Source organism: Pseudomonas shirazensis (assembly GCF_050496565.1).
Taxonomy (GTDB): domain Bacteria; phylum Pseudomonadota; class Gammaproteobacteria; order Pseudomonadales; family Pseudomonadaceae; genus Aquipseudomonas; species Aquipseudomonas shirazensis_A.
The window spans coordinates 1-115,343 of record NZ_JBNWAE010000001.1 but is presented as its reverse complement, the minus strand read 5'-3'; the positions used below and the strand labels follow the sequence as shown (position 1 = coordinate 115,343).

General features: G+C 63.0%; 88 protein-coding genes, 2 tRNA genes, 3 pseudogenes and 1 riboswitch (1 of these 94 running past the window's edge). Of the genes and pseudogenes, 56 read left to right on the top strand and 37 right to left on the bottom strand.

The window, feature by feature from the left end:
* From dbpA to ACQZ2L_RS00445, 5 genes are all read right to left on the bottom strand, one after another.
* A protein-coding gene (gene dbpA, locus ACQZ2L_RS00465; protein ID WP_430324735.1) for an ATP-dependent RNA helicase DbpA crosses the window boundary here: on the bottom strand, positions 1 to 1,151 show its 5' portion. The gene continues 187 nt to the left of window position 1, outside the view; the window shows 1,151 of its 1,338 coding nt (coding positions 1-1,151); it begins with the start codon at positions 1,149 to 1,151; the stop codon falls past the left edge of the window.
* Between the two features lie 112 nt (positions 1,152 to 1,263).
* Complete coding sequence (mdtD, locus tag ACQZ2L_RS00460; protein WP_430324287.1) at positions 1,264 to 2,691, bottom strand: multidrug transporter subunit MdtD; 1,428 nt, start codon at positions 2,689 to 2,691, stop codon at positions 1,264 to 1,266.
* Between the two features lie 30 nt (positions 2,692 to 2,721).
* On the bottom strand, positions 2,722 to 4,053 hold the full coding sequence (locus tag ACQZ2L_RS00455) for a TldD/PmbA family protein (protein ID WP_430324286.1): 1,332 nt from the start codon (positions 4,051 to 4,053) through the stop codon (positions 2,722 to 2,724).
* Positions 4,053 to 5,495 (bottom strand): TldD/PmbA family protein, encoded by a 1,443-nt coding sequence (locus ACQZ2L_RS00450; RefSeq protein WP_430324285.1) that lies wholly within the window; start codon positions 5,493 to 5,495, stop codon positions 4,053 to 4,055. The genes ACQZ2L_RS00455 and ACQZ2L_RS00450 overlap by 1 nt, the downstream gene beginning before the upstream one ends.
* Before the next feature lie 31 nt (positions 5,496 to 5,526).
* Positions 5,527 to 7,329, bottom strand: coding sequence for an acyl-CoA dehydrogenase (locus ACQZ2L_RS00445; RefSeq protein ID WP_430324284.1), 1,803 nt, complete (start codon positions 7,327 to 7,329; stop codon positions 5,527 to 5,529).
* Positions 7,330 to 8,494: 1,165 nt separating this feature from the next.
* Between ACQZ2L_RS00445 and ACQZ2L_RS00440 the strand changes: the two genes are divergently transcribed.
* Both ACQZ2L_RS00440 and ACQZ2L_RS00435 read left to right on the top strand, forming a co-directional pair.
* Positions 8,495 to 8,737, top strand: a complete 243-nt coding sequence (locus tag ACQZ2L_RS00440) for a hypothetical protein (protein ID WP_314876878.1) — start codon at positions 8,495 to 8,497, stop codon at positions 8,735 to 8,737.
* A gap of 15 nt (positions 8,738 to 8,752) precedes the next feature.
* Positions 8,753 to 9,019, top strand: coding sequence for a DUF3077 domain-containing protein (locus ACQZ2L_RS00435; protein ID WP_430324283.1), 267 nt, complete (start codon positions 8,753 to 8,755; stop codon positions 9,017 to 9,019).
* Positions 9,020 to 9,498: 479 nt separating this feature from the next.
* Here ACQZ2L_RS00435 and ACQZ2L_RS00430 read toward each other — a convergent pair whose 3' ends face one another.
* Together ACQZ2L_RS00430 and ACQZ2L_RS00425 are read right to left on the bottom strand one after the other, a co-directional pair.
* A complete protein-coding gene (locus ACQZ2L_RS00430; protein WP_430324282.1) occupies positions 9,499 to 10,389 on the bottom strand; it encodes a DMT family transporter in 891 nt (296 codons plus the stop codon).
* Positions 10,390 to 10,403: 14 nt separating this feature from the next.
* Positions 10,404 to 11,276 (bottom strand): aspartyl/asparaginyl beta-hydroxylase domain-containing protein, encoded by an 873-nt coding sequence (locus ACQZ2L_RS00425; RefSeq protein ID WP_430324281.1) that lies wholly within the window; start codon positions 11,274 to 11,276, stop codon positions 10,404 to 10,406.
* A 105-nt stretch (positions 11,277 to 11,381) separates the two neighbouring features.
* On the opposite strand from ACQZ2L_RS00425, the gene ACQZ2L_RS00420 reads away from it, so the two are divergent.
* Positions 11,382 to 12,278, top strand: coding sequence for a LysR substrate-binding domain-containing protein (locus ACQZ2L_RS00420; RefSeq protein ID WP_430324280.1), 897 nt, complete (start codon positions 11,382 to 11,384; stop codon positions 12,276 to 12,278).
* 85 nt (positions 12,279 to 12,363) lie between these two features.
* Here the strand turns inward: ACQZ2L_RS00420 and putA are convergent, their stop codons facing one another.
* A complete protein-coding gene (gene putA, locus ACQZ2L_RS00415; protein ID WP_430324279.1) occupies positions 12,364 to 16,317 on the bottom strand; it encodes a trifunctional transcriptional regulator/proline dehydrogenase/L-glutamate gamma-semialdehyde dehydrogenase in 3,954 nt (1,317 codons plus the stop codon).
* A gap of 357 nt (positions 16,318 to 16,674) precedes the next feature.
* Between putA and putP the strand changes: the two genes are divergently transcribed.
* The 9 genes from putP (at position 16,675) to ACQZ2L_RS00370 (ending at position 27,427) form a co-directional block, all read left to right on the top strand.
* A complete protein-coding gene (putP, locus tag ACQZ2L_RS00410; RefSeq protein ID WP_430324278.1) occupies positions 16,675 to 18,150 on the top strand; it encodes a sodium/proline symporter PutP in 1,476 nt (491 codons plus the stop codon).
* 154 nt (positions 18,151 to 18,304) lie between these two features.
* Positions 18,305 to 19,141, top strand: coding sequence for a 23S rRNA (adenine(2030)-N(6))-methyltransferase RlmJ (locus ACQZ2L_RS00405; protein WP_103435820.1), 837 nt, complete (start codon positions 18,305 to 18,307; stop codon positions 19,139 to 19,141).
* Between the two features lie 182 nt (positions 19,142 to 19,323).
* Positions 19,324 to 21,081, top strand: coding sequence for a carbamoyltransferase family protein (locus ACQZ2L_RS00400; protein ID WP_101315830.1), 1,758 nt, complete (start codon positions 19,324 to 19,326; stop codon positions 21,079 to 21,081).
* Positions 21,065 to 22,195 (top strand): glycosyltransferase, encoded by a 1,131-nt coding sequence (locus ACQZ2L_RS00395; protein ID WP_430324277.1) that lies wholly within the window; start codon positions 21,065 to 21,067, stop codon positions 22,193 to 22,195. The genes ACQZ2L_RS00400 and ACQZ2L_RS00395 overlap by 17 nt, the downstream gene beginning before the upstream one ends.
* Entirely contained in the window at positions 22,195 to 23,091 is an 897-nt protein-coding gene (locus tag ACQZ2L_RS00390; RefSeq protein WP_430324734.1) for an antimicrobial resistance protein Mig-14, read from the top strand. Before ACQZ2L_RS00395 ends, ACQZ2L_RS00390 begins: the two co-directional genes overlap by 1 nt.
* Before the next feature lie 2 nt (positions 23,092 to 23,093).
* Complete coding sequence (locus tag ACQZ2L_RS00385) at positions 23,094 to 24,521, top strand: PIG-L deacetylase family protein (RefSeq protein WP_430324276.1); 1,428 nt, start codon at positions 23,094 to 23,096, stop codon at positions 24,519 to 24,521.
* Positions 24,518 to 25,474: a glycosyltransferase gene (locus tag ACQZ2L_RS00380; RefSeq protein WP_103435822.1), complete on the top strand. Its 957-nt coding sequence runs from the start codon at positions 24,518 to 24,520 to the stop codon at positions 25,472 to 25,474. The genes ACQZ2L_RS00385 and ACQZ2L_RS00380 overlap by 4 nt, the downstream gene beginning before the upstream one ends.
* 29 nt (positions 25,475 to 25,503) lie before the next feature.
* Positions 25,504 to 26,271, top strand: coding sequence for a glycosyltransferase family 2 protein (locus tag ACQZ2L_RS00375; protein ID WP_430324275.1), 768 nt, complete (start codon positions 25,504 to 25,506; stop codon positions 26,269 to 26,271).
* Entirely contained in the window at positions 26,264 to 27,427 is a 1,164-nt protein-coding gene (locus tag ACQZ2L_RS00370; RefSeq protein ID WP_430324274.1) for an O-antigen ligase domain-containing protein, read from the top strand. Before ACQZ2L_RS00375 ends, ACQZ2L_RS00370 begins: the two co-directional genes overlap by 8 nt.
* Positions 27,428 to 27,597: 170 nt before the next feature.
* Here ACQZ2L_RS00370 and ACQZ2L_RS00365 read toward each other — a convergent pair whose 3' ends face one another.
* The gene (locus tag ACQZ2L_RS00365) at positions 27,598 to 28,236 is read right to left on the bottom strand and encodes a toluene tolerance protein (protein ID WP_430324273.1); all 639 of its coding nucleotides are present in this window, start codon (positions 28,234 to 28,236) and stop codon (positions 27,598 to 27,600) included.
* Between the two features lie 113 nt (positions 28,237 to 28,349).
* Between ACQZ2L_RS00365 and msbA the strand changes: the two genes are divergently transcribed.
* Both msbA and hldE read left to right on the top strand, forming a co-directional pair.
* Positions 28,350 to 30,152, top strand: a complete 1,803-nt coding sequence (gene msbA, locus ACQZ2L_RS00360; RefSeq protein ID WP_430324272.1) for a lipid A export permease/ATP-binding protein MsbA — start codon at positions 28,350 to 28,352, stop codon at positions 30,150 to 30,152.
* Between the two features lie 127 nt (positions 30,153 to 30,279).
* Entirely contained in the window at positions 30,280 to 31,701 is a 1,422-nt protein-coding gene (gene hldE, locus ACQZ2L_RS00355; RefSeq protein ID WP_430324271.1) for a bifunctional D-glycero-beta-D-manno-heptose-7-phosphate kinase/D-glycero-beta-D-manno-heptose 1-phosphate adenylyltransferase HldE, read from the top strand.
* Between the two features lie 183 nt (positions 31,702 to 31,884).
* Here hldE and ACQZ2L_RS00350 read toward each other — a convergent pair whose 3' ends face one another.
* From ACQZ2L_RS00350 to ACQZ2L_RS00335, 4 genes are all read right to left on the bottom strand, one after another.
* A complete protein-coding gene (locus ACQZ2L_RS00350; RefSeq protein ID WP_430324270.1) occupies positions 31,885 to 32,847 on the bottom strand; it encodes a metal ABC transporter ATPase in 963 nt (320 codons plus the stop codon).
* A 38-nt stretch (positions 32,848 to 32,885) separates the two neighbouring features.
* Complete coding sequence (locus tag ACQZ2L_RS00345; protein WP_430324269.1) at positions 32,886 to 33,698, bottom strand: aldo/keto reductase; 813 nt, start codon at positions 33,696 to 33,698, stop codon at positions 32,886 to 32,888.
* A complete protein-coding gene (locus ACQZ2L_RS00340) occupies positions 33,695 to 34,870 on the bottom strand; it encodes an FAD-dependent oxidoreductase (protein WP_430324268.1) in 1,176 nt (391 codons plus the stop codon). Before ACQZ2L_RS00340 ends, ACQZ2L_RS00345 begins: the two co-directional genes overlap by 4 nt.
* Positions 34,871 to 34,946: 76 nt before the next feature.
* Entirely contained in the window at positions 34,947 to 35,279 is a 333-nt protein-coding gene (locus ACQZ2L_RS00335) for a DMT family transporter (protein WP_103435831.1), read from the bottom strand.
* 133 nt (positions 35,280 to 35,412) lie between these two features.
* On the opposite strand from ACQZ2L_RS00335, the gene waaA reads away from it, so the two are divergent.
* Positions 35,413 to 36,684 (top strand): lipid IV(A) 3-deoxy-D-manno-octulosonic acid transferase, encoded by a 1,272-nt coding sequence (gene waaA, locus ACQZ2L_RS00330; protein ID WP_430324267.1) that lies wholly within the window; start codon positions 35,413 to 35,415, stop codon positions 36,682 to 36,684.
* A 44-nt stretch (positions 36,685 to 36,728) separates the two neighbouring features.
* Here waaA and ACQZ2L_RS00325 read toward each other — a convergent pair whose 3' ends face one another.
* The gene (locus ACQZ2L_RS00325; RefSeq protein WP_430324266.1) at positions 36,729 to 38,165 is read right to left on the bottom strand and encodes a TolC family outer membrane protein; all 1,437 of its coding nucleotides are present in this window, start codon (positions 38,163 to 38,165) and stop codon (positions 36,729 to 36,731) included.
* A gap of 160 nt (positions 38,166 to 38,325) precedes the next feature.
* Positions 38,326 to 38,432, top strand: a riboswitch (TPP riboswitch).
* Positions 38,433 to 38,587: 155 nt separating this feature from the next.
* On the opposite strand from ACQZ2L_RS00325, the gene thiC reads away from it, so the two are divergent.
* Positions 38,588 to 40,474: a phosphomethylpyrimidine synthase ThiC gene (gene thiC, locus ACQZ2L_RS00320; RefSeq protein ID WP_101315857.1), complete on the top strand. Its 1,887-nt coding sequence runs from the start codon at positions 38,588 to 38,590 to the stop codon at positions 40,472 to 40,474.
* Between the two features lie 166 nt (positions 40,475 to 40,640).
* Entirely contained in the window at positions 40,641 to 41,924 is a 1,284-nt protein-coding gene (gene cytX, locus ACQZ2L_RS00315; protein WP_430324265.1) for a putative hydroxymethylpyrimidine transporter CytX, read from the top strand.
* Here cytX and ACQZ2L_RS00310 read toward each other — a convergent pair.
* Positions 41,893 to 42,639 carry an RsiV family protein gene (locus ACQZ2L_RS00310; RefSeq protein WP_150571107.1) on the bottom strand — a complete coding sequence of 249 codons (747 nt, stop codon included), beginning with the start codon at positions 42,637 to 42,639 and terminating at the stop codon, positions 41,893 to 41,895. The two genes, cytX and ACQZ2L_RS00310, sit on opposite strands and share 32 nt — an antisense overlap.
* 184 nt (positions 42,640 to 42,823) lie before the next feature.
* On the opposite strand from ACQZ2L_RS00310, the gene ACQZ2L_RS00305 reads away from it, so the two are divergent.
* From ACQZ2L_RS00305 to ACQZ2L_RS00265, 9 genes are all read left to right on the top strand, one after another.
* Complete coding sequence (locus ACQZ2L_RS00305; protein ID WP_430324263.1) at positions 42,824 to 43,441, top strand: NUDIX domain-containing protein; 618 nt, start codon at positions 42,824 to 42,826, stop codon at positions 43,439 to 43,441.
* Positions 43,432 to 43,884 (top strand): DUF1249 domain-containing protein, encoded by a 453-nt coding sequence (locus ACQZ2L_RS00300; protein WP_101315865.1) that lies wholly within the window; start codon positions 43,432 to 43,434, stop codon positions 43,882 to 43,884. The genes ACQZ2L_RS00305 and ACQZ2L_RS00300 overlap by 10 nt, the downstream gene beginning before the upstream one ends.
* Before the next feature lie 85 nt (positions 43,885 to 43,969).
* On the top strand, positions 43,970 to 44,779 hold the full coding sequence (gene cpdA / locus ACQZ2L_RS00295; RefSeq protein WP_430324262.1) for a 3',5'-cyclic-AMP phosphodiesterase: 810 nt from the start codon (positions 43,970 to 43,972) through the stop codon (positions 44,777 to 44,779).
* 134 nt (positions 44,780 to 44,913) lie between these two features.
* The gene (locus tag ACQZ2L_RS00290; RefSeq protein WP_430324261.1) at positions 44,914 to 45,522 is read left to right on the top strand and encodes a YqiA/YcfP family alpha/beta fold hydrolase; all 609 of its coding nucleotides are present in this window, start codon (positions 44,914 to 44,916) and stop codon (positions 45,520 to 45,522) included.
* Positions 45,523 to 45,557: 35 nt separating this feature from the next.
* Entirely contained in the window at positions 45,558 to 47,462 is a 1,905-nt protein-coding gene (parE, locus tag ACQZ2L_RS00285) for a DNA topoisomerase IV subunit B (protein ID WP_430324260.1), read from the top strand.
* Positions 47,462 to 48,445: an esterase-like activity of phytase family protein gene (locus ACQZ2L_RS00280; RefSeq protein ID WP_430324733.1), complete on the top strand. Its 984-nt coding sequence runs from the start codon at positions 47,462 to 47,464 to the stop codon at positions 48,443 to 48,445. The genes parE and ACQZ2L_RS00280 overlap by 1 nt, the downstream gene beginning before the upstream one ends.
* Positions 48,442 to 48,960, top strand: coding sequence for a retropepsin-like aspartic protease family protein (locus tag ACQZ2L_RS00275; RefSeq protein ID WP_430324259.1), 519 nt, complete (start codon positions 48,442 to 48,444; stop codon positions 48,958 to 48,960). The genes ACQZ2L_RS00280 and ACQZ2L_RS00275 overlap by 4 nt, the downstream gene beginning before the upstream one ends.
* A 10-nt stretch (positions 48,961 to 48,970) precedes the next feature.
* Positions 48,971 to 51,229 (top strand): DNA topoisomerase IV subunit A, encoded by a 2,259-nt coding sequence (parC, locus tag ACQZ2L_RS00270; protein ID WP_430324258.1) that lies wholly within the window; start codon positions 48,971 to 48,973, stop codon positions 51,227 to 51,229.
* A 173-nt stretch (positions 51,230 to 51,402) separates the two neighbouring features.
* Entirely contained in the window at positions 51,403 to 52,113 is a 711-nt protein-coding gene (locus tag ACQZ2L_RS00265) for a PqiC family protein (RefSeq protein WP_430324257.1), read from the top strand.
* A 278-nt stretch (positions 52,114 to 52,391) separates the two neighbouring features.
* Here ACQZ2L_RS00265 and ACQZ2L_RS00260 read toward each other — a convergent pair whose 3' ends face one another.
* A complete protein-coding gene (locus ACQZ2L_RS00260; RefSeq protein ID WP_430324256.1) occupies positions 52,392 to 53,864 on the bottom strand; it encodes a histidine kinase in 1,473 nt (490 codons plus the stop codon).
* Positions 53,865 to 53,999: 135 nt separating this feature from the next.
* On the opposite strand from ACQZ2L_RS00260, the gene serB reads away from it, so the two are divergent.
* Entirely contained in the window at positions 54,000 to 55,214 is a 1,215-nt protein-coding gene (serB, locus tag ACQZ2L_RS00255) for a phosphoserine phosphatase SerB (protein WP_430324255.1), read from the top strand.
* Between the two features lie 69 nt (positions 55,215 to 55,283).
* On the opposite strand, the gene asd is transcribed toward serB, so the two are convergent.
* Genes asd through ACQZ2L_RS00240 form a run of 3 tightly spaced genes read right to left on the bottom strand, consistent with a single transcriptional unit; the run spans position 55,284 to position 58,548 of the window.
* On the bottom strand, positions 55,284 to 56,147 hold the full coding sequence (asd, locus tag ACQZ2L_RS00250; RefSeq protein WP_186700664.1) for an archaetidylserine decarboxylase: 864 nt from the start codon (positions 56,145 to 56,147) through the stop codon (positions 55,284 to 55,286).
* Positions 56,148 to 56,156: 9 nt separating this feature from the next.
* The gene (locus ACQZ2L_RS00245) at positions 56,157 to 56,966 is read right to left on the bottom strand and encodes a rhodanese-like domain-containing protein (RefSeq protein WP_430324254.1); all 810 of its coding nucleotides are present in this window, start codon (positions 56,964 to 56,966) and stop codon (positions 56,157 to 56,159) included.
* A 46-nt stretch (positions 56,967 to 57,012) separates the two neighbouring features.
* Positions 57,013 to 58,548 (bottom strand): HDOD domain-containing protein, encoded by a 1,536-nt coding sequence (locus ACQZ2L_RS00240; protein WP_430324253.1) that lies wholly within the window; start codon positions 58,546 to 58,548, stop codon positions 57,013 to 57,015.
* Between the two features lie 130 nt (positions 58,549 to 58,678).
* Here ACQZ2L_RS00240 and motA point away from each other — a divergent pair, with 130 nt between their 5' ends.
* Both motA and motB read left to right on the top strand, forming a co-directional pair.
* On the top strand, positions 58,679 to 59,530 hold the full coding sequence (gene motA / locus ACQZ2L_RS00235) for a flagellar motor stator protein MotA (RefSeq protein ID WP_101315887.1): 852 nt from the start codon (positions 58,679 to 58,681) through the stop codon (positions 59,528 to 59,530).
* Between the two features lie 3 nt (positions 59,531 to 59,533).
* A complete protein-coding gene (motB, locus tag ACQZ2L_RS00230) occupies positions 59,534 to 60,541 on the top strand; it encodes a flagellar motor protein MotB (protein WP_430324252.1) in 1,008 nt (335 codons plus the stop codon).
* Positions 60,542 to 60,698: 157 nt separating this feature from the next.
* Here motB and rsgA read toward each other — a convergent pair whose 3' ends face one another.
* Entirely contained in the window at positions 60,699 to 61,730 is a 1,032-nt protein-coding gene (gene rsgA, locus ACQZ2L_RS00225; protein ID WP_430324251.1) for a small ribosomal subunit biogenesis GTPase RsgA, read from the bottom strand.
* A 381-nt stretch (positions 61,731 to 62,111) separates the two neighbouring features.
* On the opposite strand from rsgA, the gene orn reads away from it, so the two are divergent.
* Complete coding sequence (gene orn, locus ACQZ2L_RS00220) at positions 62,112 to 62,654, top strand: oligoribonuclease (RefSeq protein WP_430324250.1); 543 nt, start codon at positions 62,112 to 62,114, stop codon at positions 62,652 to 62,654.
* Positions 62,655 to 62,748: 94 nt separating this feature from the next.
* Positions 62,749 to 63,360 carry a trimeric intracellular cation channel family protein gene (locus ACQZ2L_RS00215; protein ID WP_101315895.1) on the top strand — a complete coding sequence of 204 codons (612 nt, stop codon included), beginning with the start codon at positions 62,749 to 62,751 and terminating at the stop codon, positions 63,358 to 63,360.
* Positions 63,361 to 63,364: 4 nt separating this feature from the next.
* Here ACQZ2L_RS00215 and queG read toward each other — a convergent pair whose 3' ends face one another.
* Complete coding sequence (gene queG, locus ACQZ2L_RS00210) at positions 63,365 to 64,447, bottom strand: tRNA epoxyqueuosine(34) reductase QueG (protein WP_430324249.1); 1,083 nt, start codon at positions 64,445 to 64,447, stop codon at positions 63,365 to 63,367.
* Positions 64,448 to 64,512: 65 nt separating this feature from the next.
* On the opposite strand from queG, the gene ACQZ2L_RS00205 reads away from it, so the two are divergent.
* The 13 genes and pseudogenes from ACQZ2L_RS00205 to ACQZ2L_RS00145 all read left to right on the top strand — a co-directional run.
* A complete protein-coding gene (locus tag ACQZ2L_RS00205; protein ID WP_430324248.1) occupies positions 64,513 to 65,367 on the top strand; it encodes an NAD(P)H-hydrate dehydratase in 855 nt (284 codons plus the stop codon).
* Positions 65,343 to 65,828, top strand: a complete 486-nt coding sequence (gene tsaE, locus ACQZ2L_RS00200; RefSeq protein WP_430324732.1) for a tRNA (adenosine(37)-N6)-threonylcarbamoyltransferase complex ATPase subunit type 1 TsaE — start codon at positions 65,343 to 65,345, stop codon at positions 65,826 to 65,828. Before ACQZ2L_RS00205 ends, tsaE begins: the two co-directional genes overlap by 25 nt.
* Entirely contained in the window at positions 65,829 to 67,274 is a 1,446-nt protein-coding gene (locus ACQZ2L_RS00195; RefSeq protein ID WP_430324247.1) for an N-acetylmuramoyl-L-alanine amidase, read from the top strand. It begins immediately after the preceding gene.
* The gene (gene mutL / locus ACQZ2L_RS00190) at positions 67,271 to 69,154 is read left to right on the top strand and encodes a DNA mismatch repair endonuclease MutL (protein WP_430324246.1); all 1,884 of its coding nucleotides are present in this window, start codon (positions 67,271 to 67,273) and stop codon (positions 69,152 to 69,154) included. The genes ACQZ2L_RS00195 and mutL overlap by 4 nt, the downstream gene beginning before the upstream one ends.
* Before the next feature lies 1 nt (position 69,155).
* Positions 69,156 to 70,127: a tRNA (adenosine(37)-N6)-dimethylallyltransferase MiaA gene (miaA, locus tag ACQZ2L_RS00185; protein WP_430324245.1), complete on the top strand. Its 972-nt coding sequence runs from the start codon at positions 69,156 to 69,158 to the stop codon at positions 70,125 to 70,127.
* A gap of 93 nt (positions 70,128 to 70,220) precedes the next feature.
* Positions 70,221 to 70,481 (top strand): RNA chaperone Hfq, encoded by a 261-nt coding sequence (gene hfq, locus ACQZ2L_RS00180; protein ID WP_060480687.1) that lies wholly within the window; start codon positions 70,221 to 70,223, stop codon positions 70,479 to 70,481.
* Between the two features lie 13 nt (positions 70,482 to 70,494).
* The gene (gene hflX, locus ACQZ2L_RS00175) at positions 70,495 to 71,796 is read left to right on the top strand and encodes a ribosome rescue GTPase HflX (RefSeq protein ID WP_430324244.1); all 1,302 of its coding nucleotides are present in this window, start codon (positions 70,495 to 70,497) and stop codon (positions 71,794 to 71,796) included.
* 96 nt (positions 71,797 to 71,892) lie between these two features.
* The gene (gene hflK, locus ACQZ2L_RS00170; protein ID WP_101315911.1) at positions 71,893 to 73,086 is read left to right on the top strand and encodes an FtsH protease activity modulator HflK; all 1,194 of its coding nucleotides are present in this window, start codon (positions 71,893 to 71,895) and stop codon (positions 73,084 to 73,086) included.
* Positions 73,086 to 73,955: a protease modulator HflC gene (hflC, locus tag ACQZ2L_RS00165; protein ID WP_430324242.1), complete on the top strand. Its 870-nt coding sequence runs from the start codon at positions 73,086 to 73,088 to the stop codon at positions 73,953 to 73,955. Before hflK ends, hflC begins: the two co-directional genes overlap by 1 nt.
* Before the next feature lie 267 nt (positions 73,956 to 74,222).
* Positions 74,223 to 75,410, top strand: coding sequence for an ATP phosphoribosyltransferase regulatory subunit (locus ACQZ2L_RS00160; protein ID WP_101315915.1), 1,188 nt, complete (start codon positions 74,223 to 74,225; stop codon positions 75,408 to 75,410).
* Positions 75,411 to 75,472: 62 nt separating this feature from the next.
* Complete coding sequence (locus ACQZ2L_RS00155; RefSeq protein WP_103435853.1) at positions 75,473 to 76,765, top strand: adenylosuccinate synthase; 1,293 nt, start codon at positions 75,473 to 75,475, stop codon at positions 76,763 to 76,765.
* Between the two features lie 518 nt (positions 76,766 to 77,283).
* A pseudogene (locus ACQZ2L_RS00150) lies at positions 77,284 to 77,976 on the top strand (methyl-accepting chemotaxis protein); the annotation flags it as partial.
* Between the two features lie 390 nt (positions 77,977 to 78,366).
* A pseudogene (locus ACQZ2L_RS00145) lies at positions 78,367 to 78,882 on the top strand (methyl-accepting chemotaxis protein); the annotation flags it as partial.
* Between the two features lie 227 nt (positions 78,883 to 79,109).
* On the opposite strand, the gene ACQZ2L_RS00140 reads toward ACQZ2L_RS00145, so the two are convergent.
* The 14 genes from ACQZ2L_RS00140 to ACQZ2L_RS00075 all read right to left on the bottom strand — a co-directional run bounded on the left by ACQZ2L_RS00140 (position 79,110) and on the right by ACQZ2L_RS00075 (position 98,134).
* Entirely contained in the window at positions 79,110 to 80,675 is a 1,566-nt protein-coding gene (locus tag ACQZ2L_RS00140; RefSeq protein ID WP_430324241.1) for an ABC transporter permease, read from the bottom strand.
* On the bottom strand, positions 80,675 to 81,688 hold the full coding sequence (locus tag ACQZ2L_RS00135; protein ID WP_314876332.1) for an extracellular solute-binding protein: 1,014 nt from the start codon (positions 81,686 to 81,688) through the stop codon (positions 80,675 to 80,677). Before ACQZ2L_RS00135 ends, ACQZ2L_RS00140 begins: the two co-directional genes overlap by 1 nt.
* 135 nt (positions 81,689 to 81,823) lie before the next feature.
* Positions 81,824 to 82,882 (bottom strand): glucuronyl hydrolase, encoded by a 1,059-nt coding sequence (locus ACQZ2L_RS00130; RefSeq protein WP_430324240.1) that lies wholly within the window; start codon positions 82,880 to 82,882, stop codon positions 81,824 to 81,826.
* Entirely contained in the window at positions 82,866 to 84,044 is a 1,179-nt protein-coding gene (locus tag ACQZ2L_RS00125; protein ID WP_430324239.1) for a CynX/NimT family MFS transporter, read from the bottom strand. The genes ACQZ2L_RS00130 and ACQZ2L_RS00125 overlap by 17 nt, the downstream gene beginning before the upstream one ends.
* Complete coding sequence (locus tag ACQZ2L_RS00120) at positions 84,041 to 85,252, bottom strand: acyl-CoA dehydrogenase family protein (RefSeq protein WP_430324238.1); 1,212 nt, start codon at positions 85,250 to 85,252, stop codon at positions 84,041 to 84,043. Before ACQZ2L_RS00120 ends, ACQZ2L_RS00125 begins: the two co-directional genes overlap by 4 nt.
* Positions 85,253 to 85,255: 3 nt before the next feature.
* On the bottom strand, positions 85,256 to 86,905 hold the full coding sequence (locus ACQZ2L_RS00115; RefSeq protein ID WP_430324237.1) for a class I adenylate-forming enzyme family protein: 1,650 nt from the start codon (positions 86,903 to 86,905) through the stop codon (positions 85,256 to 85,258).
* On the bottom strand, positions 86,902 to 88,710 hold the full coding sequence (locus tag ACQZ2L_RS00110; RefSeq protein WP_430324236.1) for a CoA transferase: 1,809 nt from the start codon (positions 88,708 to 88,710) through the stop codon (positions 86,902 to 86,904). The genes ACQZ2L_RS00115 and ACQZ2L_RS00110 overlap by 4 nt, the downstream gene beginning before the upstream one ends.
* A 56-nt stretch (positions 88,711 to 88,766) precedes the next feature.
* Positions 88,767 to 89,039, bottom strand: a complete 273-nt coding sequence (locus ACQZ2L_RS00105) for a MoaD/ThiS family protein (RefSeq protein ID WP_430324235.1) — start codon at positions 89,037 to 89,039, stop codon at positions 88,767 to 88,769.
* A gap of 54 nt (positions 89,040 to 89,093) precedes the next feature.
* Positions 89,094 to 89,504 (bottom strand): Mov34/MPN/PAD-1 family protein, encoded by a 411-nt coding sequence (locus ACQZ2L_RS00100; protein WP_430324234.1) that lies wholly within the window; start codon positions 89,502 to 89,504, stop codon positions 89,094 to 89,096.
* A gap of 10 nt (positions 89,505 to 89,514) precedes the next feature.
* Positions 89,515 to 90,690, bottom strand: a complete 1,176-nt coding sequence (gene moeB / locus ACQZ2L_RS00095; RefSeq protein ID WP_430324233.1) for a molybdopterin-synthase adenylyltransferase MoeB — start codon at positions 90,688 to 90,690, stop codon at positions 89,515 to 89,517.
* Positions 90,691 to 90,914: 224 nt separating this feature from the next.
* Positions 90,915 to 93,434, bottom strand: coding sequence for an aminotransferase class III-fold pyridoxal phosphate-dependent enzyme (locus ACQZ2L_RS00090; RefSeq protein ID WP_430324232.1), 2,520 nt, complete (start codon positions 93,432 to 93,434; stop codon positions 90,915 to 90,917).
* Complete coding sequence (locus ACQZ2L_RS00085; protein ID WP_430324231.1) at positions 93,434 to 95,809, bottom strand: decarboxylase; 2,376 nt, start codon at positions 95,807 to 95,809, stop codon at positions 93,434 to 93,436. Before ACQZ2L_RS00085 ends, ACQZ2L_RS00090 begins: the two co-directional genes overlap by 1 nt.
* Positions 95,806 to 97,086, bottom strand: coding sequence for an MFS transporter (locus ACQZ2L_RS00080; RefSeq protein WP_430324230.1), 1,281 nt, complete (start codon positions 97,084 to 97,086; stop codon positions 95,806 to 95,808). The genes ACQZ2L_RS00085 and ACQZ2L_RS00080 overlap by 4 nt, the downstream gene beginning before the upstream one ends.
* Before the next feature lie 4 nt (positions 97,087 to 97,090).
* A complete protein-coding gene (locus ACQZ2L_RS00075; protein WP_430324229.1) occupies positions 97,091 to 98,134 on the bottom strand; it encodes a methyltransferase domain-containing protein in 1,044 nt (347 codons plus the stop codon).
* A 217-nt stretch (positions 98,135 to 98,351) separates the two neighbouring features.
* Between ACQZ2L_RS00075 and ACQZ2L_RS00070 the strand changes: the two genes are divergently transcribed.
* From ACQZ2L_RS00070 to ACQZ2L_RS00055, 4 genes and pseudogenes are all read left to right on the top strand, one after another.
* Positions 98,352 to 99,314, top strand: coding sequence for a helix-turn-helix domain-containing protein (locus ACQZ2L_RS00070; protein ID WP_430324228.1), 963 nt, complete (start codon positions 98,352 to 98,354; stop codon positions 99,312 to 99,314).
* Between the two features lie 146 nt (positions 99,315 to 99,460).
* On the top strand, positions 99,461 to 102,586 hold the full coding sequence (locus ACQZ2L_RS00065; protein ID WP_430324227.1) for a TonB-dependent receptor domain-containing protein: 3,126 nt from the start codon (positions 99,461 to 99,463) through the stop codon (positions 102,584 to 102,586).
* A gap of 60 nt (positions 102,587 to 102,646) precedes the next feature.
* Complete coding sequence (locus ACQZ2L_RS00060) at positions 102,647 to 103,471, top strand: Slam-dependent surface lipoprotein (RefSeq protein ID WP_430324226.1); 825 nt, start codon at positions 102,647 to 102,649, stop codon at positions 103,469 to 103,471.
* 74 nt (positions 103,472 to 103,545) lie between these two features.
* Positions 103,546 to 105,038, top strand: a pseudogene (locus ACQZ2L_RS00055) (surface lipoprotein assembly modifier).
* An 89-nt stretch (positions 105,039 to 105,127) separates the two neighbouring features.
* Here ACQZ2L_RS00055 and ACQZ2L_RS00050 read toward each other — a convergent pair.
* Together ACQZ2L_RS00050 and ACQZ2L_RS00045 are read right to left on the bottom strand one after the other, a co-directional pair.
* A tRNA-Leu gene (locus ACQZ2L_RS00050) sits at positions 105,128 to 105,214 on the bottom strand.
* An 80-nt stretch (positions 105,215 to 105,294) separates the two neighbouring features.
* Positions 105,295 to 105,381 (bottom strand) — tRNA-Leu (locus ACQZ2L_RS00045).
* Between the two features lie 269 nt (positions 105,382 to 105,650).
* Between ACQZ2L_RS00045 and rnr the strand changes: the two genes are divergently transcribed.
* From rnr to ACQZ2L_RS00005, 8 genes are all read left to right on the top strand, one after another.
* Positions 105,651 to 108,305, top strand: a complete 2,655-nt coding sequence (rnr, locus tag ACQZ2L_RS00040; RefSeq protein WP_430324225.1) for a ribonuclease R — start codon at positions 105,651 to 105,653, stop codon at positions 108,303 to 108,305.
* Positions 108,302 to 109,048: a 23S rRNA (guanosine(2251)-2'-O)-methyltransferase RlmB gene (gene rlmB / locus ACQZ2L_RS00035; protein WP_101315960.1), complete on the top strand. Its 747-nt coding sequence runs from the start codon at positions 108,302 to 108,304 to the stop codon at positions 109,046 to 109,048. Before rnr ends, rlmB begins: the two co-directional genes overlap by 4 nt.
* Before the next feature lie 258 nt (positions 109,049 to 109,306).
* The gene (gene rpsF / locus ACQZ2L_RS00030; protein WP_101315962.1) at positions 109,307 to 109,729 is read left to right on the top strand and encodes a 30S ribosomal protein S6; all 423 of its coding nucleotides are present in this window, start codon (positions 109,307 to 109,309) and stop codon (positions 109,727 to 109,729) included.
* Positions 109,730 to 109,757: 28 nt separating this feature from the next.
* On the top strand, positions 109,758 to 109,988 hold the full coding sequence (gene rpsR, locus ACQZ2L_RS00025; protein ID WP_101315965.1) for a 30S ribosomal protein S18: 231 nt from the start codon (positions 109,758 to 109,760) through the stop codon (positions 109,986 to 109,988).
* Positions 109,989 to 110,021: 33 nt separating this feature from the next.
* Positions 110,022 to 110,912: a hypothetical protein gene (locus tag ACQZ2L_RS00020; RefSeq protein WP_430324224.1), complete on the top strand. Its 891-nt coding sequence runs from the start codon at positions 110,022 to 110,024 to the stop codon at positions 110,910 to 110,912.
* A 20-nt stretch (positions 110,913 to 110,932) separates the two neighbouring features.
* On the top strand, positions 110,933 to 111,379 hold the full coding sequence (gene rplI / locus ACQZ2L_RS00015; RefSeq protein WP_101315969.1) for a 50S ribosomal protein L9: 447 nt from the start codon (positions 110,933 to 110,935) through the stop codon (positions 111,377 to 111,379).
* 111 nt (positions 111,380 to 111,490) lie between these two features.
* A complete protein-coding gene (gene dnaB / locus ACQZ2L_RS00010) occupies positions 111,491 to 112,888 on the top strand; it encodes a replicative DNA helicase (protein WP_101315971.1) in 1,398 nt (465 codons plus the stop codon).
* A gap of 132 nt (positions 112,889 to 113,020) precedes the next feature.
* Positions 113,021 to 115,315, top strand: coding sequence for a YgiQ family radical SAM protein (locus tag ACQZ2L_RS00005; RefSeq protein WP_181089620.1), 2,295 nt, complete (start codon positions 113,021 to 113,023; stop codon positions 115,313 to 115,315).
* Positions 115,316 to 115,343 lie beyond the last annotated feature (28 nt).

Genomic DNA, 115,343 nt, shown 5'->3' with positions numbered 1-115,343 from the left:
AGCTTGTCTTTACGCCCGGCGCCGATGCACAGGGTGACCATTGCCGGCAGCAGCGGCTCGCCGCCCTTGCTCTTGAGATTGTCCAACTGCTCCCAGCGCAGGGGGCGCTTCTGCTGCTGCTCGATGGCCTGGGCGCGATGGCCTTCGGCGGGCGCTACCAGGCTGACGGCAACGCCCTTCTCACCAGCACGGCCAGTACGGCCGACACGGTGTACGTGGATTTCGGCATCACGCGCCAGTTCGACGTTGATCACCATGTCCAGGCCATCGATATCCAGGCCGCGCGCGGCAACGTCGGTGGCAACCAGCACCGAGATGCTGCGGTTGGCGAACATCGCCAACACCTGGTCGCGGTCGCGCTGTTCCAGGTCGCCGTGCAGCGCCTGGGCAACGATGCCCTTGGCGGTCAGGTGGTTGACCACCTCGTCGCACTGCTGCTTGGTGAAGCAGAACGCCACACACGATTCCGGGCGGTAGTGCGCGAGCACGCGGGTCAGCGCTTCAAGGCGCTGCTGCGGGTCGATCTCGATGAAGCTCTGCTCGATCTGAGTTTCGCTGTGCAGCGCGTCGACCTTGACCTGCTGCGGCTTGCGCATGAAATCAGCGGCCAGTTGCTCGATGCCGCTCGGGTAGGTGGCCGAGAACAGCAAGGTCTGCCGGCGCGACGGCGTCTTGCCGATGATCGCGGCAATGGCGTCGAAGAAGCCCATGTCGAGCATGCGGTCGGCTTCGTCGAGCACCAGCGTGTTGAGCCCGTCAAGCACCAGTGTGCCTTTGTCCAGATGCTGCTGAACCCGGCCCGGGGTGCCGACGATGATGTGCGCGCCGTGTTCCAGCGAAGCAATCTGCGGGCCCAGCGAAACCCCACCGCAGAGGGTCAGGATCTTGATGTTGTCTTCCGCCCGGGCCAGTCGGCGCAGTTCCTTGGCCACCTGGTCAGCCAGCTCGCGGGTCGGGCACAGGACCAGTGCTTGGCAGCCGAAGTAGCGCGGGTTGAGCGGGTTGAGCAGGCCGATGCCAAAGGCAGCGGTCTTGCCGCTGCCGGTCTTGGCCTGGGCGATCAGGTCCTGGCCACGCAGGATCACCGGCAGACTCTGGGCCTGGATCGGGGTCATCGCGGCATAGCCGAGCGCCTCCAGGTTGGCCAGCATGGCGGCAGACAGGGGCAAGGAGGCAAATGCGGTGGATTCGGTGGTCACGAGGCGGGCCTGGGTAGCAAAGCGAAAAATGCCCGATAGTCTACCAGCCTCGTGGCCATTCCCCCTAAGGTTCGATCTCGGCTTCCGGACGACGGGCACGCCTGCCGTCGCTTGGCGCCAGTTGCAGGAAGATCGCCGCCGCCAGCATCGACATCAGGCCGATGGTGAAGAAGGTCAGCTGGAAGGCCCCTAACACGCTCTCGACGCCGTCGCCATTACCCGCTGCGGTGAAGCCGCCGAGCAGGGCACCGGCACAGGCCACGCCCAGGCTCAAGGCCAGTTGCGCAACCACCGAGAGCAAACCGTTGCCGCTGCTGGCGCTGGCATCGTCGAGGTCGATCAGGGTCACGGTGTTCATCGCGGTGAACTGCAGCGAGTTGACCGCACCGAGCAACGACAGCTGCACCAGCAACAGGCCATATGGGGTCTGCTCATCGACCAGGCCCAGGCTCGCCAGGAGGATGCCCAGCAGCACGGTATTGCCGGTCAGGATGATGCGGTAGCCGAGCCGCTCGATCAGTGGCCGTGCCACCGACTTGGCAACCATCGCCGCTGCCGCCAGCGGGATCATGCTCATGCCGGCCTGGGACGGCGAATAGCCCAGGGCAATCTGCAGCAGCAGCGGTACCAGAAAGGGCAGGGCACCGCTGCCCAGACGGGCGAACAGGTTGCCGAGGATACCGATGGCGAAGGTGCGCACGCGGAACAGGCTGGGCGAGAACAGCGGCTCGGGATCGCGCCCGGCGCGCAGCCAATAGGCCGCCAGGCATGCCATGCCGGCAAACAGCAGCAACATCACCCGCAGGTGCGGCATGTGCAGCTCGCCGAGGCCCTCCATGGCAATGGTGATCAGCACCATCGCTGCACCAAACAGGAGGAACCCCGGCGTATCGAAGGTCGTGCGCTCGCTGCCGCGCAGGTCGGGGATGAACTTCCACACCGCCCAACAGCCCAGCGCACCCACCGGCAGGTTGAGCAGGAAGATCCAGTGCCAGCTGAGGATTTCCACCAGCCAGCCGCCAACGGTCGGCCCCAGCAGCGGGCCGAGCAGGCCGGGGATGGTGATGAAACTCATGATCCGCACCAGCTCCGAACGCGGATAGGCACGCAGTACCACCAGCCGCCCGACTGGCAGCATCAAGGCACCGCCCAGGCCCTGAATGATCCGCGCCCCGATCAGGAAACCGAGGCTGTTGGCCAGGGCGCACAACAGTGAGCCAAAGCTGAACAAGAGGATCGCACTGAAGAAGATCCGCTTGGTGCCAAAGCGGTCGGAGATCCAGCCCGAGGCCGGGATCAGCAAGGCCACGGTGAGCATGTAGGCGATGATCACACCTTGCATGCGCAGCGGGTCTTCCTCGAGCGAGCGTGCCATCGCCGGCAGCGCGGTATTGAGGATGGTGCCGTCGAGTGACTGCATGAAAAAGGCAATCGCCACCACCCACGGGATCCAGCGGGCGGTGACAGGGTCAAGCGGTGCGCGATCGGTCATGGCGGCCTCAAATCCTTCCAGGCGGCGGTGTTACAAGGTCAGGGTCATCGCTTTGACCAGCGCGCCCGGCAAATGACTCGATCCGGTTTGCCGTTGGCCGTAGGTACTGGTGGAAAGGATCAGTTCGCGCTCGGCCGTCAGGGCTTCGAGCTGCTGGCCGAGCAGGTTGTACAGAGTGTCGTCGAAGCGCATGGTGCTGACTGGCCCCTGAATCTCGCCGTTCTCGACCCAGAAGGTGGCAAAGCGGGTCAGCCCGGTCATCCGTGCTGCCGGCAAGTCAGAGTAGTTCAGGTACCACAGGTTGCTGATGTACAGGCCGGTGCCCAGGCGCTGGAGGATGTCGGCGGTGGCCAGCTCGCCCGGCGCCAGGCTCAGCGCGCAGGGCGACTCGTAGCTGTCGGCGCCGTTGGCGGCCAGCTTGAACTCCGCCGCGCTGCGAGCACTGACCAGGCGCTGCAGGCCGCGACCCTCGGCGATCAGTTGCAAGTCCTGGCGCTGCGAGCCTTCGTCGGAAAACGCCGGGCTCAGCGAGCCGCTGACCTGCTCGCTGATACTCACCAGCGGGCTCAGTTGCGCGTCGCCGCTGTACAGCCGCTGCAAGGCGCTGTTGCCGGTGGCCAGCGCCTGCGCCGAAAAACCACCCCAGCAAAGCATCCCGGCGATTTCATCCATGGCCGCTGGTGCCAGGTACGCGCGATAGCTGCCGGGCTTGAGCTGCACCGCAGGCAGGCCCAGATAGGCCAGTTGCTCGCGGGCCAGGCGCAGGCGTTCGACAAACGCAGCGGCATCCCAGCTCTGGCCGGCATAGTTGGCTTTGACTGCCTCGCCGTTGGCGTGGAACAGGCTCCAGTCGAAGTTGAAACTGACCGCTTCATGCCAGCCAAACGCCCCGAATGAACTGGCAAAACCGCGGCAGATCGGGCCGGCGGCGTAGATGCCGACCAGGTCCAGTTCGGCAGCTTCGCGCTCGACCAGCGCCAGCACCTCGGCTGGGTCAGGCAGCGCCTGGTGTTGCAGGCTGTGCGACTGCCAGGCGCTGTCATCCAGGCTCAGGTACGGGTCGACGGCCAGCAGCGGCAAGGTCTGGCGCAGTTGCTTGAGGGCATCGTGCAGGCGTTGCTGGTCAAGCTCGGCATCGCCACACAGGGTGAACTGCTGCTCGGCCTGGCGGCCATTGTCGACCAGCCGCAGCTGCGCGCTGGCCTGGCTGACCACACCGGCCTGACGCACCTTGGCATGGTTGAAACGAATGAACTGCGACTGCTCGGCGCTGAAACCGAGGGTGAACTGTTCGCCGTCGTGCAGGGCTGCACGCAAGGTCTGCAGCAGCTGCTGGAACTGCTCCTGGGGTGTAGCGCGCATCAGGCGTCTCCTCCGAATACATCGATCTGGCTGAACACGCAGGCCGGCGACGCATGGCCGACCCGCACCACCTGATTGGGCTCGCCCTTGCCGCAGTTGGGGGTGCCGAGCACCTCGAAAGTGCTACGGTCGCCGACTGCCGACAGGTCGCGCCAGAACTGCGCCGAAATACCGCGGTAGTTGGGGTTCTTGACCACGCCCTTGAGCTGGCCATCTTCGATCAACTGGCCCCACTCGCAGCCAAACTGAAACTTGTTGCGCGCATCGTCGATCGACCACGAGCGATTGGTGCGCATCAGGATGCCCTGCTCGATACCGCCAATCAGCTGCGCCAGCGAGTGCTCGCCGGGCTCGATATTGAGGTTGGCCATGCGGTCGATCGGCGCGCGGTTCCAGCTGCAGGCGCGGCTGTTGGCGACGCCGTCGAGCCCGGAGCGGAACTGCGACAGCGCACCCCCGAGCGGGCGCAGCAGCTTGCCCTGACGGATCAGGAACTGCTTGCTGGCGGCCGTGCCGTCATCGTCGTGGCTGTAGCTGGCCAGCTCTTCGGCGATGGTCGGGTCGAAGGTCACGTTGAGCAGGTTCGAACCGTACTGTAGCTGGCCGAAGTCGCTGGCTTTGACGAAGCTGGTGCCGGCGTAGTTGCGCTCGTCGCCCAGAATCCGGTCCATCTCCAGCGGGTGGCCGATCGACTCGTGGATCTGCAGCATCATCTGGTCAGGCATCAGCAACAGGTCGCGCTTGCCGCTCGGCGTGTTGGGCGCCAGCAACAGTTGCAAGGCTTGATCGGCAACCTGCGTCGCGGCGCCGATCAGGCCGCAGCGCTCGATGATCTCGAAGCCGCCCTGCTGGCCGAAATTGTCCCGGCCCAGGCTGCGGCTCTGGCTGTCCAGGCCATCGCTGGCAGTGACGCCCATGCCCGGGAACAAAAAGCGCTGGGCGTGGCGCAGCTCGGCGCCGGCCGAGTTCAGGTAGGTCTGCTCGACCTCGCTGATACCCAGGCTCGCCTGCCAATCGACCAGGCGGCTGTCCGCCGGCACGCTGGCCGATTCGGCGGCGAGCAGGCCCAGGCAATCGGCCAGGTTGGGCAACGGCTGAATGAAGTTGGGGGAGACATGGTCATGGCGCTCGCTCGGCACCGCTTGCGTGCTCAAGTCCAGCAGGCTGTGCCGGGCGATCTGCCGGGCCAGCGCTTCGGCCTGCTCCAGCGCCCGTTGCAAGCCGCTCTGCGACAGGTCGGCGGTGGCCGCGTAGGCCTCGACACCGTTGATGCGCACGGTGAGCATGGCGCCTTCGTCCTGATTGAAGAACGGCGGCTGAGCAACATTGCGGCGCACTGCCAGGCCTTGACAGGACTGCTTGACGTGGCGCAGCGAAAACACCTCGGCCGTACTGCGCAGCGCGGCAAAGCGCTGGCGCAGCAGGGCGCTGGAATCGAACATGGGCAGAACTCCGTGAACGCGGCGGCTCCCCCTAGAACCACCCTTCGTGCATGCTCAGGCAGGTGTCATCGCGGGCCTCGAGCAGTGCCAGCTCAGTATGGCAGCCCGGTACTTCCCAAGTCAGGAAATAACGCGCTGCCTGCAACTTGCCGCGATAGAAGTCGTGGTCGGCCGCCGCGCCAGTGATCAGCCCGCGCTCGGCATGCAGCGCCTGCTCCAGCCAGCGCCAGCCAATCACGCAATGGCCAAATACCTTGAGGTACAGCGCCGAGTTGGCCAACGTCAGGCTGACCTTGCCCGCCGCCATGTCGCCGAGCAATGCCAGGGTGACGGCCTGCAGGCGGTTGACCAGTTGCTCAAGCGGCTGGCGCAGCTCATCCAGCGCCGGGTGATGGCTGGCACGTTCGGCGGTTGCAGCCATCAGGCGAATCAGCTGCTTGAGCCCGGCGCCGCCGTTGTGCGCCAGCTTGCGCCCGAGCAGGTCGAGCGACTGGATGCCATGGGTGCCCTCGTGGATCGGGTTCAGGCGATTGTCGCGGTAGTACTGCTCCACCGGGTACTCGCGGGTATAGCCGTGGCCGCCAAGAATCTGGATCGCCAGCTCGTTGGCCTTCAGGCAAAACTCCGAAGGCCAGGATTTGACGATCGGCGTCAGCAGGTCGAGCAATGCCTGGGCCTGCTGGCGCTCGCTGTCGCTGGGCGCGGTGTGGGTATCGTCGAACAGGCGCGCAGCATACAGGCCCAGATCGAAGGCCCCTTCGACGTAGGCCTTCTGCGTCAGCAGCATGCGCTTAACATCGCTATGGGCAATGATCGGCACTGCCGCGCTGAGTGGGTCCTTGTTGTCCGGCAGGCGCCCTTGCGGCCGCTGGCGGGCGTAGTCCAGCGAGTACAGATAACCGGCATAGCCAAGCATCACCGCACCCATGCCGACGCCGATCCGCGCCTCGTTCATCATCTGGAACATGCAGGCCAGGCCCTGATGCGGCTGGCCGAGCAGGTAGCCGACACAGTTGCCCTGATCGCCGAAATTCAGTGCCGTCGAGGTAGTGCCGCGCCAGCCCATCTTGTGGAACAGCCCGGCCAATAGCACATCGTTGCGCGGGCCCAGGCTGCCATCGGCATTGGCCAGGTACTTGGGCACGATAAACAACGAAATGCCCTTCACCCCAGCGGGTGCATCCGGCAGTTTCGCCAATACCAGATGAACGATGTTCTCCGACAGCTGATGGTCGCCGCCGGAGATGAAAATCTTGTTGCCCTTGATCCGGTAACTGCCATCGCCAGCCGGCTCGGCGCGGGTACGGATATCCGCCAGAGACGAGCCGGCATGGGGTTCGGTCAGGGCCATCGTGCCGAAGTAGCGCCCCTCGATCATCGGCTGCAGGAACAAGCGCTTCTGCTCGTCGCTGCCGAAACTCTCGATCAGGTTGGCGGCGCCCATGGTTAGGAACGGGTAAGCCGTGGTGCCCGCGTTGGCGGCCTGGAAGTGAGCGAAGCACGCTTGCGAAAGCAGGCTCGGCAACTGCATGCCACCGGCCTCGAAATCGCGGTTGGCATTGAGGAAACCCGCATGCAAAAAGGCATCGACCGCAGGCTTCACCTCGGCAATCAACTCGGCCTGGCCATCGACGTAGCGCGGCTCGTTTTCGTCGGCCTTGCGGTTGTGCCCGGCGAAGTACTTCTCGGCGATGGTGCGCGCAGTGGTCAGCGCTGCATCGAAGGTTTCCCGGCTGTGCTCGGCGAAGCGCGGGCGCTGGGTCAGGGCCTCGGCGTCGAGAACTTCGTAGAGCTCGAAAGCCAGGTTGCGGGAGCTGAGCAGGGTTTCGGACATGCTGGCGGGTCCAGTGGCGAGGGCGTAGGGCGAGTCTAGGAACGAGGAGCGGCTGAGGCCAGCATCATTGATTGAGGTGATGGTGTGGGGGAGGGGTGGCGAATCGATCAGGCGGTTAGCACGTATCGGAAACCTCCTACGGCTTTTTGGGAGTTAACGCTAGTGTGGGTCAGTTTTGTTGCGCACGTTTCCATCGTGCTCACTTGCTTACTTTTTGCATGGGGTGGTCGGCTTGGCTGGTACGTGGCAATGCTGCAGTTACCGTTTCGACTCGTTAAGGCACCTTCTGTGTCGATCCTGTTGGTGGTGCCGCTGCTGATCCCTGGCATGAGCCCTTGGCTGTGGTTGGGGCTGTGCTTGGTGTCCGAGGGTCTGAAGGGGGTGAGTCTGTGGTGGTTGCTGCGCACGGCGAAGGCATCCTCTCTGGTCGCGAGGTCATGAATCGGTCGAAAAAAGCGGTCTGGTTTGAGCACCTATTTAAGGTTTCCCCATTCCTTGGCCAAGGCGCTGATGGATGATGTCAAGTTGGGAGTGCGGCAGTGATTGCGCTGGCGTTGCGTGAGTGGGCGGTGGCTAGGCGTGGATTGGTGTAGCTGCTGCTGGTTTTGGGGCCGCTTTGCGGCCCTTTCGCGACACAAGGCCGCTCCTACAGGACCGCCTTCTGTCGGAATACTTGGTCCAGACACCTCGTCCCGCCGCCGTGCGCGGTCACCTGTAGGAGCGGCCTCGCCGGGGCGCCGGACCGGTCGGAAAGGGCTGCACAGCAGCCCCAATACAGGCGACGCCGACCTCGAGCCAGGCAATGTTCATCTGGCAAGTTGTCTCTATAAAAAAGGAAAGCTGAACGGTCGAGCTGGGTCAGCTCTTCACGCTGGTTTATAAGAATTGCCCTCTTCCTTGTAGTCCATTTCCCAAACATACTCCCAGCCCCCTTTGGGCCATTGCGGTGATCTGGGTTGCGCCTTAGGCTCTGGCGGTCGTTGCAGATCAACGACTAGCTTTGACAGGCTGACGATGACTTACCGCATGCTCTTGCCGTTTATGGCAGCTGGGCGTGGGGCACCTCGTGTGCGCCGGATTAGTCCTCGCCGGTCTGTCAACCCACGTACAGCTGCCACCCACTTGTTTGACAGCAGGAAGTGGTAGTTCCATTGAGGGCTATACCATGCTGAAGATTGTCCCCGATCCGCCTCGCAGTGCCCATTTCCTCGAAGACACCATTATCCAGGCCGCAGAGCACGCCCTGTGCGCGCAAGCCGTTGCGCAGCAGGCAGTCCTGTTACAGCCCCGGTCGCAGGTAGCGATTCTGATGACCAGTTCGCTGCATGAGCTAGAGACGGTGCGAGTGCTGCTTGAAACGGTGCTGGCGCAGATCCAGATGCCGCTTGAGTCGCAGACGCAGCACTGAATCAGGGAGAGTGCGATGGATACTGAAGAGACAACACCCACCACCGTAGGCAAGACCCGCTTCTATCAAGGCGTCGGGCAGACTCAGCCGTTGTTCTGCATCGAGCCAGGCATCCCTTGCCAACACGCGCGCGAGCAGGCTTCGGAGTTGATGGGCTGCGTGCGTGACCTGACCATCAGCGGGATTTTGGATGACAACCCACAGCTGATCTGGGCTTCGCATTACTTGAGCGCGTTGGCCAAGGCGCTGATGGATGATGCCGAGTTGGGGATGCGGCGGTGATTGCGTTGTTGCGCCAGCGGCCTGTTATCAGGCGGATGCTGGTGTAGCTGCTGCTGGTTTTGGGGCCGCTTTGCGGCCCTTTCGCGACACAAGGCCGCTCCTACAGGAACCGTGTTCAGTCGGAATACACGGTCCAGACACCTAGTCCCGCCGCCATGCGCGGTCACCTGTAGGAGCGGCCTCGCCGGGGCGCCGGACCGGTCGGAAAGGGCTGCGCAGCAGCCCCAATACAGGCGACGCCGACATAGAGTCAGGCGGTAGTCACCAGGTTGAATTTGCTACTCAGTAGTCAGCAGGTGTAAGTGCCACGTGGCTCTAGTGTGTTGCCTCTGGCACGCAACCAGTTTTATTTGATCTGATGTCTCGGATTTTCCTTCTACCGTGTAGTCCATTTCCCAAACCGGCGCTCCACTGGCTCAGCCCATTGCGGCGAGTTGCGTTGCGAACTACGATCTACTGGTGGGGTTGAAGGAGAGCTATTATTTTTCGGGTGTGGATACGCCCTGCTTAGCTTGCGTCGCTCCAAAGCCCTTTACCGCTACCATGACCAAACAAGCCCCCAGTAGGGTCAACCAATTAATCTTGTTGCCAAATGCAAGGTAGTCCATTGCCATGGTTATGACGGGGACCATATAGAAGAGAACACCCACTTTGCTGGCGGAATTTCTGGCGAGCATCTTGAATAGCAAGACAACAGCGAGCGTGGATACAACCGTGGACATCCATAGTGCCGAAGCGACAAATGTGGGTGTCAAGCTCAAACGTATATCCGTAAACGGCAGCACCGTCAGGAAAGTGACCGAAGCAATTAGGGCGTGATAAAAAGCGGCGGTCATGGGATTGATCGGGGTATTTTTTTGCAGAACCGCACCGGCCGTTATGGCGAGCACCGACCCCAAACCAAAGAGTAGTCCTATGGCAGTTATCGAACCTAGTTCACGGGCGCCGAGTAGCGCGATCGTCAGGCCTGATAACCCCAACAGAAGATATAGGCTACCAGCCCTGCCAACCCGTTCGCTGGCAAAAATTGGGGTGAGGAGAGGTTGGAATCCGAGGATCAGCGCGAGTACCCCAGGCGACATGTGATGGTTCAAAGCAAGGAAGTAGGCTGCTTGATAAGCTACTTGTAACAGTAGACCGATACCCATCACTCGAATCAAAAGGGCTTTTGGTAATAGCAGGCTCTCTTTCAGCTTGTAATGCGGCGCGGTCAGCCAGCAAGCAATGAGCAAGGCCAGCACCGCGCCAACAGAGCGAATTGTAAGAAAAACAGAGACTGACGCATCCTCGAGACCGAGCTTTACGAAGATAGCTCCGCTGCTCCACATCAGTAGAAAAGCCAAGGGATAATATTTTTCTGCTGTGGTCATAGCGGAGCTCACGATTAGGCGTTCCAGTCGTTTATTGCATAGCGCTGACCAATATCCCTCTGCTCGATGAGATAGCGGCGCAGCCCGACAGCCTTGTCAATTATTTCCAGGTTGTCGGCTTGCCTAGCGGCGCTGATGATCCAGTCATAGCAGGATGAGACTGGAAGGTCATAGATAAAATGGTACTTTGATAATGCGAATACAATGTCTTTGAAGGTATGGCGATTTATGATTTTTGATGTGGCGGAAATGATCTCCGATACGTGAGTTGTGTGTAGCGGCTGGCGCTCGATATAAGTGGTGTGGCAATCAAAGTCAACAGCGGCTTGAGCTTCAAAAATATCGGTGTCGACGAAGGCATCTTCAAACATGAAGTCCAAGCAGAGAAACATACGGCTATGTAATCCAAAATTTACTGCTGCATGGCTTATTCCGGCATCAAGGTACCAGACTTCGCCTGCCCTCATTTGGAACACACCGTGCTCGTCAGAATGGAAGGATTCGTCATTGTCCTCAAGGGCAACAAAGACCCTGAAATATTTGGTTTCCTGGCCAAGTTCCACGAAGTCGCGGTGCGGTATAACCAGTCCGTCAACGAGGCTCCTGGCGCGAATCATCCTGAGATTATCGAATTTAAAGTGTGTGTGGATAAATTCACGAAGGTGCAAGCATGCCAATGCATGCTCAGTAGGTAGGCAGTGGTCTGTGCTCCTGTACTGAGTGTCGGAGGCGTCACCGCTCGCGTTATAGATGGATAAGTTCTTCCAATAGCCTTGTCCAAACTCATCGTACTCTTCAGGCTGCTTGGTTACTGAATTGAGGTGCTTGATGTCCCTGGTTAAGTTGTAATTCCGGAGATCGATTTTCCCGATGATTCTAGACGGCATACTATAGCTCCATTTGAGAAGCCCGCATGCTAAGTCATTGATTGATGAAGTGATCGCTAATAATTATGATGCAACCCATCTCGGAATGTGATGATAGAGCTTCGAATGAACCTTGATATGAATCAGCTACGCACATTCGTGACAGTGGCGGAACTCAAGAGCTTTTCCAGAGCTTCGGAAAAGCTGTGTCGCGTCCAGTCAGCCGTGAGCCAGCAGATCCAGAAGCTTGAAGCGCATCTAGGCGCAGACCTGTTTGTCAGGGGCAAGAAGGCGTTGGCGTTGACGCCCAAAGGCGACGAGATGCTTGTTCATGCTGTCAGAATTCTGGAGATGAATGATCAAGCCGTAGCCACCATGACTGATATGCGCTACAAGGGGCAGATCAAGGTTGGTACGTCTGATACCTACGTCTCCAGTTTTTTCTCGGATATTGCCAAGCGGTGTGCTGCGCGTTTTCCTGATATGGAGATTGAAGTGCACTGTGGTTACAGTGGCCAGATTTGGGAACGCTATCAGTCCGGCGAGCTTGATGTAGTGCTGACGCAGGGCCGGCCTCCGGCTGTGTCGTCAGAGCTGCTTCATTCTGAAGAGCTTAAGTGGGTCTGCGCTAAGGGCAGCAATGCCTTGGCACAAAACCCGGTGCCCTTGGCGCTCTTCACCAAAGGCTGTGGCGACAGGGACTTGATATTGCAAGCTCTGCAGCGTGTTAAAAAGGCCTATCGAGTAAGTTACAACAGCACCAGTTATGCAGGTGTTGTCGCGGCATTGAAATCAGGGTTCTACGTGTCTGCAGTCTTGATGAGTACCGTTGACGAAGACTTTCAAGTCCTGACAGCGGTTGATGGCTTTCCAGTGATAGGTAACCTGGATATCACGCTTGCTTATCATGATAAATCCAAGGGCTCGCTTTCCAGTGCCTTTGCCGATGCTTCCAGAAGTTACTTTGGCTCCATGAGCGCCAGCGGTGTTTTGGCGGAACCCAAAGCGGTACGGTCCCAGTGATCTGTTCGTCGGCTAACGCACCGTTCTGAAGTCATAAAAAAAGGAGAACCGAAGCTCTCCTTTTTTGCTTACTGCCGTATCTGCATCAGCCGATCGTCATCAAGCTCGCGTTACCCCCCGCCGCAGCGGTGTTGACGCTCACTGCACGCTCGATCACCAAGCGCTCCAGGGCAATCTGCTGATCGCCGCTGGACAGCCCGTGCACGCCGACAATCGCCCCGGCACGCTTGGCCACCTGCTCGCACACGGCGCGCAGCTGGTCCGAGTGGCCGTGGTGGATCACTGCATCGAACGCCACTTCGTCCTTGGTCCAGTCCGCTACCAGCTTGACCTTGCCTTGCAGCTCTTTAGGCAGGCGCGCACGCAGGCTCTTGGCCGGCTCGCCGTCGACGCATACCGCCGAGCTGCCAACCGCCAGTACCGCAGCCAATTGAGCCAGCAGGTCAGCTTCATTGTCCGCCAGGCACAGCACATGCTCGCGCGGCAGGATGGTGTAGCTGTTGCGCTCGCCGGTCGGGCCCGGCAGCAGGCGGGTGATGCCGCTCTGCGATTGCTCTGCGAACTGCTCGCAAAGGCTGGCCAGGTCGCTCAGCTGGTTGCTCTCGGCCCAGGCTTTGAGGCTGTGCAGCGGCTTGATCAATTGATCGCGCAGGACGCTGTCGACCTTGCTGGCAGCATCGGCCTCCTTGAACTGGCGGGCCACGGCGTCGACCGGGCGGGTCGACAGCAGGCGGTACAGGTACAGCGGGCCGCCGGCTTTCGGGCCGGTGCCGGACAGGCCTTCACCACCGAATGGTTGCACGCCGACCACGGCACCGACGATGTTGCGGTTGACGTACATGTTGCCGGCGTTGACGGTATCCACAACCTTGGCGATGGTTTCGTCGATGCGGGTATGTACGCCCAGGGTCAGGCCGTAGCCGGAGGCGTTGATCTGCTCGAGTAACTGGTCGAGGTTGCGGCGGTTGTAGCGCACTACGTGCAGTACTGGGCCGAAGATCTCGCGCTTGAGCTCGTCGAAGCTGTCCAGCTCGATCAGGGTTGGCATGACGAAGGTACCGCGCTTGCACTCGGCAGCATCGGCGATGGCCACCTGGTACACGGCGCGGCCTTTTTCGCGCATGGCCTGGATGTGCTTCTCGATACCCGCCTTGGCTTCAGCGTCGATCACCGGGCCGATATCCACCGACAGGCGCTCCGGGTTGCCCTGGCGGTTTTGGGCCATGGCGCCCTTGAGCATTTCGATCACGCGGTCGGCGGAATCTTCCTGCAGGCACAGCACGCGCAGGGCCGAGCAGCGTTGACCGGCGCTGTCGAACGCCGAGGAAACCACGTCGATCACCACTTGCTCGGTCAAGGCCGACGAGTCGACGATCATCGCGTTCTGTCCGCCGGTTTCGGCGATCAGCGGGATCGGCCGACCCTGAGCATCCAGACGACCAGCGATATTGCGTTGCAGCAGGCGGGCGACTTCGGTCGAGCCGGTGAACATCACACCTTTGACTCGCTCGTCACCGACCAGGCCGGCGCCGACGGTTTCGCCGCGGCCTGGCAGCAATTGCAGCACACCTTCAGGGATGCCGGCTTCGAGCATCAAGCGCACCGCTTGCGCAGCGATCAGCGGGGTCTGCTCGGCAGGCTTGGCCAGCACCGGGTTACCGGCAGCCAGGGCCGCGGCAACCTGGCCGCTGAAGATCGCCAGTGGGAAGTTCCACGGGCTGATGCACACCACCGGGCCGAGTGGGCGGTGGGCGTCGTTGCTGAAGTTGTTGCGTGCCTGCACCGCGTAATAACGAAGGAAGTCCACCGCTTCGCGGACTTCGGCAATGGCGTTGGCGTAGGTCTTGCCGGCTTCACGTACCAGCAGGCCCATCAGCGGCTGGATCTCGGCTTCCATCAGGTCGGCGCTGCGCTCGAGGATCGCTGCACGCTCGGCTGGCGGCGTCGCTTGCCAGATAGGCGCAGCGTTCAGCGCGCACTGGATGGCGTTGTCGACATCAATGACGGTGGCTTCCTGCACATGACCGACGACGTCGCGATGATCGGACGGGTTGATCAGTGCCGTGGCAGCTTCCTGGCTGCTGGCGCAACCCAGCATCGGTGCGGCCTTCCACTCGGTGTGAGCGGTTGCCAGCAGCGCGCAGGATAACGACGCCAGGCGGTGTTCGTTGGCCAGGTCGATACCGGCCGAGTTGGCCCGCTCGCTGCCATACAGGTCGCGCGGCAGCGGGATGCGCGGGTGCGGCAGGCCGATGCTGCCTTCCTGGGCCGCCATCTGCTCGATGTTGGCGACCGGGTCGGAGACCAGCTCTTGAATCGAAATCGAGTGGTCGGCGATGCGGTTGACGAACGAGGTGTTGGCGCCGTTTTCCAGCAGACGTCGCACCAGGTAGGCCAGCAGCGTTTCGTGAGTACCGACCGGGGCATACACCCGGCACGGACGGTTCAGCTTGCCATCGGCAACTTTGCCCACCACTTGCTCGTAGAGCGGCTCGCCCATGCCGTGCAGGCACTGGAACTCGTACTGGCCCGGGTAATAGTTCTGCCCAGCGATATGATAGATGGCCGACAGGGTGTGGGCGTTGTGGGTAGCGAACTGCGGGTAGATGGCTTCTGGCACCGACAGCAGCTTGCGTGCGCAGGCAATGTAGGAAACGTCGGTGTACACCTTGCGGGTGTAGACCGGATAGCCTTCCAGGCCTTCGACCTGGGCGCGCTTGATCTCGCTGTCCCAGTAGGCGCCCTTGACCAGGCGGATCATCAGACGGTGGCGGCTGCGCTTGGCTAGGTCGATGACCGAGTCGATCACGTACGGGCAACGCTTCTGGTAGGCCTGGATGACAAAGCCGATGCCATTCCAGCCTGTCAGCGATGGCTCGAAGCACAGGCGCTCGAGCAGGTCCAGCGACAGCTCGAGACGGTCGGCTTCTTCGGCGTCGATGTTCAGGCCGATGTCGTACTGCTTGGCCAGCAAGGTCAGCGACAGCAGGCGCGGGTACAGCTCGTCCATCACCCGCTCGTACTGCGCGCGGCTGTAGCGAGGGTGCAGGGCGGAAAGCTTGATCGAGATGCCCGGGCCTTCATAGATGCCGCGGCCATGGGAGGCCTTGCCGATCGAGTGGATCGCCTGCTCGTAGGAGGCCAGGTACTTCTGTGCATCATGCTCGGTGAGTGCGGCTTCACCGAGCATGTCGTAGGAATAGCGGAAGCCTTTGGACTCGAAGCGGCTGGCGTTGGCCAGGGCTTCGGCGATGGTTTCGCCGGTGACGAACTGCTCGCCCATCAGGCGCATGGCCATGTCGACGCCCTTGCGGATCATCGGCTCGCCGCTTTTGCCGATGATGCGCGTCAGCGACGACGTCAGGCCGGATTCGTTGTGGGTCGAGACCAGCTTGCCGGTCAGCAGCAGGCCCCAGGTCGCGGCGTTGACGAACAGCGACGGGCTGTTGCCCAGGTGCGGGTGCCAGTTGCCGGTGCTGATCTTGTCGCGAATCAGCGCGTCACGGGTGCCTTTGTCAGGGATGCGCAGCAGGGCTTCGGCCAGGCACATGAGTGCCACGCCTTCCTGCGACGACAGCGAAAACTCCTGCAGCAGGCCCTGAACGATACCGGCACGACCGCTGGCGCTCTTCTGGTTACGCAGCTTCTCGGCGATGCCCGAGGCGAGTTTGTTGGTAGCCTCGGCCTGGGCTGTGGTCAGCCGCGCCTGCTCCAGCAGCATCGGCACCATTTCCTGCTCGGGGCGACGGTAGGCCGAAGTGATGGCGGCACGCAGTACCGATTGCGGCAGGATGCTTTCAGCGAACTCGAGGAAGCATTGATGGCTATGCTCAGGCTGTAGCTCGCCGGCGTCGTCACCGAGGTTGGCGCCATGGCCATTGATTTCATGCAGGGTCGCGCCACCCTCGAGCTTCTCCAGGTAATTGAAGATAGCCTGCTTGATCAACCAGTGCGGCGTGCGGTCAATCGACTGCGCAGCTGCCTTGAGTCGCTCACGGGTAGGGTCATCGAGTTTGACCCCAAGGGTGGTCGTCGCCATTTCTTATCCTCATTATTGCCACTTGCTGTGGCTTTAGCTGAGGCCAAGATTAGCGCTAGCGAATTGCGGGTGCAACCTGGTGCAACCCGTTTTTTTGCAGTTTGAGGTGCAACTCGTCTGGCACGTGATTTCAGCTCGTCGAGCTGCTCGATAATGGTGCGTTTTCCCTTGATAAACGCGGCGTTTGCGACAAAAGTGTCTAAAAGCGACGTTTTGTGTGTAAACGCATTTCAGGGTGCAACTGGCAAATGAAAAATGGTTGCACCCGGTTCATGTTGTTGCATAGCATGCGCCGCCTGGGTGCAACCGCTTTGTCGGCAGGTTGCATGAAATAAAAACAAACGCCAGGGCACAACCATGGGCAATCCACTGACGATCACCTTCGTGGTCTACATCGCAGCAATGGTACTGATCGGCTTCGCCGCCTATCGCTCCACCAACAACCTTTCCGACTACATTCTCGGCGGGCGTAGCCTGGGTAGCGTCGTTACCGCGCTGTCCGCAGGTGCATCCGACATGAGCGGCTGGCTGTTGATGGGCCTGCCGGGCGCCATTTACATGTCCGGCTTGTCCGAAGCCTGGATCGCCATCGGCCTGACCGTTGGTGCCTACCTGAACTGGCTGTTCGTGGCCGGCCGTCTGCGTGTGCAGACCGAGCACAACGGCGACGCGCTGACCCTGCCGGACTACTTCGCCAGCCGTTTTGAAGACAAGAGCGGGCTGCTGCGGATCATCTCCGCGATCGTCATTCTGGTGTTCTTCACCATCTACTGTGCCTCGGGCATCGTCGCCGGTGCCCGGCTGTTCGAAAGCACCTTCGGCATGTCGTACGAAACCGCGCTGTGGGCCGGCGCTGCTGCGACCATCGCCTACACCTTCGTCGGTGGTTTCCTGGCAGTGAGCTGGACCGACACCGTGCAGGCCTCGCTGATGATCTTCGCGCTGATCCTGACGCCGATCATCGTGCTGATCTCGACCGGCGGCTTCGATACCACCTTCCTGGCCATCGAAGCGCAGAACCCGGCCAACTTCGACATGTTCAAGGGCGCGACCTTCATCGGCATCATCTCGCTGATGGGCTGGGGCCTGGGCTACTTCGGCCAGCCGCACATCCTCGCGCGGTTCATGGCTGCCGAGTCGGTCAAGTCGATCGCCAATGCTCGTCGTATCTCGATGACCTGGATGATTCTGTGCCTGGCCGGTACTTGCGCCGTGGGCTTCTTCGGTATCGCCTACTTCTCGGCCAACCCTGATCTGGCGGGCCCGGTCACCGAGAACCACGAGCGTGTGTTCATCGAGCTGGCGAAGATCCTGTTCAACCCATGGGTTGCCGGTGTCCTACTGTCGGCCATTCTGGCGGCGGTGATGAGCACCCTGAGCTGCCAGCTGCTGGTCTGTTCCAGCGCCCTGACCGAAGACTTCTACAAGACCTTCCTGCGTAAAAACGCTTCCCAGGTCGAGCTGGTCTGGGTCGGCCGGATGATGGTGCTGGCCGTGGCGCTGATCGCCATCGCCCTGGCAGCCAACCCGGAAAACCGCGTGCTTGGCCTGGTGGCGTATGCCTGGGCTGGCTTCGGTGCTGCGTTTGGTCCGGTAGTGCTGCTGTCGGTGCTGTGGAAGGGCATGACCCGCAACGGCGCGCTGAGCGGTATCGTCGTTGGCGCCCTGACCGTGATCTTCTGGAAGCAACTGGACACCGGCCTGTACGAAATCATCCCGGGCTTCCTGTTTGCCACCATCGCCATCGTGCTGGTGAGCAAGCTGGGTGCGCCGACTTCGAGCATGGTTTCGCGCTTCGAGAAGGCTGACGAGGCTTACCACATCGGTAAGTAATGTTGCCCTGATCGCTGTATGACAAAGCCCGCGTCTTTTCAGGCGCGGGCTTTTTCTTGCCCGTTGCAAGGCAGGCCTGCAGTCGCCTGGCGCATACGCAGGCCTGACGGCTCCAGCCTGACAAGGTAAACTTGCCGCCTGCGCAGGAGTTGCCATGAACTATCGTCACGCCTTCCACGCCGGCAACCATGCCGACGTCTTCAAACACATCGTGCTGACCCGCCTCATCGCCTTGATGTCGCGCAAGGAGCAGCCGTTCGCTTACATCGACACCCACGCCGGCCTCGGTCTGTACGACCTGCACGGCGACCAGGCGAGCCGTACCGGTGAGTACCTGGAGGGCGTTGCCCGGCTGTGGGGTCGTGACGATCTGCCCGAGATCACCGCCGACTACCTGCGCGTGATCAAGCGTCTGAATCCAGAAGGTGAGCTGCGCTACTACCCGGGCTCGCCCGAGTTGGCGCGCCGGTTGATGCGTCAGCAGGACCGTGCGCTGTTCAACGAAAAGCACCCGGAAGACGGCCCGCTGCTGCGCGAGAACATGAAAAAGGACCCGCGCGTTACCGTTCATCTGGGTGAAGGCTGGCATGTGCCGCGGGCGCTCCTGCCAGTGCAGGAAAAGCGCGCGATCATGCTCATCGACCCGCCGTTCGAACAGGCCGACGAGCTCAAGCGCTGCACCGTTGCGGTCAAGGAAGCGATCGGGCGCATGCGCCAGACGGTGGCGGTGATCTGGTACCCGATCAAGGACCAGCGCTTGCTGACTCGCTACTATCAGGACCTGACCAGCACCGGCGCGCCGAAGCTGCTGCGCGCCGAGCTGTATGTGCATCATCAGGACAGCCCGCAGGGTTTGAACGGTTCCGGCCTGGCGATTGCCAACCCACCATGGGGCCTGGAAGAAGAGCTGCGCGAACTGCTGCCGCTGCTGGCCAAAGAGCTGGCCCAGACTGACGGTAGCTGGCGCCTCGATTGGCTGATTGCCGAGTAGGCACAGTGTACTTCGCGGTGTCGCGCAGATTCTGGGGCCGCTGCGCAGCCCTTCCGCGACACAAGGCCGCTCCTACACAGGGGGCGGTGCGCGAGGGAGCTTTGCGTTATAATCCCGCCCTTTAGCCGCCGTCCGCCCATGAGGCCGACCGCGCATCTCTACCGAATGAAGAGGCTAGACCCTTGGCATTGACGATTCTTGGCCTGTCCGGCGCCCTTAGCCATGACCCTTCCGCGGCCCTGTACATCGACGGCAAGCTGATTGCCGCCGCCGAAGAAGAGCGCTTCGTGCGTGACAAGCATGCGAAGAACCGCATGCCCTACGAATCGGCGAAGTTCTGCCTGGAGCAGGCCGGCATCAAGCCGTCGGACGTCGATGTGGTCGCCATCCCGTTCGCCCCGATCAGCCTGTTCGGCAAGGCTCGCTGGCACTACGCCAAGCGTTACTGGTACGCCCCGGACCGCGCCCTCGACGCGCTGCTGATGGGCAACCGTCGCTACAAGCGCTATCGCAACAAGATCGTCTGGTGCCTCGAGCAACTCGGCTTCGATCCGAAAAAGATCAAAATCGAGCCGGTCGAGCACCACCTGGCGCACGCCTCCAGTGCTTACCACTGCTCGGGCTTCAAAGAAAAAACCGCGATCCTCGGCATCGATGGCAAGGGCGAATACGCCACGACCTTCTTTGGCTACGGTGAAAACGGCAAGATCCACAAGATCAAGGAATTCTTCGATCCGGACTCGCTCGGCGGCCTGTATGGCGCGATCACCGAGTTCCTCGGCTTCGAAATGCTCGACGGCGAGTTCAAGGTCATGGGCATGGCGCCATACGGCGATGCCAGCAAATATGACTTCTCCCGCCTGGCCAGCTTTGAAAACGGCGAGCTGGTGATCAACACCGAATACGCCAACGTCATCGGCCTGCGTCGCTATAAAGAGAAGGGCAAGGGTTTCTACTTCTCGCCAAAACTGATCGAGTGGCTGGGTCCCAAGCGCGAAGGCGATATCGCCGACGAACCGTACATCCACTACGCGGCGAGCATGCAGGCGCTGTTCGAGAAGCTTGCGCTGCAGATGATCGACCATTACCTGGGCGACATCCTCAAGCAGACCGGCAAGCTGGCCTTCGCTGGCGGCTGCGCGCTGAACGTCAAGCTCAACCAGAAGATCATCGCCCGCCCGGACGTCAAGGAGCTGTTCGTACAGCCGGCCTCCGGTGACGCCGGTACTGCGGTCGGCGCTGCTGCCTACGTGTCGCACGCCCGTGGCGTCCCGGTCGAGAAGATGGAGCACGTCTACCTCGGCCCGTCGTACTCCAACGAAGACGTGATTGCCGCCTGCGCTCGCCATCCGAGCCAGCCGCAGTGGCGCAAGCTGGACAACATGCCCGAGCAGATCGCCAAGATCATGGTCGATGGCAACCCGGTGGCCTGGTTCCAGGGTCGCATGGAGTTTGGCCCGCGCGCGCTGGGTGGTCGTTCGATCATCGGCTGCCCAAGCGTTGCCGGGGTGGCCGACCGGATCAACCACCAGATCAAGTTCCGCGAGCGCTGGAGGCCTTTCTGCCCATCGATGCTCGACACCGTTGCACCGCAGATGATCAAGATCGATCACCCGGCACCGTTCATGACCTTCACCTTCGAAGTGTCGGATGAATGGAAAACCCGTGTACCGGAAGTGGTCCACGAGGACGGCACCTCGCGTGCCCAGGTGCTCAAGCGCGAATACAACCCGCGTTACTACGACATGATGAAAGCGCTGGAAGACCTGACCGGCAACGGCGTGTCGCTGAACACCTCGCTGAACCGTCGTGGCGAACCGATGATCTGCTCGCCGACCGACGCCTTGAACATGTTCTTCGGCTCGGACCTGCAGTACCTGATCATGGAAGACATCCTGGTCGTGAAGGATGGCGCTGCGCCTTATGACCAGCCGCTCTGAACCGCGCATTCTGCAGTTCTGCCATGGTTATGACGGGCCGTTTCTCGACTGCGCCCGTCAGTACGCCAGCCTGTTTCAGGGGCGCGGTTATCAGGTCACCACGGTGTTTCTCACCGGCAAGGCCGATCCGCAGGTAGCCGCGGGCTGTGCTTCGGACGAAGTGCTGTTTCTCGAATTCAGCTCCAAGGCCGTGCGCGGCCTGAAGCTGGGTGCGATACGTGCGCTGCGGCGGATCGCTGCCGAGCGCAACTTTGCCCTGTGCATCGCCCACCGCTTCAAGCCGATCTATGTCGCCTTGCTGGGCACCAACTTGCCGGTGATCGGCGTGCATCATGCGTTCGGCGACTACCAGCGCAAGAGTCGCCGGCTGTTCGCCAACCTGTTCCGCCAGCGCCTGAGCCTGCTCGGCGTGTCCGACGCAGTGCGTGACGACATGCGCCGCTGCCTGACGCAGTGGCCAGCCGAGCGTATCCAGACCCTGTACAACCGCATCGACGTCGATGCACTGCAGGCGAGCCTGGTGCCGGCTGAAGAAGCCCGGCGGGTGCTTGGCCTTGATCCACAGGCGTGGATCGTTGGCAACGTCGGTCGGCTGCACCCGGATAAAGACCAGGCGACCTTGCTCAAAGGTTTCGCTCAGGCCTTGCCGAATCTGCCTGCCGGCGCGCGTCTGGCAATCCTCGGTACGGGTCGCCTGGAGCCACAGCTCAAGGCCCAGGCGGTCGAACTGGGCATTGCTGCTCAGGTCGACTTTCTTGGCCAAGTGGCGGATGCGCGGCGCTATTTCAAGGCGTTCGATGTATTTGCGCTGAGCTCCGATCATGAGCCGTTCGGCATGGTCCTGCTTGAGGCCATGGTCGCCGGCGTGCCGGTATTGGCCACGGCCTGTGGCGGTGCCCGCGAAGTGGTTGAGGGCGTTGGCATGCTGTTCCCGCTGGGCGATGCCGGGCAATTGGCCCAGGGCCTGGAGCATATGGCCAAGCTGGATGAGCAGCAGCGTCAGGCGTGTGCCGAGCACATGCTGCAACGCTTGCGCGAGCGGTTCAGTGACCAGGCCGTCGCCGAGACTTTCTGGCGGTTGCCGCAAGCGCAGGCGTTGGCGGTGCAGCAGTGATCTTCAACCGCATCCCGGCCGTGCGCGAGCGCGGCTGGAAGGTCATCGATGCCGCCGCCTACGCCGAGACCTGGCAGCGCTTCGGCGGCAGCGTCGCCACCCATCCGCGGGTGCTCGAACAGTTGGCTGAGCTTGCGCAGATCCCGGTGCGCTATCTGGGGTGGGAGCAGGGCGGTGAATTGCAGGCGGCCATTCCGACCTGGGGTCGCCACCTGGCGCTGTCCAAGGACGTGCTCAAACGCCACGGCAAAAAGGGCCTGTTCGACCTGGGCAACGCCGAACTGATTCTGCCAGCGTCCAGCACTGCCGAGGCGCCGCTGCGGCATGCCGGGCGCTACCTGTCAGAGCTCAACCACGGGCGTTTCAGCGGCCTGCAGGGGCAAACTGAACAGTTGGCCATGGCCCGCGCGCCGGAAGATCTGTCGAAGAAGTTTCGCTACAACCAGCGCCGCGAACTGCGCCTGCTGGAAGAAGCCGGCGGGCAGGTGCAGCCGATCAGTGACTTTACCTCGGCGCAGATCGCCAGCATGTATTGCGACCTGTTCCAGCGCCGCTGGGGCTTCGCCGCCACCGGCGCTCAGCACATGCCTGAAGTGCTCGAACGCCTGCGCGAGCTGTTGATCGGTTCGGTGGTATTGCTTGAAGGTGCACCGATTGCCATCCAGCTGATCTACCGTGTCGAGGCCCCGGAGTGGGTCAGCGTCGAGTACGTCAACGGCGGCGTCGACCCCGAGACCAAGGCGTTCAGCCCCGGTAGCGTGCTGAGTTTCCTCAACACCCAGGCCGCCTGGGAAGATGCCCGCGCGCGCAACAAGGCCCTGCGGTTCTCCTTCGGTCGTGCTGACCGGGAGTACAAAGAGCGTTGGTGCACGCCGGTGCCGGTGTATCAGGTCTGATCATGAGCGCACGCAAGCAGCAGTTACTCAATCGTCATCGCAAGCGCAAACGGCTGGTTGTGTTGGTGCTGTTGTGCGTTCTGTTGCTGTCGGGCTTGTGGCTGTGGTGGCTGCCGCCGGTACTGGCGCTGCTGCTGTGGGTCGGCCATGAAGCCTGGTTTTCCGATCACCTGTTCTACGTGGCCGCCAGTGATTACGAGTACGATCTGCAAGGCTGCGCGCGTTATCCGTTGCACAGCCGTGACGGCCTGCTGACGCTGCCGCAAGATTGCGTACTGGATGCCAGCCAGACCGTGCTGCTGCGGGTGCAACTGCGCGCCAGCTGGCTGGGGCGGCTGCTTGACCCTGTCGTTGTCATCGATGGCGGCAACGGCGACAAGCAAACCTTCGAGCGCGGCGCCAAGGGCGTGCGCTACCTGAATCTCAGTGGTCAGCAGGCTGCGTTGGCTGCGGGGCAACTGCGTTTGCGCGGGCGCCACTGCCGGCTGGCAGCGGAGATGGAGCTGCTGGTTATCGACCACGGCGACTACCTTGCCGGCACCCTGATGGTGATCGCGCCACATGCCGATGATGCCGAACTGGCAGCCTTTGCAGCGTATGCCCAGGCCGAGCAGAGCTGGATCGTCACCCTGACCGCGGGCGAGATTGAAAACGAGTACTACCGCGACACGCTGGCGCTGGATACCGTGCAGGCGGCCCGGCTCAAGGGCGAGCTGCGCAGTTGGGACAGCGTCGCCGTGCCGCGCTGGGCCGGGGTGCCGTCGACGCAAAGTGTGCAACTGGGTTACTTCTGCATGCAATTGAGCGCGATGCAGGCCGATCCCCAGGCAGCAGTGGCATCCCGTGAAGCTGACCTGGCTGACACGCTACCGTTTCGCCGCTTCAACGAATGCACCTTGCAAAGCGACGCCCATGGCCAGCCGACCTGGGAGGCACTGGTGGCTGACCTGCGTGAGCTGATCGAGCGCGCGCGACCGGACACCGTAGTGCTGCCGCACCCGCAGCTCGACCCGCATCCCGATCACGTCTGCGCCCACGACGCACTACGCGAGGCGCTGGCCGCGTGCGAGTGGCAGCCGCAGACCCTGCTGCTGTACGCCAACCACCTTCATGACAACGACCGCTGGCCGATGGGCGAGGCGGGTGACGGCGTGGCCTTGCCGCCGATGTTCGAGGCGCAGCCGGGGATGTGTCCATGGGCGCTGCAGGTCACCTCTGAGCGACAGAGGCAAAAGGCCATGTCTTTGGCTATGATGCACGACCTGCAGCCGCCGGCGCCGCTCAAACGGCGGGTTCGGCGCTTGCTGCAACAGTATCTGGCGGGTCGCCGTTGGCCGCTATTTGGTAAAAACGAGTTCTTCCGTAAGGCAGTGCGTCGCCACGAACTGTTTTGGGTCGAGACACTGGTCGACAAGAGTAAACCACAGTGAAAGTCCTGTTTCTGGTCCAGAAAGAGCAGCGCGCCATCCTTGATCGGCTGTATGAAGGCATCGCCGCCAGTTGTGAATGTGATATCCGCTGGCTGACCGACGCCGAACAGGATGACCTGCGCGGGTATTTCAAACAGCATGTGCAGGTCGAGCAGTACGACCGCATCCTGTTCTTCTTGCGCTTCAAGAAAGAAATCCGCCAGGTTCGCTTCATCAGCCAGATACCCAATCTGGTCATCCTGGAGCACGATGCCTACCAGAACTACATCCCCTGCAAGTACACCGGCAAGTTCAGCGCGCATTACCGCCGCCTGCCGTGGGCGCGGGTGATCACCTCTGGCGCGGTGGTCACCCGCCGTCTGCAGGACGAAGGCTTTGACGCGGTGTTCGTGCCCAAGGGCTATGACCAGGCGCTGCTGCGCAACGAAAACCGTGAGCGCGATATCGAACTGGCGTTTGTCGGCAGCCTGCGCAGCGTCGCTTATTCCGGGCGCAAGGCCATGCTCGACTCGTTGGCCGAGGTGGAAAACCTGGTCATCACCCGTACCAAGTCCGGCGAAGAGTACAGCCAGACCCTCAGCCGCATTCGCTACTTCGTTAGTGCCGATGTCGGCATGGGCGAGTACATGATCAAGAACTTCGAAGCCATGGCCTGTGGCTGTGTGCTGTTCGCATACGATCAGGGTGATGAAGAAAACCGCGCCCTGGGCTTTGTCGACATGGACAACATCGTGCTGTACCGCGACCTTGCGCAATTGCGCGAAAAGCTCGCGGTGCTGCGTGCCGACAGCGCCTTGGCCGAGCGTATTTCACGCAATGGCCAGGCACTGGCAGAGCAGCGCTTCAGCTTCCACGCCATCGGCCAGGCGATCGTCGAGGCCATGCGTCCCCCTTTGCGTCAGCGTGACAACCCGGGCCCGTGGCAACGTCTGCGTCGCGCCCTGGGTCTATAACGCCCGACCCTAAACCATCGAGGACAACCATGCTTTTCAGTGAAAGCAGCGAAATCACGCTGATGGTGACCAGTTGCGGTCGGTTCGATCTGCTCAAGCGCACGCTCGAGACCTTCGACCGCTTCAACACCGCGCCCATCCGCGAGGTGTTCATCACCGAAGACGCCGGCGACGAAGCCGTGCGCGAGTGCATCCCCGAACATTGGCGTGCGCACACGACCTTTATCGTCAACAACCCGAAGCTGGGCCAGTTGCGCTCGGTTGACGCCGCGTACGCGCAGATCAAGACGTTCTGGGTGTTCCACTGTGAAGATGACTGGGCGTTCTACCGCCCGGGCTTCATCGAAGACTCCATGGCCCTGCTCGAAGCTGATCCACAGGCCTTGCAGGTCTGGCTGCGCAGCTTCGCCCATGACCTGCAGGTGCACAGCCCGTACGTATTCCTGCACGAGCGTCAGGTGCACGCCGGCATCCCGTTCTACCAATTGGGTTCGAACAAGCCTGAATGGCAGGGTTTTTCCTTCAACCCGGGCCTGCGCCGGCTGGCTGATTATCAGGCGCACGCACCGTATGCCTCGCATTCGGGCGAGAAGAGCCTGTCGCGGCTGTATGCCGACGCCAATCGCTACGCACTGATTCTTGAAAACGACGCTGTATTGCACACCGGTTTCGGTGAGCACGTGGAAATGCCCGAAGAGAAGGTCAAGAAGCTTCGGCGCAAGCGCATGGAGCGCGTCAGGCTGGTGGCTGCGCTGGTGCTCGGTCTCGTGCTTGGGTGGGTGCTCACGTATGTTTGAAAAGATTGGCAAGCAAGGTGCGATGAGCCGGCAGTATTTTGCTGCAGCGGTGATCGTGTTCCTGCTCAGTTACGTATTGCTGGCGTCTGCGAAGTGGACCAATAACATCTTCTATGCCTTTGTTGCTTTGCCTGGCTTGGTCTTCCTGATCAAGGAACGCGGGGCTGGAGTGTTTTCGCACAAGCTGGGCTGGGCCTGGATGCTGTTTCTGCTCTGGTTTCTGGTGCCTGCAGTGGTTGCCGGAAACGGTCAGTTCTATAAGCACATCCTCTACGTGGCGTTGTTTGTATTCATAGTCGGCGGCCTGCTCAATCCAGAGGTGTTCCGCTCACAGGCGTTCGCTCGAGCGCTGTTTTGGGTGCTCTGCCTGTATATCTATGGCTGCGCTGCGTATCTCTACCTGTCGGGGGAGTTCGCCTTCGGCTCGCGGGTGGCCCTCCTGCCTGCGCGTCTTGCCAATGTGATCTATGCCAGTGTCTGGCTGTTCTGTGCACTTGCGTTGGCCATGCCAGCCTGGATCAGGGGTCGCCGCTGGGTCGAGGCGTTCTCTGCTGTTGTGCTGTCTCTTGTAGCGGTCAGCTTTGTGCTGCAGACGCGAACTGCCCTGGTCGGTGCTGCATTCCTGTTCGCCGCATGGGCGTGCTACGCGCTTTGGCGCTTCCCCCGAGTCGCTGGGCTTGGGCTGCTGGCCTGCGCCGTATTGGGTGGTGTTGGGCTGTGGCTGGCCAAAGACGCGCAGTGGTTTCATAACCTGTTCGTACGCGGTGACTCGTATCGAATCGAGTTGTTCCAGGTCATGGTCGGCGAGTGGCGCAATTGCGGCTGGTTGCTTGGCTGCGGCGTGGAGTTCCATACCGACAAGCTGCTCAGCGGTGTGATGCCGATCCAGCATCCGCACAACATCTTCGTCGCAATGGGCCTGTATACCGGTGGCATTTCGCTGGTGCTGTTCGTGATTGTCATGGCCATGACCCTGATCGAGGCGATTCGCCTGCGTGATCCGTGGGGTATGTACCTGGCGTGCGCGCTGGTGATGCTCAACTTCGATGGCAGCAAGCTGATCGGCAACCCGGATGAGCTGTGGCCGCTGGTGTTGTTGCCGGCAGCGATGGTGTTGGGCAGGGTTGTCCAGCAGCAACAACGCTCGCGCTGGTAACGGATCAAAAGCTTGCGCGGTCCCCGTAGGAGCGGCCTTGTGTCGCGAAAGGAGCGCGTAGCGGTCCCTCGATTTGTGTACCACCGCAAGATTGCCGGGGCCGCTACGCGGCCCTTTCGCGACACAAGGCCGCTCCTACACGCCGCGGTGAGTTCAAGGCCTGCGCGGTCTCAGGCCAGAACCCTGGTCAGCTCTTCGCGGCTACACAGCTGCTGGGCGGCCAGGTAGCCGTCGACAAAGCTGCTGTCGCCGGCGTCGAGCAGCCACTGGCGGTCCTGCGGATAGCGCAGCATGTGCTTGAAATTGCGCAGCCGCTGCGACTTGCGCAGCGGCCGGCGGAAGATGCGCAGGTCGGCGATGTCGATCAAGCCCAGTTCACCCTCAGGCGTGAGCACCACATTGCCCATGTGCGCCGAGCGGAAGTACACCCCACGCTCGTGCAGAATCGCAATGAACCGGCCCAGTTGCGCACGCAATTGGTCGTGATCAGCAGGCTCCGCAAGCACCTGACGCAAGGTCTGCCCAGGCAGCGGCGCATAGTGCGCGGCATCGCGCTCGATCGCGCTGATACGGTACACCGCCTTCACCACTGGACACGGAATCTGCCGCTCCTGCAGGTGCCGACAGTTGTCGGCAAAGCGCTGAGCATACGGATACCACGCGGCAGAGCTGAGCAGGCGCTTGCGACGAAACAGCTTGAGCATGCTGCCATCGGCCAGGCGCAGGACCTTGTCGCCGGTGCCATCGGCTTCGAGCACAGTGGCGCCTTCGCGCAGTGCGAGATAACGTGCCTGTTCAAGCGCTTGCATCAAGTCTCCAGAGTGTGGCCAAGGGCAGGGCAGCCGCCTATCTTACCTGCAGCAGACGGTCGGCAACACCGCGTGTGGTATAATCCCGACTCTTTTTCACCCGACGGATTGTCATGACAGTTCCCGAATCGTCCGCGCCCTCGAGCCTGAAGATCTATTTCCGCCTGCTCAGCTATGTGAAGCCTTATCTCGGCATCTTCATGCTCAGCATCCTCGGCTTCGTGATCTTTGCTTCGACCCAGCCCATGCTGGCCGGCATCCTCAAGTATTTCGTCGACGGCCTGAGCGATTCTCAAGCCGTGCTGTTCCCCTCGGTGCCGTACCTGCGTGACCTGAAACTGCTGCAGGCCGTGCCGCTGCTGATCATCCTGATCGCCGCCTGGCAGGGCCTCGGGTCGTTCCTGGGTAACTACTTTCTGGCCAAGGTCTCCCTGGGCCTGGTCCACGACCTGCGCGTCGAGCTGTTCAACAAGTTGCTGGTGCTGCCCAACCGCTATTTCGACAGCCACAACTCGGGCCACCTGATCTCGCGCATCACCTTCAACGTGACCATGGTCACCGGCGCTGCCACCGATGCCATCAAGGTGGTCATCCGTGAAGGCCTGACGGTGGTGTTCCTGTTCGCCTACCTGCTGTGGATGAACTGGAAACTGACCTTGGTGATGCTGGCGATCCTGCCGATCATCGCGGTTATGGTCAGCACTGCCAGCAAGAAATTCCGCAAGCAGAGCAAGAAGATCCAGGTCGCGATGGGCGATGTGACCCATGTCGCCTCCGAGACAATTCAAGGCTACCGTGTGGTGCGCAGCTTCGGCGGCGAAGCCTACGAGCAGCGCCGTTTCAGCGCGGCCAGCCAGAGCAACACCGACAAACAACTGCGCATGACCAAGACCGGCGCGCTGTACACGCCGGCGCTGCAATTGGTGATCTACACCGCCATGGCGTCGCTGATGTTCCTCGTGTTGTTCCTGCGCGGCGACGCCTCGGCCGGTGATCTGGTGGCCTACATTACTGCTGCTGGCCTGTTGCCCAAGCCGATTCGTCAGCTTTCCGAAGTCAGCTCGACCATCCAGAAAGGCCTGGCCGGCGCCGAGAGTATCTTCGAGCAGCTCGACGAGCCTGCTGAAGTGGACGCCGGCACGGTTGAAAAGGACCGCGTCGAGGGTCGTCTGGTGGTGCGCAACCTCAGCTTCACCTACCCCGGTACCGACCGCCAGGTGCTGAACGACATCAGCTTCACCGCCGAGCCTGGGCAGATGATCGCGCTGGTCGGTCGCTCCGGCAGTGGCAAGTCGACCCTCGCAGCACTGATCCCGCGCTTCTATCACCACAATGAAGGGCAGATTCTGCTCGATGGCGTGGAGATCGAAGAGTACAAGCTGCGCAACCTGCGCCGGCATGTCTCGCAGGTCACCCAGCACGTCACCCTGTTCAACGATACCGTCGCCAACAACATTGCCTACGGCGATCTGGCAGGTGCTCCGCGCGAGGCCATCGAGGCCGCTGCCGCCGACGCCTACGCCAAGGAATTCGTCGATCAGTTGCCCAAGGGCTTCGACACCGAAGTCGGCGAGAACGGTGTGCTGTTGTCCGGCGGCCAGCGCCAGCGCCTGGCAATTGCCCGCGCCTTGCTGAAAAACGCCCCGCTGCTGATTCTCGACGAGGCCACTTCGGCGCTCGATACCGAATCGGAGCGGCATATCCAGGCCGCGCTGGATCATGTGATGCAAGGTCGCACCACGCTGGTCATCGCCCACCGCTTGTCGACCATCGAAAAGGCCGACATGATCCTGGTCATGGACCAAGGGCGTCTGGTCGAGCGCGGTACTCACGCCGAACTGCTCCAGGCCAATGGCCATTATGCCCGCCTGCACGCGATGGGCCTTGATCAGCCTGAGAAAGTCGACATCACCTGAGTCGGCTGTTGCGGGGCCGCTCCGGCCCCGATTGTCACTGGAATTGTCCGGGCCGGCTTGGCGCTAAAGCCATCGTCTGGCCTGTGCTAATATCCTGCCCCTGTTAATTTTTCCATATGGGTTGCCCATGAAGTTGTCCATGCCGAGTTTCGATCAAGCCCCGGTGTTGGTGGTCGGCGATGTCATGCTCGACCGCTACTGGCATGGTGGTACTTCACGTATTTCCCCTGAGGCGCCGGTGCCTGTGGTCAAGGTCGAACAGATCGAAGACCGTCCCGGCGGCGCGGCCAACGTGGCCTTGAACATTGCCGCCCTGGGCGCCCCGGCCTCGCTGGTCGGTGTGACCGGCCAGGACGAAGCGGCCGAGAGCCTGAGCAACAGCTTGCAGGCTGCGGGCGTACGCTCGATGTTCCAGCGCATTGCCCACCAGCCGACCATCGTCAAGCTGCGGGTCATGAGCCGTCATCAGCAACTGCTGCGCATCGACTTCGAAGAACCGTTCGCCACCGACCCGCTGTCATTGGGTGTCGAGGTTGAAAAGCTGCTGGATGGGGTCAAGGTGTTGGTCCTGTCCGACTACGGCAAGGGCGCCCTGAAAAACCACCAGAGCCTGGTCCAGGCGGCGCGTGCCCGCGGTATTCCGGTATTGGCCGACCCCAAGGGCAAGGACTTTTCGATCTACCGCGGCGCGAGCCTGATCACGCCCAACCTGAGCGAGTTCGAAGCCATTGTCGGCCGCTGTGTCGATGAAGCCGACCTGGTCGGCAAAGGCCTGCAATTGATGCAGGAGCTGGACCTGGGTGCATTGCTGGTGACCCGTGGCGAACACGGCATGACCCTGCTGCGCGCCGACCACCCGGCGCTGCACCTGCCGGCCCGGGCCCGTGAGGTGTTCGACGTCACCGGTGCCGGCGACACGGTCATTTCGACCCTGGCCGCCGCTATCGCTGCGGGCGAAGACCTGCCCCATGCCGTGGCCCTGGCCAACCTTGCCGCTGGCATCGTGGTCGGCAAGCTCGGTACTGCCGCTATCAGCGCCCCTGAGCTGCGCCGCGCGATCCAGCGCGAAGAGGGCTCGGAGCGCGGCGTGTTGACCATCGAACAGTTGTTGCTGGCGATCGACGATGCGCGCGCGCACAACGAGTCGATCGTGTTCACCAACGGCTGTTTCGACATCCTCCATGCAGGCCACGTGACCTACCTGGAGCAAGCCCGCGCCCAAGGCGATCGCCTGATCGTCGCCGTCAACGACGACGCCTCGGTCAGCCGCCTGAAGGGGCCTGGCCGCCCGATCAACAGTGTCGACCGGCGCATGGCAGTACTCGCAGGCTTGGGTGCAGTTGATTGGGTCATCAGCTTCCCGGAAGGCACTCCAGAAAACCTGCTCAGCCAGGTCAAGCCTGATGTGCTGGTCAAAGGTGGCGACTACGGCATCGATCAAGTGGTCGGCGCCGACATCGTTACCAGCTACGGCGGGACGGTTAAAGTGCTTGGCCTTGTGGAAAACAGCTCAACCACTGCAATAGTGGAAAAGATCCGCAAGAACTGAAAAAGGGCCGCTCAGCGGCCCTTTTAATTCGCGGAATGACGCGATTTCCTGTAGGAGCGGCCTTGTGTCGCGAAAGGCCCGCAGAGCGGGCCCAGCAATGTCGGCGGCGGAGCTGAAATTTGGGGGGCGCTTCGCACCCCTTTCGCGACACAAGGCCGCTCCTACAAAAAGCAGTCCGCGTAATTATTTATGCAGCGACGTGCGAGCCCTCGCCAGTAAATCCCGCGCCTTGCCCGTCAATCGCTGCAACCGCGAGGCCGGCCTAGGTTCCACCAGCCCCTGCTGGCGCAGCCAATCCTTCCAGCGCACCCGCTCATCACGCACCACCCAGCCTTCCTGCCGGGCAAAGCTCTCGGCCAGCCAGATACCGCGGGTACTGGCCGGGATCAGGGTATCTTTCTTCAGCGTGAACAGCTCAGCCGTTGGCCGGCCATCCACCAACGGCATCAGGTACAGATCAGGCCGCTTGCGATTGAGCCGCGCCACCAGTTGATCGCCTTCCAGCCGCTCATCCACATGAAACAGACTCAGCGACTTGGCCTCCCGCGGTACCTGCAAGCGCAAGTCATAGATCAGCTGCAACGACGCCGTAGGTAAATGCACATAAGCCCGCGGCTGCTCGATCAACACCAGATTGCCCGACTGCACCGGCCGCGCCGGCGTCGCCTGTGAGGTCAGCACAAACGGCAACGCCTCCCGATAATGCAGCGCAGCGGCATAGGGCGCGGGCAACCAGGTGTCGTTGAAGCGCCCACCCAGCCAGCCCTCTGGCGTTTCCAGCAGGCATTCTTCAGCCACCTCCTGAATCGCCGTATGCAGCGGCAGGTTCAACTCCTGCGCTGGCACATAGCCGGAAATCAGCTTCAGCACTACATCGCCACGGTCTTGCCGGCGCTGGCGCACCAGCACCCAGTATTCGCGATTCTGCCACTGCAGCGTCAGTCGCACCGAAACCCCCAGGTTGGCCAGCTCGACCACGAAGCGCTCGCTGTCGGCCACCTGCACTGCCTTGCGCCGTTGCAGGGTCTGGGCGAAGTTCAGCGGCATGCCGATGGTCTGATAGCTCAGGCCTTCGGCAGTGGCTTCGACATGCAGCGGCAGCGTTTTGAAGTTGCTCGGGTTCTTGCGGATCAGCGTGCGTGCCACGAGGCTCCTCCTTGCGCTTGGTAGTCGTGCCAGCGGCCTTATTGCTGCCTCAAGATACGGGCAACGGTGGCCACGTTATGGGCCAGATGCAGCGGGTTGATGGTGCCGACGATAGCACTGCTCACGCCTGGGTGGGCGAACAGCAGCTCGAAGCTGGCCTGTACCGCATCCACCCCGGGCGCCAGGCAGACATGCCCGCTGGCCAGGGCCTTCTTCACCAGAATGGCCTTGCCATGCTCGGCGGCGTAGTCCAGTACCGGGCGTTCGGCTTGCTCGTTGAGGTTGTAGGTAACCATCGCACAGTCACCCTGCTGCAACGCCTTGAGCCCACCTGCCGCGGTCTTGCCAGACAAGCCAAAACCGAGAATCTTGCCTTCCTGCTTGAGCGCGGCGAGGGTCTGGTACACCTCTTCCTGCTCAAGGATTGCCAGGTCATTACCATCTGAATGGACCAGCACCAGCTCGATTCGATCCGTTTCAAGTCGCTTGAGGCTGCGTTCGACCGAGCGCCGGGTGTGCGCGGCAGAGAAGTCGAAGTGCGACTGGCCATCGTCGAACTCTTCACCGACCTTGCTGACGATCACCCATTCATCACGCTGACCGCGCAGCAGCGGCCCAAGTCGCTCTTCACTGCGACCGTAGGCGGGCGCGGTATCGATCAGGTTGATCCCCAGTTCACGCGCCTGGGCCAGCAGCAGGCGTGCCTCGTCGTCGCCGGGGATGGTGAAGCCGGTGGGGTATTTGACGCCCTGATCACGGCCCAGCTTGACCGTGCCCAAGCCCAGCGGCGATACCATCAGGCCGGTGCTGCCCAGCGGCCGATGCAGGTCATGCAGATCAGGCAGGCTCATGGCAGCAGTTGCTCCCAAGCCGGTACGCCGAGCGCAGGCCGGGGCAGGTTGGTCAAATCAGGCTTGGCTTGCGGGCGAATACCATCGCGTTCGAGCTTGGCCAGCACGTGGTCGGCGAAGTCCGGCGCCAGCGCCAGCTTGGTCGGCCAACCGACCAGCAGGCGCTGCGCTTCGGCGAGGAAGGCATTGTCCGGCCGCACCTGGCCAGACTGCGCTGGCTCGGCCCGATCAACCCGCAGGGTGGCCCAGCGCAGCTGGCTTTGATCGACCCATGGCAACAGGCTGGCGACTTCTTTCTGCGCGGCCGCGATCTGCGCCGCCGGCTCGCGGGCAACGCCATCGGCTTCGGCCAAATCACCACCCAGGTACCACACCCACTGGCCATCCGCGCCGGGGTGAGTGGTGACGGTGATGCGCGGCTTGGGCCCACCGCCGAGGCAGTGCGCGTACAAAGGCTTGAGGTTAGGGCCTTTGGCCAGAACCATGTGCAACGGTCGGCGCTGCATGGCCGGCTGGTCCAGGCCAAGGGCCTGAAGCAGCTCGGCAGTGCCACCACCGGCGCTCAACACGATGCGCTGGGCGCGAATCTCGCGGCCGTCGACACGCAGGCCGACCAGTTCGTCTCCTTCGCGCAACGGCTCGATCTGCTCGCCGGCGAGCAGGCTGTCACCGGCCAGCGCAGCGAGGTTGGCGAGCAGGCTGGGCACGTCGATGACCAGCTCGGCGAGGCGATACACCTTGCCTTTGAAGGCGCGGTCTTGCAGGGCAGGCGGCAACTGATCGCCCTTGACCTGATCGACCCGGCCGCGCATGGCCTTGCTGGCAAAAAAGCTGGTGACATTGCCCAGCAGGCCGCCCGGCGACCACAGGTAATGCGCATCGGACAACAAACGCACCTGGTCCAGGTTCAGCTCGCCGCTGCCGGCCAGCGCCTCGCGCCAGCGCCGTGGCATGTCGGCGATCGCTTCGGAGGCGCCGGTCAGGCTGCCGTGCAGTGCGTACTTGATACCGCCGTGGATGATCCCCTGCGACTTGATGGTCTGCTCGCCGCCCAGGCTTGCGCGTTCCACCAGCACCGTCGAATAGCCCAGGCGCTGCAGCCGGGCATTGAGCCAGAGGCCTGCGACCCCGGCGCCGACGATCAGTACGTCAGTGGAAATGGCAGATGGCATGCGGGCACCTCAAAGACAGGGACAGGCCAGCAGTATACAGGCTGATGTCTTTGCCGTTGACCGCACAACGTCGCGGTCAGTGCCCGCTGCTGTTGGAAAACACCTGAATCACCACCACGCCGCCGACGATCATGGCCATGCCGAGCACGGCCGGCAGGTCCAGTTTCTGCCCATAGATGAGCCACGCGGCGATGCTGATCAGGACGATGCCCAGCCCCGACCAGATGGCGTAGGCGATACCTACCGGAATGCTGCGTACCACCAGGGTCAGCATCCAGAACGCCACGGTGTAGCCGGCGATCATCAGCAACAGCGGCAGCGGCGTACTGAGGCCTTTGACCGCCTTCATCGAAGCGGTGGCGACGACCTCGGCGCAAATGGCGATGGCCAGATAAACATATGCGTTCACGCTGCAGTCCTCGATTGTTTGGCGGCCATTCTAGGCGATCCACTTGTCAGCTTTCACGCTGTGTCCGCCGCTTTTATGGCTTGGGCGGACATGGACAGGCCTTTTCAGGCAGTTCCTAGTAAACTTCGCCGCCATGAACAGAACCCTATATACCCTGCTGTTTCACTTGGGCCTGCCGCTGGTAGCGCTGCGCCTGTACCTGCGTGCGCGCAAGGCGCCGGCCTACGGCCAACGCGTCGCCGAGCGCTTTGCCATCAAGCTGCCGCCGATGCGCCAGGGCGGCATCTGGGTGCATGCGGTGTCGGTCGGCGAGAGCATCGCGGCGGCGCCGATGGTGCGCGCATTGCTCAAGGCCTACCCTGAGCTGCCGATCACCGTGACCTGCATGACCCCGACCGGTTCGGAGCGGATTCGCGCGCTGTTTGCCGATGAACCGCGCATTCAGCATTGCTATCTGCCGTACGACCTGCCCTGGGCAGCGTCGCGCTTTCTCGACCATGTACGGCCGCGGCTGGGCGTGATCATGGAAACCGAGCTGTGGCCCAACCATATCCACCAGTGCGCCAGGCGCGGCATCCCGGTGGCGCTGGCCAATGCGCGCTTGTCGGCGCGGTCGGCGCGCGGCTATGGCCGCTTTGCCAAACTGACCCGGCCAATGCTCGCCGAGATGAGCCTGATCGCGGCGCAGACCGAAACCGAAGCCGAGCGCTTTCGCAGCCTCGGTGCGCGGCCTGAATGCGTGCAGGTGACCGGCTCGATCAAGTTCGACCTCAAGCTCGACGAACAACTGTTGCCCCGTGCCCGCCAGTTGCGCGAGCAATGGCAGGCCAGCCAACGCCCGGTCTGGATCGCAGCCAGCACCCATGAAGGCGAGGATGCGCAGGTGCTGGAGGCGCACCGCCGCCTGCTGCAGGTGCACGCCGATGCGCTGCTGATTCTGGTGCCGCGTCACCCTGAGCGGTTCAACGCCGTGCATGCGTTGTGTACTGAACAGTTCGCTACCGTGCGCCGCTCGAGCGCCGAGCTGGTCACCGAGAGAACCCAGGTGCTGCTCGGCGATACCATGGGTGAGTTGCTGTTCCTCTATGCGCTGGCCGATATCGCCTTCGTCGGCGGCAGCCTGGTGCCAACTGGCGGCCACAATCCGTTGGAGCCGGCTGCGCTGGCATTGCCGGTGATCAGCGGCCCACATGTGTTCAACTTCCTCGATATCAGCGCAATGCTGAAAGATGCCGGCGCGTTGCAGTCAGTTGACGACAGCCAGGCATTGGCCGCCGCCGTGCAGCGGCTGGTCGAGTTGCCGCAGGACGCCAGGCGCATGGGCGAAGCGGGCAGGGCGGTGATGCAGGCCAACCAGGGCGCCTTGCAGCGCTTGCTGGATGGCCTGGCGCGGCTGCTGGGCTAGCGATAGATAGCGGCGCCGGGCAAGCCTGGCGCCGCAGTCACAGCTCAGGGCCGGCGTTCGAAGTTCTTCGCCGCTGCTGCTGCCAGATCCGGCGGCAGGAAGTCCTTGTCCGGGTTGTAATCGGCTTTCAGATAACGGCCCAGGTCGGACAGGTCCTGCGGGCTCAAGGTGCCGGCCGCCTGCTTCAGGCGCAGGTTATCCAGAATGTAGTCGTAGCGGCTGTTGTTGTAGTCACGCACCGAGGTGTACAGCTGGCGTTGCGCATCGAGCACATCGACGATATTGCGGGTGCCGACCTGATAACCGATTTCGGTCGCCTCCAGCGCACTTTGGTTGGAGATGATCGACTGCTTGCGCGCCTGCACCTGTTCGACGTCGGTATTCACCGCGCGGTGCAGGTTGCGGGTGTTTTCCACCACCTGGCGGCGCAGGCTTTCGCGCTGCTGCTCGCTCTGGCTCAAGCGCTGATAGGCCTCGCGCACCTGCGAGCTGGTCAGGCCGCCGCTGTACAGCGGGATGTTCAACTGCAGGCCGATGCTGGTCTGTTCGACGTCGCCGCCGTAACGCACGCCGGGCTGCGGCGCCGGGTTGGAGAAGCCCAGGGCATCGTTGTCACCCTTCTGGTAACGCGCCACCGCGTCGACCGTCGGGGCATGGCCGGCCTTGCGCTGGCGCAAGGTTTCTTCAGCGGCATCGACGGCGTAGTTGGTTGCCTGCAGGTTGAGGTTCTGCCGTGCGGCAGTCTCGACCCAGGCCTTGGCATCGTTTGGCATCGGCACCTGGATCGGCAGGCTGTGGACCACGCCCTGCAGCGAGCCATAGTCGCGGTTGGTCAGCGTTACCAATGCCTCGAAGGCATCTGCGACCTGGCGTTCGGCGATGATCCGGTTGGCCCGCGCCGTGTCGTAGCTGGCCTGCGACTGGAGCACGTCGGTCTTGTCCGACAGGCCGACGTCAAAGCGCTCGTTGGACTGATCCAACTGGCGCTTGAAGGCGGCTTCCTCGGCTTTGGTCGAGGCCAGGTTGTCTTGCGCGCGCAGTACCGAGAAATAGTTCTCGGCGGTCTGCAGAATCAGGTTCTGCTCGTTGGCCGACAGCTCCAGCGCCGCCTGCTCGTTGACCGCTTCGGCGGCTTGCAACTGGAACCAGCGATCGGCGCGGAAGATCGGCTGCGACAGGGTCGCGCTCCACGAATTACCGCTGCGATTGGAGGTGATCGCCGGTTCGTCGAGCTTGGTGCGGGTGTTCATCATTTCGGCACCCGCCGACAGGTTCGGCAGCAGCCCGGCGCGGGCCTGCGGCACGATCTCACGGCGCGCGCCGTAATCGGCGCGGGCAGCGGCAAGGTCGGCGTTGTTGCTGGCCGCTTCCTGATAGACGCTGATCAGGTCGGTCTTCACCGGCGCGGGCAGATCAGCCGCCCAGACCACTCCGTTGGACGCACAAGACACGGCAATCGCCAGTGAAAGTTTGCGCAGCATAGGGCAATCCTTGTACGAGTTTTAATTACTGAACTGTTGAGTATTGAGCAGTGCGCCAGTGTAAGGCTGCGCACGGCCGGCAACAATCGCTGATTGGCGCCTTTGATCGCCGCGCTGCAAGCACCCTTGGCTTTGCGCGCAACTCCAGTCTAGACTGCGCATGTTCTTGTCGGGGTGCCTTGATGCAAAGGCTGAGATCGGAAGTTTCCGGATCCCGTTGAACCTGATCAGGTTAGCGCCTGCGTAGGGAACAAGATTTCTCGCTTTCCCGGCGAGTCTCTTGTGTCAGGTCCGGGATTTGTCGAGCAGCGCAGCCGCGCATTCGCACCCCAAGTATCCGGCACTGCACCCATCAAGGGTGTGTCCGCGTCATTCAGGTTCTCCCCGACATTCCGCCGCTAGGAAGCTGTCTGGAGCCTGTGATGAGCAAACAAGAAAAAGCGATCAACCTCAGCGAATCGGCGCAAGTCGATCAGCAGTCTGTGCAACCCTTCACCCGTTCGCGCAAAGTGTATGTCCAGGGTTCGCGCCCGGATATCCGTGTGCCCATGCGTGAAATCAGCCTGGATGACACCCCCACCGACTTTGGCGGCGAAGCCAACGCGCCGGTGCTGGTGTACGACACCTCCGGCCCCTACACCGACCCTGCTGTCAGCATCGATGTGCGCAAAGGCCTGGGCGATGTGCGCTCGGCCTGGATCGACGCGCGGGGCGACACCGAACGCCTCGAGGGCCTGAGCTCGAACTTCGGCCAGCAACGCCTGAGCGATGCCGAGCTGACCAAGCTGCGCTTTGCCCATGTGCGCAACCCGCGCCGGGCCAAGGCCGGCGCCAACGTCACGCAGATGCACTACGCGCGGCAGGGCATCATTACCGCCGAGATGGAATACGTCGCCATCCGCGAAAACATGAAGCTGCAAGAGGCCCGCGCTGCCGGCCTGCTCGAGCAGCAGCACGCCGGCCACAGCTTCGGCGCCAGTGTGCCCAAGGAAATCACCGCCGAGTTCGTCCGCGACGAGATCGCCCGTGGCCGTGCGATCATCCCGGCCAACATCAACCACACCGAACTCGAACCGATGATCATCGGCCGTAACTTCCTGGTGAAGATCAACGGCAACATCGGCAACAGCGCGTTGGGTTCGTCCATCGAAGAAGAAGTGGCCAAGCTGACCTGGGGCATCCGCTGGGGTTCGGACACGGTCATGGACCTCTCGACCGGCAAGCACATCCATGAAACCCGCGAGTGGATCATCCGCAACTCGCCGGTGCCGATCGGCACCGTGCCGATTTACCAGGCGCTGGAAAAGGTCGGCGGCGTTGCCGAAGACCTGACCTGGGAGCTGTTCCGCGACACCTTGATCGAACAGGCCGAGCAGGGCGTTGACTACTTCACCATCCATGCCGGCGTGCTCCTGCGCTACGTGCCGCTGACCGCCAAGCGCGTCACCGGCATTGTCAGCCGTGGTGGTTCGATCATGGCCAAATGGTGCCTGGCGCATCACCAGGAGAACTTCCTCTACACCCATTTCGATGAAATCTGCGAAATCATGAAGGCCTACGACGTCAGCTTCTCGCTCGGCGACGGCCTGCGTCCGGGCTCGATTGCCGATGCCAACGACGCCGCCCAGTTCGGTGAGCTGGAGACCCTCGGCGAGCTGACCAAGATCGCCTGGAAGCACGACGTGCAGTGCATGATCGAAGGCCCCGGCCACGTGCCGATGCAGTTGATCAAGGAGAACATGGACAAGCAGCTGGAGTGCTGTGACGAGGCTCCGTTCTACACCCTCGGCCCGCTGACCACCGACATCGCGCCGGGTTACGACCATATCACCTCGGGCATTGGTGCGGCGATGATCGGCTGGTTTGGCTGCGCCATGCTCTGCTATGTCACGCCCAAGGAACACCTCGGCCTGCCGAACAAGGATGACGTCAAGACCGGCATCATCACCTACAAGATCGCCGCCCACGCCGCCGACCTTGCCAAGGGCCACCCCGGCGCGCAGATCCGCGACAACGCGCTGTCCAAGGCGCGCTTCGAGTTCCGCTGGCAGGACCAGTTCAACCTTGGCCTGGACCCGGACACCGCCCGTGCCTACCACGACGAGACCCTGCCCAAGGAGTCGGCCAAGGTCGCTCACTTCTGCTCGATGTGCGGCCCGAAGTTCTGCTCGATGAAGATCACCCAGGAAGTGCGCGAGTACGCTGCCAATCAGCGTATCGAGGCTGTGGATATGTCGGTCGAAGAGGGCATGCGCGAGCAGTCCGAGCGCTTCCGTCAGACCGGTAGCCAGCTTTACCAGAAGGTGTGATGCAACTGGGGCTGCTTTGCAGCCCTTCGCGGGTGAACCCGCTCCCACAGGATCGCGCAAATGCTGACTCCAGCGCGGTACCTGTGGGAGCGGGTTCACCCGCGAAGGGCCGCAGAGCGGCCCCCAGCTTTCTTTTCCAACAATAATTTTTCGCCGAGCGCCAACCATGTCCAGCTCCAGCAACTTTTCCCCCGATCAGCCGATCCCCGCCAGCCAGCGCCTGTTTGGCGGGCGGGACCTGTTTGTCCTGTGGTTCTCCCTCGGCACTGGCCTGATGGTGCTGCAGGTCGGCGCCATGCTCGCCCCAGGCCTGGGCCTGGCCGGGGCGATGCTGGCAATCGTCCTCGGCACTGCCGTCGGCGTGCTGCTGCTGGCCGCCGCCGGGGTGATCGGCAGTGACACCGGCCTGTCGGCCATGGGCACCTTGCGCTTGAGCCTCGGCCGGCACGGCGTGCGCCTGCCGGCGGTGCTCAACTTGCTCCAGCTGATTGGCTGGGGCTCGTTCGAAATCATCGTCATGCGCGACGCCGCCAGCCTGCTCGGCGCGCGGGCGTTCGGGGCCGACAGTGCCTGGACCAGCCCGCTGTTGTGGACGCTGTGCTTCGGCGCGTTGGCAACCCTGCTGGCGATCTGCGGGCCGCTGACCTTCGTGCGCAAGATCCTGCGCAAGTGGGGCATCTGGCTATTGATCGGCGCCTGCCTGTGGCTGACCTGGAACCTGTTTGCCAAGGCCGATCTGGGCGCTATCTGGCAGCGTGCTGGCGATGGCTCGATGTCGCTGGCGGTGGGTTTTGACATCGTCATCGCCATGCCGCTGTCGTGGTTGCCGCTGATCGCCGACTATTCGCGCTTCGCCCAGCATGCCGGTCGCGTGTTCAGTGGCACCGTGCTTGGCTATCTGCTCGGCAATGCCTGGCTGATGAGTCTTGGTGTCGCCTACACCCTGGCCTTCGCGCCAAGCGGTGAGGCCAATGCCTTGCTGCTGGCACTGGCTGGCGCTGGCCTGGGCATCCCGTTGCTGCTGATTCTGCTGGATGAGACCGAGAACGCCTTTGCCGATATCCATTCCGGTGCGGTCTCTACCGGCTTGCTGCTGCCGATCAAGGTCGAACACCTGGCCCTGGCGATCGGCCTGCTGTGCACGCTGATCGCCTGCCTGGCGCCGCTGGCCCAGTACGAGAACTTCCTGCTGTTGATCGGTTCGGTATTCGCGCCGCTGTTCGGCGTGGTGCTGATGGACCACTTCGTGATCCGCCGGCGCCAGCTGCCGACCCGGGTCGAGGGCTTGCACTGGCAGGCGCTGCTGGCCTGGGCGGTGGGCGTCGCGGCCTATCATGGCATTGCCAATCTGGCCCCGGAATTCGGCGCAACCCTGCCGGCGCTGGTGCTGGCAGGGCTGCTGTTCGGGCTATTGAGTGTCAGCCGCGGCCGGGAAACAGCTCAGGCTTGATCACGCCGTTGAGGCGGGGGTAGGGGATTTTCAGCTCGACGTGCCCCATGGAGTAGGGCGCGATGGCATACACCTCGTACTTCACCACGACCGCACCGTAGGTCAGGGCGATGTGCGGGGACTTCTTGAACGGCCAGGTCTTGACGAATTCGGCGTCCTTGTCCATGCCGGTGCTGATCATCCAGGCGCGGTGCGACTCTTCGACGGTTTTCCAGAAGGTGTCTTCCTGGCCTGGCACCAGCATGTCCTGCAGGGTCAGGACCTTGTCCTGCTTGCGCGAATAGTTGATGAAGGCGCGGCCGGGCATGCCATGGGCGCCACCGCTGTCGAGATAGCTGGACAGCTCGATGATCACCAAGCCGTCATGCTGTTCACGTACCTTGGCTTGCAGGTAGCTGCTGTTGCGCTTGTCGGCGCTGGCCAGGTACTGATCCTCGTAGGCCTTGAGCGAGGTCGGCGCGCTGCTGCGGGCGTTGTCGGTGGTCAGCTGCAGCAGGCGGCTCTCGACGATGGCGTCGAGCTTGGGCAGCGCCGGGAAGTGCACGGTATCGATGTTCACCAGCGGGCAGTCGCTGGCGCTGCAGCCTGGCTTGACGTGCTCCCAGGCATCGCGCTTGACCTCGAGCGGGGCCCGGTAATTGGGCGCGAACAGGCTCTGGCAGGCGCTCAGTGCCACCGCCAGCACAGCCACGGAAGTCAGTTTGACTAGCGTCATGATGATCCTTGCAGAACTTGGATAGTCGGCCTTGGACCGTCGGCAAAGCCGTCGGTTCGCCACTAAGCTAACAGACATGACGCACCCGCTTCCAGCAGCCTGAACGGTCAACGGAAAGGGGTGAAACCCGGTCAAACGCAGAGTAGGATGGCGCGATGCGGTAGTTGAGGTAATGAGGATTTCCATGACAGACACGTCCAATTCGGTGCCCAAGACGGTTGAGATCATCAAGCGCGAGAACTGCTTTCAGGGCTTCTACAAGCTCGACAAGCTGCACCTGCGCCACGAGCTGTTCGCCGGCGGCATGAGCCGCGAGATCAGCCGCGAGCTGTTCGTGCGCCACGATGCAGTGTGCGTGCTGCCGTACGATCCGCTGCGCGACGAGGTGGTGCTGATCGAGCAGTTCCGCGCTGGCGCCATGGGTAAGGCGGCCAATCCCTGGCTGATTGAAATGGTCGCTGGCCTGATCGACAAGGATGAACAACCTGAAGAGGTCGCTCACCGCGAAGCCGAAGAAGAAGCCGGCCTGACCTTCTCGGCCCTGTGGCCGATGACCCGCTACTTCCCATCGCCGGGCGGCAGCGACGAGTTCGTGCATCTGTTTCTCGGCCGCTGCGTCAGCGAAGGTGCCGGCGGCTTGCACGGGTTGGAAGAAGAGGGCGAGGATATCCGCGTGCGCGTCTGGTCGTTCGAGGACGCCCTGCAAGCGGTACGTGACGGGCGCATCTGCAACGCGGCCAGCATTATCGGCCTGCAATGGCTGGCGCTGAACCGCGACGAAGTACGGGGGATGTGGAAGTGAACCTGCTGCGCGAGCGTTATCGGGTCGATCTGGTCGGGCTGCAAAGTGCCTGCGAGGCCAACTACGCTCGCTTGATGCGCCTGCTGCCGGACATGCGTACCACCCAGAGCTCGCGGCGCATCGGTATGACCCAGGGCGACCAGATGCTTGGCGTGCTGGTGCTGGACGTGCTGCTGACCTGCCCCTATACCACCACCCTGCGCGTGCGTCAGGAGCACAGCCTGCCCTGGCTGCCGGTGCCGCAGCTGGAAGTGCAGGTGTACCACGATGCGCGCATGGCCGAAGTGGTCAGCGCCGAGCATGCACGGCGCTTTCGCAGCATTTACCCTTACCCCAACGAAGCCATGCACCAGCCCGACGAGAAGGCCCAGCTCAACCTGTTTCTCGGCGAATGGCTGAGCCACTGCCTGGCCTGCGGCCATGAACTGGCGGCAGTACGCTGAAAATGTGATGCGAGTCGGCTTCGCCGGCTTGCGCGAAAGCTGTCAGCAGCCATAATCGCGCAGAACTCGCTCGAGGAGACGGCCGTTGCCGCAGCCCAACCATCCCCACGCACCGATCAACGTCGTGCAACTGACTGACGCCCATCTGTTTGCTGATCCGGCAGGCACCCTGCTGGGCCTGAATACCCGAGGCAGCCTGCAGCATGTGATCGACCAGGTGCGCCGCGAACAGGCTGCAATCGACCTGCTGCTGTGCACCGGCGACCTGTCGCAGGATGCCAGCGCGACGGCCTATTACGCCTTCGCCGAGATGACGGCGACGCTGCGCGCGCCAGCCCGCTGGCTACCGGGCAACCATGATCAGGCGCGAGTGATGGCCGAGGTGGCGCAGGGGACGGATTTGTTGCAGTCGGTAACCGATGTGGGCAACTGGCGCATCATCATGCTCGACTCGGCAGTGGTGGGGGCGACCCATGGTTTGCTCGCGCCGGCGCAGCTTGCTGTGCTCGATGACGCTTTGGACAGCGCACCCGATCGCCATTGCCTGGTCTGCTGTCACCATCAGCCGGTGGACATCGGCTGTGCCTGGATGGCGCCGATCGGCCTGCGCAACAGCGATGAGTTGCTGCAACGGGTGCAGGCTCACCCCCAGGTGCGTGCAGTGCTCTGGGGGCATGTGCACCAGGCCTTCGAGCAGACGCGCGACGGCGTGCGCTACATGGCCACACCGTCGACCTGCATCCAGTTCGCGCCGGGTAGCGTCGACTTCAAGGTCAGTGAAGAGTTGCCTGGCTACCGCTGGCTGCGCCTGCATGCCGACGGTCAGCTTGAAACAGGCGTGGAGCGGGCGCTGGATTACGTGGTGCAGCTGGACTTCAACAGCCCCGGCTATTGAGCGCACGGCCTTAAGCCAGCTTGAACAATGTATTTCGAAAATCCCGAAGCAGCGCCAATGCTTGGCGAACACGCTACACTGCGCGTCCCTGCGCCCCAACTGGCGGGCGCGCCGCAGCAGACACCGGGGGCAGCATGTCGGGTTCCATCCTTTATATCCACGGCTTCAACAGCTCGCCGCTGTCGACCAAGGCGCGCCAGCTTGAGGCTGTGATGCAGCAACTGGGCCTGGCTGGCCAATTGCGCATCCCCGCGCTGCACCATCATCCACGTGAGGCGATTGGCCAGCTTGAAGCCGCCATCGCCGAGCTGGGCGCGCCCTTGCTGGTAGGCAGTTCGCTGGGCGGCTACTATGCGACCCATCTGGCCGAGCGGCATGGCCTCAAGGCCCTGCTGATCAACCCGGCAGTAGCGCCGCACCGCTTGTTCGACGGCTACCTGGGCACCCAGCGCAACCTGTATACCGATGAGCCCTGGGAGCTGACCCTGGACCACGTGCAGGCCCTGGCCGAGCTCGAAGTGGCGCCGCCAACCGACGCCGCGCGTTACCAGGTGTGGTTGCAGACCGCCGATGAAACCCTCGACTATCGCCACGCCGCTGCCTACTACCAGGCCTGCGCGCTGCGTATCGAAGCCGGTGGCGACCATAGTTTCCAGGGCTTCAGCAAGCGCCTGCCGGCATTGCTGACCTTTGCCGGCATTGCCCGCGAGCACTACGCGGCGCTCGATTTTTCTGTATTTTGATTTTTTCGCATTCACCAGACTGACGACGAGAACCCATGGCCAACCCCAGCGCTAGCGCCTATAACGCCGACGCCATCGAAGTCCTCTCCGGCCTCGATCCGGTGCGTAAACGGCCCGGTATGTACACCGACACCAGCCGGCCCAACCACCTGGCCCAGGAAGTCATCGACAACAGTGTCGACGAAGCCCTGGCCGGTCACGCCCGCTCGGTGCAGGTCATCCTGCATGCCGACCACTCGCTGGAAGTCAGCGATGATGGCCGCGGCATGCCGGTCGACATCCACCCTGAAGAGGGCGTCTCGGGTGTCGAACTGATCCTCACCAAGCTGCACGCCGGCGGCAAGTTCTCGAACAAGAACTACCAGTTCTCCGGTGGTCTGCACGGCGTTGGTATCTCGGTGGTCAACGCCTTGTCGACCCAGGTTCGGGTGCGGGTCAAGCGTGACGGCTACGAATACCAGATGACCTTCGCCGATGGCTACAAGGCCACCGAGCTGGAAGTGGTCGGTACGGTCGGCAAGCGCAACACCGGTACCAGCGTCTATTTCAGCCCTGATCCGAAGTACTTCGACTCGCCGAAGTTTTCCATCAGCCGTCTCAAGCATGTGCTCAAGGCCAAGGCTGTGCTGTGCCCGGGCTTGTCGATCAGCTTCGAGGACAAGGCCAGCGGCGAGAAAGTCGAGTGGCACTATGAAGACGGCCTGCGCTCGTACCTGGTCGATTCGGTCAGCGACTTCCTGCGCCTGCCCGACGAGCCGTTCTGCGGCAGCCTGGCCGGTAACAAGGAAGCGGTCGACTGGGCCTTGCTGTGGTTGCCCGAGGGTGGCGACAGCGTGCAGGAAAGCTACGTCAACCTGATCCCGACTGCGCAAGGCGGTACCCACGTCAACGGCCTGCGCCAAGGCCTGCTGGATGCCATGCGCGAGTTCTGCGAGTTCCGCAACCTGCTGCCGCGCGGGGTCAAGCTGGCCCCGGAAGACATCTGGGAGCGGATCAGCTTCGTCCTGTCGATGAAGATGCAGGAGCCGCAGTTCTCCGGCCAGACCAAAGAGCGCTTGTCCTCGCGCGAGGCGGCGGCGTTCGTCTCCGGCGTGGTCAAGGATGCCTTCAGCCTGTGGCTCAACGCGCACCCTGAATTGGGCATGCAGTTGGCGGAGCTGGCCATCAGCAACGCCGGTCGCCGCCTCAAGGCGAGCAAGAAGGTCGAGCGCAAGCGCATTACCCAGGGCCCGGCACTGCCCGGCAAGCTGGCCGACTGCGCTGGCCAGGACCCGATGCGCTCCGAGCTGTTCCTGGTCGAGGGTGACTCCGCCGGCGGTTCGGCGAAGCAGGCGCGCGACAAGGAATTCCAGGCCATCCTGCCGCTGCGCGGGAAGATCCTCAATACCTGGGAAGTCGACGGCGGCGAAGTGCTGGCCAGCCAGGAAGTGCACAACATTGCCGTGGCCATCGGTGTCGATCCGGGTGCCACCGACCTGTCGCAGCTGCGCTACGGCAAGATCTGCATCCTCGCCGACGCCGACTCCGACGGCCTGCACATCGCCACCTTGCTCTGCGCCTTGTTCGTCCAGCACTTCCGGCCGTTGGTCGAGGCGGGCAACGTCTACGTCGCCATGCCGCCGCTGTACCGTATCGACCTGGGCAAGGAGATCTACTACGCCCTCGACGAGGCGGAGCGTGACGGCATTCTTGACCGTTTGGTCGCCGAGAAGAAACGCGGCAAACCGCAGGTCACCCGCTTCAAGGGCCTCGGTGAAATGAACCCGCCGCAGTTGCGCGAAACCACCATGGACCCGAACACCCGGCGCCTGGTGCAGTTGACCCTGGATGACGTCGAGGCCACCTGCGAGCTGATGGACAAGCTGCTGGCGAAGAAACGCGCCGGTGATCGCAAGAGCTGGCTGGAAACCAAAGGCAACCTGGCTGAGGTCATGGTTTGATTGCTCGGTTGCTTGCCGCAGTACTGGCCCTGGTCGCTTTGCCGAGTCTGGCGAGCGACTGGCCGGAGCTGAAGCTGAGCAGCGAGCACGCCATTGACGGCATGCCCAGCGGCAACCTCTCCGGCCTGGCAATGTGCCGTGGCGCGTTGTGGGGGGTGTCCGACCGTGATGACGACCGGATCTACCGCTTCGAGCAGCGCGATGGCGCCTGGCAGGCCGAAGCGTTGACCTTCAGCGCGCCGCCGGTGCCTGACAGTGGCTTGCCACTGGGCTTGAAGGTGCGCAGTTGGGCGGTAGCCGTAGTGCGCGGTGGTGAACTGGACTTTGAAGGTATCAGCTGCGATCAGGCAGGCAACTTCTATCTGGTCAGTGAATCCCATGCGGCAGTGCTGCAGGTGCCACTGCAAGGCGAGCCGAACTGGTTGAAAATCGACCCATTGATGGTTGGTCGGGCCCGCGCCAGCGGCATGCTGCTGCGCTTCAATGGCCTGTTCGAGGGGCTGGCGATCAACCCGGCGGGTGATCGGCTGTGGCTGGCCGCCGAACGTGAGCGGCGCGGCCTGGTTGCCTTGCAACGCCAGCAGTCGCTGTGGACCTGCGTGCGTAGCTGTGTGCTGTTCAGCGAGGCGGGGGTCGAGATGCAGCCGCCGCAAGTGGACAAACCACGGCCGGTATCGCGCGATTTTGCCGACCTGGCACTGTATGCCGGCAAGCTGTTTACCCTGGAGCGTAACGCCTACCGGGTCTGCCGACGCGACGCGGACAGCGGCGCCGTCGAGCGCTGTTGGTCGTTCGCTGCCGATGCGCTGACCGAGGCGCGCCGCTATGACCAGCTGTTTGGCGTTGCCGAAGCCTTGATCATCGATGACCAGGGCGCCTGGATTGGCGTGGACAACAACAACGGCGCCCGCGGCGACGGCGAAGTGCGGCCGATCGTCTGGCGCTTTGCTGCGCCGCAAGGCGGCTGGAGTGCCAAGCCATGAGCCAGCCGGCCGGCAAGCGTGCGGGCAGGGTGTTGATGATTCTCGCCTGGGCGGCGGCGATGTTTCTTGCCACGCGCTTTTTTGGCGCCTGGGAGGATCAGCAGCGCAACCCCAATGCGCAACCCGAGTCGGCCCATGGTGATGGTTTCATCGAAGTTCGCTTGCTGAGCAATGGTCAGGGCCACTTCGTCGCCGATGGTGCGATCAACGGCCAGACCGTGCACTTCATGCTCGACACCGGCGCGACCGATGTCGCCATCCCCGAGTCGCTGGCCAAGCGCCTTGAGCTGCAGCGCGGCGCGGCGGTGCTGGTGAGTACTGCCAATGGCCGTACCGAAGGCTACCGGACCCGGCTGGACAGCCTGCAACTGGGTGATATCCGCCTGCAGGGCGTCCGCGCCCTGGTGGTGCCCGGCCTTGACGGCACAACCGTGCTGCTCGGTATGAGCGCCCTCAAACAACTTGAATTTACCCAGCGCGGCGGCAGCATGCTGTTGCGCCAGAACCTGAAATGACGAGGCCCGCATGAGCGACTCACTGGAACTCAGTCTCGACGGCGTCGAGCGCCGTTCCCTGGCTGACTTCACCGAACAGGCCTACCTCAACTACTCCATGTACGTGATCATGGACCGTGCCTTGCCGCATATCGGCGACGGCCTCAAGCCCGTGCAGCGGCGCATTGTCTATGCCATGAGCGAGTTGGGCCTGGACGCCGATTCCAAGCACAAGAAGTCGGCGCGTACCGTCGGCGACGTGCTCGGCAAGTTCCACCCCCACGGCGACTCGGCCTGCTATGAGGCCATGGTGCTGATGGCGCAGCCGTTCAGCTACCGTTACACCCTGGTCGACGGCCAGGGCAACTGGGGTGCGCCGGACGATCCGAAGTCGTTCGCGGCCATGCGTTATACCGAGGCGCGCCTGTCGCGCTATTCCGAAGTGCTGCTCGACGAAGTCGGCCAGGGCACGGTCGACTGGGTGCCCAACTTCGACGGCACCCTGCAGGAGCCGTCGGTTCTGCCGGCGCGTCTGCCGAATATCCTTCTCAACGGCACCACTGGTATCGCCGTGGGCATGGCCACCGATGTGCCGCCGCACAACCTGCGCGAAGTCGCCAGCGCCTGCGTGCGCCTGCTCGACGAGCCGAAAGCGACCATCGAGCAGCTGTGCGAGCACATTCAAGGCCCGGACTATCCGACCGAAGCCGAGATCATCACCCCGCGTGCCGACATCTTGAAGATGTACGAGAGCGGCAAAGGCTCGATCCGCATGCGTGCGGTGTACCGCGTCGAGGATGGCGACATTGTTGTCACCGCGTTGCCGCACCAGGTTTCCGGGGCCAAGGTGCTCGAGCAGATCGCCGCACAGATGCAGGCCAAGAAGCTGCCGATGGTGGCCGACCTGCGCGATGAGTCCGACCATGAGAACCCATGCCGGATCGTGATCATCCCTCGCTCTAACCGGGTCGATGCCGACGAGCTGATGCAGCACCTGTTCGCCACCACTGATCTGGAAAGCAGCTACCGGGTCAACGTCAACATCATCGGCCTCGACGGCCGGCCGCAACTGAAAAACCTGCGGTTGTTGCTGCAGGAATGGTTGCAGTTCCGCGTCGGCACCGTGCGCCGGCGCCTGCAGCACCGCCTGGACAAGGTCGAGCGGCGCCTGCACCTGTTGGATGGCTTGCTCACGGCGTTTCTCAACCTGGATGAAGTTATCCACATCATCCGTACCGAAGAGCACCCCAAGCAGGCGCTGATTGCCCGCTTCGAGCTGACCGAGATCCAGGCCGAATACATCCTCGAAACCCGCCTGCGCCAGCTGGCTCGCCTGGAAGAAATGAAAATCCGCGGCGAGCAGGACGAGCTGCTCAAAGAGCAGGCCAAGCTGCAAGCCCTGCTGGGTAGCGACGCCAAGCTGAAAAAGCTGGTGCGCAGCGAGCTGATCAAGGATGCCGAGAAGTATGGCGACGACCGCCGTTCGCCGATTGTCGAGCGCAGCGAAGCCAAGGCACTCTCGGAAAACGAGCTGATGCCGACCGAGCCGGTCACCGTAGTGCTTTCTGAAAAAGGCTGGGTGCGTTGCGCCAAGGGCCATGACATCGATGCCACCGGGCTTTCCTACAAGGCCGGTGACGGCTTCAAGGCCGCTGCGGCGGGCCGTTCCAACCAGTTTGCCGTGCTTATCGACTCCACCGGGCGCAGTTATTCGGTGGCCGCGCACACGTTGCCCTCGGCCCGTGGCCAGGGCGAGCCGCTGACCGGGCGGCTGACACCGCCGCCGGGCGCGACCTTCGAGTGCGTGCTGCTGCCAGAGGACGACGCCCTGTATGTGGTGGCCTCCGACGCGGGCTATGGATTCGTGGTCAAGGGCGAAGACCTGCAGGCCAAGAACAAGGCCGGCAAGGGTTTGCTCAGCCTGCCCAACGGCGCCAAGGTGATCCCGCCGCGGCCGGTGAGCAACCGCGAGCAGGACTGGCTGGCAGCGGTGACCACAGAGGGCCGCTTGCTGGTGTTCAAGGTCGCCGACCTGCCGCAGTTGGGCAAGGGCAAGGGCAACAAGATCATTGGCGTGCCGGGCGACCGGGTAGCCAGTCGCGAGGAGTATGTCACCGACCTGGCCGTCATCAGCGAGGGTTCGACCCTTGTGTTGCAGGCTGGCAAGCGTACCCTGTCGCTCAAGCCAGATGATCTGGAGCACTACAAGGGCGAACGCGGTCGGCGCGGCAGCAAGCTGCCCCGCGGCTTCCAGCGCGTCGATGGGCTGCTGGTGGAAGCTTCGGGCTAACCAGGCGAGTCGTCTGAACCGGCACTTTCGGCGTTGTTCGCGGCGGAACTACTGGAGTCGGACGACCTTTTCGCGGATGATAGGCGCTCGCGGCGCCGGCGTGGCCGAGCGCCCCAAAGACTCTACATGTGTATCACTGCGGTGTGCCGAATGGCTGCCGCCTGGATGGGATGATGAAATTTCCGCGCTTTCCATTTGCGCTGTTGATGACCGGCCTGCTGGGCCTGGGCGGGTGCAGTGTGCACCAGCCGGTAGCCCTGTATCAGCTGGACAGTGGTGAACCTGGCCAGCCTTCGCAGAGTGCCGGTATGGCTGTGGTGCTGGGCCCGGTTTCGGTGGCTGACTACCTGCAGCGCGAGACCTTTTTGCAGCGCCAGGCAGACGGCAGCCTGACTTCAGCGACGGACGGTCGTTGGGCGGGCAGCCTGTCTTCGGATATTGACCAGCTGCTGGTGCGCCAGCTGGCCTGGCGCCTCGACAGCCAGCGGGTGGTGCTGGCGCCGGCGAGCAGTGGTTTTGCGCCGGACGTGCAGGTGCTGCTGTCGATCACTCGCCTGGATTCGGGCAAGGATCAGCCGGCCATTCTGGATGCACAGTGGCGCCTGCTGGATCGCCGCGGCAACGTGCGTGACAACCGCATCGTGCACCTTGAACAAGCGCATGAGGGCAGCGAGTCTTCCCAGGTGCAGGCGCAAGGGCAGTTGCTGCAGAAGCTGGCCGAGCAGTTGAGCAGCGCGGTCAAGCCGCTGGCCAATCAGCCGGCCCTGGCTGAAGAAACCCGCAAGAAGCCGGCGGCGCCGGTGCAGGTCAAGAAGACCCCAGAGAAGTCGAAGATCCCGATTGCTTCGCCGGTGCGTACCGATATGGAAGTGTTCAGGTTCTGAGTTTGATTTGAGGTACTTGCAAAGGCCGCCCCTGCAGAGATCTGTGGGGGCGGTCTTTTTGTTTGCGATGGTCTTGCGCGGGCCCCTGTGGGGGCGGCCTTTTTGTTTGCGATGGTCTTGCGCGGGCCCCTGTAGGAGCGGCCTTGTGTCGCGAAAGGGTCGCGGAGCGGCCCCACGGTTCCAGCTTCGCCGCTGACATCGCCGGGCCAGCTTCGCTGGCCTTTCGCGACACAAGGCCGCTCCTACAGGGACCGCACGAGAGCACCCTCAGCGGATCTTCAGACCCGCCGCTCGTGCATACGCGCCAGTTGCCGCTCCAGCATCGAGGGGTACGGCTCCATCAATCGCTCCACACAGCACGCACCCTCAGGGCTGGCAATCGGGCGGATGCGGGCGCGTTGGCGCACCAGGGCATCGTCGGTGATCTTGCGCTCGACCAACAGCAGGTTGCGGCTGTGCTGCGACAAGGCCAGGGCATCCTGGGCCTTCTCGGTCATCAGCAGGTCAACCTGCTCCAGCCCTTGCAGATCATCACCCACGGTCAGCCCGAGCTGCAGCTGCAAGGTGATGCCGCTGTCGGCGACTTCGATCTGCAGGGCATGGCCCAGGGCGCGCAGCAGCTCGCCGCAGCAAATGGCATTGGTCAGGTAATCCTCACCACTCTCGCGGCTGTGGAACAGCAGCAAGGTGCTGCCGTCGGTCAGGGTGAAGGTTTCACCTTCATACAGCGAAGCAGCCTGCTCGAGGCAGTCGCGATAGCGCTCGAGCAGCTCGGTCAGGCGCGTGCGCGGCAGCCGACGCAGTTGCTCCTGCGAGCCCAACTGCACGGCCAACACGGCGCTGTACTGCGGTTCGGTCGAGACGGGCGCGGCGGCAACCGGCTTGGCGCTGCTCTGCTCGACGTCGATCAGGCCGGCAAACGCCTCATCGTCTTCCTCATCCTGCTGAGCGATCGCCCGGCTGCGGGCGGCGACGCTGGTGGTTACCGGGGCGTGATCGAGGTCGGCGAAGTCATGCTCGTCGTCGTGTTCTTCCTCTTCCTCCGGTTCAGGTGGCGGCGGTGGCGCGAGGCGGGCGTGCAACTGGCGGGCGAGGTCACCGATCTCGTCCTGACGATCGATGGCCGGGGTATACGGGTGCGGATCACGCAGCCAGACCCGCAGCTGCAGCAGCGGCGTGGAGATGTAGCGGCCCAGGCGCAGGCTCAGGGTCAGGGCCAATACCAGCAGGATCCCCGCCAGAATACCCATGCTCTGCAAGCTGATCAGCATCGGCTGCTGGAACTCGCTCATGTCCAGGCTGATGCGCAGTTGCCCGGCGGTCACGTCCTGGAAGGTGATCTTGGTCTGGTACAGGCCTTCGGCTTCACCCAGCAGGGTGTTTTTCGGGCGCTGACCGGCCTCGGCGAGGATGCGGTTGTCGACGCTATAGATGGCCGCGTGGGCCACCAGCGGGTTCTTCACCAGATTGCCCAGCAGCACGTTGAGGCTGAGGATGTCGTTGGACACCAGCAGCTCGGTGGCCGAGGTGGCCGTCTGGATGGTCAGGCTCTGCCCCAGGGCGTCCGCCTGCTCATGCATGGCCTGCTTGAACTGCAGGCCCATCACGCAGGCATAGATCACCAGCGCCATGGCCACCAGAAAAATATTGGTGCTGGCGATACGCAATGCCAAGGGTACGCGGCGTTGGCGCAGAGCATGGAACAGCATCAGGAAGAAGTTATCGGATTTAACTGGCGTGGGCCGGTTCACAGAGCGCGGCTCTTTATGACGAGAAAGTGCTGCGCAGTATAGCGACCCGGCATTTGTCGGCAAAGTGCAAGTGGCGCCCGATAGTCACCGAAAGTCGGTAGAATGCGCATTTTTCATCGAAGTCGGAGCCAGGTTGTGCGCGAAATCGTTCTGATCAACATCACCGGTGAAGACCGCCCAGGTCTCACTGCCGCCATCACCGGCGTCCTGCTCCAGGGCGGTGTGAACATTCTCGACATCGGCCTGGCCGTGATGCACGGCACTTTGTCGTTCGGCATCCTCGTCGATATCCCCGATAACGAAGTCGCCACCCAGTTGCTGCACAGCGTGCAAAGCAAGGCCCACGAGCTGAATCTGCAGGCACGCTACACGCCGATCTCCGAGGCCGACTACCAGCACTGGGCCGATGGCCAGGGCGATGCCCGGCAGATCGTCACCTTGCTCAGCCGCAAGGTCACCCCTGAGCAGCTGCAGCGGGTCAGTGCGGTCATCAGCCAGTATGGCCTGACCATCGAGCGCATCGAACGCCTGTCGGCGCGGGTGGCGCTCAATGCCGATAGCGAGCACAGCAAAGCGTGTCTGGAGATTTCTGTGCGCGGTGAGCCGAGCGATGCTCAGGCCCTGCGTGCCGCGTTCTTCACCCTGTCTGAAGAGCTGGCCGTCGACATTGCCTTCCAGAAGGACGACCTGTTCCGCCGCAACCGCCGGCTGGCGGTGTTCGATATGGATTCGACGCTGATCGAAGCCGAAGTCATCGACGAGCTGGCCAAGGCCGCCGGTGTCGGCGAGCAGGTCTCGGCGATTACCGAGCGGGCCATGCGCGGCGAGCTGGACTTCCGCGCCAGCTTCAAGGAGCGCATGGCGTTGCTCAAAGGCCTGGACGTCAAGGTACTGGACGAGATCGGCGCATCGCTGCGTTTGACCGAAGGCGCCGAAAACCTGTTCGCCGAGCTCAAGCGCCTGGGTTACAAGACCGCCATCCTGTCCGGTGGCTTTACCTACTTCGCCAAGCAGGTGCAGGCGCGGCTGGGGATCGACTATGTGTTCGCCAACGAGCTGGAAGTCGTGGACGGCAAGGTCACTGGCGTGGCCATTGAGCCAATCGTCGATGCCCAGCGTAAAGCTGACCTGTTGCAGGAGCTGGCCAGCAAAGAAGGGCTGCAACTGGCCCAGACCATCGCGGTAGGCGACGGCGCCAACGATCTGCCCATGCTGTCACTGGCAGGCCTGGGCGTGGCCTTCCGCGCCAAGCCGCTGGTGCGCCAGTCGGCCAAGCAGGCGATCTCGACCCTGGGTCTGGATGGTGTGCTGTATCTGCTCGGCTTGCGCGACCGCGACGCCCGCGGCTGACCGCCCGCTGCAGATAAAAAAGGCCCCGCATGGTTTGCGCCATGCGGGGCCTTTTTAATAAGCGGCGGATCAGACTGCGGTCGGCACTGCCAGCAGTTCACCCATACGCACAGCAGAGCCGGCACCGAGGCTTTCAGCCCACTTCACCTGCTCCGGGCCAAACAGCACGATCGCGGTGGAACCCAGCTTGAAGCGGCCCAGCTCTGCGCCTTTTTCCAGGTGGATCGGGGTGCGGCTGGCTTCGTCGTAGCGGAAGGTCTTCAGTTCACGCTTGGGCGGCGTCACCAGCCCGGCCCAGACGGTTTCGATCGAAGCCACGATCATCGCCCCGACCAGCACCACGGCCATCGGCCCGCGCTCAGTATCGAACAGGCAGACCACGCGCTCGTTGCGGGCAAACAGCTCCGGTACGTTTTCGGCAGTGGTCTGGTTGACCGAGAACAGCCGGCCTGGCACGTAGACCATCTCGCGCAGGGTACCGGCCAGCGGCATGTGCACGCGGTGGTAGTCCTTCGGCGACAGGTAGATGGTGGCGAACTCGCCGCCCATGAACGGTGCGGCCAGTGCCGGATCGCCGCCGAGCAGCTCCAGCGCGCTGTAACCATGGCCCTTCGCCTGGAAGATGCGGCCGTGCTCGATCGGCCCGAGCTGGCTGACGGCGCCATCAGCTGGGCACAGAATGGCCCCTGGAGTTTCATCCAGTGGGCGCGCGCCGGGTTTCAGGGCGCGGGTGAAGAAGGCGTTGAAGTGCTCGTAGGCGCTAAGGTCTTCGACCAGCGCTTCGGACATGTCGACCTGATAACGCTTGGCGAACCAGGCGGTGAAGGCATTCTTGAACCAGCGCGCGCGGCACTCGGCAACGCAACCGGCCAGGCGTGACAGCAAATGGTGCGGCAGCAGGTACTGACTGATGATGAACAAACGCGATTTCATTGAATTTCCTTAAACCTCTACGGGCGTGTCTGGATGGTTGCCCCATTCGCCCCACGAGCCGGCGTACGCCTTGACCCGGGGGTAGCCGAGGGACTTGGCCACCAGATAGGTAAAGCCTGAACGGTGATGGGTCTGGCAGTGGGTGATCACTTCCTTGTCGGGAGTGATACCCAGGTTTTTCAGGATATCGGCCATGTCCTTGCGGATGCGCAGGTGGTCATTCATGTCCATGCCTGCGGTCCACTCGAAGTTGACGGCGCCGGGAATGTGCCCGCCTTTGGCCGCGAGCACTTTCTCGCCACGGTATTCACCCGGCGCGCGAGCGTCCCAGATGGCCAGGTCGGCAGCGCCGAGGCGGCTCTGCAGGTATTCACGGGTGGCGGTTGGCTCGTCGTTTATGGTCAGGCTGACCGAGCCGGTGGCGCTGGCTGGCGTCTCGGTCGACAGCTGATCAGCCGGCCAGGCCTGGATACCACCGTTGAGGTAGTGGTACTGCGCATGACCGATGACATCCAGCAGCCAGATGAAGCGCCCGGCCCAGCCACCGCCTTCGTCGTCGTAGACCACATACACGGCATCGTCACGATGGCCGAGTTCGGCGAACAGCTTTTCCAGGTCGGCGCGCGCCGGCAGCAGCCCAGGCGCCGGCGGTTGGCCCAGCTGGGTACGCTTGGGGTCGACGAAGCGCGCACCGGGCACATGGCCACTGCCATAGCGGTTGGCGCTGGTCAGGTCGACCACGATCAGCGCTGGCGAGCCCAGGCGTGGCAACAGGTCTTGCGCTTCGATAACCAGCGGCAAGCTGGAAAAATCAGTCATCCACAGTCTCCAGGTGGAACGCGAGGGGGCGATTGTAGCGTAAGGCTCAGCTACTGCGGGTGGCGAAGGTAGCCAGAGCGCGCTCGATACACTGTGCGGTCTTGCCCAGTGCCTGCACGCTGACATCGGCCAGAGGGCGGCCCGCCTGATCGGCAAACAGCAGCATGATCACCTGGCCATTGACCGCCAGCGAGCGCAGCAGCAGGTGTGCGCTGGGGAACAGGGCATTGATCGGCGCTGGCAGCAGGGCGGCAAACTGGGCGTGGTTGTCCGGCGTCAGGCGCAGTTGCCCGGCCTGGCTGGTCAAGCGCTGTAACAGTTTGTTCTGTTTGACTGCGAGGTTCAGCGCAGCAGCTTCCTTGGGCAGGCCGGCAGTCTGCTGCACGCGCAAGGCGTCACTGGCCTTGTCGTAGGTCAGCAGCAGTACCCGCTGCATGCCGCAGGCGAGCAGTGCATCGCGGGCATGGGTGGCCAGGTGCACGGCATTGCTGAAGCGGCTGGGCTGGGCCAGCATTTCGGCACACAGCGTGCGCCAGCGCTCGAGGTCTTCTGCAGGCGGGGGCGGTGGTGTGAGCATGTCTGGGTGCGGACGGCGCTGCTGCCACGGCCAGATCAACGCTTCGGCCGGGTGGAACAGGGCGTGACGGGCATGATGGCGGGCACTCGCTGCAGCTTGCTGGTGAACCTGCTGCTGGACGTCGTCCAGCGAGGTCTGCAAGTACAGCGCGGTCAGCAGTTGCCAGCGCAGCAGGTGCGGGTTGTCCCAGCCCACCTGCGCCGCCAGCGCCAGGCCGTTGGCCAGCAATACGGTGTTGGCCGGTTGGTTGAACCAGCGGCGCAGACCGGGTTCTTCATCAAGCCGATGCTGCTGCTCGAGGCTGTCCGTCTCGCGGGCAATGTTGAATACCTGAGCCAACTGATCGCGTTCGCTGGTAAGCAGGCGGTAGCCCTGGGTCACCCACTCCGGCAGGCGCCAGTGCAGAGCGACGGCCTGGCACAGCTCCATCAGGCGTACGCCAAACAGCTCGATCTCGACCTCGGCAGCGTTCTCACCCTTGTGAATAACGCGCAGCTCCCAGGTGTCGAGCAGCTTGGGGTAGCTCACGGCCATCGGCCACAGCGGCGACAGGAACAGCAGGCTGCCCCAGTGAATCTCCTGCCACAGCCGCGCCAGGCGGCTGGCGAACAGGCCGCTGGCCTGCTGCGCGGCATGCTGGCTGATCAACAGAAACTGGCGCAGTACCGGCGGGATGTCATCGCCGGGCAAGGCCGGCAGGCGCGCCAGCAGCTGTGCGCTGCGCTCAAGTCCGAGGCGATTGAGGGCAACTTCGAGGCTTTCGGCCGGCTCGGCCTGGCTGGCGTTGGCCGAGTGATTGGCCTCACGCATGACCGACAGCACCAGGGCGGGGCTGTCCTGCATCAGTTCGGCGATGTCGCGCAATGACCGACGGTTGTCATTGATGGCCGCCAGTACCCGGTCGTGGCTTTCCTTGGGTACGGGCAGGCGCACGTCATCCAGCAGTTTTATCCAACGGTCTAAAGTGCGTGGCGTCTGACTTGGTACCTTGGTTTCAATTGGCATTTTGACATCAGTCCGAACTGGCTTTTCACTTGGAGTGGCTATAGTCTGGCGCAGTTCTGCCGATAAGTAGAAGAAGAGTTTTCAAGCTCCCGTCCCCGACCCTGACCTCGACTTCAAGTGCTTTGAACCTATGGCTAAAATTATCGGCATCATCGTCGTCTTCGCGAGCGTGATCGCAGGCTACGTGCTTTCCCACGGCAAGATTGCGGCGCTGATCCAGCCGTTCGAAGTGCTCATCATTGGCGGGGCTGCGTTTGGCGCGTTCCTGCAGGCCAACCCTGGCTACATGACCATGCACGTGATCAAGAAGTCGATGAAGATGTTCGGCTCACGTTTCACCCATACCTTCTACCTGGAGGTGTTGGGCCTGGTCTACGAGATCCTCAACAAGAGCCGCCGCGAAGGCATGATGGCGATCGAAGGCGATATCGAAGACGCCTCGGCCAGCCCGATCTTCGCCAAGTACCCGGCCGTGCTGGGTGATGAGCGCATGACTGCGTTCATCTGTGACTATCTGCGCATCATGTCCACCGGCAACATGGCTCCGCACGAGCTCGAAGGCCTGTTCGACATGGAGCTGCTGAGTCTCAAGGAAGAACTCGACCACCCCTCGCACGCGGTCACCGGGATCGCCGACGGCATGCCTGGCTTCGGTATCGTTGCGGCGGTACTGGGTATCGTCGTCACCATGGCCTCGTTGGGTGAAGGCGACCAAGCTGCCATCGGCATGCACGTAGGTGCGGCGCTGGTGGGTACCTTCTTCGGTATTCTTGCTGCGTACGGCTTCTTCGGCCCACTGGCCACCTGCCTGGCTCACGATGCCAAGGAAGAGGTCAATCTGTACGAGTCGATCAAGGCGTCGCTGGTGGCTTCGGCCTCGGGCATGCCACCGTCGCTGGCCGTGGAATTCGGGCGCAAGGTGCTGTACCCCAAGCACCGTCCGAGCTTCGCCGAGCTGGAACAAGCAGTTCGCGGTCGCTGATTCATGGAAAACAATCAGCCGATAATCATCAAGCGCGTCAAGCGCTTTGGCGGCGGTCACCATGGCGGCGCCTGGAAGATCGCCTTTGCCGACTTCGCTACGGCGATGATGGCGTTCTTCCTGGTGCTGTGGCTGATGTCGACGGCCACCCCAGAGCAGAAGATCGCCATCGCCGGCTACTTCAAGGACCCGATCGGCTTCTCCGAAAGCGGTACGCCCTATGTGATTGACCTGGGCGGCTCGCCGGAGCTGGCGCCGGACAAGACCATCAACCCTGAGGTGAAGTCCGATCCGACGCCCGAGACCAGCGTGCAGCTGGACAAGGATCAGGTCGAGACCATGGCCGAGCAGGTTGAAAAGGAACGCTTGAACCTGCTCTTGCAGGAGCTGCAGAACAAGGTCGAAGAGAACCCGCAACTGCAGAAGTTCAAGGACCAGATCCTGTTCGAGATCACCCAGGACGGCCTGCGTATCCAGATCATGGATGCCGAGAACCGGCCGATGTTCGACATCGGCAGCGCGCGTTTGCAGCCGTACTTCGAGGACATCCTGCTGGCCATGGCTGACACCATCAAGGCGGTGCCGAACAAGATCAGCGTCAGCGGCCACACCGATGCCAAGGCCTATGCCGGCAGCGGCGGCTTCGGCAACTGGGAGCTGTCGGCCAACCGTGCCAACGCCGCGCGGCGGGCGCTGGTGGCGGGTGGCTATCCGGATGATCAGGTGGCGCGGGTGGTGGGTTATGCGTCGTCGTCGCTGTTCGATCGCAAGGACCCGTTCAACCCGGTTAACCGGCGCATCGACATCATCGTCCTGACCAAGAAGGCCCAGCGCAATATCGAGGGCGAGCAGGGCACCCCGGATGCACCGCCGGCATCAGGTGCACCCGCTGCGCCAGGTGCTGCAGCGCCAGGCGCAGCTGACGAGGCGCCAATGCAGCCGCGCGAGCTGCGGCAGAAGCTCAACCTCTTCGAGGACGGTACCTTGAAGATGGACGAGCCCAAAGAGTAGCGTCTACGCCGGTCCCTGTAGGAGCGGCCTTGTGTCGCGAAAGGCCCGCAAAGCGGGCCCAGCAATATCTGCGACGAAGCTGAAATTGAGGGCCCGCTGCGCGGGCCTTTCGCGACACAAGGCCGCTCCTACAGGGACCTGTGCCGCTCTGGGATTTTCAGTAGCTGTCTTCGGTCAAGCTGGCGATGATCGAGCGATAGCTGTGCATCCGCTGCGGCTTGATTCGGCCTTCTTCCAGCGCCTTGAGCAAGGCGCAGCCTGGCTCGCGATCGTGCTTGCAGTCGCGAAAGCGACAGGTGCCGAACAGTTCGCTGAACTCGATGAAGCCGGCTTCGACATCATCGCGGCTGACGTGCACCAGGCCGAACTCACGAATACCGGGGGAGTCGATCAGGTCACCGCCGTTAGGGAAGTGATAGAGCCGCGCCGTGGTGGTGGTATGGGTACCCTGGCCAGACCACTCGGACAGATCCCCCACTCGCGTGTGCGCCTGCGGCAGCAGGCTGTTGACCAGCGACGACTTGCCGACACCGGACTGGCCGACGAACACGCTGACGTGGCCGTCGAGCATTTTCTGCAGCTGTTGCATGCCGTCGCCGTGGTGCGCGGACACCTCCAGCAGCGGGTAGCCGAGGTCGCGGTAGACCTCGAGCAAGGCATTCAGCGCCGGTGCGTTCTGCTCGTTGATCAGGTCGGCCTTGTTCAGCAACAGCAACGGGCGAATGCCGGCGTGCTCGGCGGCGACCAGATAACGGTCGATCAGGTTGGCGTGGGGCTCAGGGGCGGGGGCAAAGACGATCACGATCAGATCGACGTTGGCGGCTACCGGCTTGAGCACGCCCTGGTTGTTGGGGCGGGTCAGTTCGGTCGAGCGCGGTAGTTGCGCGACGATGACGCCGATGCCCTGGTTGCCTGCTCGCCATACCACGCGGTCCCCGGTGACCAGTGCTGGCAGGTTGGCGCGCAAGTGGCAACGGAAGATCTGGCCAACTGCGTCGCCGTCCTGGGCCTCGACTTCGACTTGTACGCCAAAGTGGGCGATGACCAGGCCGAATTGCTCGGGCCCGAGGTCGCCGCCTTCCAGTTCCTGCAAGACGTGCTGCTCGCGTTTGGCGGCGCGGTCGGCGCGTTCGCCCTGGATTTTTTCGATGCGCCAGTTTTGGCGACGGTTGAGCTGGCGTTTGGCCATGAATGTTCCGTGGTGGCTTGCTGGTAGAAAACGGCTGACAGTTTAGCATGCTCCTCTTCTGGGCTAGTCGCTAACCTTGGGTGGCGCTGCACTGGCGCAAAGCGGAATCGGTATGGCCGCTTGATTCAGGTTTGGCTTGATATTGTCGGGGCCGCTTTGCGGCCCTTTCGCGACACAAGGCCGCTCCTACAGATTGACCGCGTCCGGCAAGGCTACGCGGTCCCTGTAGGAGCGGCCTCGTGTCGCGAAAGGGGTGCGCAGCGCCCCCGACAATCTAAAGGCTGCTGATGCTCCGACCCCCAACAAAGTGTCCAGCAAGAACGAATTAGCGAGCAAAGCGGGCCACTAAGCTACTATGAAGGCCTATCTCAGGAGCCTTTCATGGACAACACACAGAACCTGATCTGGATCGATCTGGAAATGACCGGTCTGGACCCGGACAGCGACGTCATCATCGAGATGGCGACCATTGTCACCGACAGCAATCTCAACACCCTGGCCGAAGGCCCGGTGATCGCCATTCACCACAGCGATGAAGTGCTGGCGCGCATGGATGAGTGGAACACCCGTACCCACGGCGGCTCGGGCTTGACCCAGCGTGTGCGTGACAGCCGTATCAGCATGGCCGAAGCCGAGGCGCAGACCATCGCGTTCCTCGAACAGTGGGTGCCGAAGGGCAAGTCGCCGATCTGTGGCAACAGCATCTGCCAGGACCGGCGCTTCCTGTACCGCCACATGAAGTCGCTGGAAAGCTACTTCCACTACCGCAACCTCGACGTCTCGACCCTCAAAGAGCTGGCTGCTCGCTGGGCTCCCGAGGTGCGCGACAGCTTCCAGAAGGGTGGCACTCACCTGGCGCTCGACGATATCCGCGAGTCGATTGCCGAGCTGCGTCACTACCGCGAACACTTCATCAAGTTCTAAGCCTGCTGCGCCGGCTGACGATAGTCGGCGCGCCCCCTTCTGGTGCGGGGTGCAACTGGGTAGACTGCGCGCCTTTCTCGCACGGACTCGCACCATGTTGCTGATGCTCTACCTCGTCGCTATCACCGCCGAAGCCATGACCGGCGCCTTGTCCGCCGGCCGTCGCGGCATGGACTGGTTCGGTGTGGTACTGATCGCCTGCGTGACGGCGCTGGGTGGTGGCTCGGTGCGCGACGTGCTGCTGGGGCATTATCCGCTGACCTGGGTGAAACACCCCGAGTACCTGGTGCTGACCAGCTTTGCTGCACTGCTGACGATCTTTATCGCGCCACTGATGCGCCATCTGCGCTCGCTGTTTCTGGTGCTCGATGCGCTGGGGCTGGTGGCGTTTACCCTGATTGGCTGCATGACTGCGCTGGAGATGGGCCAGGGCCTGCTGGTGGCTTCTATCAGCGGGGTGATCACCGGGGTGTTCGGCGGGATTCTGCGCGATATCTTCTGCAACGACATCCCGTTGGTGTTTCGCCGCGAGCTATATGCCAGCGTGTCGTTTGCGGCGGCGTGGTTCTATCTGGGCTGCGTGCACTTCAATCTGCCGGCCGAGCAGGCCACCCTATTGACCTTGTTTGGTGGTTTTCTGGTGCGTTTGCTGGCGATCCGTTTCCACTGGGAAATGCCCAAGTTTCACTATAACGACCAGCAGTAGTCACTCAGCTCGCTGGCTGCGCCTGCCGTGCTGCGTGCTGGGCCAGCGCCCACTCGACATGCTCGCGGACCAGTTCGGACGGGTACTCGCGGCGTGCCTGCAGCGCCTCCAGCACCGGGATGGTCGACGGGGCGTTGCCCAGGCCAACGGCCAGATTGCGTAGCCAACGTTCATAGCCGGCGCGGCGCAGCGGCGAGCCTTCGGTATTGCCCAGAAAGGTCGCCTCATCCCACATGAACAGCTCGGCCAGGCCGGCATTGTCCAGGCCATGACGCGGCTTGAAGTCGTTTTCCTGGGTGGGGCGGGCGAAGCGGTTCCACGGGCAGACGATCTGGCAGTCATCGCAGCCAAACACCCGGTTGCCGATCATCGCTCGCAGCTCGACCGGGATCGCCTGCTTCAGCTCGATGGTCAGGTAGGAGATGCAGCGCCGTGCGTCGAGTACATACGGGCCGACGAAGGCATTGGTCGGGCACACGTCCAGGCACGCCTGGCAGCGGCCGCAGTGCTCGCTGGTCTGGGCTTCGTCCACCGGCAGCGGCAGGTCGACGAACAGCTCGGCCAGAAAGAAGTAGCTGCCGGCCTTGCGGTTGAGCAGCAGGGTGTTCTTGCCGATCCAGCCCAGCCCGGCCTCCTGCGCGATGGCTTTTTCCAGCACCGGCGCGCTGTCGACAAAAGCACGAAAGCCGAACGGGCCGATGTCAGCCTGAATGCGGTCGGCCAGGTGTTGCACGCGTTTGCGCACCAGCTTGTGGTAATCGCGGCCCAGCGCGTAGCGCGACACGTAGGCTTTTTCCGGCTGTGCGAGCACCTGCGCCATGCGTGTGTCGCCGGGCAGGTAGTCCATGCGCAGCGAAATCACCCGCAGCGTCCCCGGGATCAGTTGATCGGGGTGGGAACGTTTGCTGCCATGCGCGGCCATATAGTCCAGCTCGCCGTGATAGCCGGCGGCAAGCCAGCGCTCCAGGTGCTGTTCATGCTCGCCCAGGTCTACACCAGCGATACCGACGTGGGCGAAGCCGAGTTCGCGGCCCCAATCCTTGATCGATTGGGCCAGCGCGGCGAGGTCAGGAATACAAACGGACATGGATGGGCAAGGCATTGCAGGCTCAGGTGCGTATAATTCTGCCAGACATCGGAGCCTTTGACCCCATGCCCCAGACCAAACACCCCGATAACGCTGTAAAAACCCTCAGCCGGGCCAACCTCGCCCGGTTGCCGGCGCGCCGTGCAGACGCGCACAAGACCGACTTCGGCCATGTGCTGGTGGTCGGTGGCGACTTCGGTACCGGCGGCGCCGCGCTGCTCAGTGGCGAGGCGGCGCTGCGTTGTGGTGCTGGCCTGGTCAGTATCGCCACGCGCCCCGAGCATGTTTCAGCGGCGCTGACCCGGCTGCCCGAGACCATGTGCCTGGGCGTGTCATCGGCCAATCAGCTGATCGAGGTGCTGGCCCGCGCTTCGGTGCTGGTGGTCGGCCCCGGGCTGGGCCAGGCCGCATGGGGGCGCAGCCTGCTGTCGGCAGTGGCCAACAGCGATGTGCCGCAAGTATGGGATGCCGATGCGTTGAACATGCTCGCCAGTAGGCCATTGGCCGTGCCCGGCGCAAGCATCCTCACCCCGCACCCGGGCGAGGCGGCGCGCTTGCTGGGGATTTCCACCGAGGCGGTGCAGGCCGACCGGCCTGGTGCTGCGCGTAAGCTGGCGCGCAGGTACGCCAGCATCTGCGTGCTCAAAGGCGCGGGTACGCTGGTGGCTGATCCGGACGGGCAGTTGGCGTTATGCCAGCGAGGCCACCCGGCCATGGCCGGTGCAGGGCTGGGTGATGTGCTCACTGGCGTGCTTGGCGCATTGCTGGCGCAGGGCCTGGACGGTTGGTCGGCGGCATGCCTGGGCGTGTGGCTGCATGCCTGCGCTGGCGAGCGTCTGGGCGTGAAGGGCAGGGGCCTGGCAGCCAGTGATCTGCTGCCGGTCATTCGTGAATTATTGGAGGAGCATTCAGCGTGTTAACCCTGTTTCTGCCCGACGAAGAAGCCACTGTGGCCTTCGGCGCGCAACTGGCCGAAGTGACCGGCGGTCATGGCGTGATATTTCTCGAGGGTGACCTCGGCGCCGGCAAGACCACCCTGTCGCGTGGCCTGATCCGCGGCCTGGGCCATACCGGACCGGTCAAGAGCCCGACCTTTACCGTAGTCGAACCCTATGAAATCGGCGACGTGCGGGCGTTTCACTTCGACCTGTACCGGCTGGTCGATCCGGAAGAGCTGGAGTACCTGGGTATCCGCGATTACTTCGAAGGCGACGCCCTGTGCCTGTTCGAATGGCCCGATAAAGGTGCGGGCGTTTTGCCAAAGCCCGACCTGACCATTACCATAAGCCCGCAAGCGGGCGGACGCTCGCTCAACCTGTTGCCGCAGGGCGCTCGTGGCCAAGCCTGGTGCACCGCGCTGGCCAACAAAATTCAACAGTAAATGGGGTTAGGTATGCGCATACGCGCACTGGTCGCCGTTGTCGGTCTGCTGCTCAGCGCAGTGACTGTCAACGCTCTGGCCGCCACACAAGTAAAAAGCATGCGTCTGTGGCGCGCGCCGGACAACACACGACTGGTCTTCGACCTCTCCGGGCCCGTGCAGCACAGCGTGTTTACGCTGAGCGCACCGGATCGGCTGGTTATCGATATCAATGGTGCCACCCTCGGCGCGCCGCTCAACGTGGCCACCTCCAACACCCCGATCAGCAGTGTCCGCTCGGCGCAACGCACGCCGACCGACCTGCGCGTGGTCATCGACCTGAAAAAGGCCGTCACCCCGAAAAGCTTCATCCTCGCGCCCAACGCCCAGTACGGTAACCGCCTGGTGGTCGACTTGTACGACCAGGAAGCCGACGCCATCGCCGCCACTACGCCGACGCCCGCGCCGACGCCGGTGCAGCCGCCTGCCACCACGCCGGCCATCCCGGTAACGCCGACCCAGCCGGCGATCAAGCTGCCGCCAGCACCGAGCGGCAAACGCGACATCGTGGTTGCCATCGACGCCGGTCACGGCGGCGAAGACCCGGGCGCTTCCGGCTCGCGCGGCCAGCATGAAAAAACCATCGTGTTGCAGATCGCTCAGGAGCTGCAGCGCCAGATCAACAGCGAGAAAGGCTACCGCGCCGAGCTGACCCGTACCGGCGACTACTTCATCCCGCTGCGCAAACGCACCGAGATCGCCCGCAAGAAGGGTGCAGACCTGTTCGTCTCGATCCATGCCGACGCCGCGCCGTCCAAGGCCGCCTTTGGTGCTTCGGTGTTCGCCTTGTCTGACCGCGGCGCTACCTCGGAAACCGCGCGCTGGCTGGCAGACACGGAAAACCGCTCCGACCTCATCGGCGGTGCCGGCAACGTCAGCCTCGACGACAAGGACCGCATGCTCGCCGGGGTGCTGCTCGACCTGTCGATGACCGCTACGCTCAGCTCCAGCCTGGATGTCGGGCAAAAAGTGCTGGGCAACATGGGCCGCATCACCTCGCTGCACAAGCGCCGGGTCGAGCAAGCGGGCTTCATGGTGCTGAAATCACCGGATATTCCGTCGATCCTGGTCGAAACCGGGTTTATCTCCAACGCCAACGAAGCCGCCAAGCTGGCTACCAAGAGCCACCAGCAGGCGCTGGCGCGCTCGATCCACACCGGCTTGCGCCAGTACTTCCAGCAAAGCCCGCCGCCTGGCACCTACATCGCCTGGCTGCGTGACAGCGGCAAAATCGCCCAAGGCCCGCGTGACCATACCGTGCGTCCGGGTGAAACCCTGGCGATGATCGCCGTGCGTTACCAGGTCAGCGTGGCGGCCCTGCGCAGCAGCAACAGCCTGAAGACCGACGAGCTGAAGGTCGGCCAGCATCTGGATATTCCGGGCACTACCCTGGCGTCGCAGCAATGACCGGTGGTTCGCGGATCGAGCTGCTCAGCCCGCGGCTGGCCAACCAGATTGCCGCCGGCGAAGTGGTCGAGCGGCCTGCGTCGGTAGCCAAGGAGCTGCTGGAAAACAGCCTCGACTCCGGTGCCCGGCGCATCGATGTCGAGGTCGAGCTGGGCGGTACCAAGCTGCTGCGCGTGCGTGACGACGGCAGCGGTATCTCCCCGGATGACCTGCCGCTGGCACTGGCCCGGCACGCCACCAGCAAGATTCGCGAGCTTGAAGACCTGGAAGGCGTGCTCAGCCTGGGCTTTCGCGGTGAGGCACTGGCGTCGATCAGTTCGGTTGCACGGTTGACTCTGACCTCACGTACCGCCGATGCCAGCGAAGCCTGGCAGGTCGAAACCGAAGGCCGCGACATGACCCCGCGGGTACAGCCTGCAGCGCACCCGGTCGGCACCTCGGTAGAAGTGCGCGACCTGTTCTTCAATACTCCGGCCCGGCGCAAGTTCCTCAAGGCCGAGAAAACCGAATTCGATCACCTGCAGGAAGTCATCCGCCGCCTGGCGCTGGCGCGCTTCGATGTCGGCTTCCATCTGCGTCATAACGGCAAGAGCATCCTCAGCCTGCACGAGGCCGCCGATGATGTGTCGCGTGCGCGGCGCGTCGGCGCGATCTGTGGCCCGGGCTTTCTTGAGCAGGCGCTGCCGATCGACGTCGAGCGCAACGGCCTGCGCCTGTGGGGTTGGGTCGGCTTGCCGACCTTCTCGCGCAGCCAGGCTGACCTGCAGTACTTCTTCGTCAATGGCCGGGCGGTGCGCGACAAGCTGGTGGCCCATGCGGTGCGCCAGGCCTATCGCGACGTGCTGTTCAATGGTCGCCATCCGACCTTTGTGCTGTTCCTTGAGCTGGAACCGAACGGCGTCGACGTCAACGTGCACCCGACCAAGCACGAAGTGCGCTTCCGCGAAGGGCGCACGGTTCACGATTTTCTCTATGGCACCTTGCACCGCGCGCTGGCCGATGTGCGCCCGGAAGGGCAGATGGCCGCGCCTGCTGCTGCCGCTGAACTGGTGCGTCCTGGTGGCCAGCTGGCTGGCGAGTTCGGCCCTCAGGGCGAGATGCGCCTGGCTACGCCTGTGCTCGAACAGCAGCAGCCTGCTCCAGCGGGCTCCGGCGCTGGTGCGGGTTACCAGTACCAGTACACGCCGCGCCCCTCGCAGCCACTGCCGGTGGCCGAAGCGCAGGCCGCTTACCGCGAATTCTATGCGCCGCTGAACAGCGCCGCGCCGGTCGCGCTGCCCGACGGCCAGGGCGATATCCCGCCGCTGGGCTATGCCATGGCGCAGCTCAAGGGCATCTACATCCTTGCCGAAAACGCCCAAGGCCTGGTGCTGGTCGACATGCACGCCGCTCACGAGCGGATCATGTACGAGCGGCTCAAGGTGGCCATGGCCAGCGAAGGGCTCAGTGGCCAGCCGCTGCTGGTGCCGGAAACCCTGGCGATGAGCCAGCGTGAGGCCGATTGCGCCGAAGAGCATGCGCAGTGGTTCCAGCGCCTGGGCTTTGAGCTGCAGCGACTGGGCCCGGAGACGGTTGCCATTCGCCAGATCCCGGCGTTGCTGAAACAGGCCGAAGCCAATCGGCTGGTGCAGGACGTGCTCGCTGATCTGATGGAATACGGCACCAGCGACCGCATCCAGGCGCACCTCAACGAGCTGCTCGGGACCATGGCCTGCCACGGCGCCGTGCGCGCCAATCGGCGCCTGGCCATCCCCGAGATGAACGCCTTGCTTCGCGACATGGAAAACACCGAGCGCAGCGGCCAGTGCAACCACGGCCGACCGACCTGGACCCAGATGGGCCTGGACGATCTGGACAAACTCTTCCTGCGCGGTCGGTGACATGAGCAGCAAACCTCCAGCGATCTTCCTCATGGGCCCGACAGCGGCGGGCAAGACCGACCTCGCCATCGAATTGAGCAAGGTCCTGCCCTGCGAGCTGGTCAGCGTCGATTCGGCGCTGGTCTATCGCGGCATGGACATTGGCACCGCCAAACCGTCAAAAGCCATCCTGGCGGCGTACCCGCACCGCTTGATCGACATTATCGACCCGGCCGAGAGCTACTCCGCTGCGCAGTTTCGCAGCGATGCCCTGGCGGCCATGGCCGAGATCACCGCGCGCGGCAAGATCCCGCTGCTGGTCGGCGGCACCATGCTCTATTACAAGGCATTGCTCGAAGGCCTGGCCGACATGCCGGCGGCCGACCCGGCCGTGCGCGCCGAGCTGGAAGTCCAGGCCAGCGCACTGGGCCTGGGCGAACTGCACCGGCAGTTGGCCGAGGTCGATCCGGTGTCGGCGGCGCGCATCCACCCCAACGACCCGCAGCGCTTGATCCGCGCGCTGGAGGTGTATCGGGTGAGTGGCGAGAGCATGACTGCCCATCGCCAGCGCCAATCTGCCGAAAGTAGCGGCGCAGACGCAGGCGCGGCCGGCCATTTGCCCTATACTGTGGCCAGTCTGGCGATTGCTCCGGCAGATCGTCACGTTCTGCATGAGCGAATTGCGTTACGATTTTCACAAATGCTGGAACAGGGCTTCATCGATGAGGTCCGAGAGCTGCGAGGCAGAAGTGACTTGCACGCCGGGCTGCCGTCTATACGGGCAGTGGGCTATCGGCAGGTCTGGGATTTCCTCGACGGCAAGCTAGATGAGAATGAGATGCGAGAACGCGGTATCATTGCGACTCGCCAGCTGGCCAAACGGCAGTTCACCTGGTTGCGCGGTTGGTCCGACGTGCACTGGCTGGACAGCCTGGCCTGCGACAATCTGTCCCGCACCTTGAAATACCTTGGGGCCATCTCCATATTGAGCTGAGTCCCTGCTAATTGCCGTCTACTCTTGCGAGTGGGCGGCGTAATCATAGAATTTTCTCGTTTTTTATTATTTATCCTTACAGGAGTGCGGCATATGTCAAAAGGGCATTCGCTACAAGACCCTTACTTGAACACCTTGAGAAAAGAAAAGGTCCCGGTTTCGATCTATCTGGTCAACGGGATCAAGCTGCAGGGCTCGATCGAATCTTTCGACCAGTTTGTAGTTCTACTGAAAAACACCGTCAGCCAAATGGTCTACAAACACGCCATTTCGACTGTCGTACCTGCACGTCCGGTTCGTCTGCCAAGCCCGTCCGATTCCGAGAACGGTGACAGCGAGCCAGGCAACGCCTGATTAGGAGCCTGCATTGTTCTTTGAGCGCCACGGTGGTGGTGAGCGAGCGTTGCTCGTTCATTTGGAAGGTCAGAACCCTGAGGCGCGCGAAGACCCGCAGGAGTTCCAGGAACTGGCCCTGTCGGCCGGTGCTGAAATCGTCTTGCTGTCTACGGTGACGCGGCATCAGCCCAGCGCCAAATTCCTGATTGGCAGTGGCAAGGTCGAGGAGTTACGCGACCTGGTCAGTGCCGAACATATCGATCTGGTGATTTTCAATCACACCCTCACGCCCAGTCAGGAACGTAACCTCGAACGTGTGTTCGAGTGTCGTGTGCTTGACCGCACCGGGCTGATCCTCGATATCTTTGCCCAACGGGCGCGTACCCATGAAGGCAAGCTGCAGGTCGAACTGGCCCAGCTTGAGCACATGAGCACGCGGCTGGTGCGTGGCTGGACTCACCTTGAGCGGCAAAAAGGTGGTATCGGCCTGCGTGGTCCGGGTGAGACCCAGCTTGAAACCGACCGTCGCCTGCTGCGGGTTCGCCTGCGGCAGATCAAGGCGCGCCTGGAAAAGGTCCGCAGTCAGCGCGAACAAGCGCGGCGCGGGCGCCGCCGTGCGGACATCCCGTCGGTGTCACTGGTGGGTTACACCAACGCCGGCAAATCGACGCTGTTCAACGCCCTGACTCAATCCGACGTGTACGCCGCCGACCAGTTGTTCGCGACCCTCGACCCGACCTTGCGCCGTCTGCAACTCGACGACCTGGGGCCGATCGTGCTGGCCGACACCGTGGGCTTCATTCGCCATCTGCCGCACAAGCTGGTCGAGGCATTTCGGGCTACGCTCGAAGAGTCGAGCAACTCCGACCTGCTGCTGCACGTGATCGACGCCCATGAGCCAGAGCGCATGGAGCAGATCGAGCAGGTGTTGGCGGTATTGGGTGAGATCGGTGCAGAAGGCTTGCCGATCCTCGAGGTCTATAACAAACTCGACCTGCTTGAAGATGTCGAGCCACAGATCCAGCGCAATGCCGATGGCAAGCCGGAACGGGTCTGGGTGTCGGCACGTGATGGACGTGGCCTGGAGCTGGTTGGCCAGGCAATTGCCGAGTTGCTGGGGGATGATCTGTTTGTCGCCACCCTGCGCCTTGATCAGCGTTTCGCGCGCTTGCGCGCGCAGCTGTTCGAACTGGGCGCGGTGCAGAGCGAGGAACATGATGAAGAGGGCAGCAGCCTGCTCAGCGTGCGCCTGCCGATGATCGAGCTTAATCGCCTGGTCAGCCGTGCCGGCATCGAGCCGCAGACGTTTATCGCGCAACACACTTTGCAATAAATGCCCGTCGAGGTCGCCGGGCAGCCGTGACAGGCATTCTGTAGCATTGGACGGCGCGCCGTGGGCGCGTCTTTGCTTTATCAGATGGAGAGCGCTATGGCTTGGAATGAGCCGGGTGGCAACTCGAAAGACCAGGATCCCTGGGGCGGTCGCCGTGGCGGCGGCGGCAGTGGTGGCGGTGGCGATAAAAAAGGCCCACCTGATCTCGACGAGGCCTTCCGCAAGCTGCAGGACAGCCTGAACGGCATGTTCGGTGGCGGCAAGAAACGCGGCGGTGGTGACCGCAATATCGGCAAGGGTGGCGGCTACGGCCTGCTGGGCATAGGCCTGGCGGTGTTGGCTGCGATCTGGCTGTACAGTGCCGTGTATGTGGTCGACGAGCAGGAGCAGGCGGTTGTGCTGCGCTTCGGCAAGTACTACGAGACCGTCGGTCCAGGCCTGAATATCTATTTCCCGCCGATCGATCGCAAGTACATGGAAAACGTGACGCGTGAGCGTGCGTACACCAAGCAGGGGCAGATGCTCACCGAAGACGAGAACATCGTTGAAGTGCCGCTGACTGTGCAGTACAAGATCACCAACCTGCAGGACTTCGTGCTCAACGTCGACCAGCCGGAAGTGAGCTTGCAGCATGCGACCGACAGTGCCCTGCGTCACGTGGTCGGCTCGACCTCGATGGACCAGGTGCTGACCGAAGGTCGTGAGCAGATGGCCGTGGACATCCGCGAGCGTCTGCAGCGTTTCCTCGACACTTACCGTACCGGTATCACCGTGACTCAGGTCAACGTACAGAGCGCGGCAGCCCCGCGTGAAGTGCAGGAAGCCTTCGACGACGTGATCCGTGCCCGTGAAGACGAGCAGCGTGCGCGCAACCAGGCCGAGTCCTACGCCAACGGCGTGGTGCCAGAGGCCCGTGGTCAGGCACAGCGCATCATCGAAGACGCCAACGGCTACCGCGATGAAGTGATTGCCCGCGCCAAGGGTGAGGCCGATCGCTTCACCAAGCTGGTCACCGAGTACCGCAAGGCGCCGGACGTAACCCGTCAGCGTCTGTACCTGGAGACCATGCAAGAGGTCTACAGCAATTCGAGCAAGGTCATGGTGGCAACCAAGGACGGGCAGAACAACCTGCTCTACCTGCCGCTGGACAAGATGGTCGAAGGCGGTCGCAACACGTCGGCTTCTGCCGGCAGCAGCAGCGCGTCGCCGTCGGTCAACGACGCAGCCGTGCGCGCAGCGCAGGACCTGCAACAGCAACAACAGGCGCTGCGTACTAGGGAGAGCCGCTGATGAGCAATAAATCGCTGATCGCCCTGATCGCCGCAGTCGTGCTGGCTGTCGTGGCCTGGAACAGCTTCTACATCGTGTCCCAGACCGAACGTGCGGTACTGCTGCAATTCGGTCGTGTGGTCCAGGCTGATGTTCAGCCCGGCCTGCATGTGAAGATCCCGTACGTCAACCAGGTGCGCAAGTTCGACGCGCGGCTGATGACCCTGGACGCACCGACGCAACGCTTCCTGACCCTGGAAAAGAAAGCGGTAATGGTCGACGCCTATGCCAAATGGCGGGTGAAAGACTCCGACCGCTTCTACACCGCAACTTCCGGCATGAAGCAGATTGCCGACGAGCGTCTGTCGCGTCGTCTGGAAAGCGGCCTGCGTGACCAGTTCGGTAAACGCACCCTGCACGAAGTGGTATCCGGTGAACGTGACGCACTGATGGCTGACATCACTGCATCGCTGAACCGCATGGCCAACAAGGAGCTGGGTATCGAAGTGGTCGACGTTCGCGTCAAGGCCATCGACCTGCCGAAGGAAGTCAACCGCAGCGTGTTCGATCGTATGAGCACCGAGCGTGAGCGTGAAGCCCGTGAGCACCGCGCCAAAGGTAACGAACTGGCCGAGGGTATCCGTGCGGATGCCGACCGTCAGCGTCGCGTACTGCTGGCCGAAGCCTATCGTGAATCCGAAGAAACCCGCGGTGATGGTGACGCTCAGGCGGCCGCCATCTACGCCAAGGCCTACAGCCAGGACGCGGATTTCTATTCGTTCCACCGTAGCCTGCAAGCGTACCGTGCGAGCTTCTCGAGCAAGAGCGACGTGCTGGTCCTGGATCCGAAGAACGAGTTCTTCCGGTACCTGGACAAGAGCCGGCCGTAAGCGACAAGGCCCCGCCTGGCAGGTAAAACTGCCGGCGGGGTGCATCCCGAAGGAAAAGGGGTGTATGATGAGTCAGCCGGGAAATTTCCCGGCTTTTTTGCGTCTGCAAGGTTGATTGGCTCGCATTGGGTCAGCCCGGCGCTAGTAATTCGAGGGTGTTGGTACGGCGGTAGCGCTGGGATTAGTGCTGCCTGCTGTTGTCTGCCAATGCCTGTATTCACGGCTCGCCCATGGGTTGGCCGCTCGGACCAAAGGGGAAAAGGCGTAATGGCAACGGTAGACCGCTGGCTGCTGCCAGATGGCATCGAGGAAGTACTGCCACCTGAAGCTGCGCGCATTGAAGTCGCGCGGCGGCAGGTGTTGGACCTGTTCCAGAGTTGGGGTTACGAACTGGTCGTTACTCCGCATATCGAGTACCTGGAATCGCTGCTCACCGGTGCCAGCCAGGACCTCGACCTGCATACCTTCAAGGTGGTCGACCCGCAGTCTGGTCGGCTGATGGGCTTCCGTGCCGACTTCACCCCGCAGGTAGCGCGCATCGACGCTCACACCCTGCGCCGTGAAGGTCCGAGCCGCCTGTGCTACGCCGGTAGCGTGCTGCATGCGCAGCCGCGCCAGCTGTCCACTTCGCGCAGCCCGATCCAGCTTGGCGCCGAGTTGTATGGCGATGCCAGCCCGACCAGCGATGTCGAAGTCATCAGCCTGATGCTGGCCATGCTGCGCCTGGCCGATGTGCCGGACGTGCACATGGACCTCGGCCACGTCGGTATCTACCGTGGCCTGGCGCGTGCTGCCGGGTTGTCCGGTGATGTCGAGCAGCAGCTGTTCGATGCGCTGCAGCGCAAGGCCCGCGACGAAGTGTACGCACTGACCGCTGACCTGCCGCAGGATCTGGGCGGCATGCTGCGTGCTCTGGTCGAGCTGTGCGGTGGCCGTGAAGTGCTGGCTCAGGCGCGTGTGCGTCTTGGCCGTGCCCCGGCCAGCGTGCTGGCTGCACTGGATGACCTGCTGGCGATCGCTGATCGGCTGGCAGCGCGCTTCCCGGAGCTGCCGCTGTACTTCGACCTCGGCGAGCTGCGCGGCTACAACTATCACACCGGTGTGGTGTTCGCGGTATTCGTGCCTGGGGTTGGTCAGTCGATCGCCCAGGGCGGTCGCTACGATGACATCGGTGCCGACTTTGGCCGGGCGCGCCCGGCCACTGGTTTCTCCACGGATTTGAAGACCCTGGTCACACTGGGGCGAGCGGAGGTCGTATTGCCTTCTGGCGGCATCTGGATGCCCGACAGCGGCGACGCGGCCCTCTGGCAGATGGTCTGCCAGTTGCGCAACGAGGGCCAGCGAGTGGTCCAGGCATTGCCTGGCCAGCCGCTGAGTGCTGCCCTCGAGGCGGATTGTGATCGGCAATTGATTCAGCAAGAAGGGCGTTGGCAGATCCTGCCTCTGACCCATTGAGACAGCTCGCGCGGCCCGCATCAGGGCCGGCAACCAAGTTTGCGTGAATGAGGACAAGTGTTATGGGTAAGAATGTCGTCGTCCTGGGCACCCAATGGGGTGATGAGGGCAAAGGCAAGATCGTTGATCTGCTGACCGAACATGCTGCCGCCGTAGTGCGCTACCAGGGCGGTCACAACGCCGGCCACACGCTGGTGATCAACGGTGAAAAAACCGTGCTGCACCTGATCCCGTCGGGCATCCTGCGCGAAGGCGTGCAGTGCCTGATCGGCAACGGTGTAGTGGTTGCACCGGACGCCTTGATGCGGGAAATCACCAAGCTCGAAGAGAAGGGCGTACCGGTCCGTGAGCGCCTGCGCATCAGCCCGGCTGCACCGCTGATCCTGTCCTACCACGTAGCACTGGACCAGGCTCGCGAGAAGGCCCGTGGCGAAGCCAAGATCGGTACCACCGGTCGTGGTATCGGCCCGGCCTACGAAGACAAGGTCGCTCGTCGTGGCCTGCGCATCGGTGACCTGTTCCACCGTGAGCGTTTCGCCGCCAAGCTCGGTGAGCTGCTGGACTACCACAACTTCCAGCTGGTCAATTACTACAAAGAGCCGGCCATCGACTTCCAGCAGACCCTGGACGAGTGCATGGCCTACGCCGAGCAGCTCAAGCCGATGATGCTCGATGTCACCGCCGAGCTGCACAACCTGCGTCGCGCCGGCAAGGACATCATGTTCGAAGGCGCCCAGGGCTCGCTGCTGGACATCGACCACGGTACCTACCCGTACGTGACCAGCTCCAACACCACCGCCGGCGGCATCTCCACCGGTTCCGGCGTTGGCCCGATGTACCTGGATTACATCCTCGGCATCACCAAGGCGTACACCACCCGTGTCGGTTCCGGTCCGTTCCCGACCGAGCTGTTCGACGACACTGGCGCGACCCTGGCCAAGCGTGGCCACGAGTTCGGCTCGACCACCGGCCGTGCCCGTCGTTGTGGCTGGTTCGATGCCGTCATCCTGCGTCGCGCCATCGACGTCAACAGCATCTCGGGCATCTGCCTGACCAAGCTGGACGTGCTCGACGGTCTTGAAACCATCAACATCTGTGTGGGTTACAAGAACGAGAACGGCGCGGTGCTCGAAGCGCCTTCCGACGCCGACAGCTACATCGGCCTGGAGCCGGTGTACGAAGAAATGCCAGGTTGGAGCGAGTCGACCCTGGGCGCCAAGACCCTCGAGGAGCTGCCAGAAGCGGCTCGCGCTTACATCAAGCGCATCGAGGAGCTGACCGGCGCGCCGATCGATATCATTTCGACCGGCCCGGATCGCAACGAGACCATCGTGCTGCGTCATCCGTTTGCCTGATTAGCCGCCAGGCTGATCCAGCGCCGCGTTCCTGCAAGGGAGCGCGGCGTTTTTATTGGTGGGTGTTTCTCGCCTGTGAATGAACTTGGCGTGTATGCCTGCTGCGACGGCACAACCCTTGCTGTAAGAATGCCCTTGTCGATGCCATCAAAATAGTGGCGCCAGAAACACGAGGGTTCACCGTGTCTGCCATTCTTTCATTGTTACGAAGCCGCCTGTTGCGGCCTGTGTTTGTTGCCTTGGGTATCGCCCTTTTGGTGCAGGTGCTGGTGGCTGTTGCGCTGACCCGGAGCACAGTGAGCGCCCTTGAGGCGAACCTGGGTGAGCGCCTGGGTAGCGATAGCCGCAAGCTTGCGGGCGAGCTTGAACTGGCCGGGCAAGATGTCCGCGCTGGCCTTGAAAGCCTCTCCAGCAGCACTCAGCAACGCTTGAGCAGCGGCTTGTCGACGCGTCTGCAAAGCGAGCAGCAGCAATTGCGCGCCACCCTCGAGAAGAACCTCAAGGACTCGGCCAACGACATGGCCGAGTTGCTCGCCTCGGTGGCCCCGCGGGCGATCTGGGACAACGACGTGCCGGTGCTCTCCGACTTCGCCCGGCGTGCCCAGCGCAATCCCAACGTTTTATTCGTGATCTATGACGATGCTCAGGGTCAGCACCTGACCCGTTACCTCAACCGGCAAAACCCGATCAACCAGGCGCTGATGGACAAGGGCGAAGGTGAGCGGGCGCTGGACAAAGTGCTCAACGCTGCGCGCAAGGACCCCTCGGTGTACTTCGTCGAAGCACCGATCAGCCCCAACGGCGCCGAGATCGGCAAGGTGCTGATGGGCGTTTCCACCGCATCCGTCGAGCAGGAGCTGAAGGCTCTCGATGAACGCTTCGCGGCATTGATCGGCAGCAGCGAGCAGCTGGTCGGCGACAGCCTTGGTGCGGCAGCCGCAGACAGCGGCAAGGCCCTGCGCGCGCGTCTGGAAGCCGCGCAGAACAGCGCCACCGCGATGCAGGCCAACACCGCCGAAACCGTGCGCGATGCGGCCGCCGAGCTGCGCTGGCGGATCGGCCTGGGCCTGGTACTGGTAGGGCTTGGCGTGCTGCTGGTGGTGGCAGTGGTGCTCGGCCGGCGCGTGGTCAACAAGCTGCGCCTGCTGATCGCGGCGCTCAATGATCTGGCTGCGGGCGACGGTGACTTGACCAAGCGGGTCAGCCTCGACAGCCGTGATGAAATCGGCGACATGGCGGCAGCGGTCAATCGCTTTGTCGACAAGCTGCAGCCGATCGTCCGCGAAGCGGGTGAAGTCGCCCAGCGCACCGGCGTCGAAATTGGCGTAATGACCCAGCGCAGCGCCGGTGCCGACGCGGCCGCAGCCTTGCAGCGTGACGCAGTGGCGGCCAGCTTGCGCGACCTGTCCGGCATGGCCGACGAAGCCCAAGCCGAGAGCCATGCGATGCAGGCCGCCCTGCAGCAGGTGGTCGATATCCGCCAGGCCACCGACGAAAACAGCCGCACCTCGACCCAGCTTGCCGGCTTGATCGAAAACCTCGCCGGGCAGGTCGATGCTGGCTCGCAGGTGATCGAGCGGCTGGCCAAGCAGAGTGAGCAGATCGAGGTGGTGCTGACGGTGATCCACGGCATTGCCGAGCAAACCAACCTGCTTGCCCTCAACGCGGCCATTGAAGCTGCCCGCGCCGGTGAGACCGGGCGTGGCTTTGCGGTGGTGGCCGACGAGGTGCGGGCGCTGGCGAGCAAGACCCAGAGTTCGACTGGGGACATTCAGGCGCATATCGTTGCCCTGCAGCAAGGCGCCAAGCAGGCGGTGGCGACTATCAGCCAGGCCGGGCGCCAGGCCAGCGAAGGCTTGCTGGTGCTGCGCGATAACGAGCGCCGCCAGCAATCGGTGCAGGCCGCAGTCGAGCAGGTGCATGCAGCGATTGGCCTGGCGACCCGCGCTGCCGAGCAGCAGGCGCACGGTGCACAAGCGGTGCGCGGCAGGGTCGAGACGATTCATGCCCAGGCCGAGCGCTCGGCCGAGGTGGTGATGCAGACGACCGCCAGCGGCAAGGTACTGGATGATCTGGCGTCGCAGTTGCGCGCCAGCCTGGGCCAGTTCCGCGCATAAGAGTCAGGGTTCTGAAATTGTATTCGTTGTCAGATCGTCGGGGCCGCTACGCGCCCCTTTCGCGACACAAGGCCGCTCCTACCCCGACCGCGTCCGCCCAGATTGTCGCGGCCTCTGTAGGAGCGGCCTTGTGTCGCGAAAGGGGCGCGCAGCGGCCCCGACGATCTCACGACAAGCGCAATTTCATAAAACCTTGAAAGGGCCGCATGCGCAGCCCCTTGCCTGTCTCAGGCCCGGTTCAGATACATCCGCGTGGTCAGCAGATACACCGGCAGGCCCGACACCACAATCAACAGCGCTGCATAGGGCGCCGCGGCAGCGAACTCGACGTTGGCGGTGTGTGCCCACACTTCAGTTGCCAGGGTAGTCATCCCGGTCGGGCTGAGCAGCAGAGTCGCGGTCAGCTCCTTCATGGCATCCAGGAACACCAGCGCAAATGCTGCTGCCAGCGCCGGGAAGATGATCGGCAGAGTGACCCGGCAAAACGCGCTGAAGCTGCTTGCGCCCAAGGTCCGGGCCGCCTCTTCAAGCGTTGGCGAGGCCTTGTTCAGCGCCGTGCGCACCGGTGCTTGGGCCAGTGGCAGGAACAGCAAGGCATAGGCTAGCAGCAACAGCGCCGTGGTCTGGTAAAGCGCTGGCACGTAGTGCAGAGCGAAGAACACCAGCGTCAGCGCGATCACCAGGCCCGGCAGTGCATGCAGCAGGTACGGCAGGCGCTCGGCCCAGATCGCCAGGCGACCCTTGTAGCGCACTACCAGGAAACTGATCGGCAGTGCCAGCACGACGCAGAACCCGGCGCCGCCCAGCGATACCGAGAGCGAGGTGAGCAGCGCTTGGCTGATCTCGCCCACAGGAAACGCTGCCGACGAGCCGACACTCAGCCAGTAGCCGAGCATCGCCAGTGGAATACCACTACCCAGCACCGCCAACGCCAGGCAGAACAACTGGCCCACAGCCGTGAAGCCGCCCAGCTTGATCGGCTGCGCGCGCCGCGCCACACCCTGGCCAATGCGCACATGGCGCGCCTTGCCGCGCACGCGTAGCTCCAGCGTGAGCATGATCAGGCACAGCGCCAGCAGCACCGCCGAGAGCATCGCCGCGTTGGCGTTGCTGAACTCCAGTTCGAACTGCTGATAGATCGCCGTGGTGAAGGTCTGCAGGCCAAGAATCGACAGGGCGCCGAACTCGACCAGCATGTGCAGCGCGATCAGCAAGGCGCCGCCGAGCATCGCCGGCCACAGCAGCGGCAGGGTGACCTTGCGGTACACCCCCCAGCGGCTGCAGCCGAGGGTCCTTGCCGACTCTTCCAGTGAGCTGTCGACATTGCGCAAGGTCGCCGCAACCGGCAAGAAGATCAGCGGGTACTTGGACAGCGCCATGACCATGATTGCCCCACCGAGGCCCTCGAAGTCCGAGCTCAGCGACACCCAGGTAAAGCTGCTGACAAACGACGGCACGGCAAACGGCAGACACAGCACCACGCCCCACATGCGCCGCCCCGGCAGGTCGCTGCGCTCGAGCAGCCAGGCCAGTGCCAGACCGAGCACCATGCACACCGCGGTTACGCCGACCATAAGTAGCAGGGTATTGCGCAGCAAGCCCCAGACGAACGGCCGCCAAAGCAGATGCAACGCCTCCTGCCAGCCGGCTTCCCAGGCTTTCATGGCGACGTACAGCAACGGCAGCAAGCTCATCGCTACCAGAAACAGAACCGGCAGCAGCACCCAGATCGACGGGCGCTTGCGGCGAGGCACGAAACGCGCCTGGGCCGCTTGGGGCAGGGCGGCAGTCATCAGAGCAGACCAACCTCACGTTCCAGCTCCAGCGCTTCCTCGGCATTGCCCAGGTCGGCGGGGGTGATCTTCGGTGGGCGCAGCTCATCGAATGGCTTCAGGCCGCGGTCCGAGACCATGCCTTTGTGCAGCGGGTATTCCGCGGTGGTCTGGGTGATCACACGCTGGCCTTCTTCGCTGGCCATCCAGTTGAGCAGTGCCTGGGCTTCTTTTGGGTGCTTGCTGGCTTTCACAGCGGCAGCGCCCGAGATGGTCACCAGGCCACCGGCATCGCCATCGGCCAGGTAGTACAGCTTGGAATCAAGCTTGCCGCGCTCGCGCTCAAGCGCGTACCAGTAATAGTTGTTGACCAGCACCGCGGCGACTTCGCCTTTTTCCACAGCCTTCAACGCGACCATGTTGTTGGTGTAGGTCTTGCCGAACGCCTTGAGGCCAGTCAGCCATTCTTCGGCGGCTTCACGGCCATGCATTTTCAGGATGGCGACCGCCTGCTCCTGGAACGCGCCGCTGGTAGGCACGAAGCCGATGCGGCCGTCCCACTCAGGGTCGGCGAAATCCATGACCGATTGCGGCAGGTCTTTTTCGTCGATTTTTTTCGGGTTGAACACCACCACGCGGGTGCGCGCAGTCACGCCCATCCAGGTGCCGTTGCTGGCCACGTATTCCTTGGGCAGCATATTCAGGGTGGCGTCATCGATCTTGGCCAGCAGGCCGAGCTCGCCGAGGTTGTTCAGCGGTGGCGACTCTTCGGTATAGATGACATCGGCGGGCGAGCGGTCGCCTTCTTCGATGATCTGGCTGGCCAGCTGATTGCTGCTGCCCTTGCGGATATTGATATGGATGCCGGTCTTGGCCTCGTAGGCCTTGGCGATGGCTTCGCCGATTTCCTTGTGCTGACCGTTGTACAGGGTCAGGCTGACCGGCGCGTCTGCCATGGCGGCCGGTGCGCCAATCACCAGGCTCAGAACAGCGGCGGCCAGGGTGCGCATCAGCGGTTGCGGACGGATCGTCATGCGGGTACTTCCTCGCTTACGGCTACATATTTGGAAACAATGGTAAACGAAATCGTTTCTCATGTGGCCGCGTGACGAGAAATTCATGGGCGGTCCAGGTGCTGACCAGCACTGCGCGCCCCCCTGCGGCGCCACTCACCAGCCGGCAATGCCGCCGCGTAGGGCCAACACCTGGTCCTGAGCGATCAGCGCTTCGAGCAGAAAGTACGTCGCACAGGCTGATTCGACCAATTGGTCCTGATCTGGGCCGACCCGGTAAAAGTGGCCGACGAAGCAGCCCTGCTGCACCGGCGCGGACAGCAGCGCGGCAAGCTGCTGGCAGGCCAGTTCACGCCAGTGGTTCAGCCCCGGCAGGCACTGCCACAGGCGCAGCAGCGCCAGCGACGCGATCGCTATCGCGCAGGGGTCTGCCTCTTCAGCCTTGAGCGTGCCCTGGCCGGCAGCCTGGCCCCAGCGCCGGATCCAGAACTCGCAAGCCTCGCGTGCTGGCTCGGCATAAGCTCCACCATACAAACCGACCGCTTCTGCCAGGCCGAGCATGGCCCAGGCCTGCCCGCGCGCCCACTGCCCGGCCGGGCCCTGGACAACACTGCCATCGGCCTGCCAGCGGGCATGGCTGGCCCAGGCGCCAGAAGCGGTGCGCAACGTGCGCAGGCACAACTGCAGATGGCTGCGGGCCATGGCCATCTGCTCGGCATCGCGCTGCAGGTGCATCAGCGCCAGGGTCGGTGCCAAGGCGTCGATATCCAGGCTCAGTTGGCCTTTGTCGCCTGCGCCCATGCCGGAGCCCAGCGGCCAGCCGCCGAGGTCCGGGCGATAATCCCTGGCCAGCGCGTCTGCGGCGCGGCAAGCCATCTGGCGTGCGTCGTCGGCTGCGCTCAGGCGGCCGCCAAGCGCCGCGCCGTACCAGAACACGAAGCTGCGATTGACGCTCGGCTCGTCTACTTGAGCGGCCAGTTGCCGACACCAGAACGAGGCCCGGTCGAAGTCTTCACTCAGCTCCGTGAGCGCTGCACGGCGCCACCACAGCGCCGCCCAGAAGCCGCCAAGCCAGGAACCCCGGCGCGACAGCTTCCACTGTTTTTCCCGCGCCAGGCGGTACAGCGGAAATTGCTCGCCGCACTGGCGTGAAACCGCCTCCACTTGCTTGAGCAGTGCGTTGATCGTGGCCTGGCGTTTACGCTGTTCCGGCATGCTTGCAGGCCTCCTCGGCACGGCGCGCACGGTACAGGCTGCGGCACAGCGCAGCCCCTGCGCAGAGGGCGAAGAGCAACAACGACCAGGCTGCAGAGAAGCCACCTGGCTGGCGCAGCAGCAAGCCGAACAGCGGCGGGCCGAGCGCGATTCCGCCAAAGAAGCCCAGCGACAGCATGCCCGCGCTGCTTGCTGCAGCGCCGAAACGGGGGTCGCGCAACAACATGCTCATCGCCACCGCGTTGCTCGCCACCAGGCTCAGGCCCATACCGCTGACGCCGGCCCACAGCGGCCAGTGGCGACCTGCTGCGGCCTGCTGCATGACCAGCAACGTGGCCAGGGCAAACAGGAACAGCCCGCCCAGCAGCACAGTTTCATCCTTGAGCCGCGCGGCCAATGGGGTCAACAGCAAGCGCGAAAGGATGCCCATCAGACCAAACACACTGACCATCAGGCCGATGGCGCCAGCATCGACGCCAAGGCTGTTGGCATACACTCCGAAATAGCTGATGAAACCCGACAGGCACAGCCCTGCGCAGGCCTGAATCGCCATCAGCCGCAGCAGCCAGCCGTTGGCCCTGGTCAGGCGCAGCGGCGGTTTCGGCCCAGCCGCCGGCGCCGCTATGCGTAACGGCACCAGCAGCGCCAGCACTACTGCCAGCGGCACCCAGCAGGCCAGTGCCAGACGCCAGCCGAGCCAGGCGCTGAGGGGCGGCAACGCCAGCCCGGCAATCAGTGCCGATGCCTGCACGCCAGCCTGTTTGAGGCCCACCAGCGAGGCCTTGGGCGCATTGGCAGCAAGGGCGATGGCCTGGTTGGTGGCGGGGTTGGCCAGTGCCTGGGCAATGCCGCAGAACAGCAGCGCGATGACCACGCCGGTGAAGCCAGGCAGCACCGCCATCAGGCTGAACGACAGCGCCACCAGCAGGAACAGCGCCATCAGGCCTGCGCGCGAACCGATCCTTTGCACCAGCGTGCCAGCCCACGGCGACAGCACTGCTGCCAGGCCAAAGGCACTGGTGGTCAGCCAGCCCAACTGATCCCGGCCGATATCGAGTTCGGCGATCAATTGCGGGCCGAGCACGCCGAGGGCGTAGAACACCATCATCGGCAGGCCCATGGCGCAGATCAACAGAACGGCCAGTGGCGCGTGCTTGCTCATGGCGCCACCTTGGCCAGATTCAGCGAAGGCGAGCGGCAATCGAAGACCCGGCCTGGCGCGGTAGCGCTGAGCAGGTCGCGGCCGAGGTTGCTGATCAGTGCATCGTCGGTGCCGTCAAGGATGTGGGTACTGCGCGCACAGCGGTAGATTCCCGACAAAGGCGACAAGTCACTCAGCCCCTCGGCGCCCATGATCTGCACTGCCGAATCGACTGCCGTGGACAATGCCTCGGATGCCGCCAGCTTGGCCAGGTTGACCTCGATGGCATTGGCCTGGCCGCAATCGAACTTGTCTGCAGCATCTTCGAGCAGGCCACGGGCCGCAGCGATATCGCGAAACACCCGGTAGACCCGTGCGCGCACCAGTTGCTTGTCGGCCAACCGCGCCAGCTCGCCACGGGGCGAATGCACCCGCGCGCAGAGGTCGTCGAAGCAGCGCTGGGCCAGGCCCAGCCAATGCGCGGCGCGCAGCAGGCGGCCAAGGCCGAGCCGGCGTTGCATCAGCGCGATGCCCTGGCCGGCTTCGCCGAGCACATGCTCAGGCTCGACGCGCACGTCCTTGAACAGCAATTCGCCCTGGCCTTGCTGGCGCCCGAGCAGGGCCAGCGGGCGCACCCACTCAAAGCCTGGGCTGTCGCTGGCGACCAGCAGCATCGACAGCGACTGCTGCAGCGGGCCATCGGCCGTGCGCGCGATGACGGTGGCAAAGTCGGCCCGACCGGCCCGGCAGATGAACCACTTGCGGGCGTTCAGCGTCCAGTGATCGCCCTGCCACTGGGCGCGGCTGGTCAGGGTTGCCGGGATCGAGCCGATGCTGTCCGGCTCTGACATGGCGTAGCAAGGTACCTGCTCACCCCGCAGCAAGGGCAGCAGGTAGCGCTCGCGCAACTCGGCGTTGGCATGGCGGCTGAGCATGTAGGCGTCGAGGCTGGCGTCACCGCCGAGAATTGCCGGAGCGAACTCGCTGCGGCCTTCTTCTGCGGCGATGGGCAGATACTCGCGCAAGGTCAGCGGCCGGCGGCCATCGGCGTGCGGGTAAAAATTACCGAACACGCCGGCGGCCTTGGCCTGCTCCTGCAGAGTAGCTGCGAGCGCGCCCGCAGCACTATCGCAGGCGCCAAGAACAAGCTCGTGCGGCAGAATGTGTTGCTCGACGAAACAGCGCACGCGTTGCGCCAGTTGCAGGTTAGCGTCAGGGTTGATCGGCATGGCTCAGCCCACCTGCCGTGCGGGTTCGGCAAGCCCGGCGGCGTCGGCGGCCAGGGCGCGCTTGTCGATCTTGCCGGCGGGGGTCAGCGGCAGGTGACGGTAGAAGCGCAGGTACTCGGGCAGTTTGTTGACCTCCAGGCCCTGCTCGCGCAAAAAGCTGCTGATATCGGCCAGGGCGAAGCGCTGGGCACCCTCGCGCAGGGTCACGCACAGGCACACGCGTTGCCCCAGGTCAGGGTCCGGCACCGCCACGCAAGCCACGGTGACCACATCGGGGTGAGCCATCACCAGGCCTTCGATCTGCACCGGGCTGATATTGGCGCCGCCGCGGATGATGATGTCTTTCTTGCGCCCGGCCAGCACCAGGTAGCCCTGGGGGTCGATAAAGCCGAGGTCACCCGTCTTGACCCAGCCCTCGGCGTCTCGGTAGCGCTCGTCGAGCTCGGGGGCGTTGACGTACTGCATCGGGCTCAGCGGCCCGCGTGCGGTGATTTCGCCGACATCGCCTTGGGGCAGCTCGTGACCGAGGTCGTCGACGATGCGGATTTCACACACCGCCGGGTTCGGTTTGCCGACACTGCCCAGCACCACCTCGATGGGGTCGTCGAGGGTGTTGTGGCAGTTCACGCCGTCGGCCGAGCCATACAGGCTGATGAAGCCGCAGCCGAAGTTTTCCGTGCAGCGCAGCACCGTCGCTTCATCGATCAGTGAGCCACCACAGATCAATCCGCGTAGGCTCGACTTGTCGATGTTGGCCAGGGCCGGGTCGGCGGCAATCCGTTGGAGCATGGTCGGCACGCCGAGAATGAAGCTTGGGCGTAGTTGCTCGATCGCCTTGATCGCCTCGGCGACGTCGAAGCGGGGCAGCACCACCAGTGATCCGCCCAGCCAGCTCAGTACACCAAAGGTTGCGGTCGAGCCGAATGACGAACCCAGCGGCACCAGGTACAGCCCGCGGAACGCCGCGCCGTCGTCGCTGATACGTTGCAAGAAGCGGCCGCGGCCGCCGACCAGCGCATTGTGTGAATAGGCCACCAGCTTGGGTTCGGACTCGGTGCCGGATGACACCAGCAAGCGTACCGGCGAGTCTGGGCAGACTGCGGGCAGGCTGGTCAAGGCCAATGGCGGCTCGGCGAGCAGCGCGTCGAGGGTCGACCAGCCGGAGCGCGCAGGGCCATCGACGATCAATACCCGCAAGGACAACAGGGTCGGGCGCAGCGACTCGATCACTTCGCACAGGTCGATGTCGGCATAACTCTGCGGCACGATCACCGCGCGCGCGTCGCAGCGGCGCACCATGGCCTGGATGTCGAGCTTGCCGCGCCCAGGTGGGAACGGCGCGACAATCGCGCCCAGCGCGGCTACCGCCAGGTCGATGGCACAGCAACGCCAGCTGTTGCTCAGCTGATAGGCGACCACGTCACCGGCGACGATGCCCGCCTGGCGCAGGCTGTTGGCCAGGCGCAGGGCGGCATCGAGTAGCGCGGCATAGCTGATGTTGCCCTCTGGCGAGAGTACGGCAGCTTTGTCAGGCGCTTGCGCGACCCGCACGCGGAACAGGCTGAACACATCCTGATTGGGGTAGCTGCCGTCTTCAGCCCAGCGACGGCGGGTGTGCAAAGGGACCAGGTCGATGATGCCGGCAGTATTCATGTGAAACTCCACGGAGATTGGACAGATCGATAGGCGCGTTGGCCCAGGCTTGGCGCCAGGCGCGGGTCGGCGGCGAGTACGGCAAGGTCTTGATGGGCAATGCTGGCGGGGACGCCGGCCTGCTGGCAGGCATCCAGCCAGTCTTCGCTGCGGGCGTCAGCCAACAGCTGCGGCAGGTGCCGCGGCTCAGGCTCGGCCCCCAGTAACTGGGTCAGGGCCTGGTATTGCTGGCGGGTCTGGCAGTCGATCGCGAGCAAGCCATCGCCAGTGGCGAACACGCCTTGCAGCAGGCTTGGTGCAAGCGCGCCGCTGTCGCGGTCGAGCAGCAGGTCGGCAGCGCCCAGCAGCGAGCTGTGCAACTGGCTGCCGTGGCCGTGTAGCTCACGTTCGAGCAGCGCGGCGCAGATGCCTTGGGCGCTGATCACTCCGCCGAGCACATCGAGTGCGGTAAACAGCGTGCCGCCCCCTGTGCCGGAGGCGCTGGCAATGCGTCCTGCCACGCCTGACCAGGCTTGCACGGTGAAGTCGGTGCCTGGCGCGTCGACCTGCGCCGCACCCCAGCCACCGGCATAGGCGTGCACCAGAGACGGCTGGCTGGCATGCAGGTCGGCCGCATCCAGTGCCAGCTCGGCAGCCTTGCCCGGCGCCCAGTTGTGCAGGAACACGTCGGCCTCGGCGCACAGTGCATGGATCTGGGCACGGCCGTGCGCCGACTTGATGTCCACTTCAATCACATGCTTGCGATGGTTGAGGGCATCGAAGCGTACCGAGCAACCGTCGGCGCAGGGCGGCATGTTGCGTAGTGGATCGCCGCCTGGCGGCTCGAGGCGGATCACTTCGGCGCCGAGCAGTGTCAGTAGATGGCCGGCCAGTGGGCCCTGGATCCGGCGGCACGACTCCAGCACCCGAATGCCTTGCAGCGGCAGCGTGGCGGGTACCTGACGTGAGCCGGGTACGCCGGCAGGGCCGTGCTGCAAGTCCCAAGGCGCAGCCGCGCTGGCCGGGTAATCGGCATCGCTGTAGCGCTGCGCCGGGCTGCGCAGTTCCACCAGCGCCACGCCGCAGTCTGCTGCCAGTGCCTGAATGCGCGTCAGCGGCAGTTGCGCCAGGGCGTCCAGGCACTCGGCCGGCATCGGCGCGACAGCACGGGCATAGCGCAACAGAAACTGCTGCCAGGCCCGACCGGCAATCGCATCGCTGACCTGCAACGCAGTCCAGAAACGGCGCCACGGTTGGCTGTCGAGGGTTTCCAGTTCGAACAGCACACCTTCGGCGGAGACGAACGGCGGCCTGGCGAGCGCGTCATCCTGGCCTGGCAGCAGCTGCTCAGCCTCATCGCCGGCAGTTGCGCCAGCCAGGTACTGGCCGATGCTGAGCAGGGCGCCGCCAGCCGGGGCCAGGCTGACATCAGTGAAATTACCGCCGCGCAGTTGGCCTACGGCGGCGGCCAGGCTGCCTTGCCAGGCCAGAGCGGCGTTGATGCTGGCGAGATAATTCACGCCCAGAGCCTGCGGCCTGCCACTGGCGCGGCCGTGCACCGACATGAGACCACAGGCGGCCTGGAGCGTGAACTCGGTAGACAACTCCAGAGGCAAGGCGGGCAAGCCCACCAGGCGTGTCTGGAGCGGACGTAGATCGGAATGCAGCAGTTGCAGCGCCGGGCTGTCAGGCTCGGCCTGGCTGTCCTGGTGGCGCAGGCCCAGGCACTCACCCTGGCGCGCCAGTGCCGCGCTCAGGCTCTGCCACGCGGGCAGGCAGGCGCCGCTGCGCCAGGCGAAGCCGCCTTGTTGCAGAATACGGGACATGTGGGGGTTACCTTGGAGTTGGGCGATGGTGCCGGGAACTGCGAGTCGGACAGATTTCAGCCGCCGGCCACGGCCGGCAGCACGGTCAGGCGGTCGCCTGCGGCAATCGCCGTGGCGAGGCCGTCGGCAAAACGGATGTCGTCATCGTTGACGTAGATATTGACGAAGCGGTGTACCTGATCGTCGTGCACCAGGCGCGCCTTGATGCCTGGGTAGCGTTGCTCGAGCTGGTCGATCAGCTGGCGCACTGTCTCGCCCTGCGCTTCGACCTTTTTCTGGCCTTCGGTGAGGGGGCGCAGCAGGGTTGGAACCATGACTGAAACCGACATGTGATTCTCCTTGAAAGGGTGCTGTAGGGTCAGCCATTGGCTGGCTGACCGGATTCATTCCTGGATGGCCAGGTGTTCTTCGAAAACCCGCCCGGCAACGATGCGAAAGCTGCGCAGTGCGTGCCTGGCGCCGGGCCAGGTCGAGACGATCAGGTAATGCAGCTCAGGGTCGCTGGCGTGGGCGATGTCATCGCGGCTCGGCCAGGCTTCGCTGGCCGTGTGCGAGTGGTAGATCACCCGGCATTCCTCATCGCGCTCGTCGAGTTCGCTCCAGACCCGCAGTTGCTCGCGCGAATCGAAGCTGAACCAGGTCGGCGAGGCCGCCTGATTGCGCATCGCGACAACGCGATGGGCCAGCGCCGAGCCACTGGTGGCAGCGACCAGGCCGCACGCCTCGAGCGGGTGTTCGGCAACGGCCTGGCGGCGGATCTGCTCCAGCGCCTCGCGGGTAATGCACAGTGGCATGGCCGCGCCCTCAGTAGCTCGGCAGCGCCGGGTCGACTTCTCGCACCCAGGCCAGTACGCCGCCGTCAAGATTGCGCACCTTGTCCAGCCCCAGCTTGCGCAGGTCACTGGACACCGCCTGCGCGCGCACCCCTGATTTGCAGGTGACCACCAGCTCGGTGTCGCGGCCAAAACGCTCGACGATCTGCGCGGCCAGCTCGGCGGTCTTGGGCATCAGCAGGGCGCCATCGATATGCACGATGTCCCACTCGGTCTGTTCGCGCACGTCGATGATCACCGGTGCCTTGCCGGCGTCCTTGAGCGACTTCAGCTGCAGGCTGCTGATCAGCGGCACGCTGTAGTCGTGGTCGGGCTTTGCCTGACCAAGCCCGCAGAACGCCTGGTAGTCGCTCAGGGCGGTGACCGCCTGGCGATCGCGCAGCGGTCGGATGCGCAGTTCGCGATAGCTCATCTCCAGCGCGTCGTAGACCATCAGGCGGCCCAGCAGCGGCTCGCCGATACCGGTCAGCAGCTTGATCGCCTCGGTGCTCATGATTGATGCGATGGCTGCGCAGAGCACGCCGAGCACGCCGCCTTCGGCGCAGGAAGGTGCCAGCTCGGGCGGTGGAGGCTCTGGATACAGGTCGCGATAGTTGAGGCCACGGCCGTCCGGGGCATCCTCCCAGAACACCGAAGCCTGGCCTTCGAAGCGGAAGATCGAACCCCACACGTACGGCTTGTTGGCGAGGATGCAGGCATCGTTGACCAGATAGCGCGTGGCAAAGTTATCGGTGCCATCAAGGATCAGGTCGTAGCGCGAGAACAGCTCCACCGCCATCTCCGGTTCGAGCCGGTCATTGTGGGCAATGAACTTGACCAACGGGTTGAGCGGGGCAACCGCCTGGCGGGCGCTCTCGACCTTGAGCTCGCCGATGCTGTCGACGGTGTGGATCACCTGGCGCTGCAGGTTGGATTCGTCGACCCGGTCGAAATCGATCACGCCCAGCGTGCCAATGCCGGCAGCAGCCAGGTAGAGCAGGGTCGGTGAACCCAGGCCGCCGGCACCGATCACTAGTACCTTGGCGTTTTTCAAGCGGCGCTGGCCGATCACACCGAGGTTGGGGATCAGTAGATGACGGCTGTAGCGGTTGATTTCTTCACGCGTGAGCTCGGCACCGGGCTCGACCAGCGGCGGTAGGGTGGTCATATCGCTTTCTTCCATTCAGTAGATACGAACTGGAACCATTTTCAATTGTGCTGGAGGTGGATTCAATCCACTGGAGGAGGGGTTTCGTATGAGTCCGCGTGAAAAACCTATGCAGGGCGCTGGCCGCTACAACCTGCGGGTTTACCGAGACCCCGGACCGCCGCAAAGAACTGCCTGGCGGCCCTCTGCGGCGTGGTACAAATCCCAGGGCCGCTACGCTCGACTCAAGACTCGAAAGTCGCCAGATCCGCGCAGCTGCTGGCAAACGCCTGCAAGAAACCGTCGGCCTCAGCCATGCTCAAGACCAGCGGCGGCTGAATGCGCATGACCCGGTTGTTGTTGGCGGTGACGAAGGTGAGGATGCCGTGCTCCTCGGAAAGCTTGGTCATCAGGCGCAGCACGAACATGTCTTCCAGGCTCTGCTCAAGCTCGAGCATGGCCGCCTGCAGGTGCTGGCGAGCCTTGCTCGAAAGCATGCGGTAGGTTGCCGCCGGCTGTCCCGGAATTCGACCTGCCATCTCCTTGACCAGCGCCTCGATGGCGCCGCTCATGTCGTTGTGAAACTCGATCGCCAGCATCAGCCCGCGACCGCGCACCGCCTTGATGAACGGGTAGCGGGCGGCCACCTGCTGCAAGCCTTGCTGCAGGTGCGCGCCGACTCGCGCGGCATTGCCGGTGAGATCCTCCTGTTCGTGCACATCCAGCGCCGCCAGTGCTGCGGCCGCAGCGAAGTTGTTGCCGCCGAAGGTCGAGGTGTGCAGGGCGAAGGTGTCGATATCGCCATAGGCGCGGCGCCACACCGCCGCGTTCGCCAGCGTCGCGCCAATCGGGATAAGGCCGCCGGAGAGCGACTTGGACAGCACCATGATGTCTGGCGCAGTGGCCTCCCAGTCGCAGGCGAAGCGCTTGCCGGTGCGGCCCAGGCCGGTCTGGATCTCGTCGAGGACCCACAGGCAGTCGAACTCGTCGCACAGCGCCCGGACCCCGGCCAGATAGCCCTCCGGCGGCAGAATCACCCCCCCTTCACCTTGAATCGGTTCACAGATGAACGCCGCGACGTCACCCTTGGCCAACCGTTCGCGCAGTGCCGGCAGGTCACCGAACGGCAGGCTGTCGCAACGCGGCAACAGCGGTTCGAACGGCGTGCGGTGCTTGGCTCGGCCGGTCACCGACAGCGCCCCGAGGGTCTTGCCGTGGTAGCCATTGTCGCAATACACCACGCAGCGCTTGTCGCTGGCGGCCAGGGCCAGCTTGAGCGCGGCCTCGACCGCCTCGGTGCCGGAGTTGCTGAAAAACACCCGGCGCAAATCGCCGGGCGCGAGTTCGGCCAGGCGCTTGGCCAGCAGGCTGGTGTGCAGCGGCGCCGACGAGTACTGGATGAAGGTCGGGAACTGCTCTTGCAGGTAACGCTGCAAGGCCTGGCTGATTGCCGGATGGTTGTGGCCGGCATTCAGGCAGCCGTAGCCGGCAACGAAGTCCAGGTAGCGGCGCCCGTCCAGGTCGGTCAGCCAGCAGCCTTCGCCGTGGCTGAACACCCGCTCGATGTGGTTGAAGCGGTAGAACTCGCGTAGCACCGGGTTGATGTGCTCGCCAAAGCTGTTGAGCACTTCACGGCGCAAGCTCAGTGGATCCTCGCGGCTGTCACTGGCGCGCACCGGCCGCTGGCCGTGATGGTGGCGACGCAGACGAGCAAAGTCATCGACACCGAGCGATTCGCCGTCGCTGGCCATCGGCGACGGCGTGAAGCCGTGACGTGCGGCGATCTCTCCGATTTCCAGCACCTTGGCCACCGGCAGCTCGCGACCGATCGAGAACGCTTCGGCGCGGCCTTCGAGGGCGAGGATAATGGTTTCGGCCAGGCAGCCGTTCATGCTGCGTTTGGCTTCCAGGCCCATCGTGCGCATGCCCAGATGCACCGCCTGGCTGGCCGAGACCAGGCCGCCGTCGACCAGCAGAACGTCGCTGCGGGCATGGGCGACGTCGATGACGTCCTTGGGCAGCGCAGCGTCGATCACGATTGAGCCTGGCAGCAGCCGACGCGGGTCGATCAGGCCACCGCTGGAGGTTGCTGCCACGTAGAAACGCACATTCGCATAGCAGTCCTCGACGCTGTCATGCAGGCTGACCTGGGCGTGGTAGCGGGCGGGCAGGAACTCCAGCTGGGCCTGTGCCTGGCGCGGGCTGCCGCGGTGCACCAGGCGCAATCGGCAGCCTTGCTCGGCAAGCAGGCGTGCCACTGCCAGGGCGATCGAGCCGGGATAGCCGAGGATCGCCACTTCGGCGTTTTCGGCGGCCACGCCGACCAGCTCGAGGCTGTCCAGCAGGTTGATGTAGGCGGCATAGGCAGTCAGCGAATTGCCGGTGGTAACCGCTACCTCGGCCTGCTCCATGGTGGCTACGCCACGGTTGCCGACAATCGCTGTGAAGCCGCCCAGGCCAACCAGATCGGCGCCTTCGGCCTTGAGCGCATTGACCCCTTGCAGCACCCGTTCGGCGATGGCGCGGGGCTGGCGCAGCATCTGCTCGGCGGTCAATGGCATGAACTGGAGGATCCCCGAACACTCGGCACCGCTGGCGCTGACGATGCGGCCGAACTCGACAAACGGCACCAGGTTGCGTTGGCGCCAACGTGCGCTGTCGTAGCCCCAGGCTTGTTCGCCCAGCGTCCGTTCGAGCATATCGACCAGCTTGACCTGATGCAGCAGGCCGGTGGAGGTGGGGTGAGCAATGAATCCGAATTTCATCAGAGGGTCTCTGTGTTGAGGCGGCTCCAGGCTGTTTCGGAGACCAGGCTCAAGCCATCGCCCTCCGAATTGTGGCCAAGCCAGACGTCGAAGAAGTTGAGCCGGCCAGGGGTGGTGAGGGCCTGGCGCAGGGTGGTTGGGCAGAACTGCAGGAGGCGGGCGTGGCACACGCTGATCGGGCCGAAGGTGTGCTCCTGCCAGAGAGGGCCATCGGCGACCGGCACGTTGACCTGAGCGGCACCGTGGCAGGCGTAGCGTTTGTCCAGGTAGGTCTGGATCATCGACAGCACGCCGTTGGCCAGGTACATCACGGTAACGTTGCGTTGGCTGCCATCGGCGCTGCTGGCCAGCGATGTGGCCAGGCGTTGTTCGATGTCCGGCACCAGTGCCCGCGCACCGTCGCCGATGAATGCCAGCACATGCTGGCGGTTGTTGACGGCGATGTAGGGCAGCGACATCAGTGCGTCGCCCATCAGCGCCCGGCCGTACCAACCGGAAAAGCCAGCGTCGGTGCGGGGCAGGTTGCGCATCGCCGAGATGCTGCAACGGCCGACGTCATATACGCCGGTGTAGCGATAACCGTCGGCTTCGATCAGTTCGGCCAGCAGTTGGCCGAGCTTGTGGAAGAAGTAGTTCGGCGTCATCGGCAAGGTTTCGATCTGGTCGCTTGGCAGCGCCTCGCGGGTGCGCTGCAGCTGTTGCAGGCGCTCGCGCCGGGCTGTTAGCAGCGCTGGCGGGACTGCCAGATGCTGTTCCAGATAATCAAGCAAGGTGGTCAGCGGCAACTCCACCGCCAGCTCGGTGAAAGGCGCGATGTGCTCGCGGCGACGGTTGACCTGGGCGATGTGGAACAGGCGCTTGAGGCGGCCTTCGGAGTAAGGCGTGGCCGACTGGTCGATCTTGCTTTTGATGAAAAACAGCCACGGTTTGCCCTGCTCGGCTTCGGGCTGTTCGAGGAAGGCATGCATGCGCCGGCTGAAGCCGTACATCGACAGTGGGCCGAGGTAGTTGAGCACCGGCTCCTGATCGGCATAGGCGGTGACGCTGCCAGGCGCGATGATGCTGTCGGCCAGGGCGATGCCGCTGCGCTGGGCCAGGGCCATGACCCGCTGGCGCTCGCTGTCGGTCAGCCGGCCGCACTGCCAGAGGATCCGCGCGGGTTCGTGGTTGAGTACATCGAGCACCTGGTCCAGGGCCGCCTGTTGGTCAGGCCCAAGCGATTGTGCAGGCGCCGCCGCAGGTGCCAGGTGTTGCTGTGGGCCGCTGTCCACCCGCGACTCGAGTACCGCCTGGGTAGCGAACAGGAAGGTCGGCGCGGGTTGCCCGTCAAGCGCGGCAAACGCAGCCTCGACGCAGCTGCGTGATTGCTCCGGGCGCTGGATGAAATGCTGCCACAGGCCGCGTGCGGCAATTACCTGATGACCGTCGTTGTCGTTGTCCAGGGTGCCCTGGAAAGCGTACCAGACGCTTGCCGCCGAGTCGGCGCAGATCACCAGCCCTGGAGCACCGGCACGCTTGAGGTTGGCCAGCGTGCCGCGCATCTCGTCAAGCATCCCTGAGGTCATCACGATCACGTAGGCGCGTTGGTACAGTTGCCAGCCGGCCATGGCGCTGACGGCCAGGGCGTGCTCGTTGCTGGCGGTATGGAAACCACAGCCACTGCCCTTGAGCAGCGCGCCCATGGAGTCGATGAAGCCTGCGACCATGGAACCGGTGAAGAAGTGGCAGTCCCATTGCCCGGCCCAGCGGGCGTCCATGCGCTGCTGGATATCCCGCGCCAGTGCCACCGGCTCATTCGATTGCAGCGTGGTCCGGGCCAGCAGGCGGTTGAAGTAGGCGTGTTCGAGGTGATCGACAAACAGCCGCAACAGATCGGCCCGGCGCAGTGCCTGGTCGGCCTGGGGCACCCGCACCAAGCGGTTGCCGCCAAGTCGGTTGAGCCAGTGGCCGAGGTCGTCTGCGCTACACAACAGCAGCGCTGAGCTGGGCGAGCGTTTGGCCTGGGGTTGGGCTGCGAGCAGCTCGAGCAGCGGGTCGCTGGCCGGTTGCAGTGCCAGCTGGCGCGTGTCGAACAGCACATAGTCGCTGTCGTTGGCCTGGTCGCTGTGCAAGGCCGAGCGCGCCGCGCCGGCATTGCCGAACACCTGCAGATCCAGATACAGGCCGTGGCTTTGCGCATGCTCGCGAACATACGCCTGAGCCTGTTCGGCGACCAGGCGGTACAAGCATTGCGGGCCGCTGTCCGGCAATGACTGGCTGGTGGCGGGAGTTTCGTGGCCCAGCCAGTGGTTGAGCCGATCCAGTACAGCTTGTACATCTTCACGCAGCGCGGTGTCGCCGCTGACCAGACAGATGCCGACGGTGCGCTGCTTCATGCTTTGCCCTCACTGATGCGGGGTGCCAGGCTAGCTGCGCTGCTACGTTCGCTCGCGAGCACAGCAGCGGTGCTGCCGGCGATGCTGTGGCGTACCCGCCAGGCCAGCAGCAGCGCCATCAGCAGGCCTGCGCTGAGGCAGGCGAGCATGCCGTGTTGGCCCAGCCGATCGAGCAGCAGCCCGGCGGCAACCGGCACAGCCAGGCGGCTGATGACGAACAGGCTGGACTGCAGGCCGTAGTCGCTGGCGGTGCTGCTGCGGCGGCTGAAACAAAGGGTCAAGCCGAACATCAGTGCGGATACAGCGCCCATGCTCGCCGCGAGTAGCAGCACGCTGGCGGTCAGCCACGCTGGCCCCAGCCGCAGCCATACGCTGACGGTCAACAGCAGCAACGCCAGCAGGGCGGCGAGCAGGTAGTACAGAATCGCCCGGGCCGTGCCAAGCACCGGTATCAGCCGGCCAAACAGCAGGCTCGATACGGCGCCCGTGGCGCCGCCGACGATTCCCACCAGCCAGGCGACCTGTTCCATGGCCATGCCCTGATCGAGCATCAACGGCTTGAGGTACAGCCAGGCGGCGCCGATGAACGGGAACGCGCTGAGCAATACCCAGCTCCACTGGCGGGCGCCGGGCTGGGCGAAGAAACTCATCCAGTCGGCGACCAGGCCGGCTGGCTCGACAGTTTCGCTGGCGGCCAGCTGAGGCCATTTGCGCAACAGCAGCAATGGCAGCAGGCCCAGCAGCAGGGCGGCGGCCATGAACAGAAACGGTGCCAGCCAGCCCAGCCGAGCCTGGACCAGCAACATCGCACCGCCACCGATGATTGCGCCGATGAACAACGCCGCCGAACGAATGCTGCCAGCGCGCAGCTGTTCGCTGCGTGGCAGCCACTGCACGGCCAGGGCGTTCAGCGGGATGTCCATCCAGGTGGCGATGATGCTGATGGCGAAGGTCATGGCGAACAGCGGTAGGCGCTGCTCGATCAGATTCTGTCGGCCAATCAACCAGTACAGGACCAGCAGCACGGCGCCGAGCAGCAGCATCCAGTGCACCATATGGCCTTTGCCCAGGCGCACCCGCTGGACCGGTACGGCGAGCAGGAACTTGAACACTGCCGGCAGCCCGGCCAGTTGAAACAGGCCGATTTCGGTGCCGCTCCAGCCGTACTGGCGCATTACCAGCGGCATGCCGAACATCAGGTAGATGCTGGGCACCGCCAGTGCCAGGTTGAGCCAGCCAAACAACAGTTGCAGGCCGGCGATTCGAGTGCGGTTCATCACATTATTCCTGAGCGCTGCGTGCGATGACGGCGTTCACCGGGGTAACCGGAAAACGCAGCCTGTTGAGTTGCTGTACCGCGCTGAAACCTGCGCCCTGAAGCAGCTGCGCCAGCTCACCCTCGGCCAGTACGTGACGCCCTTGCAGGCGCATGTGCAGGTAGTACGGCAGCACCTGCGCCGCCGCAGCGCGTGCGCTGGGCACCTCGGCCTGGCAGCACAGCAGTACTCCGCCGGGGCGCAGGGCCGCGTGCAGGCGGCGCAACATGGCCGGCAGGTCGTGGACAAAGTGCAGCACCGACGAGCACCAGATCAGGTCGAAGCCGCTGCCGATGTCATCGTGGTTAAGGTCGCCGCCAAGCGCCTGCAGGCGCTCGCCGAGGCCGGCGCGCTGGATGTTGTCGTCCGCCACGGCGGCTGCCTCGGGGTACTCGAAGACCACCCCGGTCAGGTTCGGCAAGCGCTCGGCAAGGGCGATGACAACCAGCCCCGGTCCCCCGCCGAGGTCGAGCACACGCTCCATTCGGGCGCATTCGGGCAGGCGCTCGATCAGCGCGCAGGCCACCTCAGCGGTGACTGCGCGTTGCTCCTGAGCGATCTGCAGGCGGGCGGCATTGGCCCAGCTCTGAGCGATCGCCTGCGGGCTGGCGGACGGCGTCGGCATGCCGCTGCGCAGGTAGTCGCCGAGCTGGCTGCCGGTCTGGCGCAAGACCTGATGGCGGAACAGCAGGGCATCGCCGCAATAGTCACTGGCCTCGGCCCGCAGGTGGCGTTCGGCAGTGGGCAGGTTGCGATACAGCGCAGGCTGCTGCTCATTGCGCTCGAGCAAGCCCTGGCACCACAGCAGCTCCAGCAGATAACTGGTGGCTTGCTGGTCCAGTGCCAGCGCCTCGGCCGTGTGCCGGGCACTGGTGAACTGGCGCAACTGATCGAACACGCCGTACTCAAGGGCTACCCGCAGGGCATCGGCGCCTAGGCCGCCCAGTTGCAGGTCCCAGCAGGCCTGGAGGGGGTGACTGCTACGCAGGTCCTGGTAGTCGCAATTCATCGTTCACCCGCTGTATTGCTCGGGTGCACGCGGCAGTATGGCTTCGCAGGTTTAGGCACGGTAACTCCCTGTATTGGCCGCCTGTATGAAACGAAACAAGGCATGGCCGAATCACTGATAAAGGTGATATATATTAAATGAGAATCATTCAGTATAAGTATGCGAGTCGGAGCCGTTCCTATGCGACGCGCGCTCGCGGACCTTCAGGGAAGTCAGCATGAGCACATTGAAAGGGAGTTGCCGTCTCGGTCTGGATCAAGCGCGCGAGCGCAGCGTGTTGGCTGATGGGCGCCTGCGCATGCAGCTGAGCGAGGACCTGGGCCAGTGCCACTCCGAGCTGTTCCAGCTGGAGCAGGGCCTGTCGCTGGGGCGCTTGCACTACCACCCGCTGCGCCCACTGATCGAAGAGACCTGCGGCCCGCATGATGGCCATGTGATGGTGGTGACCATTGGCCTGCAGGGTAAGTCGGGGTTCACCGGCAAGGATGGCAACCACCTCGCCTTCGAGGCTGGCCACACCACCATCACGGCATTCAAGGCGACCCCCGGCGAGCGCCGCTATCAGGCCAATCAAACCGCCTCGCAGCTGCGCCTGGTGATCGATGAGCAGACCCTGTGCAAGTACGTCGGCGAGGAGCGGGCGGCGCAGGTGTTGGGTACCGGGCATCTGCACCGGCTCGACTTTCGCCCAAGCTCGCAAGCCGCACAGGCGCATGCCGCGGCGTTGGTGCGCTACCTGCAACCCGGCCTGCTCAACCCGGCCAACCGCCTTGATTTGCACATCCATACGCTGAGCCTGTTGGCCGAGCAGTTCAATCTGCTGGCGCCGCAGGACAGCATCAGCTCGGCGCTGAGCAGCAGCGACGTCGAGCGCATCGAGCGCGCGCGCAACCTGCTCTGCGAGCAGTTGCATCAGCCACTGACGGTCGAGTACCTGGCCACGGCAGTGGGGATGAACGAGCACAAGCTCAAGGAGGGCTTTCGCCACCTGTTCGACTCGACTCCGGCGCGCATGCTCCTCGACATGCGCATGCGCAAGGCGATGACCCTGCTCGAGTCTGGCCAGCAAGTGGCGCAGGCCGCATGGCAGGTGGGCTACAAATACCCGAACAACTTTACCGTGGCCTTTACCCGCTACTTCGGCCGGGCGCCGAAGTCGATTTTTGGCAAGAAACGCTAGGCACTGCAGCAAGGAATCTGCGCATAGGTTTTTGTTGTTCTCGCATATCAATCTAAACGAGATTCATTTGCGTTTATCGTTAGTATCACTGCGCCGCCATCCAGCGGCCATGAAACTGCCATGTCACGATAAACACAGGTCTCGCCATGTCTTTGCTCACGCCACCACCATCGCCAACGCGCCTCAAGCCATTGGCGTGGTCGATCCTGCTGACACTGTCCAGCACCGCAGCGCTGGGCGAGGAAAACGCCCCAGGAACTCAGGCGCCCGCGCCGAATATGGGCGCCATCGAGATCGAACTGCCGGCAGGTTTCGAGGATGAGCTGAGCAGGTCAGGTACTTCGCAGCAGGGCCTGCAGGTGCTTGAGGCGCTGGAGGTCAAAGGGGAGTGGGAAGACGAGGCCGAGAAGCGCAAGAACGACGTCTACCGCAAGGACGTCTCCAACGTCTATGTCGGCAAGCAAGACATCGAGCGCTACAAGGGCACCAGTGTGGGTGACCTGTTCAAGGGCTTGAATGGCGTCTACAGCGGAGAGTCACGCAACAGCGGCGCGCTTGATCCGAACATTCGCGGCATCCAGGGCGAAGGGCGGATCCCGGTCACCGTGGATGGTACCGAGCAATCGACCTCGGTGTGGCTGGGCTCGGCAGGGGTCTCCAACCGTAACTACGTCGATCCGAACATGATTGGCGGCATCTCGGTGGAGAAAGGGCCATCGCTGACCGCTGGGGTCAAGAGTGGCATCGGTGGCTCGGTGGAGATCCGCACGCTGGACGCCGAGGATATCGTCCGGCCAGGCGAGACCTACGGACTCGAGCTCAAGAGCGAAACCGCCAGCAATTCGGTAGCGCCCAATGAAGACGGTATGCGCAGCTTCGGCCGCGATTACCGCGATATCGAAGGCGCGTATACCGGCGGCACATCCGTTTATTTCGCCAATGGCGGCGGCATCCGTTACACCCCGCATACCGACTCCCGGTCGGATGACTTCGACTTCGAGGACAATGCCTACCGCATTGCCGCCGCGACCCGCCAGGACAATTTCGATCTGCTTGGCGCTTACAGCTATCGCAAAAAGGGTAACTACTTCAGCGGCAAGAAGGGCAGCAAGCGTTACGAGTCCGAAAGCGGGTATGAGGGCGCTACCGCGGAGAATACGCCGGTGGTGGGCGACACCTCGGCCAACTACCTGGCCAGCTTCTACAACCCGGGTGGCGAGGTAGCGGGCACGTCCAACGAGATGCGCACCACGCTGCTCAAGGGCACGCTGTATTTGCCTGATGAGCAGCGCATCAAACTCTCTTACATGCACAGCGATCTCGAGTTTGGCGAAAGCATCCCTTACATGATCAACGAGGTCATCAAGCAGGTCCCCAGTGGCAGCAACTTTGGTTTTCAGCTGCCTTACAGTGAAGTCAAGCAGGACACGTTTTCAATCAACTACAGCTGGAACCCTGAAGATAACCGCTGGGTCGACCTCCAGGCGGGCTTCTGGCTGACCAAGAGTGACTCCAAGCGCTACCAGAATGGCGAGCAGATATATGCCATTAATGGTATTGGCGGTAGGGGCGATGCCGCCTGGGACAACTATGTGCAATGCCGCTACAGCCTGTTCGGTTGCAATGGCGATAGCGCCATGCCGGACAAGTTGGCCAACACCGACGGGCGCTTCAACTTGTTCTCGCGGGCACTGCAAGTGTCTCAGCATGACCGCTGGGGGGTGACGCTGGGTAATAAAATCCAATTAACAGACAGTTGGATGCTGACGCTGTCCGGGGACTTCAGCAAAGAAAAACTGGAGCAGGGCAACAATCTCGATCAGGAGAGTGGTGGTGTGGTTGCCTACGCCATCAACTATCTGGGGCCGCGAGGCGGCAGGCGCGAGCAGTATAACTTTAGTTTCAATAATGAGTGGGCTGCAACGCCGTGGTTGACGTTTACGGCGGGGGCGCGTTACAGCGATTACAACTCGTTCGATACCACGCTGGATGAGAATCGCAAGGGTAAAGAGCCGGGCTGGGAAGTTAACAGCTATGAAACGGCTAGAGATTTCGGCTACCGAAGGCTACTGAGCGACGAAGAAGCCAGCAATTATGAAAAAACAGTAAGAACCATGGTGGAAAGCTGGGGGCTCGAGACCCCTGCGGAAATCGAAGAGAACGTTGCTGCAGAGCTCGCGAATGCGTCGATAGACGGCATCTATTATGCCCCCGCAGATAACGTACGGATTCCGCTCAAGGGCACGCGGTTGGACAGCAGTGCAAATCCATTCACCAACGGCACCATTAACTTTAGTGAACAGGTGGTCAATGCTCAAGGCAGTGGCCGCACGGTTGCACGTTATTTGACAGCAGGCTCAGGCGGCGGTGTGTACCAGCAGATACCTGAGGATGAGCGTTGGGCAAAGCCGAAGAAGCGCAAAGACAGTGCCTGGGCGCCGATGGCAGGGGTGACCCTCAAGCTGAGTGACAGTGCCAGGGTGTACGCACGGTATGTCGAGTTCATTCGTTTTCCCACGATCTACGAGGACACTCAAGCGTTCTCGGGTAGTCGTTCAAGCATCACATCCAATCAGCCGAGTCCAGAGCATGCGTATAACTGGGAAGTCGGTTATGTCCAAGACTTGCTAGGTTTTGTACCTGAATGGAGGAATGCGGACCTTCGCATCAATTATTACAAGAGTGAGATCAAGGATTATATCGACAGGGACTTCTCTTACAATATTGTCCAGTACGAAAAAAAGCTGCTGTCAGGCATCGAGTTGCAAACACGCTTTGATACCGGTAAGTATTTCAGCAGTTTTGGTGCCAGCTATCGACTGGATCAGCGCCTGTGCGACAAAGACATGGCCAGCACCGTTGATCCCTATTATGGGCGGGTCAAGGAGTGCGTAACCGGTGGCTTCCCGACCACGTTCTCCAGGACCAGCTTGCAGCCTCACTATTCTTTGAACCTGGACAGCGGCATGCGCCTGTTCGATGAGCGCCTGGAGATCGGTGCGCGCATGGTCTATCACAGCAGCGCGAAGAACAAGGAGGAGGCTAAGTGGATCAAGCAGAATCTTGATATGGTCAAAGGCATCAATCAGCCTTACGAGTGGCACCCTATTTGGGTATTCGATACGTACGCGACGCTGCACATCAATAAAAATATCGATGTCGACTTCGGCGTAAACAATATAACCAATCGATATTATCTTGACCCGTTGGCACGCACGGTCATGCCAGCGCCCGGGCGCACGCTCAAGATGGGGCTGACTGCGCGCTTCTAGTTTTTTTGCTGTTTTTCGTACAAAACAGCGTTGTTCTTAAACTATGACAAGGAGAGTGTTGTGAAAAAACTATTTGTAATGACAGCGTTGTCGTTGATGACCTCCGGTGCGTTTGCCGCAACGGTCAGCGGTGGTTCCTCCTCCGATTATGTGCGAGCACTGCCTTCGAACATGATGGCTGTAGGCACAGCGGGTATCGCCATGCCAACGGTAGCCGGTGCTACTGCGAATGCCTCAGCTGTTGTCAGCTTCAAGGCAGGGCCTATTGCTCAAACCAATGCGCTTCTCGGCGGCTATGGCACCACCTCGGCGCTCATCAGCAACCCCGGTACAGGCGCAATTACCTCGCAGACCTGGAAAAACAAGGTTGCTTACAATACCGAGGTTTATGCCTATCGCCAGATCGCAGCGCCGTCCCCCGGCTTCCCGCAATTCGGCGGTGAAGTCATCGCCAAGGTATCGGGTGCCGAGGTGTACTTCGGCGAGTGGGCGCCCGCCAAGAGCGGTACTCAGCCGACCAACAGCACTGACCTGAACCTGTCGCACGCCAACCGTACTGTTTGGTTCGTTGGCGAAAATCCAACTACCAGCATGCCCGCCTTGGTCAATGCCAAGTACAACGTCGTAGGCATCAACCAGTACAACCCAGGTACGGCCGCCGGCGTGACCAGTGGTGTGCTGACCGCCAACTATGGCGGCGGCTCCGGCACCCTGGCGGGTAGTGTCGGTTCCATCAGCTTCGCGGGTACCAGCATCGCTTCGAACGGCTCGTTCGCCAAAGGCAGCCAGATCAAAGGCCAGTTCTACGGCAACAACGCCGAGGCCTTGGCGGGTATCTACACCAGCGGCACCACCAAAGTCGCCTTTGGCGGCGCCAAGCAGTAATACCCCTGTGTAACGGAGGGGGCGCTGCGGCGCCTGCCTCCCACTTTTTTGTCCTTGTCCCTGGATCGATCACCATGCTGCCGTCCATGCGGGTGCACGTCGCCCTGCTGTGTCTCTCGACCCTGTTCTCCACCATGCTGCTGGCCGACGATGACGACACCCGTCTGCTCCTGAACAAGATCGACCGCCGCGCCGAGGCGCGTGAACGGGCCAATATGGGCGCACCCGACCCGGCCGAGAACGACGCATCGCTGATCACTATCGAGGGGCAGACGTACAACGTGCAGAACAGCCTCGCAGACCTCGGCCCGGCTATCTACGTGTCGATCAACCTGCAGCAGTGGAGCAAGGTGCGCCAGTTTGTCGAGCGCTACCGGCAACTGGCCGGGCACGAACAGGCATTGGTGGAAATGGCCGAAGGCCTGATCGATCGGCAGGCGCGCAGGTACAAACAGGCGATCGCTCACCTGCGCCGCGCCGATCAACTGCAGCCCGGCTTCGTCCGTGCTCGGCTGGAGCTGGCGCGCACACTTTTCGAAGACAACCAGACCGCTGAAGCGGAAACGTTGTTCGCCGAGGTTGCCAGTACTGAAGTGCCCGAGGCGGTGCTCGAAGTGCTCGGCCAGTACCGCAGCGCCATCGACAGCCGGCGCGAGTGGCACGGCTCGGCATCGCTGGGGTTTGGCTACAACAGCAATATCAACCAGGGCAATGGCATGCTCACCACCACCCAGGTGTGCACGATCTTCTTCGAGTGCTTTGATTACTCGCGGCAGATGCCCAAGCCGATCAGGTCAGCCAGCACGGTCTATGACGTGGCTGCCGAGCGGCGCTTTCAGTTGGCCGGTAATCACCACCTGCTGGTGCGCGGGCTGAGCTATGGCAACAGTTATGACAAACACAGCGAAACGCAACAGAACCAGACCTGGTACGACGACAACACCACCGTGCTCTACGCCGGCTACAACTTCCAGAGCGCGCTCAATGATGTATCGCTGACGCCCTTGTTCGAAAACTACTACAGCGACCACCACACCAAGTACCAGGCCAGCGGCGTACGCGGCGAGTGGAAGCACAACCTTAGCACCCGCCTGCAGCTCAGCCTGCAACTGCAGAACAAGCATTTTCGCTTTCAGGGTGAACAGCGCGATTATTTCGACGATTACGACGAGCGGCAGGTCGGTACTTCGCTGTCGTACATGCTCGACCCGCGGACCCTGGTATTTACCGGCGTGACCTATACCCGGCGCAGCCAGGATGCCGCCAGCGCCAGCAACCGTGAGTACCTGGCCAGCCTCGGCGCCTATCACAGCTTTGATGCCGGAGTGAATCTGAGTGTCGTCGGCTCTATCGCAAGACCCGTTATGACCAGCCGGATGCGTTTCTCGGCGGCTTGCGCAAGGATCGCCAGCAGATCTACATCGCCAGCCTCAGCGTGCCGCGGCTGGCGTTCGCCGGCATAGTGCCGAGCCTGTATGCCAAACGCACGGTGACGCACAGCAGCATCGACTGGGCCTACGCGTATCGCCAGAGCGAAGTGGCGCTGAAATTCGAGAAGAGTTTTTGAGCGGGGAGGGTTGCTCCGGCCAGTAAAGGCGGGGCATGACAAATCGCGGGCAAGAAAAAACCCACTAGCAAGCTAGTGGGTTTTTAATTTGGTGCCCAGGAGAAGACTCGAACTTCCACGACCTTGCGGTCACTGATACCTGAAACCAGCGCGTCTACCAATTCCGCCACCTGGGCAAAGCTTTACATCTACAGCGTACTGCGATGAATCTCTTGCTGAATCACAGACAGACCTGCTATCTATGCTTCGAAATATTTGGTGCCCAGGAGAAGACTCGAACTTCCACGACCTTGCGGTCACTGATACCTGAAACCAGCGCGTCTACCAATTCCGCCACCTGGGCACACTGTCAAGATTAGAGGATGCTTTACAACATCGCTTATCTCAACTACAACGGCGGTGTCCGTCGTTGTGGTGCGCACTATACGGACGCCATTGGGGGCTGTAAAGCCCTCGTATCAAAAAAAAAGTAAAAAACTCAACACGTTGATTCTGTTGAGCTTCCCTCGCCAACAAGACTGTCAGACGGGGGCTGTCCAACGACGACATTTCCGGTTTCAATAGGCCTATGCCAAACTTCTACTCTATATATACCAAGGTGAACCCCTCCTGATGGCCGATTGGCAATCCCTCGATCCAGAGGCCGCTCGCGAAGCGGATAAATACGACAACCCTATTCCCAGCCGTGAGCTGATCCTGCAGCGCCTTGCCGATCGTGGCGAGCCAGCCGCGCGCGAGGAGCTGGCCGCAGAGTTCGGCCTGCTCGAAGAAGACCAGATCGAAGCCCTGCGCCGCCGCCTGCGCGCCATGGAGCGTGACGGTCAGCTGATCTATACCCGGCGTGGCACCTATGCCCCGGTAGACAAACTGGACCTGATCTGCGGCCGCGTGTCTGGCCACCGTGACGGTTTCGGCTTCCTCATCCCGGATGATGGCAGCGCCGACCTGTTCCTCAGCCCGTCGCAGATGCGCCTGGCGTTCGACGGTGACCGTGCGCTGGCGCGGGTTTCCGGTACCGACCGTCGTGGCCGCCGCGAAGGTGTGCTGGTCGAGATCATCTCCCGCGCCCATGAGAGCGTGGTTGGCCGTTACTTCGAAGAAGGCGGCATCGGCTACGTAACCCCGGACAACCCGAAGATCCAGCAGGAAGTGCTGGTCACAGCCGGTCGCAACGGTGGCGCCAAGATCGGCCAGTTCGTCGAAATCAAGATCACCCACTGGCCAACGCCGCGGTTCCAGCCGCAGGGTGATGTGGTCGAGGTGATCGGCAACTACATGGCGCCGGGCATGGAAATCGACGTTGCCCTGCGCAGCTACGACATCCCGCACGTGTGGCCGCAGGAAGTGGTCAAGGAAGCGCGCAAGTTCCGCTCCGAAGTCGAAGAGAAGGACAAGGAACGGCGCATCGACCTGCGTCACCTGCCGTTCGTCACCATCGACGGCGAAGACGCCCGCGACTTCGACGATGCCGTCTATTGCGAGCCGCAAGGCAAGCTGCGGCTGTTCTCCGGCGGCTGGCGCCTGTACGTGGCGATTGCCGACGTGTCCAGCTACGTACGCCTGGGTTCGGCCCTGGATATCGAAGCGCAGCAGCGCGGCAACTCGGTGTATTTCCCTGAGCGGGTGATCCCGATGCTGCCCGAGGAGCTGTCCAACGGCCTGTGCTCGCTGAACCCGCACGTTGATCGCCTGGCCATGGTCTGTGAAATGACCATCAACAAGTCCGGACAGATGGTCGATTACCAGTTCTGCGAGGCGGTGATCCACTCCCATGCACGCCTGACCTACAACAAGGTCAGCAGCATGCTCGAGCACTCGCGTACCCGTGAAGGCAAGGCCCTGCGCGATGAGTACAGCGAAGTCGTGCCGCACCTGAAGAACCTGCACGCCCTGTACAAGGTTCTGCTGGCAGCGCGTCACACCCGTGGCGCGATCGACTTCGAGACCCAGGAAACCCGGATCATCTTCGGTGATAACCGCAAGATCGAAGAAATTCGCCCGACCGTGCGCAACGAAGCGCACAAGCTGATCGAAGAATGCATGCTCGCGGCCAACGTCGCCACCGCTGCATTCATGCAGAAGCACGAAGTGCCATCGCTGTACCGTGTGCACGACGGCCCGCCACCGGAGCGTCTGGAAAAACTGCGCGCCTTCCTTGGCGAGCTGGGCTTGTCTCTGCACAAGGGCAAGGAGCCTTCGCCGAAGGACTACCAGGCCCTGCTGGCGAGCATCTCCGGGCGTCCGGACTTCCACCTGATCCAGACAGTGATGCTGCGCTCGCTGAGCCAGGCGGTGTACAGCACCGACAACAACGGCCACTTCGGTCTGAACTACGAAGCGTACACCCACTTCACTTCGCCGATCCGGCGTTACCCGGACCTGCTGGTGCACCGTGCCATTCGCAGCGTGATCCGCTCCAAGATCGACACCCCGCACGTCAAACGTGCCGGCGCCGTGGCCATCCCCAAAGCGCGCATCTACCCGTACGACGTTGCCACCCTGGAGCAGATGGGCGAGCAGTGCTCGATGACCGAGCGGCGCGCCGACGAGGCCACCCGTGACGTGGTCAACTGGCTCAAGTGCGAGTACATGAAAGACCGCGTGGGCGAAATCTTCCCGGGCGTGATCACCGCTGTGACCGGTTTTGGTCTGTTCATCGAACTGACCGATATCTACGTCGAAGGCCTGGTCCACGTCAGTGCACTGCCGGGCGACTACTACCACTACGACGCCGTGCATCATCGCCTGTCGGGCGAGCGCACCGGTCGCAGCTTCCGCCTCGGCGACACGGTTGAAGTCAAGGTCATGCGGGTCGACCTCGACGAGCGCAAGATCGACTTCGAAATGTCCGAAGCCACCGTCAATGCGCCGGTTGGCCGCAAGCAGCGCGGCGCTGCCGACACAGCTCCGGCGGGCAAATCCGCGTCGGCAGGCAAAGGTGCTGGCACTGGCAAGCGTGACGTGAAGCAGGACAGCAAGCGCGAGGCTACGTCGCAAGCCAAGCCAGAAGCCAAGGCCGAGCCAGCACCGCGTCGGCGCAAGAACGAAAGTTCGGATGCCTACTTCCCGAGCGATGCCGTGCAGCGCAACGCCGAAGTACGCAAGAGCCGTGAAGTGAAAAAGGCGCTGATGGGCGAAGCCCGCAATGCGCCGACGGCAAGCAAGTCCGGCAAGAGTTCGAGCAAGCCTGCCAGCGACAAGCCAAGCAAACACCGTAAAGGGCCGTCCAAGTCCGGCGCGCCACGCAAGAGCAAGAACAAGTCATGAGTCAGTTGGAAAAAATCTACGGCGTGCACGCCGTGCAGGCGCTGCTGCAGCACCACCCCAAGCGGGTCAAGCAGATCTGGTTGTCGGAAGGGCGCAGTGAGCCGCGTCTGCAAACCCTGCTGGCCCTGGCTGCAGAAAACCGCGTAGCGGTCGGCCAGGCCGAGCGTCGCGAGATGGACGCCTGGGTTGAAGGCGTGCACCAGGGCGTGGTGGCTGAAGTCAGCCCAGCGCAGGTGTGGGGCGAATTGATGCTCGAGGAGTTGCTCGAGCGCACCGAAACCCCGCCGCTGATCCTTGTGCTCGATGGCGTTACCGATCCGCACAACCTCGGCGCGTGCCTGCGCACCGCTGATGCTGCCGGTGCTACCGCAGTTGTGGTACCGAAGGACAAGTCGGCGACCCTGACCCCGGCTGTGCGCAAGGTTGCTTGCGGCGCTGCCGAAGTCATCCCGCTGGTCGCTGTGACCAACCTGGCGCGCACCCTGGAGAAACTCCAGCAGCGCGGCCTGTGGGTGGTCGGTACTGCCGGCGAAGCCGACAAGGAGATCTACCAGCAAGACCTGACCGGTCCGCTGGTGGTGGTCATGGGCGCTGAAGGCAAGGGCATGCGTCGCCTGACCCGTGACCATTGCGACTTCCTGGTGAAGCTGCCGATGGCGGGCAGCGTCAGCAGCCTGAACGTGTCGGTGGCTACCGGTGTGTGCCTGTTCGAAGCCGTACGTCAGCGCCAACTGAAGCGCTGATCCAGTCGTCTGCAGTAATCCCGGCGTAGCTATTTGCTCGCCGGGATCAGCCTGCACCCTGGCGATTCGGGCAGATCCCTGCCGCTGTTCAAATAATCGCCAATCACCTTGCTTGTGCGTCCCGCCTTCTCTACAATTGCGCCCCTTGCCCAGCAGGCAGGCGCGCATGTGCCTTCTGCACAAGGCAAGTCATACAGTGTCATTCACTCCTTGTCTGACCAGATTCCCTGGCAGGCTTCTAACCCGTAAGGAGCATTCATGCGTCATTACGAAATCATCTTTCTGGTCCACCCGGATCAGAGCGAGCAAGTCGGCGGCATGGTTGAGCGTTACACCAAGCTGATCGAAGAAGATGGTGGCAAAATCCACCGTCTGGAAGATTGGGGCCGTCGTCAACTGGCCTACGCAATCAACAATGTTCACAAGGCTCACTACGTGATGCTGAACGTTGAGTGCACTGGCAAGGCCCTGGCCGAGCTGGAAGACAACTTCCGTTACAACGATGCCGTGATCCGTAACCTGGTCATCCGTCGCGACGAAGCCGTTACTGGCCCGTCCGAGATGCTCAAGGCCGAAGAGAACCGCAGCGAGCGCCGTGAGCGTCGTGAACGTCCTGAAGCTGATGGCGCCGATGGCGACGACAGCAATGACAGCGACGCCAGCGATAGCGCTGACGAGTAATCCACGGACCTTTTGAGGAGCCTATTACATGGCACGTTTCTTCCGTCGTCGTAAATTCTGCCGCTTCACTGCTGAAGACGTGAAAGAGATCGACTTCAAAGATCTCAACACCCTGAAAGCTTACGTATCCGAAACCGGCAAGATCGTTCCAAGCCGTATCACCGGTACCAAAGCTCGTTATCAGCGTCAGCTGGCTACCGCTATCAAGCGCGCCCGCTTCCTGGCCCTGCTTGCCTACACCGACAGCCACGGCCGCTGAGGCCTGGCTTTCGACAAGTAGCAAGGGATAAGCATGCGGGCGTTAGCTGATTTCATCATGCGCGGTCGCGTGCAGGCCGCTGTAGTAGTGGCCGGTTGTGCGGCATTGCCGCTGTTGTTCTGGTTGTGTGCCGCCGCTGGGAGCCTGGTGTTCCTGCGGCGCGGTTTCAAGGACGCTTCCTCGGTCATCGTCTGGGGCATTTTGCCGGCGTTGGTCTGGTGGGTCTTCGGCGAGCCGCGCACCTTGATGGTGTTGCTGGGTACGCTGGGGTTGGCTGCGCTGTTGCGCGCCGGGCATTCCTGGAACCGGGTGCTGTTGTCCAGCATTGCACTGGGCCTGTTGTATGGCCTGATTCTCAGTTCGGTGTTCCGTGAACCGATTGAAGCTCTGGCGCGAGCGCTTGAAAAAGCCCTGCCGCAGATGCTCGACGGTCTCTACCAGCAGTTATCGGTAGAGGAGCAGGCACGCCTTGGGAGTCTTGTCGTACCGGTGCTCAACGGCCTGATTGCGGCTTTGCTGCAGGTTGTCAGTGTGTTGTCCCTGATGTTGGGGCGCTACTGGCAGGCCTCGTTGTACAACCCGGGAGGTTTTGGCCGCGAGTTTCAAGCGGTGCGAATTCCCCTGGTGCCAGCGCTGGTATTGCTGGGGTGCATGGTGTTGGGTCCGAACCTCGGTTCTGCCCTGGCGCTGCTCACGCCACTTTGCAGCGTACCGCTCATGTTTGCCGGGCTAGCCCTGCTGCACGGGTTGGTGGCACAGAAACGTCTGGGCAGATTCTGGCTGGTCGGGTTGTACGTGACGCTGGTGCTGTTCATGCAGCTGACTTATCCGCTGCTCGTGGTCCTGGCCATTGTCGATAGCCTGGTTGATTTTCGCGGTCGCAAGTCGCCTCAGGGTGACGATTCCGCGAACGGTGAAGGTTAAAAGTTAAGAGGTTTTACCAAATGGAACTGATCCTGCTGGAAAAAGTCGCTAACCTGGGCAACCTGGGCGACAAAGTTAAAGTTAAAGCCGGTTACGGCCGTAACTTCCTGCTGCCGTTCGGCAAGGCCACTGTTGCCAATGCCGCCAACGTCGCTGCGTTCGAAGAACGTCGCGCCGAGCTTGAAAAAGCTGCAGCCGACAAGAAATCTTCGGCTGAAAGCCGTGCTGCCCAACTGGCCGAGCTGGAAGTGACTATCACTGCCACCGCTGGCGACGAAGGCAAGCTGTTCGGTTCGATCGGCACCCACGACATCGCTGATGCCCTGACCGCCTCCGGCGTTGAAGTGGCTAAAGCTGAAGTTCGTCTGCCGAACGGCACCATCCGTAACGTTGGCGAATACGACGTAGCCGTGCACCTGCACAGCGACGTTGAAGCCACCGTTCGCGTGGTTGTCGTTGCAGCCTAAGCTGTAGCACTCGGCTGGCTCCTCGTGGGCTAGCCGGTTAACATTGGGCGCGGCTCTGCTTTGCAGGCCGTGCCCTTTGTTTTTCTCATCACCCAGAATTCTATTGTGGCCATGAACGAGATCACCCATCCAGAACAGCTAGACCTGCAAACCGCTGCGCTGAAAGTGCCGCCGCATTCCATCGAGGCCGAACAGGCCGTGCTCGGTGGTCTGATGCTGGACAACGAAGCCTGGGAGCGGGTGCTGGATCAGGTTTCGGATGGCGACTTCTATCGGCATGACCACCGCCTGATCTTCCGTGCCATCCACAAGCTGGTTGACCTCAACCAGCCGTTCGACGTGGTCACCCTGCACGAACAGCTCGACCGCGAAGGCCAGTCGAGCCAGGTCGGCGGCCTGGCGTACCTGGCCGAGCTGGCCAAGAACACCCCGTCGGTTGCCAACATCAAGGCCTATGCGGCGATCATTCGTGAGCGCGCCACGCTGCGCCAGCTGATCAGCATCAGCACCGATATCGCCGACAACGCCTTCAACCCGCAAGGGCGCAACGCCGCCGAGATTCTTGACGATGCCGAGCGGCAGATCTTCCAGATCGCCGAGGCGCGGCCCAAGACCGGCGGCCCGGTCGGGGTCAACGACCTGCTGGCCAAGGCCATCGACCGCATCGACACGCTGTTCAACTCCGACAGCGACATCACCGGTATCTCCACCGGCTACACCGACCTGGACGGCAAGACCAGCGGCCTGCAGGCGGCCGACCTGATCATCGTTGCCGGCCGACCGTCGATGGGTAAAACCACCTTCGCCATGAACCTGGTGGAAAACGCCGTGCTGCGCAGCGACAAGGCGGTGCTGGTGTTCTCCCTCGAGATGCCTGGTGAATCGCTGATCATGCGGATGCTCTCGTCGCTGGGCCGCATCGACCAGACCAAGGTGCGTTCCGGTCAGCTTGATGATGACGACTGGCCGCGGTTGACCTCGGCGGTAAACCTGCTCAACGACCGCAAGCTGTTCATCGACGATACCGCCGGCATCAGCCCCTCGGAGATGCGCGCGCGGACCCGCCGCCTGGCCCGTGAACACGGCGAGATCGGCATGATCATGGTTGACTACCTGCAGCTGATGCAGATCCCGGGTTCCAGCGGTGACAACCGTACCAACGAGATCTCGGAAATTTCCCGCTCGTTGAAAGCCCTGGCCAAGGAATTCAACTGCCCGGTCATCGCCCTGTCGCAGTTGAACCGCTCGCTGGAACAGCGCCCGAACAAACGTCCGGTCAACTCCGACTTGCGTGAATCGGGTGCGATCGAGCAGGACGCCGACGTGATCATGTTCGTCTACCGGGATGAGGTCTATCACCCCGAGACCGAGCACAAGGGCGTCGCCGAGATCATCATCGGCAAGCAGCGGAACGGCCCGATCGGTTTTGTCCGCCTGGCGTTCATCGGCAAGTACACCCGCTTCGAGAACCTCGCCCCGGGTGCGTACAACTTCGACGACGACGAGTAGTAACAGCCGGCGGTGCTGCTGCGCCGCGCGAGCCCCTCATCATGAATCCGACCATTACCGTCGGATTTGATCAAAATTTGTGCTATATTCCGCGCCCGCGATTTCCCTGCACACCAAGAACCGGTCACTGACATGCACGCAGCCAAACCACTTTACGACTATCCCAAGTACTGGGCCGAATGCTTCGGGCCAGCGCCTTTCCTGCCGATGAGCAGGGAGGAGATGGATCAGCTCGGCTGGGATTCCTGCGACATCATCATCGTGACCGGTGATGCCTACGTCGACCATCCGTCGTTTGGCATGGCCATCATCGGCCGCCTGCTCGAAGCCCAGGGCTTCCGCGTCGGCATCATCGCCCAGCCGAACTGGCAGTCCAAAGACGACTTCATGAAGCTTGGCGAGCCGAACCTGTTCTTCGGCGTCGCGGCCGGCAACATGGACTCGATGATCAACCGCTACACCGCTGACAAGAAGATGCGCTCCGACGACGCCTACACCCCTGGTGGTCTGGCCGGCAAGCGCCCTGACCGTGCCAGTCTGGTGTACAGCCAGCGCTGCAAGGAAGCCTACAAACATGTGCCGATCGTACTCGGCGGCATCGAGGCTTCGCTGCGCCGCATCGCCCACTACGATTACTGGCAGGACAAGGTCCGCCATTCGATCCTGATCGACGCCTGCGCTGACATCCTCCTGTTCGGCAACGCCGAACGTGCGGTAGTTGAAGTCGCCCAGCGCCTGTCCAATGGCGAAACCATCGAGCAGATCACCGACGTGCGCGGCACCGCCTTCGTGCGCCGCGACACCCCGGCTGGCTGGTTCGAAATCGACTCGACGCGCATCGACCGTCCGGGCAAGGTCGACAAGATCATCAACCCGTACGTGAACACCCAGGACACCCAGGCCTGCGCCATCGAGCAAGCCAAGGGCGAGGTCGAAGATCCGAACGAAGCCAAAGTGGTGCAGATTCTCGACAGCCCAGGCATGACCCGCGACAAGACCGTGCTCCGCTTGCCCTCATTCGAGAAGGTGCGCAACGACCCGGTGCTGTACGCCCACGCCAACCGCGTTCTGCACCTGGAAACCAACCCGGGCAACGCCCGTGCGCTGGTGCAAAAGCACGGCGACGTCGACGTCTGGTTCAACCAGCCGCCGATTCCGATGACCACCGAAGAAATGGACTACGTGTTCGGCATGCCCTATGCCCGTGTGCCGCACCCGGCCTACGGCAAGGAGCGCATCCCGGCCTACGAGATGATTCGCTTCTCGGTGAACATCATGCGCGGCTGCTTTGGCGGCTGCACCTTCTGCTCGATCACCGAGCATGAAGGCCGCATCATTCAGAACCGCTCGCACGAGTCGATCCTCAACGAGATCGAGGAAATGCGCGACAAGGTGCCGGGCTTCACCGGCGTGGTCTCCGACCTTGGCGGGCCGACCGCCAATATGTACCGCATCGCCTGCAAGAGCACCGAGATCGAGAAGCACTGCCGCAAGCCGTCGTGCGTGTTCCCGGGCATCTGCGAGAACCTCAACACCGACCACACTTCGCTGATCGAGCTGTACCGCAAGGCCCGTGCCTTGCCAGGCGTGAAGAAGATCCTGATCGCTTCGGGCCTGCGCTACGACCTCGCGGTCGAGTCGCCTGAGTACGTCAAGGAGCTGGTCACCCACCACGTCGGCGGTTACCTGAAGATTGCCCCGGAGCACACCGAGCGTGGCCCGCTGGACAAGATGATGAAGCCGGGCATCGGCAGCTACGACCGCTTCAAGCGCATGTTCGAGAAGTACTCGAAAGAGGCCGGCAAAGAGCAGTACCTGATCCCGTACTTCATCGCCGCGCATCCAGGCACCACCGACGAGGACATGATGAACCTCGCCCTGTGGCTCAAGGGTAACGGCTTCCGTGCCGACCAGGTGCAGGCTTTCTACCCATCGCCAATGGCCTCGGCTACGGCCATGTACCACTCGGGCAAGAACCCGCTGCGCAAGGTCACCTACAAGAGCGAAGGCGTCGAGATCGTCAAGAGCGACGAGCAGCGCCGGCTGCACAAGGCGTTCTTGCGTTATCACGACCCGAAAGGCTGGCCGATGCTGCGTGAAGCGCTGGAGCGCATGGGCCGCGCCGACCTGATCGGCCCGGGCAAGCACCAGTTGATCCCGCTGCATCAGCCGCAGACCGATGGCTACCAGAGTGCACGGCGCAAGAACTCCACGCCGAGCGGCAGCCACAAGGTTGGCAAAGAGCAGAAGATCCTGACTCAACACAACGGCCTGCCGCCCCGCGCCAGCGATGGCAGCAAGCCCTGGGACAAGCGCGAGAAGGCCAAGGCCGAGGCATTTGCGCGTAACCAGCAGGCCGCCAAAGAGCGCAAGGAAGCGGCCAAAGGCGGCGTCAAGAAGCCGCGTCAGCCAGCTGTTCCGCGATGACTTGGTGAATGGGGCTGCTTTGCAGCCC

Bases quoted from the DNA above. Each gene is read 5' to 3' on its own strand.
- mdtD (WP_430324287.1), bottom strand. From the start codon at position 2,691: ATGACCGATCGCGCACCGCTTGACCCTGTCACCGCCCGCTGGATCCCG.
- ACQZ2L_RS00455 (WP_430324286.1), bottom strand. From the start codon at position 4,053: ATGCGCGCTACACCCCAGGAGCAGTTCCAGCAGCTGCTGCAGACCTTG.
- ACQZ2L_RS00450 (WP_430324285.1), bottom strand. From the start codon at position 5,495: ATGTTCGATTCCAGCGCCCTGCTGCGCCAGCGCTTTGCCGCGCTGCGC.
- ACQZ2L_RS00445 (WP_430324284.1), bottom strand. From the start codon at position 7,329: ATGTCCGAAACCCTGCTCAGCTCCCGCAACCTGGCTTTCGAGCTCTAC.
- ACQZ2L_RS00440 (WP_314876878.1), top strand. From the start codon at position 8,495: ATGCTGAAGATTGTCCCCGATCCGCCTCGCAGTGCCCATTTCCTCGAA.
- ACQZ2L_RS00435 (WP_430324283.1), top strand. From the start codon at position 8,753: ATGGATACTGAAGAGACAACACCCACCACCGTAGGCAAGACCCGCTTC.
- ACQZ2L_RS00430 (WP_430324282.1), bottom strand. From the start codon at position 10,389: ATGACCACAGCAGAAAAATATTATCCCTTGGCTTTTCTACTGATGTGG.
- ACQZ2L_RS00425 (WP_430324281.1), bottom strand. From the start codon at position 11,276: ATGCCGTCTAGAATCATCGGGAAAATCGATCTCCGGAATTACAACTTA.
- ACQZ2L_RS00420 (WP_430324280.1), top strand. From the start codon at position 11,382: ATGAACCTTGATATGAATCAGCTACGCACATTCGTGACAGTGGCGGAA.
- putA (WP_430324279.1), bottom strand. From the start codon at position 16,317: ATGGCGACGACCACCCTTGGGGTCAAACTCGATGACCCTACCCGTGAG.
- putP (WP_430324278.1), top strand. From the start codon at position 16,675: ATGGGCAATCCACTGACGATCACCTTCGTGGTCTACATCGCAGCAATG.
- ACQZ2L_RS00405 (WP_103435820.1), top strand. From the start codon at position 18,305: ATGAACTATCGTCACGCCTTCCACGCCGGCAACCATGCCGACGTCTTC.
- ACQZ2L_RS00395 (WP_430324277.1), top strand. From the start codon at position 21,065: ATGACCAGCCGCTCTGAACCGCGCATTCTGCAGTTCTGCCATGGTTAT.
- ACQZ2L_RS00385 (WP_430324276.1), top strand. From the start codon at position 23,094: ATGAGCGCACGCAAGCAGCAGTTACTCAATCGTCATCGCAAGCGCAAA.
- ACQZ2L_RS00375 (WP_430324275.1), top strand. From the start codon at position 25,504: ATGCTTTTCAGTGAAAGCAGCGAAATCACGCTGATGGTGACCAGTTGC.
- ACQZ2L_RS00370 (WP_430324274.1), top strand. From the start codon at position 26,264: ATGTTTGAAAAGATTGGCAAGCAAGGTGCGATGAGCCGGCAGTATTTT.
- ACQZ2L_RS00365 (WP_430324273.1), bottom strand. From the start codon at position 28,236: ATGCAAGCGCTTGAACAGGCACGTTATCTCGCACTGCGCGAAGGCGCC.
- msbA (WP_430324272.1), top strand. From the start codon at position 28,350: ATGACAGTTCCCGAATCGTCCGCGCCCTCGAGCCTGAAGATCTATTTC.
- hldE (WP_430324271.1), top strand. From the start codon at position 30,280: ATGAAGTTGTCCATGCCGAGTTTCGATCAAGCCCCGGTGTTGGTGGTC.
- ACQZ2L_RS00345 (WP_430324269.1), bottom strand. From the start codon at position 33,698: ATGAGCCTGCCTGATCTGCATGACCTGCATCGGCCGCTGGGCAGCACC.
- ACQZ2L_RS00340 (WP_430324268.1), bottom strand. From the start codon at position 34,870: ATGCCATCTGCCATTTCCACTGACGTACTGATCGTCGGCGCCGGGGTC.
- waaA (WP_430324267.1), top strand. From the start codon at position 35,413: ATGAACAGAACCCTATATACCCTGCTGTTTCACTTGGGCCTGCCGCTG.
- ACQZ2L_RS00325 (WP_430324266.1), bottom strand. From the start codon at position 38,165: ATGCTGCGCAAACTTTCACTGGCGATTGCCGTGTCTTGTGCGTCCAAC.
- thiC (WP_101315857.1), top strand. From the start codon at position 38,588: ATGAGCAAACAAGAAAAAGCGATCAACCTCAGCGAATCGGCGCAAGTC.
- cytX (WP_430324265.1), top strand. From the start codon at position 40,641: ATGTCCAGCTCCAGCAACTTTTCCCCCGATCAGCCGATCCCCGCCAGC.
- ACQZ2L_RS00310 (WP_150571107.1), bottom strand. From the start codon at position 42,639: ATGACGCTAGTCAAACTGACTTCCGTGGCTGTGCTGGCGGTGGCACTG.
- ACQZ2L_RS00305 (WP_430324263.1), top strand. From the start codon at position 42,824: ATGACAGACACGTCCAATTCGGTGCCCAAGACGGTTGAGATCATCAAG.
- ACQZ2L_RS00290 (WP_430324261.1), top strand. From the start codon at position 44,914: ATGTCGGGTTCCATCCTTTATATCCACGGCTTCAACAGCTCGCCGCTG.
- parE (WP_430324260.1), top strand. From the start codon at position 45,558: ATGGCCAACCCCAGCGCTAGCGCCTATAACGCCGACGCCATCGAAGTC.
- ACQZ2L_RS00275 (WP_430324259.1), top strand. From the start codon at position 48,442: ATGAGCCAGCCGGCCGGCAAGCGTGCGGGCAGGGTGTTGATGATTCTC.
- parC (WP_430324258.1), top strand. From the start codon at position 48,971: ATGAGCGACTCACTGGAACTCAGTCTCGACGGCGTCGAGCGCCGTTCC.
- ACQZ2L_RS00265 (WP_430324257.1), top strand. From the start codon at position 51,403: ATGAAATTTCCGCGCTTTCCATTTGCGCTGTTGATGACCGGCCTGCTG.
- asd (WP_186700664.1), bottom strand. From the start codon at position 56,147: ATGAAATCGCGTTTGTTCATCATCAGTCAGTACCTGCTGCCGCACCAT.
- ACQZ2L_RS00245 (WP_430324254.1), bottom strand. From the start codon at position 56,966: ATGACTGATTTTTCCAGCTTGCCGCTGGTTATCGAAGCGCAAGACCTG.
- ACQZ2L_RS00240 (WP_430324253.1), bottom strand. From the start codon at position 58,548: ATGCCAATTGAAACCAAGGTACCAAGTCAGACGCCACGCACTTTAGAC.
- motA (WP_101315887.1), top strand. From the start codon at position 58,679: ATGGCTAAAATTATCGGCATCATCGTCGTCTTCGCGAGCGTGATCGCA.
- motB (WP_430324252.1), top strand. From the start codon at position 59,534: ATGGAAAACAATCAGCCGATAATCATCAAGCGCGTCAAGCGCTTTGGC.
- rsgA (WP_430324251.1), bottom strand. From the start codon at position 61,730: ATGGCCAAACGCCAGCTCAACCGTCGCCAAAACTGGCGCATCGAAAAA.
- orn (WP_430324250.1), top strand. From the start codon at position 62,112: ATGGACAACACACAGAACCTGATCTGGATCGATCTGGAAATGACCGGT.
- ACQZ2L_RS00215 (WP_101315895.1), top strand. From the start codon at position 62,749: ATGTTGCTGATGCTCTACCTCGTCGCTATCACCGCCGAAGCCATGACC.
- queG (WP_430324249.1), bottom strand. From the start codon at position 64,447: ATGTCCGTTTGTATTCCTGACCTCGCCGCGCTGGCCCAATCGATCAAG.
- ACQZ2L_RS00205 (WP_430324248.1), top strand. From the start codon at position 64,513: ATGCCCCAGACCAAACACCCCGATAACGCTGTAAAAACCCTCAGCCGG.
- ACQZ2L_RS00195 (WP_430324247.1), top strand. From the start codon at position 65,829: ATGGGGTTAGGTATGCGCATACGCGCACTGGTCGCCGTTGTCGGTCTG.
- mutL (WP_430324246.1), top strand. From the start codon at position 67,271: ATGACCGGTGGTTCGCGGATCGAGCTGCTCAGCCCGCGGCTGGCCAAC.
- miaA (WP_430324245.1), top strand. From the start codon at position 69,156: ATGAGCAGCAAACCTCCAGCGATCTTCCTCATGGGCCCGACAGCGGCG.
- hfq (WP_060480687.1), top strand. From the start codon at position 70,221: ATGTCAAAAGGGCATTCGCTACAAGACCCTTACTTGAACACCTTGAGA.
- hflK (WP_101315911.1), top strand. From the start codon at position 71,893: ATGGCTTGGAATGAGCCGGGTGGCAACTCGAAAGACCAGGATCCCTGG.
- hflC (WP_430324242.1), top strand. From the start codon at position 73,086: ATGAGCAATAAATCGCTGATCGCCCTGATCGCCGCAGTCGTGCTGGCT.
- ACQZ2L_RS00160 (WP_101315915.1), top strand. From the start codon at position 74,223: ATGGCAACGGTAGACCGCTGGCTGCTGCCAGATGGCATCGAGGAAGTA.
- ACQZ2L_RS00155 (WP_103435853.1), top strand. From the start codon at position 75,473: ATGGGTAAGAATGTCGTCGTCCTGGGCACCCAATGGGGTGATGAGGGC.
- ACQZ2L_RS00140 (WP_430324241.1), bottom strand. From the start codon at position 80,675: ATGACTGCCGCCCTGCCCCAAGCGGCCCAGGCGCGTTTCGTGCCTCGC.
- ACQZ2L_RS00135 (WP_314876332.1), bottom strand. From the start codon at position 81,688: ATGACGATCCGTCCGCAACCGCTGATGCGCACCCTGGCCGCCGCTGTT.
- ACQZ2L_RS00130 (WP_430324240.1), bottom strand. From the start codon at position 82,882: ATGCCGGAACAGCGTAAACGCCAGGCCACGATCAACGCACTGCTCAAG.
- ACQZ2L_RS00125 (WP_430324239.1), bottom strand. From the start codon at position 84,044: ATGAGCAAGCACGCGCCACTGGCCGTTCTGTTGATCTGCGCCATGGGC.
- ACQZ2L_RS00120 (WP_430324238.1), bottom strand. From the start codon at position 85,252: ATGCCGATCAACCCTGACGCTAACCTGCAACTGGCGCAACGCGTGCGC.
- ACQZ2L_RS00115 (WP_430324237.1), bottom strand. From the start codon at position 86,905: ATGAATACTGCCGGCATCATCGACCTGGTCCCTTTGCACACCCGCCGT.
- ACQZ2L_RS00110 (WP_430324236.1), bottom strand. From the start codon at position 88,710: ATGTCCCGTATTCTGCAACAAGGCGGCTTCGCCTGGCGCAGCGGCGCC.
- ACQZ2L_RS00105 (WP_430324235.1), bottom strand. From the start codon at position 89,039: ATGTCGGTTTCAGTCATGGTTCCAACCCTGCTGCGCCCCCTCACCGAA.
- ACQZ2L_RS00100 (WP_430324234.1), bottom strand. From the start codon at position 89,504: ATGCCACTGTGCATTACCCGCGAGGCGCTGGAGCAGATCCGCCGCCAG.
- moeB (WP_430324233.1), bottom strand. From the start codon at position 90,690: ATGACCACCCTACCGCCGCTGGTCGAGCCCGGTGCCGAGCTCACGCGT.
- ACQZ2L_RS00090 (WP_430324232.1), bottom strand. From the start codon at position 93,434: ATGAAATTCGGATTCATTGCTCACCCCACCTCCACCGGCCTGCTGCAT.
- ACQZ2L_RS00085 (WP_430324231.1), bottom strand. From the start codon at position 95,809: ATGAAGCAGCGCACCGTCGGCATCTGTCTGGTCAGCGGCGACACCGCG.
- ACQZ2L_RS00080 (WP_430324230.1), bottom strand. From the start codon at position 97,086: ATGAACCGCACTCGAATCGCCGGCCTGCAACTGTTGTTTGGCTGGCTC.
- ACQZ2L_RS00075 (WP_430324229.1), bottom strand. From the start codon at position 98,134: ATGAATTGCGACTACCAGGACCTGCGTAGCAGTCACCCCCTCCAGGCC.
- ACQZ2L_RS00070 (WP_430324228.1), top strand. From the start codon at position 98,352: ATGAGCACATTGAAAGGGAGTTGCCGTCTCGGTCTGGATCAAGCGCGC.
- ACQZ2L_RS00065 (WP_430324227.1), top strand. From the start codon at position 99,461: ATGTCTTTGCTCACGCCACCACCATCGCCAACGCGCCTCAAGCCATTG.
- rnr (WP_430324225.1), top strand. From the start codon at position 105,651: ATGGCCGATTGGCAATCCCTCGATCCAGAGGCCGCTCGCGAAGCGGAT.
- rlmB (WP_101315960.1), top strand. From the start codon at position 108,302: ATGAGTCAGTTGGAAAAAATCTACGGCGTGCACGCCGTGCAGGCGCTG.
- rpsF (WP_101315962.1), top strand. From the start codon at position 109,307: ATGCGTCATTACGAAATCATCTTTCTGGTCCACCCGGATCAGAGCGAG.
- rpsR (WP_101315965.1), top strand. From the start codon at position 109,758: ATGGCACGTTTCTTCCGTCGTCGTAAATTCTGCCGCTTCACTGCTGAA.
- ACQZ2L_RS00020 (WP_430324224.1), top strand. From the start codon at position 110,022: ATGCGGGCGTTAGCTGATTTCATCATGCGCGGTCGCGTGCAGGCCGCT.
- rplI (WP_101315969.1), top strand. From the start codon at position 110,933: ATGGAACTGATCCTGCTGGAAAAAGTCGCTAACCTGGGCAACCTGGGC.
- dnaB (WP_101315971.1), top strand. From the start codon at position 111,491: ATGAACGAGATCACCCATCCAGAACAGCTAGACCTGCAAACCGCTGCG.
- ACQZ2L_RS00005 (WP_181089620.1), top strand. From the start codon at position 113,021: ATGCACGCAGCCAAACCACTTTACGACTATCCCAAGTACTGGGCCGAA.